The organism is Rhizohabitans arisaemae (assembly GCF_025996515.1).
In the GTDB taxonomy this organism is placed as follows: domain Bacteria; phylum Actinomycetota; class Actinomycetes; order Streptosporangiales; family Streptosporangiaceae; genus Rhizohabitans; species Rhizohabitans arisaemae.
The window spans coordinates 114,538-229,880 of sequence record NZ_BLRH01000014.1; the positions used below are offsets into that span (position 1 = coordinate 114,538).

At 69.9% G+C, this 115,343-nt stretch carries 94 protein-coding genes, 2 tRNA genes, 1 pseudogene, 1 CRISPR repeat array and 1 riboswitch (1 of these 99 running past the window's edge); of the genes and pseudogenes, 70 read left to right on the forward strand and 27 right to left on the reverse strand.

All coding sequences use genetic code 11. The features are described from left to right. Positions 1 to 95: 95 nt before the first annotated feature. The 3 genes from RUR_RS07145 (at position 96) to RUR_RS07155 (ending at position 4,796) form a co-directional block, all read left to right on the forward strand. The gene (locus RUR_RS07145; RefSeq protein ID WP_283134114.1) at positions 96 to 1,259 is read left to right on the forward strand and encodes a cysteine desulfurase family protein; all 1,164 of its coding nucleotides are present in this window, start codon (positions 96 to 98) and stop codon (positions 1,257 to 1,259) included. A gap of 46 nt (positions 1,260 to 1,305) precedes the next feature. Beyond that, positions 1,306 to 2,376 (forward strand): tRNA 2-thiouridine(34) synthase MnmA, encoded by a 1,071-nt coding sequence (mnmA, locus tag RUR_RS07150; RefSeq protein ID WP_283134115.1) that lies wholly within the window; start codon positions 1,306 to 1,308, stop codon positions 2,374 to 2,376. A 131-nt stretch (positions 2,377 to 2,507) separates the two neighbouring features. After that, positions 2,508 to 4,796: a protein kinase domain-containing protein gene (locus RUR_RS07155; protein ID WP_283134116.1), complete on the forward strand. Its 2,289-nt coding sequence runs from the start codon at positions 2,508 to 2,510 to the stop codon at positions 4,794 to 4,796. Between the two features lie 1,738 nt (positions 4,797 to 6,534). Here the strand turns inward: RUR_RS07155 and RUR_RS07160 are convergent. Beyond that, the gene (locus RUR_RS07160; protein ID WP_283134117.1) at positions 6,535 to 7,161 is read right to left on the reverse strand and encodes an MBL fold metallo-hydrolase; all 627 of its coding nucleotides are present in this window, start codon (positions 7,159 to 7,161) and stop codon (positions 6,535 to 6,537) included. A 23-nt stretch (positions 7,162 to 7,184) separates the two neighbouring features. Between RUR_RS07160 and RUR_RS07165 the strand changes: the two genes are divergently transcribed. Both RUR_RS07165 and ligA read left to right on the forward strand, forming a co-directional pair. Continuing rightward, positions 7,185 to 8,180: a methionine synthase gene (locus RUR_RS07165; RefSeq protein WP_283134118.1), complete on the forward strand. Its 996-nt coding sequence runs from the start codon at positions 7,185 to 7,187 to the stop codon at positions 8,178 to 8,180. A gap of 156 nt (positions 8,181 to 8,336) precedes the next feature. Further along, on the forward strand, positions 8,337 to 10,562 hold the full coding sequence (gene ligA, locus RUR_RS07170; RefSeq protein WP_283134119.1) for an NAD-dependent DNA ligase LigA: 2,226 nt from the start codon (positions 8,337 to 8,339) through the stop codon (positions 10,560 to 10,562). 64 nt (positions 10,563 to 10,626) lie between these two features. Here ligA and RUR_RS07175 read toward each other — a convergent pair whose 3' ends face one another. Genes RUR_RS07175 through RUR_RS07190 form a run of 4 tightly spaced genes read right to left on the reverse strand, consistent with a single transcriptional unit; the run spans position 10,627 to position 14,767 of the window. Further along, positions 10,627 to 12,411 carry a dipeptide ABC transporter ATP-binding protein gene (locus RUR_RS07175; protein WP_283134120.1) on the reverse strand — a complete coding sequence of 595 codons (1,785 nt, stop codon included), beginning with the start codon at positions 12,409 to 12,411 and terminating at the stop codon, positions 10,627 to 10,629. Beyond that, complete coding sequence (locus tag RUR_RS07180; RefSeq protein ID WP_283134121.1) at positions 12,408 to 13,268, reverse strand: ABC transporter permease; 861 nt, start codon at positions 13,266 to 13,268, stop codon at positions 12,408 to 12,410. Before RUR_RS07180 ends, RUR_RS07175 begins: the two co-directional genes overlap by 4 nt. Next, on the reverse strand, positions 13,265 to 14,215 hold the full coding sequence (locus RUR_RS07185; RefSeq protein ID WP_283134122.1) for an ABC transporter permease: 951 nt from the start codon (positions 14,213 to 14,215) through the stop codon (positions 13,265 to 13,267). The genes RUR_RS07180 and RUR_RS07185 overlap by 4 nt, the downstream gene beginning before the upstream one ends. Before the next feature lie 39 nt (positions 14,216 to 14,254). Beyond that, positions 14,255 to 14,767, reverse strand: a complete 513-nt coding sequence (locus tag RUR_RS07190; RefSeq protein WP_283134123.1) for a MaoC family dehydratase — start codon at positions 14,765 to 14,767, stop codon at positions 14,255 to 14,257. Between the two features lie 653 nt (positions 14,768 to 15,420). On the opposite strand from RUR_RS07190, the gene RUR_RS07195 reads away from it, so the two are divergent. The 5 genes from RUR_RS07195 to RUR_RS07215 are packed head-to-tail and all read left to right on the forward strand — an operon-like array spanning position 15,421 to position 21,027. After that, positions 15,421 to 16,977, forward strand: coding sequence for an ABC transporter substrate-binding protein (locus RUR_RS07195; protein WP_283134124.1), 1,557 nt, complete (start codon positions 15,421 to 15,423; stop codon positions 16,975 to 16,977). 37 nt (positions 16,978 to 17,014) lie between these two features. Beyond that, entirely contained in the window at positions 17,015 to 17,524 is a 510-nt protein-coding gene (locus tag RUR_RS07200; protein ID WP_283134125.1) for a MaoC family dehydratase, read from the forward strand. Further along, positions 17,521 to 18,459, forward strand: coding sequence for an HpcH/HpaI aldolase/citrate lyase family protein (locus RUR_RS07205; RefSeq protein ID WP_283134126.1), 939 nt, complete (start codon positions 17,521 to 17,523; stop codon positions 18,457 to 18,459). The genes RUR_RS07200 and RUR_RS07205 overlap by 4 nt, the downstream gene beginning before the upstream one ends. Further along, positions 18,456 to 19,868: an MmgE/PrpD family protein gene (locus RUR_RS07210; RefSeq protein WP_283134127.1), complete on the forward strand. Its 1,413-nt coding sequence runs from the start codon at positions 18,456 to 18,458 to the stop codon at positions 19,866 to 19,868. The genes RUR_RS07205 and RUR_RS07210 overlap by 4 nt, the downstream gene beginning before the upstream one ends. After that, positions 19,858 to 21,027: an acyl-CoA dehydrogenase family protein gene (locus RUR_RS07215; protein WP_283134128.1), complete on the forward strand. Its 1,170-nt coding sequence runs from the start codon at positions 19,858 to 19,860 to the stop codon at positions 21,025 to 21,027. The genes RUR_RS07210 and RUR_RS07215 overlap by 11 nt, the downstream gene beginning before the upstream one ends. Before the next feature lie 44 nt (positions 21,028 to 21,071). Here the strand turns inward: RUR_RS07215 and RUR_RS07220 are convergent, their stop codons facing one another. The 3 genes from RUR_RS07220 to RUR_RS07230 all read right to left on the reverse strand — a co-directional run bounded on the left by RUR_RS07220 (position 21,072) and on the right by RUR_RS07230 (position 24,063). Beyond that, positions 21,072 to 22,298 carry a metal-dependent hydrolase family protein gene (locus tag RUR_RS07220; protein WP_283134129.1) on the reverse strand — a complete coding sequence of 409 codons (1,227 nt, stop codon included), beginning with the start codon at positions 22,296 to 22,298 and terminating at the stop codon, positions 21,072 to 21,074. Next, positions 22,295 to 23,509 carry a CaiB/BaiF CoA transferase family protein gene (locus tag RUR_RS07225; protein ID WP_283134130.1) on the reverse strand — a complete coding sequence of 405 codons (1,215 nt, stop codon included), beginning with the start codon at positions 23,507 to 23,509 and terminating at the stop codon, positions 22,295 to 22,297. The genes RUR_RS07220 and RUR_RS07225 overlap by 4 nt, the downstream gene beginning before the upstream one ends. A gap of 143 nt (positions 23,510 to 23,652) precedes the next feature. Further along, positions 23,653 to 24,063, reverse strand: a complete 411-nt coding sequence (locus RUR_RS07230) for a DUF3870 domain-containing protein (RefSeq protein ID WP_283134355.1) — start codon at positions 24,061 to 24,063, stop codon at positions 23,653 to 23,655. 276 nt (positions 24,064 to 24,339) lie between these two features. On the opposite strand from RUR_RS07230, the gene RUR_RS07235 reads away from it, so the two are divergent. From RUR_RS07235 to gatB, 7 genes are all read left to right on the forward strand, one after another. Continuing rightward, positions 24,340 to 26,619, forward strand: coding sequence for a S9 family peptidase (locus RUR_RS07235; protein WP_283134131.1), 2,280 nt, complete (start codon positions 24,340 to 24,342; stop codon positions 26,617 to 26,619). Positions 26,620 to 26,661: 42 nt separating this feature from the next. After that, a complete protein-coding gene (locus tag RUR_RS07240; RefSeq protein WP_283134132.1) occupies positions 26,662 to 28,047 on the forward strand; it encodes an amidase in 1,386 nt (461 codons plus the stop codon). Positions 28,048 to 28,103: 56 nt separating this feature from the next. Then, the gene (locus RUR_RS07245) at positions 28,104 to 28,739 is read left to right on the forward strand and encodes a pyridoxamine 5'-phosphate oxidase family protein (RefSeq protein WP_283134133.1); all 636 of its coding nucleotides are present in this window, start codon (positions 28,104 to 28,106) and stop codon (positions 28,737 to 28,739) included. A 573-nt stretch (positions 28,740 to 29,312) separates the two neighbouring features. Continuing rightward, positions 29,313 to 31,394 carry a putative bifunctional diguanylate cyclase/phosphodiesterase gene (locus RUR_RS07250; protein ID WP_283134134.1) on the forward strand — a complete coding sequence of 694 codons (2,082 nt, stop codon included), beginning with the start codon at positions 29,313 to 29,315 and terminating at the stop codon, positions 31,392 to 31,394. 74 nt (positions 31,395 to 31,468) lie between these two features. Further along, positions 31,469 to 31,765, forward strand: a complete 297-nt coding sequence (gene gatC / locus RUR_RS07255; protein ID WP_283134135.1) for an Asp-tRNA(Asn)/Glu-tRNA(Gln) amidotransferase subunit GatC — start codon at positions 31,469 to 31,471, stop codon at positions 31,763 to 31,765. Positions 31,766 to 31,805: 40 nt separating this feature from the next. Next, on the forward strand, positions 31,806 to 33,296 hold the full coding sequence (gene gatA, locus RUR_RS07260; protein WP_283134136.1) for an Asp-tRNA(Asn)/Glu-tRNA(Gln) amidotransferase subunit GatA: 1,491 nt from the start codon (positions 31,806 to 31,808) through the stop codon (positions 33,294 to 33,296). Between the two features lie 297 nt (positions 33,297 to 33,593). Then, on the forward strand, positions 33,594 to 35,093 hold the full coding sequence (gatB, locus tag RUR_RS07265) for an Asp-tRNA(Asn)/Glu-tRNA(Gln) amidotransferase subunit GatB (protein WP_283134137.1): 1,500 nt from the start codon (positions 33,594 to 33,596) through the stop codon (positions 35,091 to 35,093). A gap of 212 nt (positions 35,094 to 35,305) precedes the next feature. Here gatB and RUR_RS07270 read toward each other — a convergent pair whose 3' ends face one another. Further along, complete coding sequence (locus tag RUR_RS07270; protein WP_283134138.1) at positions 35,306 to 35,527, reverse strand: hypothetical protein; 222 nt, start codon at positions 35,525 to 35,527, stop codon at positions 35,306 to 35,308. Positions 35,528 to 35,584: 57 nt separating this feature from the next. On the opposite strand from RUR_RS07270, the gene RUR_RS07275 reads away from it, so the two are divergent. From RUR_RS07275 to RUR_RS07310, 8 genes are all read left to right on the forward strand, one after another. Beyond that, positions 35,585 to 37,612: a VanW family protein gene (locus tag RUR_RS07275; protein WP_283134139.1), complete on the forward strand. Its 2,028-nt coding sequence runs from the start codon at positions 35,585 to 35,587 to the stop codon at positions 37,610 to 37,612. A gap of 26 nt (positions 37,613 to 37,638) precedes the next feature. After that, complete coding sequence (locus RUR_RS07280; protein WP_283134140.1) at positions 37,639 to 38,547, forward strand: 2-hydroxyacid dehydrogenase; 909 nt, start codon at positions 37,639 to 37,641, stop codon at positions 38,545 to 38,547. A 347-nt stretch (positions 38,548 to 38,894) separates the two neighbouring features. Next, complete coding sequence (locus RUR_RS07285; protein WP_283134141.1) at positions 38,895 to 40,439, forward strand: M4 family metallopeptidase; 1,545 nt, start codon at positions 38,895 to 38,897, stop codon at positions 40,437 to 40,439. Between the two features lie 320 nt (positions 40,440 to 40,759). Beyond that, on the forward strand, positions 40,760 to 43,420 hold the full coding sequence (locus tag RUR_RS07290; protein WP_283134142.1) for an EAL domain-containing protein: 2,661 nt from the start codon (positions 40,760 to 40,762) through the stop codon (positions 43,418 to 43,420). Positions 43,421 to 43,610: 190 nt separating this feature from the next. Continuing rightward, a complete protein-coding gene (locus RUR_RS07295) occupies positions 43,611 to 45,428 on the forward strand; it encodes an acetolactate synthase large subunit (protein WP_283134143.1) in 1,818 nt (605 codons plus the stop codon). Positions 45,429 to 45,437: 9 nt separating this feature from the next. Continuing rightward, positions 45,438 to 45,962 (forward strand): acetolactate synthase small subunit, encoded by a 525-nt coding sequence (gene ilvN, locus RUR_RS07300; protein WP_283134144.1) that lies wholly within the window; start codon positions 45,438 to 45,440, stop codon positions 45,960 to 45,962. A 53-nt stretch (positions 45,963 to 46,015) separates the two neighbouring features. Next, positions 46,016 to 47,005: a ketol-acid reductoisomerase gene (ilvC, locus tag RUR_RS07305; RefSeq protein ID WP_283134356.1), complete on the forward strand. Its 990-nt coding sequence runs from the start codon at positions 46,016 to 46,018 to the stop codon at positions 47,003 to 47,005. A 288-nt stretch (positions 47,006 to 47,293) separates the two neighbouring features. Further along, entirely contained in the window at positions 47,294 to 48,937 is a 1,644-nt protein-coding gene (locus tag RUR_RS07310) for a heparinase II/III domain-containing protein (protein WP_283134145.1), read from the forward strand. Between the two features lie 76 nt (positions 48,938 to 49,013). Here the strand turns inward: RUR_RS07310 and RUR_RS07315 are convergent, their stop codons facing one another. Both RUR_RS07315 and RUR_RS07320 read right to left on the reverse strand, forming a co-directional pair. Further along, positions 49,014 to 49,550: an FHA domain-containing protein gene (locus RUR_RS07315; protein WP_283134146.1), complete on the reverse strand. Its 537-nt coding sequence runs from the start codon at positions 49,548 to 49,550 to the stop codon at positions 49,014 to 49,016. Positions 49,551 to 49,629: 79 nt separating this feature from the next. Beyond that, positions 49,630 to 50,499 (reverse strand): SseB family protein, encoded by an 870-nt coding sequence (locus RUR_RS07320; protein ID WP_283134147.1) that lies wholly within the window; start codon positions 50,497 to 50,499, stop codon positions 49,630 to 49,632. Positions 50,500 to 50,664: 165 nt separating this feature from the next. Between RUR_RS07320 and serA the strand changes: the two genes are divergently transcribed. Beyond that, positions 50,665 to 52,254, forward strand: coding sequence for a phosphoglycerate dehydrogenase (gene serA / locus RUR_RS07325; protein WP_283134148.1), 1,590 nt, complete (start codon positions 50,665 to 50,667; stop codon positions 52,252 to 52,254). Between the two features lie 490 nt (positions 52,255 to 52,744). On the opposite strand, the gene RUR_RS07330 is transcribed toward serA, so the two are convergent. Beyond that, positions 52,745 to 53,431, reverse strand: a complete 687-nt coding sequence (locus RUR_RS07330; RefSeq protein WP_283134149.1) for a C40 family peptidase — start codon at positions 53,429 to 53,431, stop codon at positions 52,745 to 52,747. Beyond that, positions 53,419 to 53,590: riboswitch (cyclic di-AMP (ydaO/yuaA leader) on the reverse strand. It overlaps the preceding gene by 13 nt. Before the next feature lie 183 nt (positions 53,591 to 53,773). Here RUR_RS07330 and RUR_RS07335 point away from each other — a divergent pair. From RUR_RS07335 to cimA, 4 genes are all read left to right on the forward strand, one after another. Beyond that, entirely contained in the window at positions 53,774 to 54,829 is a 1,056-nt protein-coding gene (locus RUR_RS07335) for a 3-isopropylmalate dehydrogenase (protein WP_283134150.1), read from the forward strand. An 85-nt stretch (positions 54,830 to 54,914) separates the two neighbouring features. Further along, the gene (locus RUR_RS07340; RefSeq protein ID WP_283134151.1) at positions 54,915 to 56,000 is read left to right on the forward strand and encodes a branched-chain amino acid aminotransferase; all 1,086 of its coding nucleotides are present in this window, start codon (positions 54,915 to 54,917) and stop codon (positions 55,998 to 56,000) included. A gap of 242 nt (positions 56,001 to 56,242) precedes the next feature. Beyond that, positions 56,243 to 57,835, forward strand: a complete 1,593-nt coding sequence (locus RUR_RS07345; protein WP_283134152.1) for a DUF7927 domain-containing protein — start codon at positions 56,243 to 56,245, stop codon at positions 57,833 to 57,835. A 255-nt stretch (positions 57,836 to 58,090) separates the two neighbouring features. Next, the gene (cimA, locus tag RUR_RS07350; RefSeq protein WP_283134153.1) at positions 58,091 to 59,671 is read left to right on the forward strand and encodes a citramalate synthase; all 1,581 of its coding nucleotides are present in this window, start codon (positions 58,091 to 58,093) and stop codon (positions 59,669 to 59,671) included. Between the two features lie 51 nt (positions 59,672 to 59,722). Here cimA and RUR_RS07355 read toward each other — a convergent pair whose 3' ends face one another. Then, positions 59,723 to 60,067 (reverse strand): antibiotic biosynthesis monooxygenase family protein, encoded by a 345-nt coding sequence (locus tag RUR_RS07355; RefSeq protein WP_283134154.1) that lies wholly within the window; start codon positions 60,065 to 60,067, stop codon positions 59,723 to 59,725. 625 nt (positions 60,068 to 60,692) lie between these two features. Between RUR_RS07355 and RUR_RS07360 the strand changes: the two genes are divergently transcribed. From RUR_RS07360 to gltX, 4 genes are all read left to right on the forward strand, one after another. Then, on the forward strand, positions 60,693 to 61,247 hold the full coding sequence (locus RUR_RS07360; RefSeq protein ID WP_283134155.1) for a class I SAM-dependent methyltransferase: 555 nt from the start codon (positions 60,693 to 60,695) through the stop codon (positions 61,245 to 61,247). Positions 61,248 to 61,429: 182 nt separating this feature from the next. After that, the gene (locus tag RUR_RS07365; RefSeq protein WP_283134156.1) at positions 61,430 to 61,783 is read left to right on the forward strand and encodes a VOC family protein; all 354 of its coding nucleotides are present in this window, start codon (positions 61,430 to 61,432) and stop codon (positions 61,781 to 61,783) included. Between the two features lie 119 nt (positions 61,784 to 61,902). Beyond that, positions 61,903 to 62,667: a fumarylacetoacetate hydrolase family protein gene (locus tag RUR_RS07370; RefSeq protein ID WP_283134157.1), complete on the forward strand. Its 765-nt coding sequence runs from the start codon at positions 61,903 to 61,905 to the stop codon at positions 62,665 to 62,667. Next, positions 62,660 to 64,036: a glutamate--tRNA ligase gene (gene gltX, locus RUR_RS07375; protein ID WP_283134158.1), complete on the forward strand. Its 1,377-nt coding sequence runs from the start codon at positions 62,660 to 62,662 to the stop codon at positions 64,034 to 64,036. Before RUR_RS07370 ends, gltX begins: the two co-directional genes overlap by 8 nt. A gap of 54 nt (positions 64,037 to 64,090) precedes the next feature. Here gltX and RUR_RS07380 read toward each other — a convergent pair whose 3' ends face one another. After that, positions 64,091 to 66,094, reverse strand: coding sequence for a M3 family metallopeptidase (locus RUR_RS07380; RefSeq protein WP_283134159.1), 2,004 nt, complete (start codon positions 66,092 to 66,094; stop codon positions 64,091 to 64,093). 219 nt (positions 66,095 to 66,313) lie between these two features. Between RUR_RS07380 and RUR_RS07385 the strand changes: the two genes are divergently transcribed. After that, positions 66,314 to 66,385: transfer RNA gene (locus tag RUR_RS07385), tRNA-Gln, on the forward strand. Between the two features lie 828 nt (positions 66,386 to 67,213). Here the strand turns inward: RUR_RS07385 and RUR_RS07390 are convergent. After that, positions 67,214 to 67,906, reverse strand: coding sequence for a response regulator (locus RUR_RS07390; RefSeq protein WP_283134160.1), 693 nt, complete (start codon positions 67,904 to 67,906; stop codon positions 67,214 to 67,216). Beyond that, the gene (locus RUR_RS07395; RefSeq protein WP_283134161.1) at positions 67,903 to 69,105 is read right to left on the reverse strand and encodes a sensor histidine kinase; all 1,203 of its coding nucleotides are present in this window, start codon (positions 69,103 to 69,105) and stop codon (positions 67,903 to 67,905) included. Before RUR_RS07395 ends, RUR_RS07390 begins: the two co-directional genes overlap by 4 nt. Before the next feature lie 161 nt (positions 69,106 to 69,266). Here RUR_RS07395 and RUR_RS07400 point away from each other — a divergent pair, with 161 nt between their 5' ends. Then, positions 69,267 to 69,836, forward strand: coding sequence for a hypothetical protein (locus RUR_RS07400; RefSeq protein ID WP_283134162.1), 570 nt, complete (start codon positions 69,267 to 69,269; stop codon positions 69,834 to 69,836). Between the two features lie 459 nt (positions 69,837 to 70,295). Here RUR_RS07400 and RUR_RS07405 read toward each other — a convergent pair whose 3' ends face one another. Further along, positions 70,296 to 71,102 (reverse strand): MerR family transcriptional regulator, encoded by an 807-nt coding sequence (locus RUR_RS07405; RefSeq protein ID WP_283134163.1) that lies wholly within the window; start codon positions 71,100 to 71,102, stop codon positions 70,296 to 70,298. Positions 71,103 to 71,603: 501 nt separating this feature from the next. On the opposite strand from RUR_RS07405, the gene RUR_RS07410 reads away from it, so the two are divergent. Both RUR_RS07410 and RUR_RS07415 read left to right on the forward strand, forming a co-directional pair. Continuing rightward, positions 71,604 to 72,242 (forward strand): DedA family protein, encoded by a 639-nt coding sequence (locus RUR_RS07410; protein ID WP_283134164.1) that lies wholly within the window; start codon positions 71,604 to 71,606, stop codon positions 72,240 to 72,242. A gap of 217 nt (positions 72,243 to 72,459) precedes the next feature. Continuing rightward, positions 72,460 to 72,532: transfer RNA gene (locus RUR_RS07415), tRNA-Glu, on the forward strand. An 850-nt stretch (positions 72,533 to 73,382) separates the two neighbouring features. Here RUR_RS07415 and RUR_RS07420 read toward each other — a convergent pair. After that, positions 73,383 to 74,795, reverse strand: a complete 1,413-nt coding sequence (locus RUR_RS07420; RefSeq protein WP_283134165.1) for an HNH endonuclease signature motif containing protein — start codon at positions 74,793 to 74,795, stop codon at positions 73,383 to 73,385. A gap of 277 nt (positions 74,796 to 75,072) precedes the next feature. On the opposite strand from RUR_RS07420, the pseudogene RUR_RS07425 reads away from it, so the two are divergent. Beyond that, positions 75,073 to 75,351 (forward strand): annotated as a pseudogene (locus RUR_RS07425) (hypothetical protein); the annotation flags it as partial. Position 75,352: 1 nt separating this feature from the next. Here RUR_RS07425 and RUR_RS07430 read toward each other — a convergent pair. Beyond that, positions 75,353 to 75,928 (reverse strand): GNAT family N-acetyltransferase, encoded by a 576-nt coding sequence (locus RUR_RS07430; RefSeq protein WP_283134167.1) that lies wholly within the window; start codon positions 75,926 to 75,928, stop codon positions 75,353 to 75,355. 208 nt (positions 75,929 to 76,136) lie between these two features. Then, positions 76,137 to 76,715: a CRISPR direct-repeat array (repeat unit 29 nt; unit sequence CTGCTCCCCGCGCCCGCGGGGATGGTCCC). 307 nt (positions 76,716 to 77,022) lie between these two features. Between RUR_RS07430 and RUR_RS07435 the strand changes: the two genes are divergently transcribed. After that, positions 77,023 to 77,769, forward strand: a complete 747-nt coding sequence (locus RUR_RS07435; RefSeq protein ID WP_283134168.1) for an SGNH/GDSL hydrolase family protein — start codon at positions 77,023 to 77,025, stop codon at positions 77,767 to 77,769. Positions 77,770 to 77,830: 61 nt separating this feature from the next. Here RUR_RS07435 and RUR_RS07440 read toward each other — a convergent pair whose 3' ends face one another. Together RUR_RS07440 and RUR_RS07445 are read right to left on the reverse strand one after the other, a co-directional pair. Continuing rightward, positions 77,831 to 79,522, reverse strand: a complete 1,692-nt coding sequence (locus RUR_RS07440; RefSeq protein WP_283134169.1) for a hypothetical protein — start codon at positions 79,520 to 79,522, stop codon at positions 77,831 to 77,833. Positions 79,523 to 79,571: 49 nt separating this feature from the next. Next, a complete protein-coding gene (locus RUR_RS07445; protein WP_283134170.1) occupies positions 79,572 to 80,288 on the reverse strand; it encodes an IclR family transcriptional regulator in 717 nt (238 codons plus the stop codon). Positions 80,289 to 80,393: 105 nt separating this feature from the next. On the opposite strand from RUR_RS07445, the gene leuC reads away from it, so the two are divergent. The 4 genes from leuC to RUR_RS07460 all read left to right on the forward strand — a co-directional run bounded on the left by leuC (position 80,394) and on the right by RUR_RS07460 (position 83,085). Further along, on the forward strand, positions 80,394 to 81,797 hold the full coding sequence (gene leuC / locus RUR_RS07450; RefSeq protein ID WP_283134171.1) for a 3-isopropylmalate dehydratase large subunit: 1,404 nt from the start codon (positions 80,394 to 80,396) through the stop codon (positions 81,795 to 81,797). Positions 81,798 to 81,861: 64 nt separating this feature from the next. Next, positions 81,862 to 82,449 carry a 3-isopropylmalate dehydratase small subunit gene (gene leuD, locus RUR_RS07455; RefSeq protein ID WP_283134172.1) on the forward strand — a complete coding sequence of 196 codons (588 nt, stop codon included), beginning with the start codon at positions 81,862 to 81,864 and terminating at the stop codon, positions 82,447 to 82,449. Beyond that, positions 82,428 to 82,688, forward strand: a complete 261-nt coding sequence (locus RUR_RS36930; RefSeq protein ID WP_487250714.1) for an SCO5555 family protein — start codon at positions 82,428 to 82,430, stop codon at positions 82,686 to 82,688. The genes leuD and RUR_RS36930 overlap by 22 nt, the downstream gene beginning before the upstream one ends. Before the next feature lie 82 nt (positions 82,689 to 82,770). Continuing rightward, positions 82,771 to 83,085: an HU family DNA-binding protein gene (locus RUR_RS07460; protein ID WP_283134173.1), complete on the forward strand. Its 315-nt coding sequence runs from the start codon at positions 82,771 to 82,773 to the stop codon at positions 83,083 to 83,085. Between the two features lie 57 nt (positions 83,086 to 83,142). Here RUR_RS07460 and RUR_RS07465 read toward each other — a convergent pair whose 3' ends face one another. Continuing rightward, positions 83,143 to 83,349, reverse strand: coding sequence for a hypothetical protein (locus RUR_RS07465; protein WP_283134174.1), 207 nt, complete (start codon positions 83,347 to 83,349; stop codon positions 83,143 to 83,145). A 49-nt stretch (positions 83,350 to 83,398) separates the two neighbouring features. Continuing rightward, positions 83,399 to 84,031 carry a 2-phospho-L-lactate guanylyltransferase gene (cofC, locus tag RUR_RS07470; protein ID WP_283134175.1) on the reverse strand — a complete coding sequence of 211 codons (633 nt, stop codon included), beginning with the start codon at positions 84,029 to 84,031 and terminating at the stop codon, positions 83,399 to 83,401. A 174-nt stretch (positions 84,032 to 84,205) separates the two neighbouring features. Here cofC and RUR_RS07475 point away from each other — a divergent pair, with 174 nt between their 5' ends. The 4 genes from RUR_RS07475 (at position 84,206) to RUR_RS07490 (ending at position 88,363) form a co-directional block, all read left to right on the forward strand. Continuing rightward, complete coding sequence (locus RUR_RS07475; protein ID WP_346349023.1) at positions 84,206 to 84,871, forward strand: lysophospholipid acyltransferase family protein; 666 nt, start codon at positions 84,206 to 84,208, stop codon at positions 84,869 to 84,871. Between the two features lie 102 nt (positions 84,872 to 84,973). Then, positions 84,974 to 85,981: an NAD(P)H-dependent glycerol-3-phosphate dehydrogenase gene (locus tag RUR_RS07480; RefSeq protein WP_283134177.1), complete on the forward strand. Its 1,008-nt coding sequence runs from the start codon at positions 84,974 to 84,976 to the stop codon at positions 85,979 to 85,981. 14 nt (positions 85,982 to 85,995) lie between these two features. Continuing rightward, on the forward strand, positions 85,996 to 87,225 hold the full coding sequence (locus tag RUR_RS07485) for a trans-sulfuration enzyme family protein (protein WP_283134178.1): 1,230 nt from the start codon (positions 85,996 to 85,998) through the stop codon (positions 87,223 to 87,225). Positions 87,226 to 87,256: 31 nt separating this feature from the next. After that, positions 87,257 to 88,363 carry a D-alanine--D-alanine ligase family protein gene (locus tag RUR_RS07490; protein ID WP_283134179.1) on the forward strand — a complete coding sequence of 369 codons (1,107 nt, stop codon included), beginning with the start codon at positions 87,257 to 87,259 and terminating at the stop codon, positions 88,361 to 88,363. On the opposite strand, the gene RUR_RS07495 is transcribed toward RUR_RS07490, so the two are convergent. After that, on the reverse strand, positions 88,360 to 88,818 hold the full coding sequence (locus RUR_RS07495; protein ID WP_283134180.1) for a DUF3515 family protein: 459 nt from the start codon (positions 88,816 to 88,818) through the stop codon (positions 88,360 to 88,362). The genes RUR_RS07490 and RUR_RS07495 overlap by 4 nt on opposite strands. A 5-nt stretch (positions 88,819 to 88,823) precedes the next feature. Beyond that, a complete protein-coding gene (locus RUR_RS07500; RefSeq protein WP_283134181.1) occupies positions 88,824 to 89,057 on the reverse strand; it encodes an Lrp/AsnC family transcriptional regulator in 234 nt (77 codons plus the stop codon). 68 nt (positions 89,058 to 89,125) lie between these two features. Between RUR_RS07500 and RUR_RS07505 the strand changes: the two genes are divergently transcribed. From RUR_RS07505 to thiD, 3 genes are all read left to right on the forward strand, one after another. Further along, the gene (locus RUR_RS07505) at positions 89,126 to 90,109 is read left to right on the forward strand and encodes a thiamine-phosphate kinase (RefSeq protein ID WP_283134357.1); all 984 of its coding nucleotides are present in this window, start codon (positions 89,126 to 89,128) and stop codon (positions 90,107 to 90,109) included. A gap of 86 nt (positions 90,110 to 90,195) precedes the next feature. Further along, on the forward strand, positions 90,196 to 91,275 hold the full coding sequence (locus RUR_RS07510; protein WP_283134182.1) for a hypothetical protein: 1,080 nt from the start codon (positions 90,196 to 90,198) through the stop codon (positions 91,273 to 91,275). A 4-nt stretch (positions 91,276 to 91,279) separates the two neighbouring features. Continuing rightward, a complete protein-coding gene (gene thiD, locus RUR_RS07515) occupies positions 91,280 to 92,080 on the forward strand; it encodes a bifunctional hydroxymethylpyrimidine kinase/phosphomethylpyrimidine kinase (protein WP_283134183.1) in 801 nt (266 codons plus the stop codon). Positions 92,081 to 92,104: 24 nt separating this feature from the next. On the opposite strand, the gene RUR_RS07520 is transcribed toward thiD, so the two are convergent. Both RUR_RS07520 and rpmB read right to left on the reverse strand, forming a co-directional pair. Continuing rightward, positions 92,105 to 92,710, reverse strand: a complete 606-nt coding sequence (locus tag RUR_RS07520) for a maleylpyruvate isomerase mycothiol-dependent enzyme family protein (RefSeq protein ID WP_283134184.1) — start codon at positions 92,708 to 92,710, stop codon at positions 92,105 to 92,107. A 175-nt stretch (positions 92,711 to 92,885) separates the two neighbouring features. Then, positions 92,886 to 93,071 (reverse strand): 50S ribosomal protein L28, encoded by a 186-nt coding sequence (gene rpmB, locus RUR_RS07525; RefSeq protein WP_283134185.1) that lies wholly within the window; start codon positions 93,069 to 93,071, stop codon positions 92,886 to 92,888. 602 nt (positions 93,072 to 93,673) lie between these two features. Between rpmB and recG the strand changes: the two genes are divergently transcribed. The 19 genes from recG to RUR_RS07620 form a co-directional block, all read left to right on the forward strand. Continuing rightward, complete coding sequence (gene recG / locus RUR_RS07530) at positions 93,674 to 95,839, forward strand: ATP-dependent DNA helicase RecG (RefSeq protein ID WP_283134186.1); 2,166 nt, start codon at positions 93,674 to 93,676, stop codon at positions 95,837 to 95,839. 614 nt (positions 95,840 to 96,453) lie between these two features. Continuing rightward, a complete protein-coding gene (gene rsmD, locus RUR_RS07535; RefSeq protein WP_283134187.1) occupies positions 96,454 to 97,023 on the forward strand; it encodes a 16S rRNA (guanine(966)-N(2))-methyltransferase RsmD in 570 nt (189 codons plus the stop codon). A 22-nt stretch (positions 97,024 to 97,045) separates the two neighbouring features. Then, complete coding sequence (gene coaD, locus RUR_RS07540) at positions 97,046 to 97,522, forward strand: pantetheine-phosphate adenylyltransferase (protein ID WP_283134188.1); 477 nt, start codon at positions 97,046 to 97,048, stop codon at positions 97,520 to 97,522. Positions 97,523 to 97,648: 126 nt separating this feature from the next. Continuing rightward, positions 97,649 to 98,179, forward strand: coding sequence for a YceD family protein (locus RUR_RS07545; protein WP_428846977.1), 531 nt, complete (start codon positions 97,649 to 97,651; stop codon positions 98,177 to 98,179). A 1-nt stretch (position 98,180) separates the two neighbouring features. After that, positions 98,181 to 98,360 carry a 50S ribosomal protein L32 gene (rpmF, locus tag RUR_RS07550; RefSeq protein ID WP_283134190.1) on the forward strand — a complete coding sequence of 60 codons (180 nt, stop codon included), beginning with the start codon at positions 98,181 to 98,183 and terminating at the stop codon, positions 98,358 to 98,360. A gap of 287 nt (positions 98,361 to 98,647) precedes the next feature. After that, the gene (gene rnc / locus RUR_RS07555; protein WP_428846978.1) at positions 98,648 to 99,409 is read left to right on the forward strand and encodes a ribonuclease III; all 762 of its coding nucleotides are present in this window, start codon (positions 98,648 to 98,650) and stop codon (positions 99,407 to 99,409) included. Between the two features lie 16 nt (positions 99,410 to 99,425). After that, entirely contained in the window at positions 99,426 to 100,280 is an 855-nt protein-coding gene (gene mutM / locus RUR_RS07560; protein WP_283134191.1) for a bifunctional DNA-formamidopyrimidine glycosylase/DNA-(apurinic or apyrimidinic site) lyase, read from the forward strand. Positions 100,281 to 100,292: 12 nt separating this feature from the next. Further along, positions 100,293 to 100,574, forward strand: coding sequence for an acylphosphatase (locus RUR_RS07565; protein ID WP_283134192.1), 282 nt, complete (start codon positions 100,293 to 100,295; stop codon positions 100,572 to 100,574). Between the two features lie 326 nt (positions 100,575 to 100,900). Continuing rightward, positions 100,901 to 101,104, forward strand: a complete 204-nt coding sequence (locus RUR_RS07570) for a hypothetical protein (RefSeq protein ID WP_283134193.1) — start codon at positions 100,901 to 100,903, stop codon at positions 101,102 to 101,104. A 282-nt stretch (positions 101,105 to 101,386) separates the two neighbouring features. After that, positions 101,387 to 105,010 carry a chromosome segregation protein SMC gene (gene smc / locus RUR_RS07575; RefSeq protein WP_283134194.1) on the forward strand — a complete coding sequence of 1,208 codons (3,624 nt, stop codon included), beginning with the start codon at positions 101,387 to 101,389 and terminating at the stop codon, positions 105,008 to 105,010. A gap of 166 nt (positions 105,011 to 105,176) precedes the next feature. After that, on the forward strand, positions 105,177 to 105,788 hold the full coding sequence (locus tag RUR_RS07580) for a cysteine peptidase family C39 domain-containing protein (RefSeq protein WP_283134195.1): 612 nt from the start codon (positions 105,177 to 105,179) through the stop codon (positions 105,786 to 105,788). 86 nt (positions 105,789 to 105,874) lie between these two features. Then, positions 105,875 to 106,420: a flavoprotein gene (locus RUR_RS07585; RefSeq protein ID WP_283134196.1), complete on the forward strand. Its 546-nt coding sequence runs from the start codon at positions 105,875 to 105,877 to the stop codon at positions 106,418 to 106,420. Continuing rightward, a complete protein-coding gene (locus tag RUR_RS07590; protein ID WP_283134197.1) occupies positions 106,407 to 107,624 on the forward strand; it encodes a helix-turn-helix domain-containing protein in 1,218 nt (405 codons plus the stop codon). Before RUR_RS07585 ends, RUR_RS07590 begins: the two co-directional genes overlap by 14 nt. 129 nt (positions 107,625 to 107,753) lie before the next feature. Further along, on the forward strand, positions 107,754 to 108,191 hold the full coding sequence (locus RUR_RS07595; RefSeq protein WP_283134198.1) for an ATP-binding protein: 438 nt from the start codon (positions 107,754 to 107,756) through the stop codon (positions 108,189 to 108,191). 141 nt (positions 108,192 to 108,332) lie between these two features. Continuing rightward, entirely contained in the window at positions 108,333 to 109,502 is a 1,170-nt protein-coding gene (gene ftsY, locus RUR_RS07600) for a signal recognition particle-docking protein FtsY (protein WP_283134199.1), read from the forward strand. A gap of 742 nt (positions 109,503 to 110,244) precedes the next feature. Beyond that, on the forward strand, positions 110,245 to 111,558 hold the full coding sequence (locus RUR_RS07605; RefSeq protein ID WP_283134200.1) for an ammonium transporter: 1,314 nt from the start codon (positions 110,245 to 110,247) through the stop codon (positions 111,556 to 111,558). Next, the gene (locus RUR_RS07610) at positions 111,555 to 111,893 is read left to right on the forward strand and encodes a P-II family nitrogen regulator (protein WP_283134201.1); all 339 of its coding nucleotides are present in this window, start codon (positions 111,555 to 111,557) and stop codon (positions 111,891 to 111,893) included. The genes RUR_RS07605 and RUR_RS07610 overlap by 4 nt, the downstream gene beginning before the upstream one ends. Before the next feature lie 3 nt (positions 111,894 to 111,896). Beyond that, positions 111,897 to 114,143, forward strand: a complete 2,247-nt coding sequence (locus RUR_RS07615; protein ID WP_283134202.1) for a [protein-PII] uridylyltransferase — start codon at positions 111,897 to 111,899, stop codon at positions 114,141 to 114,143. Between the two features lie 241 nt (positions 114,144 to 114,384). After that, on the forward strand, positions 114,385 to 115,343 hold the 5' portion of the coding sequence (locus RUR_RS07620; RefSeq protein WP_283134203.1) for a sensor histidine kinase. Its footprint extends 1,726 nt past the window's final position; only the first 959 of its 2,685 coding nucleotides appear in the window; the start codon lies at positions 114,385 to 114,387; its stop codon lies beyond the right edge, outside the window.

Sequence of the window (115,343 nt, forward strand, 5' to 3'; positions counted from 1 at the left end):
CGGTTCGGAACCGGTCGCGGACCCCTCTAATCTTGGAAGGCCGAATCCGGCGGCCGGAGCCGAAGCCGGCAAGGCACGGATAAACTGAGGACGCCATGGTTTACCTTGACCACGCCGCGACCACACCGATGCTCGCTCAGGCCGTGGAGGCCATGACAGCCGAGCTCGGCCAGGTCGGGAACGCGTCGTCGCTCCACTCGTCCGGGCGGCGCGCCCGCCGGATCGTGGAGGAATCCCGGGAGACGATCGCCGCGGCGCTCGGGACGCGACCGAGTGAAGTCGTCTTCACCTCCGGCGGGACCGAGGCCGACAACCTCGCGATCAAAGGTCTCTACTGGTCGCGCCACCGCGCCGACAGCCGCCGCAGACGCGTCCTGATCAGCGCGATCGAGCATCACGCGGTGCTCGACCCGGCGGCCTGGCTCGGCGAGTCCGCCGGCGCCGAGGTCACGCTGCTCGACGTGGATCAGCACGGCCGGCTCGACCCCGAGACGCTCCGGGCCGCCATCGGCGACGACCCCGGCGGCATCGCGCTGATCAGCGTGATGTGGGCCAACAACGAGGTCGGCACGGTTCAGCCGATCCCCGAGCTCGCCGAGATCGCCGCCGGATACGGCATCCCCCTGCACACCGACGCGGTCCAGGCGGTCGGCAAACTCCCGATCTCCCTCTCCGGCGGGGTGGACGCCCTCACGGTCTCCGGCCACAAGCTCGGCGGACCGCTCGGCGTGGGGGCCCTCCTGCTCGCCCGGGGGGTGGCCGATCCGGTGCCGGTGCTCCACGGGGGAGGCCAGGAGCGCGACGTGCGCTCGGGCACGCTGGACACCCCCGCCATCGCCGGGTTCGCGGCGGCCGTGCGGTTCGCCGTGGAGCACCGGGAGGCCACCGCGGCACGGCTCACCGCGCTCCGCGACGACCTGGTGGCCCGGGTCCGCCAGGCGGTCCCCGACGTCATCCTCAACGGGCATCCCGGCGATCGGCTCCCGGGCAACGCCCACTTCTCCTTCCCCGGATGCGAGGGGGACGCCCTCCTCATGCTGCTCGACGCCAAGGGCGTCGAGTGCTCCACCGGCTCGGCCTGCTCGGCCGGCGTCGCCCAGCCCTCCCACGTCCTGCTCGCCATGGGCGCCGACGCCGTACGGGCCCGCGGCTCGCTCCGGTTCAGCCTCGGGCACACCTCCACCGCGGCGGACGTCGACGAACTGGTCCGGGTGATCCCGGGGGTCGTCGAGCGGGCCCGCCGCGCCGGAGTCGGGTGAAAACCCCGGTTCGGCGGCCGTGCGCAGCGGATAGCCTTGAGGGGCCATGACTCTTCGCGTGCTTGCCGCCATGTCGGGCGGCGTCGATTCCGCGGTCGCCGCGGCCCGTATCGCCGAGGCCGGGCACGATGTGACCGGCGTCCATCTCGCGCTGTCCAAAAACCCGCAGTCGTACCGGACCGGGGCGCGGGGATGCTGCACCGTCGAGGACTCGCGGGACGCCCGGCGCGCCGCGGACGTCATCGGCATCCCCTTCTACATCTGGGACATGGCCGAGCGATTCCACCACGACGTGGTGGAGGACTTCGTCAGCGAATACGCGGCGGGCCGGACCCCCAACCCCTGCCTCCGCTGCAACGAGAAGATCAAGTTCGAGGCGGTCCTCGACCGGGCGCTCGCGCTCGGCTTCGACGCGGTGGCGACCGGGCACTACGCGCGGGTCACCGCCGACGGGACGCTGAGCCGCGCCGTCGACCCGGTGAAGGACCAGTCCTACGTCCTCGGGGTGCTCACCCGGGAGCAGCTGGGCCGGGCGATGTTCCCCCTGGGCGACACCCCCAAGGCCGCCGTCCGCGAGGAGGCCGCGCGGCGCGGGCTGTTCGTCGCCGACAAGCCGGACAGCCACGACGTCTGCTTCATCGCCGACGGTGACACCCGGGGGTTCCTGCGGGAGCGGCTGGGCCCCGCCGCCGGGCCCATCGTCGACTCCACGGGGGAGGTCATCGGCTCCCACGACGGCGCCTACGCCTACACGGTCGGCCAGCGCAAAGGCCTCGGCGTCGGCCGTACCCCGGACGGACGGCCCCGCTACGTGCTCTCCATCGAGCCGGTGTCGAACACCGTGACCGTGGGCTCCCGCGAGATGCTGGAGGTCACCGAGATCACCGCGGAGCGGCCGATCTGGAGCGGTCTGCGCGTCCCCCCGGCCACCCCGATCACCTGCGGCGTTCAGCTGCGCGCCCACGGGGAGGCGTACGGCTGCCGCGTGGTGCTCGACGGCGGGCGGATTCGGATCGCGCTCGACCGGAGCGCGTCCGGGGTCGCGGCCGGGCAGGCGGCGGTGTTCTACGACGGGGACGTCGTCCTCGGGTCGGCGACCATCTCCGCCGCAACCTGACCCGTCTTCCGGGCGGAAGGTTTACTTCTCATACCAATTCCTTCTGTGTTGGTTTTACCGGTGCTTTTATCGCCATCCTGCGCGAGGATCATCGCGATGAGTTGGGGGCCGGTCCCACTGGGAGGATGAGCATGAGCGCCTGGTCGGTACCCGGTTACTCCGAGGTGCGCGCGATCGGCGAGGGCGGTGGCGGACGGGTCGTCGAGGCCGAGCACGAGACCGGCACACCGGTCGCCATCAAATACCTTTCCGAACGTCTCCGCGGCGACCAAGGGTTTCTCACCCAATTCCGGGAAGAAGCCAGACTCCTTATCGAACTGCGGGACCCCCACGTCGCACGGATCTACGAATACGTCGAAGGGGACACCGGCGCCGCCATCGTGATGGAACTGCTCGAAGGCGCCTCCCTGCGGGCCATGCTGAAACAGCACGGCCCGACCGGTCCCGAGGCGGCCCTGGCCGTGCTGAAAGGGTCACTCCAAGGATTGGCCGCCGCGCACGCGGCCGGAGTCGTCCACCGGGACTACAAGCCCGACAACGTTCTCGTGGACGGCGAAGGCCACAGCAGGCTCATCGACTTCGGCGTCGCCGTACGCACCGGCAGCCCCGGAGCGCCCGCCGGCACCCCGCCCTACATGGCGCCCGAGCAGTGGCACAGCGGCGCGGCCACCCCGGCCACCGACGTCTACGCGGCCACCGCGGTCTTCTTCGAATGCCTCACCGGGGTCCGCCCCTACCGGGCCACCAACACCGCCGTGCTCATGCACGCGCACCGCAACGACCCCATCCCCGTCGACGAGGTCCCGGAGCCGATCCGCCCGCTCGTCGCCGCCGGACTCGCCAAAGACGCCCGGGACCGGCCGGCGAGCGCCGCCGCGTTCCTCGTCCGGCTGGAAGAGGTCGCCCAGGCGGCGTACGGCGCCGACTGGGAGGAACGGGGCCGTCGCCGCCTCGGCGAACTCGCCGCACTGCTGCTCCTCCTGCTCCCCGCCGGGCAGGTGACCGCCCAGTCGGGCACCACCTTCGGGCAGGTGGTCCTGCGGACCGTCCGGACGTACGGCGTGCAGATCGCCGCGGTCGCCGCACTCGTCGTCGTGATCGCCGGAGTCGTGGCCATCGTGAGCGCGGGCCGCAACGGCACCGACACGCCCCTGCAGCGCGGGGCGCCGGTGTTCACCCTGCCGACCACCCCGGAGACGTTCCCGGTGGTGACCCCCACCCCGGAGTTCCCGACGGGCGCGCCGACCCCGCTCCCGCTGCCCTCCGCCACCGTGCCCGAGCCCTCGCTCCCGATCCGGCCGGTGTCCGCCGGCCCCAGTGCGTCGCCCACCCGGACCGCCCCGGCACCCGAGGGAACCCGGACGCCTGCCCCCACCCCGACCGCACGGACCACACCCACCCCGAGGGCGACGCCCACCGGCCCGCCTGAGCCGGCGCCGCAGCCCACGGTCACCGACGAGCCGCAGCTCCCGCCCCCTCCCCGCAACGACACCGTCCGGGAACTGGGCGTGGCCGGCCTGCGTACCGAAGGAGCCGGTACGGGCGTCGCCGCGGTCTCCGTCACCACCGGCAGAACCTCCCCGGTCCGGCTGACCGTGACCTTCACCCGAGGGGCGACCCGCGTCGACTCCACCACCGTCACCCTGTCCGGCTCGACGCGATACACCCGGACGTTCCGGCACACCTACGCAGACGGACTCTGCGACGGCACCTGGGGCGTGATCGTCTCCACCGAGCCCCGCGCGGCCAACGGGATCGTCACCGAGCAGACCCGGGCCCCGTCCTGCGTCACCGAGGTCCGGGACCTGCAGATCGAGTCACTCGACGTCCGCGAAGGCGGCGACTCCACCGGCGTGGTCACCGTGACCACCACAGGCACCGGCCCGGTCGTCCTCACAGCCCGGTTCGGCGCCGGGGAGGGCGGCAGCCGTACCCAGACCTTCACCCTGTCCGGCGCCACGAGCTACCGGCGTACGGTCACCCACGACTTCGCCGAACTCCCGTGCCGGACGACGGTCACCCTCACCGCCGCCACCGACCCGGCGGCCCCCGGCGGCTCGGTCAGCCGCCAGGCCCGCACCCCCGACTGCCAGGAGGAACCCGAGGTCGTCCACGTCGTGGTGACCCACGGGACCCTGGAGGGGGGTGGCGAAGGAGGGGAACCCTACCTGCTCGCCGTGATCGAGGTGGAGACCGCCAACACCCAGCCCTTCACCCTGCTCGGCACGTATCGGGCGACCGGCTCCGAAGAATCCGTCAACGGATCCTTCGGCCCGATCACCCTTTCCGGGCAGCGGCACTACACCGAGACCGTTCGGCTACCGGTCGGGGACAACTGCTTCTTCAACGTCACCGCCACAACCAACCCCACCCCCAACTCCGGCCCCAGCACCGTGGCGATGAACTTCTGCCGGGACTGACATGCCGGCCGTGCACCCTCAGCAGGCACGGTTGGGGTGAAGACAACGGACGTGGGGACCGTGTCAGGAGAGGTCGCCGTCAACGACCAGTGTTTTAAACATTGACTGCGGGGTTTGTGCCGGACAAAAAGCGTCCGGCACAAACCCCGCACGCTTTCGCCCGCCGCAAAGAACGCGGCGTGCGAAAGCGGACGTAACGCCTTGGGCACCTAGCATCCAGCCATACTTACGACAAGAGTGCACAAGCAGGCATGTTGTTTGGTGCGGCCAGTGGCGGTGAAAGCCGGTGCCGGCGACTTGGGGGTAACCACGGACGTGTGACACCCGGCTAGGAGAAGTCACAGTTAGGACCGGTGTGGCTCGGGGTTCGCGGGTCTTTGTTGTGATTGTCGTCGGGGTGACGACCTCAGACGTTTGGTACCCCGTTAGGCGAACTCGGGATTACCGGAACATTGTTTCTCAATACTGATCGCGGTGGTTCGTGCTGGATAAATAGCGTCCGGTACGAACCACAGCGCGCATTCTCGCACCACAAAGAGTGGTGTGAGAAGTGTGGATGTAGTGCGACCGACCCTGCTGTGCTCGCACGTCCTGATTCATGAACCGAGCATGAGAATTCAAAGAATCCGGCACCTGTCTGATGCAGAATTGGGAAAACGCTAGAGGGTCCAATCATCGAGACATCACCGTCAGGAGGAATACTCATGCGCGAATGGAGTGGCGCAAGCGATGCGAGGAGAAGGCTTGTGGCCTTTGCCTCGGCAGTCGTCGTGGGGATCGGGGGAATGGCGCTGATGGCACCTACTCCTGCCGCCGCGCAGGCGACAGCAGGGTGCAGGGTTTGGTCGGATCCGCCGGGAACGCAACGCGGCAAGGCATGGGCTAGTTGTACCACCATGCAGGCCCGGGCATTCGCTCTTTGTGAGGAGAACAGCGGCGACCGCTACTGGGCGCCCGGACCGTGGGTCGGCGCCGGCCAGCAATCGGAGGCGCGGTGTCACGAGCAGGCATGGCTGGTCTCATTGTCCGGCGAGTTCAGATAATGCGGCTCCGGCACAGATTCCGTGATCGTCCAGCGCAAGCAGGCATGTTTGTACGGCCAGCGGCGGCGAAAGCCGTTACCGGCGACTTGGAGTAGCCAAGGACGTGTGACACCGGCCAGGAGAAGTCACCGCTAAGACCAGTGTGGCTCAGGGTTCGCGGGTTTTTGTTGCGAGTATCGTCAGGGTGACAACCTGAACGTGCTAGCCATGTTAAGAGAAGTTGAGCCTTAGAACCCGTAGGCCGAGCTCCGCTTGGTCGGCTCAAAACACCGGTGAGGCCGCGCGCACGTACCTACCCCAGCAGAAACGGTTTGGATGACGCCCCGCCCGGTAAGCCCGAGTTTCTCTCACGGGGGTTAGGGTCAGGGTTGTAAGCGTGGCTGGATCTTAGGGCTGGTCGCGCTACATTCGCACTTCGCACGCCGCGCTTTTTGCGGCGGGCGAATGCGCGCGGCGGTTCATGCCGGACGCTTTTTGTCCGGCGTGGACCGTCGCGGTCATTGTTAAACAATACTGTTCTTGTAAGCTCAAGTTCCCTTAACGGGGTACCGCACGTCCGTTGTTCTTGTCCGGCTCGCTCTTACGGGTACCGCACGTCCGTGGTTTTGTCCTGGCTCGCTCTCGCACGGATATCGCACGTCCGTTGTCACCCGTACGGCTCCTACCTGCCTGGCCCATCTCTTAGAACGGGATGCTCAGCCCAGGTTCACGGTCTCGCCGGGCTCGGTGCGGCGGTACTCGATGCCGCCGTGTTCGGCGAAGCCGCCCATCAGGCGGTCCACCAAGGCGTGTCCCGCATCGTTGAGCAGGCCGTCGTGGATGGGGAACACGCGGGCCGGGTTCACCGCACGCATGTGGTCGACGGCTTCGCTGATCTTCAGCCAGGGCGCGTACACCGGGGAGAGCAGGGTCTGCACCGGGACGCCGGGAACGGTGAAGCTGTCTCCCGGGTGGAACACGGAGCCGCCGATAAGGAACCCGGTGTTCTCGATGACCGGGATGTCGGGGTGGATCACCGCGTGCCGCCGGCCGTACACCACCACGTCGAAACCGGCGGCGGTGAAGGAGTCGCCTTCCCCCACGATGTGCACGGTCCCCGTCACATCGGTGAGCTGCGCCGCCACGGAGGCGCCCGTGTAGATGTCGACCTTCCGCCCGGCCAGCTGTTCCGGGCTGACGTGGTCGAAGTGCTCGTGGGTGATCAGGACCGCGTCGGCGCCGTCCACGGCGTTCGCCTCGCTGAACGTCCCCGGGTCGACGACGAGGGTGCCGCCGTCGCGCGTCAGCCGTACACACGCATGTCCCAGCTTGGTGAGCTTCATGGACTGAGCTTAGGCTGCCCGGCGTGACTGAGTTTCCATGGCCTCCGGCGAGTGCCACCGGAGTCGGCTCGTACCCGGGCGAAGATCCGGCCGAGGCACTGCGTGTCGCGTTCGGGGAGCTGCCGCTGCCGTACCTGCCGGAGTTGCCGGCCCGCGGGGTGGGCGCGGACACGATCGGGCGCACCGCGGGGCTGCTGGTGGATCTGGCGGTGTCCGTCGAGCCGTCGGGCTGGCGGTTCACCGACCGGCCCGGTCGTGATCTCCGCCGTGCCCGCGACCACCTCTCCCGTGATCTCGATGCGCTGGAGGAGGCCACCCAGGGGTATACGGGTCCGCTCAAGGTGCAGGCGTGCGGCCCGTGGACCCTGGCCGGGGCGATCGAGCTCAAGCACGGGGACCGGACGCTGGCCGACCCCGGCGCGGTACGGGATCTGATCGACTCGCTCGCCGAGGGGTTGCGGGCGCACGTCGCACAGGTACGGCGGCGGGTGCCCGGCGCGGAGGTGATCCTCCAGCTCGACGAGCCCGGACTCCCGGGTGTGCTGGCGGGGACGGTGCCCACGGCGAGCGGGTTCGGGCGGCTGGCCGCGGTGGCGGGTGAGGACGCCGTCGCCGGGCTGCGCAGGACGATTTCCGAAACCTTCACGGTTGTGCACTGCTGCGCCCCGGGGGCGCCGATCGGCCTGCTGGCCAAGACCGGGGCCCGCGCGCTGTCCCTCGACGCCACCCTGCTCCGGCGGACCGACGAGGACGCGATCGGGGAGGCCGTGGAGGCCGGGCTGGCGTTCTTCCTGGGGGCGGTGCCGAGCCTGGACGCGGACCTGCCCGACATCGGCCTGCTGGCCCGGCCGGTCAAGGAGCTCTGGCGGATGCTCGGCTTCCCGGCGCAGCGGCTCGCCGGGCAGGTGGTGGTCACGCCGACCTGTGGTCTGGCCGGGGCGTCGCCGGCGTACGCCCGTACGGCGCTCGCGCGGTGCCGGGAGACGGCGAAGGTGCTCCGTGAGGATCCCGATGAGTAACCGATGGGTGGTGCTCTTTCGCTAGTTGAGTCACGATAAAGCGGCTCATAGGTGACGTTGGGGTCCGTCGGTTTCCGGGTGCGCCGACGTGATCGAAGTGCGAAAACGTCGGTGCCCGGCGATACGGTTTTCCCAGGATGCGAAGGGGGTTGCCGAATGAGCGTCGTGAGCGGGCCGGAGTCGGGCGCGAGCGAGGTGGAGGAGTCCGTGGCGAGCGCGGGCGCGCCGCCGGAGGCGCGGGAGCGTCACGCCCTTGTCGCCGAGCGGGTCGAGGAGGCCAACTGGCGCTACTACGTGCTCGACGCGCCGACACTCGCCGACGCGGAGTACGACACACTCATGCGCGAGCTGCGCGAGCTCGAAGAGCGGTATCCGAGCCTGCGCACCCCCGACTCGCCGACCCAGAAGGTCGGCGCGGCGATCAGCACCGAGTTCACCCCGGTTCAGCACCTGATGCGGATGCAGAGCCTGGACAACGCCTTCGCCGACGCCGACCTCGCCGGGTGGCAGGCGAGGATGGAGCGGCTGATCGAGAGCGACCCGGGTCCCTACCTCTGCGAGCTGAAGATCGACGGTTTGGCGATCGCGCTCGTCTACGAGCAGGGGCATCTGGTCCGGGCGGCCACCCGGGGCGACGGGCGCACCGGTGAGGACGTCACGCTCAACGTCCGCACCATCGAGGGCGTGCCGCATCGGCTCGACGGGGAGAACCCGCCGGAGCGGCTGGAGGTGCGGGGCGAGGTCTTCCTCCCCGTCGAAGGCTTCCTCAAGCTCAACGAGCAGCTGGTCGAGGCGGGCAAGCCCCCGTTCGCCAACCCGCGCAACTCCGCGGCCGGGTCGCTCCGGCAGAAGGACCCCCGGATCACCGCCCAGCGCCCGCTTCGCATGCTCGTGCACGGCTTCGGGGTCTGGGAGGGCGACGGCGTCCCCCAGAGCCAGTCCCAGACCTATGCGCGGCTCAAGGAGTTCGGGCTCCCGGTGAGCGCGCTGTACCGGGTCGTGGACGACCTGGACGGCATCCGCGGGTACGTCGAGCACTACCGGGAGCATCGGCACGACCCGGAGTACGAGATCGACGGGGTCGTGGTCAAGGTCGACCGGATCGCGCTGCAACGGCAGCTCGGCTCCACCTCGCGGGCGCCACGCTGGGCCATCGCATACAAATACCCGCCGGAGGAGGTCAACACCAAGCTCCTCGACATCCACGTGGGGGTGGGCCGGACCGGCCGCGTGACGCCGTACGGCGTGATGGCGCCGATCACCGTCGCGGGCTCCACCGTGGAGCGGGCGACCCTGCACAACGCCTCCGAGGTGGTCCGCAAGGGGGTGCTCATCGGGGACACCGTCGTGCTGCGCAAGGCGGGCGACGTCATCCCTGAGATCCTCGGCCCGGTGGTCGATTTGCGGGACGGCACCGAGCGTGAGTTCGTCATGCCCACGCACTGCCCGGAGTGCGGCACCGAACTCCGCCACATGAAGGAGGCCGACGTCGACATCCGCTGTCCGAACGCGCGCTCCTGCCCGGCCCAGCTCCGTGAGCGGATCTTCTTCGCGGCCGGGCGCGGCGCCTTCGACATCGAGGGCCTGGGCTATGTGGCGGCCACGGCGCTGACCCGCCCCCTGCCGCCGCAGGAGCCGCCGGTGCGGACCGAGGCCGACCTGTTCGACCTCAAGGCCGAGCAGCTGCTCCCGATCAGGTCGCACGTCATCGACAAGGAGACCGGGCTGCCCAAGCTCGACCCGGAGACGGGTGAGCCCAAGGTCGTCACCTTTTTCGCCAACGACGACGGCCGACTCAGCAAGAACGCCGAAAAGATGCTGGAAGAGCTGGAGCCGGCGAAGCGGCAGCCGCTCTGGCGGGTGCTGGTCGCCCTCTCGATCAGGCATGTGGGCCCGACCGCGGCACAGGCGCTCGCCGCGGAGTTGCGTTCGCTGCACCGGATCTTCGAAGCGCCGGTGGAAGAACTGGCCGCGGTGGAGGGGGTCGGCCCCACCATCGCCGCCTCGATCGTCGAGTGGTACGCCGAGGACTGGCACCGGGAGATCGTCGAACGCTGGATCGCCGCGGGCGTCCGGACCGAGGACGAGCCACCCGCCGTGGAGCTGCCGCAGAACCTGGCCGGGCTCACCCTGGTGGTCACCGGGACGCTGCAGAACTACAGCCGGGACTCGGCCGGAGAGGCCATCACCGGCCGGGGCGGCAAGGTCTCCGGTTCGGTCTCCAAGAAGACCTCGTTCGTCGTCGTGGGGGAGAACGCCGGCTCCAAACACGAGAAGGCGCTCACCCTGAAGGTGCCGATCCTGGACGAGACGGGCTTCGAGACCCTGCTCACGTACGGCCCCGAGGCGGCGACGGAGGTGGCCGTCCGCGGGGAGGAGTGACCCCGTCGCCGCGCACCGCCGGGTCCGGCGGAGCCCTGAGGGGGCGCCGCCGGCCCGTGCGTCGTCAGCGGCCCCCGGGCGTCGAGGTCACCAGCCGTTTGGTGTACCAGTGCTCCGGTTCGGTCAGCACTCCGGCCGTCTCTCCGCTCTCCACCACCTGTCCGCGGTGCAGGACGACGACGCGCTCGGTCATCTGCCGGGCGACCGCCAGGTCGTGGGTGATGAAGAGCATGGCGATCTTCCTCTCCCGGCGCAGGTCGCGGAAGAGTTCGAGGATCTGCGCCTGGACGGACACGTCCAACGCCGCGACCGGCTCGTCGCAGATGAGCAGGTCGGGGTCGGTGGCGATCGCCCGGGCGATCGCCACGCGCTGCCGTTCGCCCCCCGACAGCGCCGGAGGGCGGCGGCTCGCGTACCCGGCCGGCAGGCCCACCAGGGCCAGGAGATCGGCCTCGGCCGGTACGGGACGGTCCCGCCGGTGCGGCACGCGGTGCCGGATCGCCTCGCGCAGGCACGCGCCGACGGTCAGCGAGGGGTTGAGCGAGGAGTACGGGTCCTGGAAGACGACCTGGACCGCGGGCCTGTGCCCACGCCCGAAGCGGATCTCGCCGGAGTCCGCGGTCTCGAGTCCGAGCAGGATGCGGGCGATGGTCGACTTGCCGGAGCCCGACTCACCGAGGAGCCCGAGCGATTCGCCCTCGCGGATGCGGAACGACACGCCGTCCAGAGCCGTGGTGCTTCGCCCGGGACCGACGAGCGGCCTGCTCCGGAACGTCTTGCGGAGCTCGCCGACCACGACCAGATCGTCCGGTCGCCCGGCGTCCTCCGCCCGTGTTTCCCCGGCGTCGTCCCGGTCCGCGAGCATCGCGTCCAGCTCAGCCCCGATGTCGGCGACGCGCGTGCACGCCGTCAGGTGACCCGCCCCGACGGGTGACAGCGTCGGCCTGGTTTCCCGGCAGGGTCCCGCGTGCCAGGAGCAGCGGTCGGAGAACGGGCAGGTGTGCCGGACGGCGTCCGCCGCGGGCACACTGCCGGGGATGGAGGTCAGCTCGGCGAGGTATCTGTCCCTGGGGACCCGGGACCTGAGCAGGCCCAGCGTGTAGGGGTGGCGCGGGCGCGTCGCGAGCGTCCCGGCCGGAGCGCTCTCCAGCACGGCCCCGGCGTACATCACCACGACGTCGTCACAGGCGCCGAACGCGACGTCCAGGTCGTGGGTGACCAGGATCAGCGACATGCCGCGGCTCTCCCGCAGCCGGCCGAGCAGGTTCAGCACGTCGGCCTGCGAGGAGGGGTCGAGCGCGGTCGTCGGCTCGTCGGCGAGGAGCAGGTCGGGGTCCCGCCCGAGCGCGGCGGCGATGGCGACCCGCTGACGCATGCCTCCCGACAGCTGGAAGGGGTAGTCGTCCGCCACCGTGGGGTCCAGCCCGACTTCGGCCAGGCGGCGGGTCGTCTCCTCCCTGCTCGCCGCGCGGTCCGAGCGGATCTCGGGCGCCAGCGACTCCCGGAGCGTCACGCCCACCCGCTGGAGCGGGTTGAGCATGGTGAACGGGTCTTGCAGGAGCAGGCTGATCCGCTCACCCCGGACGGTTCGAAGCCGCCGCTCCGGCAGGCCGATGAGCTGAAGACCGTCCAGCCTGACCTCGCCGTCGGCGCGGACGCCGCTCGGGAGCAGTCCGACGAGGGACCGGAGCGTCATCGATTTCCCCGAACCGGATTCTCCGACGACGCCCAGCGCCGCCCCCCGGGCGATGGTGAAATCCAGCTCACCGGCGAGCCGGCGCGGCCGGCCGCCGACGTCGGCGGTGATCGTGAGTCCGGTCGCCGACAGCAGAGGGGGGTGGGGTGTCATCGTGCCTCCGTCGCCAGGGTCGCCCTGTCGTAGAGCCGGTCGCCGACGAGTGTGGCGCCGACGGCCGTGAGCACGATCAGCAGCGCCGGTGTCAGCGACATCATCGGGTTCTCGAAGATGAGTTCCTGTCCGTCGGCGAGCATCGTGCCCCAGTCCGCGGCGCCGGGGGCGACCCCGAGCCCGAGGAAGGACAGCGCCGAGAACGACACCAACGCGGTCGTGAACTCCAGAAGGAAGGTGGCGACCACCGTCGGCATGATGTTCGGGAGGATGTGGCGGCCGAGGATCCAGCCCGGCCGGACGCCCATGGCGCGAGCCGCGTCGACGTACGGCAACCGCGCCTGCGACAGGGTGGCGCTTCTGATCAGGCGCACCGTTCCCGGCAGGGTGAGCACGATGAGCAGGCCGATGGTGAGCAGGTAGCCTCCGCCGACGGTCCCGATGACGACGATGGCCACCAGCAGCGCCGGCATCGAGTAGAGGATGTCGGCACCCCTGGCGATCACCGCGTCGATGCGGCCGCCGTGGTAGCCGCCGAGCAGTCCCAGCAGGGTGCCGGCGACAAGGACGCCGATCGCGACGCACACCGGGCCCGCCACGGCCGGAAAGGTCCCCACGATCAGCCGGGACAGCACGTCACGTCCGAGGACGTCGGTGCCCAGCGGGTGGCCGGGACCGGGCGGGCCGGCGCCCAGCGCCGGGTTCTGGGCGTCGGGGTCCTGGGGGGCGAGCTCCGCGCCGAACACCGCGAGCAGGGCGACGACGGCGAGGAGGGCCGGGAGTGCGAACCGTAGCGGGGACGGCCGTTTCCGAAGAGTGTCCGGCTTGGCCGGGGGCGGGTTCACGCCGATGGTCATGGGGACGTCCTCACTCCCAGCCGGAGGCGGGGGTCGATCATGATCGACACCAGGTCCACGAGCAGGTTGGTCAGTACGACGACCACCGCGATCAGCATGCCGAGGGCCTGGATGACCGGCATGTCCTTGGCTTCGACCGAGTTGACCATGAGGGTGCCGATGCCGGGCAGCGAGAAGACGCTCTCCACCAGGACGGTCCCCGCCGCCAGCTGGATGACGAGGATCCCGACCGTGTTCACGATCGGCAGGGCGCTGTTTCTGAGCACGTACCGGGTGAGGATCCGGGAGATCCGCAGGCCCCGGGCGTGGCCGAAGACGACGTGGTCCTGCCGGCAGGTGTCCAGGACGGCGGCCCGGGTCTGCCGGACGACGATCGCGATGAGGACGATCGACAGGGCGACCGCCGGCAGGATCAGGTGCCGCAGCCGGTCCAGCCCCGCCCCTCCCGCACCGAACACGGGAGCGCCGAGACCGACCCCGAAGACGTAGATCAGCAGCACGCCCGTCGCGAACGGCGGCGAGCTCATTCCGACGACGGCGGCGAACGAGGTCAGGCGGTCGGCGGCACGACCGCGCCGCAGGCCGGCGGCCATGCCCAGCGGAATGCCGACCAGCACCGTGATGACAAGGGTGAGAGCCGCCAGCTGGGCGCTCACCGGGGCGAACTCGCCGATGCGGGCCAGCGCGGAGGTGTGCGAGAGGATCGACCGGCCGAAGTCCAGCTGGACGGCTCGGGCCAGCCAGCTCCCGTACTGGACCAGGAAGGGCTCGTCGAGGCGGTACTCGCGGACGAGGGCCGCGATCTGCTCGTCGCTCGCGTCCTGCCCGCCGAGCAGGCTGGTGAGCGGCGATCCGGGCGCGAGGTGCAGCAGGCTGAAGATGAGGAAGCTCACCGCGACGAGCAGGCCTCCGCCGGCGGCGAGTCGCCTCAGCACGAATCCCGTCATCGCCGGGGGATCCCTCGCGCCGGTCCGGTGCGGCGGGCCTCAGCGGCGGTCATCGGCGGTCTCCGCGGGGGCGCGGTCCTTGCGTACCAGGTTGGTGCGCCGGAGGCGGACGACCTCCGCGTTCCGCTGATTGACCCCGACCGTCTCCCAGGTGACGATGCCCATCCGGGGACGGCTGGCCGATTCGCGCAGTGCGATCACCGTCGACCGGGCGGAGAGGGTGTCCCCGGGGTGGACCGGGACACCGAACCGCACGTCGTCCACGCCGAGGAACGGGCCCCCGGACTCGCTCAGGTCTTCGACCGAGAGCCCGACCACGGTGCACAGCACCAGCATCGGGTTGACGACGACGCCGGGATGGCCGTGCGCGCGGGCGAACTCACCGTTGACGTAGAGGGGGTGCCAGTTGCACGTCGAGGTGGAGAACAGGATGGCCTCCGCCTCGGTGACGGTCCGTCCCCAGTGGTGTTCGATCTCCTCGTGAAGGGTGAAGTCCCGGAAGACGCGCCCCTTCTCCTGCATGACGAATTTCGTGAAGTCCGGATTATTCATCGGATGCCTTCCCGGACGCACCGTGCTGCGGGCCTCCAGTCCAGAGGCACGCCGGACGCGTGCGTCGTCGGTGGCACCGCAGGCCGGGACAGGCCGGGGGGCGACCGAATCGGCACGGAGGCGTGGCCTCGATCGGTCAGGATTCAGTGCACCGCTGCGTCACCACACGATGACCGGGTCCACGTCGGCGAGGATCGTGGACGGTGGAAGCGGCGTACGGAGAGGCACCCCGGAGTGGCGGGTTCGGCGCCTCCGTCTGGCACGTCGGTTGCCGCATCGTGACACCGGTGACCTCGGCTGTCAATAGTGCAGTGCTCGGTGGTAGAGCTCGCCCGGGATGTTGACAGGTCACGCACTCAGTGCGACGCTGCGATGACCGACGTGCCCCGCAGCGGCACGACTGTCCGGATTTCCGGGGAGCCGCTCCGCACGTCGCCTCTCACGTCCGTGATCGTGATCGATCACGGATGCGGTCATCGCGGATCCGAGACAACGACGCGAGCCCTGGCCGATCGAGATCCCTTCCGATCGAGGCTTCGCTTCCACCTGTCGTCACCTCTCGGCCGCCCCGGACGCCCGTCCCTTCCGGTGCCACCGAGGGTTCACGACTCCATCCCCGCGAACGTCTCGGATGCGCCACCTGAGGAGTAGTGATGGGCCGTCCATCCCAGTCGCTGGCCGTGGTCCTCGCCACGGTGTCACTCATCGCCGGCTGCGGGTCGTCCACCGGCACGACCCCGCCCGCGTCCTCCGAAGTCACCTTCGCCTCGTCCGCACCGCCCTCGCTGGACGTGGCGAAGAACTACAACATCGCCGAGACCAACATCATGGCCATGATCACTGAGCCGCTGGAGACCCTGACGCAGGACGGGACGTACACGCCGTTGCTCGCGCGGTCCGTCACCCAGCCCGACAAGACGACGATCGTGTACGACCTCCGGCCCGACGTGACGTTCTCCAACGGGAAGCCGCTCACCGCCGAGGACGTGGCGTGGAGCCTGAAGCACGTCACCGGGGACACGGCCCAGACCAAGAACACGCTGGAGTACGTGAAGTCGATCGAGGTCACCGGGGAGCGCCAGGTGACCGTCACCCTGTCCCAGCCCGACCCGCTGACCCGCGCGGCGCTCTGCGTCGTGGGCCTCATCCAGGAGAAGGCGTTCGCCGAGGCGCACGCCGCCGACCTCGGGTCGGCGAACGCCGTACCCGTCGGCACCGGCCCGTACACGGTGGACCGCTACACCCCCGACGAGATCGGCATGAAGCGCAACCCCCGCTACCAGGGCAGTCCGCCCGCACCGGACCGCCTGACCTTCACGGCGATCACCGGTGAGACCAAGGGTCAGCTGGCCATGCGCTCCGGCCGGATCCAGGGGGCGATGATCTCGGACGTCACCGCGATCAAGGAGTGGGAGCGGATCTCCGGGGCGAAGGTCTACAACGTCCCCAGCCTCCAGTCGAACTTCCTCGCGCTCGACGTCACCAGGCCCCCCTTCGACGACGTGCACGTACGGCGGGCCGTCGCCCACGCGCTGGACCGGCCCGGCGTGCTGTCGGCCGCCTTCGGCTCGCAGGTGCGGCCGCTCCGCTCGTACCTGCCGGACGACATCGTCCGGGCCACCGCGCCGTCCCCCGCGGAGGCCGACGCCTTCCTGGCGGGCCTGCCCTCCTACCCGTTCGACCTGGAGCTGGCCAAGCGGGAACTGGAGAAGTCGGCCCACGCCCGCGGTCTGTCGTTCCCCGTCTACTTCCTCGACGAGCTCCCGTGGACGAAGCTGGTCGCGCTGAACCTGCAGGAGAACCTGGCGAAGATCGGTGTCTCGGCCGAGGCCAAGCAGGTCGGCCGCAACGAATGGCTGGAGAGCATCTACGCCAAGAAGGCCGGAACGCCCACGCCGTTCAACCTCGGGACCTTCGCCCCGGTTCCCAACGGCCTGGACAAGGTCGTCGGCGAAGGCGCGTTCAACGTCGCCAAGTACTCGACCCCGCAGACCCGTTCCGCGCTCGGCGGGCTCACCGGCGACGACGCCGAGCGGTGGGAAGCCACCAAGACCCTGCTCGGCCGGATCGCCGAGGACGTGCCGTACATCCCGGTCTACCAGGGCGCACAGGTCTCGGTCCTCGGGGGCGGCTACACCTACACCCGGGCTCCGTCACAGCTGGACTTCGCCCAGGGGACCAACATCCGGCTGCTGAAAGCCGCCGGGTGACCGCATGCGCCCATCGCACACAGAAGGAACAGGCACCGTGGACGATTCCATCGCCCGGCAGACCTCCGGGCTGCTCGGCGCCACCGGATGGTTCGAGGATTTCACCGTCGGCCTGCGGCTCCGCCACGCCCGCTCGTCGACCATCGGCGAAGCCGAAGGGTCCTTCCTCGCCAAGCAGGTCATGAACACCGCGCAGGCGCACTGGAACGACCATCAGCGCGACACCCGTGACACCGCCGAACTCGGTTCCGGCCGGCTCGTCTTCGGGCTGGCCACCGCGGCCACGGTCCTGGGGCTCGCCTTCCAGGACACCACCGAGCACGCCCTCGCCGAGGTGTCCTACGACGGGTTCCGCTTCCGTGCGCCCGTCCACCACGGCGACACGCTCACGGCGTACACCGAGGTGCTGGACATCGCTCAGTCCGAGCACCCGGACGCCGGCCTGGTCACCTTCAAGCACTGGGGTCTGCGCCAGGACGACGTCGTCGTCTTCGAGGGAATCCGCACCGCCTTGATCAAGAGAAGAAGCCATTGGGGGATTCGATGACACACCCGTCACCGGTACGCCGGTTGCGCCGCAGCGAGCTGGCGACACCGGGAAGCAACGAGAAAATGATCGCCAAAGCCGCGGAGAGCACCGCCGACCTGGTCTTCCTGGATCTGGAGGACGCGGTGGCCCCGGCGGAGAAGGACGCCGCCCGCGGCAAGGTCGTCCGCGGCCTGACCGAACTCGACTGGGGCGCCAAGACCCGTGCCTGCCGGATCAACCCGGTGCAGACCCCCTGGTGCTTCGGCGACGTCATCGAGGTCGTCGGCGGGGCCGCGGGCGCGCTCGACGTCGTCATCGTGCCCAAGGTGCGGGGGCCGCGGGACGTGTGGTTCGTCGACGACCTGCTCACCCAGCTGGAGGCCAGACTCGGGCTGCCCCATCGGGGGATCGGTATGGAGGTCCTCATCGAAGAGGTCGAGGCGCTCGCTCGCGTCGACGAGATCGCGGCGGCCAGCCCACGGCTCGAAGCGCTGATCCTGGGCTTCGGCGACCTCTCCGCCGACCAGGGCATGCGGGGCGATCACGTCGGGGGCGCGGATCAGGGCGCCTTCCCGTACCCGGGTGACATCTGGCACTACGCGCGGTGCCGGATGGTCGTCGCGGCCCGGACCAACGGCATCGACGCGATCGACGGGCCGTACGCCGGCATCGGCGACCCCGAGGGCTACCGGGCGTCCGCCGTTCAGGCCGCGGCGCTCGGCGCGGTCGGCAAGTGGTGCGTCCACCCCGGCCAGCTCCCCATCGCCAACGAGGTGTTCGCCCCGACCCGCGTGGAGCTGGACAAGGCGGTGGCGGTGATGGCGGCCCTGCGGGAGGCGGAGGAGAACGGCCTTGGCGCCGCCGTCCACCAGGGCAGCCTGATCGACGCGGCGGCGCGGCGCATCCATGAGACCGTGATCGAGCGCGCCCGCCGATGCGGGATGCATCCGTGACCCAGGCTCCGGATGTCACGGACCATCTGGCGCGGTCGGTGCCGACGTACCTCTACGAGCGGATACCGGCGGACGTCGTTCTGATCGCCAAGTCGAGCATCCTGGACTGGCTGGGTGTCGCCCTCGCCGGTGCCGGGGAGCCGGTCTCCCAAGCGATCGCCGGTACGGCGGCGCCGCCCGCGACCGGACCGGCCGCCACCGTGCTCACCCGGGCCGACGGGGCCTCGCCCGCCGATGCGGCGAGGATCAACGGAACCGCCGGGCACGTGCTCGACTACGACGACGTCCTCACCGCGTTCGACGGCCACCCCACGGCTCCGGTCCTGCCCGCGGCGCTCGCCGTGGCCGAGGTGCGCGGGGCGAGCGGCCGGGACCTGCTGGCCGCGTTCGTCGCGGGCGTGGAGACCCAGACGCGGGTGAACCGCGCCGTCACGCCGTCGCACTACCTGAACGGTTTCCACACCACCGCCTCGGTGGGTGTGTTCGGGGCGGCGGCGGCGAGCGCGCACCTGCTCCGGCTCGGGCCGCGGCGGACCGGGCACGCGCTGGGCCTCGCCGCGACCGCCGCGTCGGGACTGAAGTCCGCCTTCGGGTCCTGGGGCAAATCGCTGCAGGTGGGCCGGGCGGCCGCCGAGGGACTGCTGGCCGCCCGGCTCGCGCGGCGCGGTGCGATCGGGCCCGTCGACGGCATCGGGTGCGCGCAGGGGTTCGCGCCGACCCACGCGGACGCCGTCGACCTCGCCGAAGCCATGACCGCGGCCGGTACCCCCTGGTACTGCCGGGAGATCCTCTACAAGTTCCACGCCTCCTGCTACGGGACGCACTCCTCCGTCGAGGCCCTGCTGCGGCTGCGGCCGCGGCTGCCCGTGGACCGGATCGCCGGTGTCGAACTGCGCGTCACGCCCATGCATGTGGGGATGTGCACGCGTCCTTACGTGCGGACGCCGCTCGACGCCAAGTTCAGCCTGGAGTTCACCGCGGCGATGGCCCTGGTCCTCGGCCAGGTGGGGGAGGACGCCTTCACCCCCGAGACCCTGGCCAGGGACGACCTGCGGCGCCTGGCCGCCGTGGTGCGCACGGAGGTCGACCCGGACCGCCCGTTCACCCGCACCGCGGTGTCGGTCGTCCTGACCGACGGCACGACGTTGAGGGACACGGTCGACGTCGGGGTACCGGCCGCGGCGGGGCGGCTCGAACCGCAATGGGACCGTCTCACCGGCAAGTTCCGCTCCCTCGCCGTGCCGGTGGTGGGCTCCGCCCGAGCCGAGGAGATCGTCTCCCGGGTCGCCGCCCTCGACGGGCTCGTCTCCGTGGCCCGGCTCACCGCGTTGCTCCGCGAGCCGGGCCCCACGTCCCCCACCGGCCCCTCCGGGGCACAGATCCGCAGATGGGAATCGCATGAACCTTGACCAGAGCACAGGGATGGGCCTCACCGGCGACCAGCGCGCGCTGCAGCGCCTGGCCCGCGAGTTCGCCATGAAGGAGGTGCTTCCGCTCGCCAACGAGCTCGACCCGATCGACGGTGAGATCCCGCTCGCCCTCCGGGAGAAGATGGCCGACATCGGATTCTTCGGGATCATGGTGCCTGAGGAGTACGGAGGACTCGGCCTCGGCGTCCTGGAGTACTGCATCACCGCCGAGGAGCTCTCCCGGGCCTGGATGAGCGTCGGGAGCCTGATCGCCAGAGGCAACGGACTGCACGGAGGGTTCTCGCCGCGGCAGAAGGCCGAGAAACTCCCGCTGGTGGCCCGCGGGGAGTTCCTCTCCGCCATCGCGATCTCCGAGGCGGAGGCGGGCTCCGACGTCGCCAACATCACCTGCCGCGCCACCCGGACGGGGGACGGCTGGATCCTCAGCGGGACGAAGATGTGGTGCACCTTCGCCGACGGCGCGGACTACCTGGTGGTCTTCGCCCGTACGGCACCGCCGCCCGGCGCCGCCCGCAGGCACGAGGGGGTCTCCGCCTTCTACGTCCCCAAGGAGCGGGGTGGGCTCCCGCCCGGGGTCTCCGGGACCAGGATCCGCAAGATCGGTTATCGCGGCTGGAAGACCTGGGAGCTCGCCTTCGAGGACCTGCGGCTCCCCGAGGACGCGCTGCTGGGCGAGGAGGGGAAGGCCTTCCGTACGATCATGGAGGTGCTGGACGTCGCCCGGGTGCACACCGCGGCCCGGTCCATCGGCCTGGCGCGGGGCGCACTCGAGGACTCGCTCGCGTACGCGGTGACGCGCAGGCAGTTCGACAGCCGCATCGCCGACTTCCAGGCCATCCGCTTCAAACTGGCCGGCATGGCGGCCGAGATCGAGTCGGCCAGGCAGTTGATGTACGCCGTGTGCCGGGAGATCGACGCCGGGCGGAAGGCGAGCACGCAGGCGTCGATGGTGAAGCTGCTCGCCAGCGAGATGGCCGAGCGGGTCACCAGTGAGGGCATCCAGATCCACGGCGGCGCGGGGTACACCACCGACTGCGCCGTGGAGCGCCACTGGCGGGACGCCCGGCTGACGAAGATCTTCGAGGGGACCAGTGAGATCCAGCTTCGGGTGATCTCGGACGCACTGCTGGGCCGCTGAGAACGCCGGCCGCCCCGAGGGGCGGCCGACGTCTCCTTCCGTCGTTAACCGCGGTCGTTCCGGACGACCTCGCCGTCCTTCACCACGAGCACCGTACGGCCTGAGTCACCGAACAGGTGCGGCTCGGCGAGCGGGTCGAAGTCCACGGCGACGACGTCGGCGAGCTTGCCCGCCTCCAGGGTGCCGACTCTGTCCCGTACCCCGATGATCTCGGCGTTGACCGACGTCGCCGCCATGATGGCCTGCATGGCTCCGACGATCTCCGCCCGCAGGGCGATCTCCAGCCCGCGGTTGTCCTGCTTGGGGCCGACGTAGTCGGTGCCGGAGCCCACGAGCACCCCGGCGTCGGTGGCCACCTTGATGGCCCTCGCCATCTTGGCCTCGACCCCGCTGAAGCGCTCGCGGATGTCGCCGTGCAGCGACATGTCGTCGAAGTCCCGGGCGTGGATGTGCATCACCGCCAGCGTCGGCACCAGGTGGACCCCGAGGGCCGCCATCTCCTCCGCGAGTTCTTCGTCGATGTCGGTACCGTGCTCGACGCACGTGGCGCCCGCGGCGATTCCATTGCGAATCCCCTGGTTGTTGTGGGCGTGCACGGTGACGTAGGTCTTCCGCGCCTGTGCCTCGAGCACCGCGGCCTCGATCTCGGGGACGGTGAACTGCGTGTCGTCCATGGAGTCGGAGAGGGAGATGATGCCGCCGGTGATGTTCATCTTCAGGAAGGTGGCGCCGCGCCGGAAGTTGTCGCGTGCGGCGGCGCGGACCTGGTCCGGGGAATCGCAGATGACGCTCAGCGTGGCGAGCCCGGGCAGCTCCCGGCTCTTCCATTCGTGCACGCACTCGTTCGGCGAGGTGTAGTGGGCGTGGCCGCCCGTCTGCGCCAGGATCGCCCCGCAGCACAGGATGCGGGGGCCGCGGATCCGGCCGGACTCCACGGTGCGCACCAGCCCCCAGTCGATCCCCCCGGTGTCGCGCACCGTCGTGAAGCCCTGGCGGAGGGTGTCCTCGCACACGGCGAACATGTTGGCCGCGCGTTCGGCGATGCTCAGCTCCTTGGCCAGCATCGGGCCGATGGGGCTGGTGAGGCCGAAGTGCACATGGGCGTCGATCAGTCCGGGCAGGATCGTGCACCCCGCCATGTCGATCACCTGGTCGTCACGCTCGACCGGGCCGATGCCGACGATCCTGTCTCCGTCGATCCGCACCGCGGCGCCGCGGATGGGATCACGTCCGGTCCCGTCGATGATCTGTGCACCCTGTATCGCGATCATTGGTTCTCTCCTGAAGGGGTCGGGTCGCCACAGAACCGGGCGAGGATGTCGTCGCGGTGTTCGTCGAGGCGCGGCGCGCGGTGCCGTACGCCCGACGGTGTGAGGCTGAATTTGATGGGCTGACCGGCGATGACGACCGGCTCGGCGGAACCGGGCTGCTCGACCGCGCACAGCATGTCGCGCCGCCGGACATGCGGGTCGGCGAAGACGGCCCGGGCGTCGTTGACCGGCCCGCAGGGCACGTGACCGCCGAGCACCGAGAGCGCCTCCGCCGTCGTCCGGACGGCCAGCCAGTCCGCGACGATCGCGCGGACCACGGGAGCGTGGCCGACCCGGTCGGCGTTGGTCCGGTAACGCGGATCGTCGCCCAGCTCGGGGCGGCCCATCAGGTCGCACAGGACCCGCCAGTGCCGGTCGCCGGGCGCCGCCAGCGCCAGGAAGCCGTCGGCGGTCGGGTAGACGTCGAACGGGCAGAGCAGCGGATGGGTGTTTCCCTGGGGGAGCGGGCTCCGGCCGGTGTAGCTGTACTGGTAGACGATCCGTTCGCAGAGCGAGAGGACCGAGTCGTACATCGCCACGTCGACGAACTGCCCCAGGTTCGAGCGCCGCGCCTCATGGACGGCGGCGAGGATGCCGATCGCGCACAGCGCGCCCGGGAAGATGTCGCCGATGCCGGGCCCGGTCTTCACCGGCTGCCCGGGACCGGCGCCGGTGATGCCGACGAGCCCGCCCATGGCCTGCGCGGTGACGTCGAAGGCCGGCCAGTCCTGGTACGGGCTGCCGCCGGATCGGGGGTCGCCGAAGCCGCGGACGCACCCGTAGACCAGCACCGGGTTGATCGCGCTCAGCGTCTCGTAGGAGAGGCCGAGCCGGTCCATCACCCCGGCGGAGAAGTTCTCGACCAGCACGTCGGCGCCGGCGACCAGCCGGAACAGCGACTCCTTGCCCGCCTCGGTCTTCAGGTCCAGCACGATGCCGCGCTTGTTCCTGTTGACCGACTGGAAGTAGCCGCCCAGCGCCTCGGGCCCGTCGCCGTCGCGACGGGGGCCCATCCACCGGGTGAGGTCGCCGCCGGGCGGCTCGACCTTGATGACGTCGGCGCCCAGGTCGGCCAGCATCATCGTGCAGTACGGTCCGGCCAGCATCTGGGTCAGGTCGATGACGGTGAGGTCGCGGAGGGGACCTGTCCTGGGGGGCGGATCGATGCTCACATGAGTCCTCTTCCCTGGTGAACATGCCTTTGGTGGGGCCAGGGAAAGTCACCGTGGAGGTACGGGGCGATCGAACGCGACCGGCACCGGGGCGGACTCTGTGGTGAGATGTGTCTACGTGAGACGGGCGGCGACTGTCAAGGTCAGGCTTCTCCGTCCGGCCCGGCCGGCTCCGGCAGGACGACGCCCTCCAGCTTGAGCCGCTCCCGGTAGCGGCGGACCAGGTCCCGGTAGGCCTGGGTGAGAGCGCCGCTCGACGCGCCCCAGTAGTCGCGCTTGACGTCACGCAGGAACTCGGCGGGCTCCTCCAGGAGCCTCCGGCCCACCAAATGCTCCTCGACCCATTCGCGGCCGACGTCGGTCACCAGGGTGGACGACGCCTTGACGATCGTGTGCGTCCGCAGGTCGACCAGGACCCCCAGGGTGAGCGTCTCGTAGAGGGCGCGGGCCGCCGTACCCGCCGGCATCTTGGCGTATCCGCTGACCACGACGATCCGGCCGTCGCCATCGACGCCTGCAGCCGTCGCCGCCTTTTCCGGACCGAGCGGTGACATCACGGTTGCCTCCTGGTGGATCTTGGTGAGGTTGACGAGCGTGATAGGGCGTGATGATACTAATCAGGCGCATAGAACCGATGTCCGCCGGCCTCGATGAACAGCGCATCCTTCGACCGCCGGCGATGACGACGACGTTCTCCCTGTCTGACGGTGGCAGATGTGACGTCGTGCCCCGACCCCGCACACGTTCGCACCCTCGTGTGTTCCGGCTGCCGCCACCACTCGTGCCCGCTCCGGCACTTCCGCACCGTGGACTTCAGCCGAGGAGACGGCATGACGAACCTGAGATCGCGCTATCGGCGGGCCGAGGCCCTCCTGCCGGCGAACGTCGGCGCACTCGTGTACCGCGCCCGCGTACGGCCCAACTGGCTGTCGGATCACGAGTTCTGGTACCAGGTCCGGACCCGGGAGGGAATCCGATACCACCGCGTCGACCTGCGTTCCGGACTCAACGCGCCCGCCTTCGACCACGTGGAGCTGGCGCGGGCGCTGGGAGCGGCGGCGGGCGCGCGGCCCGACCCGAACGCCCTCGGGTTGAGCCGTCTCGTCTTCACCCCCGGCGGCGTGGAGTTCCACGCACTGGGCGCCGCCTGGCACTGCGACACCACGACCTACCGATGCCGCCGTCTTCCCCGCCGTCCTCCCTCCCTCGACGAATCCGTCGCCCCCGGGGGCCGCTGGGCCGTACGGCTTCGCGACCACAATCTCGTGCTGCGGGACCTCGACGGGGTCGAGGCGGACCGCGAACTGACCACGGACGGCACTCCCGAGCTCGGCTACGGGACGTCCCCCGACCCCATGGCCCTCCGGTCGCTCCTGGACCACATCGGTGTCACGCCGCCCCCCGCCGTGCTCTGGTCGGCGGACGGTACGGCTTTCGCCACACACCGGGTGGACCAGCGGGGCGTGGCCCGGGCCGCCCTCGTGCAGTCCACCCCGCCGGACGGCTCGCGTCCCCGGCTGCGGACCTTCGCCTACTCGACGGTCGGCGAGGAACGCCTGCCCACGTCCACCCCGCTCGTCTACCACCTGGACACCGGGACCTGGGTGGAGTGCAAGGACGATCCGCTGGTGACCCCGTTCGAGCCGGCCCTCGCCTTCGGGCGTACCCGGTGGTCGGCGGACGGCCGCGCGCTCCTCTGGCACGCCGGAGACCGCGGGGACAGGCGGGTACGGCTGATGCGCATGGACGCCGCGACGGGCGAGGTCGAGGAGCTGCTGGAGGAGCGGTCCGAGACCCAGGTACAGACCCATCCGATCCGCTACCGCAGCCCGAACCTCCTTGAGCTGTCGTCGGGTGAGATCCTCTGGTGGTCCCAGCGCGACGACTGGGGGCACGTCTACCTGCGTACGGTGGACGGGGCACTCCGGCAGGTCACCCACGGCCCGTGGCTGGTCCGCGAGACCCTGGCGGTGGACGAGACCCGCCGGGAGCTGTACTTCACCGCCTCCGGCCGGGAGGCGGATCTCGATCCCTACGTGCGGCAGATCTACCGGGTGGGCCTCGACGACGGCCGGATCGGCCGCCTGACCGACGACGACCTCGACCACGACGTGGTCGCCTCCCCGGCCGGCACCTACCTGCTGGACGTGGCCTCCGGCCTCGACCGCCCTGCGGTCAGCCGGGTCCTGGACCGCTCCGGCGAGGTCGTCGTCGAGCTGGAGACCGCCGACGCGGCGGACCTGTACCGGGCGGGCTGGCGCCCGCCCGAGCGTTTCCGGGTGAAGGCGGCCGACGGGACGACCGACATCCACGGTGTCCTGTACCTGCCGCACGGGTTCGACCCGGGAGCGCGGTATCCCGTGTTGGACAACTTCTATCCGGGCCCGCAGGTCACGGCCGCGCCCGTCCGGTTCCCCCTCTCGGGGGAGATCGTCCCGACCGTCGAGGCCGCGGCCATGGCGGCGCTCGGTTTCGTCACCGTGGTCGTCGACGGGCGCGGTACGCCGTACCGGTCCAAGTCCTTCCAGGAGCACCAGCGCTTCGACCCGGACCGCACCGCCTTCATCGACGACCACGCCGCCGCCATCGAGCAGCTCGCCGCGACCCGGCCCTGGATGGATCTCGGCCGGGTGGGCGCCTTCGGCACCTCGGGCGGCGGGTACGCCGCGGCGCGGGCGCTGCTGCACCGGCCGGACTTCTTCACGGTGGCGGTCGCCACCGCCGGCGACCACGACGACCTCGTCTACCAACCGGCCTGGGGCGAGAAGTTCTTCGGGTTGCCCTGGGAGACCGACTACCGCGCCAAGTCCAACTCCGCGCTCGCCGCCCGGCTCGAAGGCAGGCTGCTGCTGATCCACGGCGAGCTCGACGACAACGTGCTGCCGTCCCAGACGCTCAGGTTCGCCGAGGCGCTGATCCGGGCCAACCGCGACTTCGACCTCCTCCTGGTGCCGGGGGCCGACCACACCATGGCGGTACACGGCGCCTACACCACCCGGCGGCGCTGGGACTATCTGGTCCGCCACCTCATGGGGGCCGAGCCGCCCCCCTACGAGATCGCCGAGTTCCCCCTCGACCTCGGCGCGATCGCCGAGATCCTCGGCGGCTGACGTCGGCCCCGTCGACCCTCTGCGTAAGGACACCGGATCCTCATGAACCCCCTGATCTCTCTCACCGTCGCCGAGGCCGCCCACCTCATCCGCCTCGGTGAGCTCTCCCCCGTCGAGCTCACCGAGGCCTACCTGGCCCGGATCGACGAGGTGGAGCACATCGTCCAGGCCTTCGTCCACATCGCCGCCGACCAGGCGCGCGTCCAGGCGCGGCAGGCCGCCGCCGAGGTCGCCCGCGGCGAGTGGCGAGGGCCGCTCCACGGCGTCCCGGTCGGCGTCAAGGACGTCGTCGACACGGTCGACATGCCCACCCGCCACGGCTCGAAGGCGTTCCACGACCACCGGCCCCGGCGGGACGCCACCGTCGTGGTCCGGCTCCGTGAAGCCGGCGCGGTCCTCATCGGCAAGAACACCACGCAGGAGTGCGCGGTCGGCATCGCGTGCGCGCCGACGACGAACCCGTGGGACCCGGGCCGCATCGCGGGCGGGTCCAGCGGTGGATCGGCGGCCGCGGTGGCCGCCCGCGAGTGCGCCGCCTCGATCGGCTCCGACACCGGGGGATCGATTCGGATCCCCGCGGCGTTCTGCGGCACGGTGGGTCTGCGCCCTACGGGGGGCGTGGTCTCCCGCCGCGGGCTGCTGCCCGCCGCCACCTCGCTGGACCGGGTCGGCCCCATCACCGCCTCCGTCGAGGACGCCCGCATCCTGCTCGCCGCGATCGCCGGTTACGACGCGGCGGATGCGGCGAGTGCCCCCATGGCCTCGGTGAGCGGCTCGCGGACCCCGTTGCGCGGGGCGAGGATCGGCGTCTTCCGCGAGTGGGCCGACCAGTCCGAACCGGAGATCCGCCGGGCCTTCGACACCGCGGTCGAGGTCGTCCGGGAGAACGGGGCCGAGCTCGTCGAGGTCGCGGTGCCCGCCGCCGATCTCGTCCTGCCGGCCTACCAGGGGGTGGCGCTGCACGAGCTGGGGACGGTGCACCGCACGACGGTGGAGACCAGGTCCCACCTGTACTCTCCCGGGGTCCTCGCGATCGTCCAGGCGGGCATGGAGGTCGACGCCGACACCTACGCGGCGGCGAAGACCATGCATGAGGAGATCCGCCGGGCCTGGCGGCGCCTGTTCGCCGACAGCCGCCTTTCCGCCTGCATCGCGCCGGCCGTACCGGTCACCGCCTGTCCGCCCGGCGAGGTCGCCGACATCGAGATGCGGGTCGGCGGTTTCACCATCCCGGTGAGCCTGGCCGACCTGCCGGTCGTCGTCCAGCCCATGGGCCGGTCCGGCGGATTGCCGGTCGGCCTGCAGTGGATCGGCCCACCGCTGGAGGAGTCCCGGCTGCTGGACTTCGCCGGGACCTACGAGCGGTCCACCGACTGGCTCGCCGTCCACGCCCCGGTCTCCGCCGGCTCGCCGGGGGGACTCTCATGAGCGATCCGGGCGGACGCGGTCCGGAAAAACACCGTCCCGCCGGGGAGCGCGTCCGGGTGAGACGCCTGCCGGCCCGTGCCGACTACGACCCCGCGGTGGCGTACCGCCTGTTCGACGAGGCCGTGATGTGCCACGTCGGGTACGTCCTCGACGGGGTGCCCTACGTCATCCCCATGCTGCATGTACGGGCGGACGACCGGCTCTACCTGCACGGGGCGGCCGGCAACCGCACGCTCGACGCCGTCGTCTCCGGAGCGGCCGTCTGCGTGGAGACGACCCTGCTGGACGGTCTGGTCCTCGGGCGTTCGGCCTACGAGAACTCGGTGAACTACCGCTCGGTGATCGCGTTCGGCCAGGGACGTCCGGTCGAGGGGGAGGACGCCAAACGGGATGCCATGACCCTTCTGCTGCGCCGTCTTCTGCCGCCGGGACGGCTGGAGGACGTGCGGGCGCTCTCGCCCCGGGAGCTGGCCCGGACCAAGGTCATCGAACTCACCCTCGCCGAGTGTTCCGTCAAGGTTCGCCGGGGCCCGGCCCTGGACGACAGGCGGGATCTGGACGCGCCGGTCTGGGCGGGCGAGATACCGTTCCTGTCCGTGCTCGGCACACCGCGCCATGACGGGGCGGGGCGCACGGACATCCCGGCTCCCGCCTTTCCCGACGGCTGGGCGGGGCCGCCGAATCCCCGATGACGAATCCCCTCCCCGATGACCGCCGGCCGTGAGGCCGGAGCATCGTCAGGCCGTATCCCGCAGGCCGTACCCCCGGTGGACGGGGGTACGGCCTGCGGCGTACGGCCCCGAGGTGCACGGCCGGACCTGATCGGGGTCGCCGTGACGGTCGCGTGGCGTAAGCCGTACCACGGCTTCTGTGTCAATTGTGAAAAATGTTCGTGACAGAACGTGCTCAAGTGGTTTCGCGAAGTCGTCCGGCTGCCTTACTCTCCCCATAGTGACCTTTGGGGGCTCCTTGACCGTCACGGTGGTCGATCTCCGCGGGGGAGGAGCTCTCAAGTCCGGTACGCGGGGGACGTGACGAGGGGTCTGCCGACCTCTTCACGGCGATGGGGCCGGGCATCCCCACCCTCGTGGGCAGGTCAGGTCCCTCCGCACCCACCGGTCGCCCGCGAGAGAGGACCTTTCCTTGAGCGCTCACATTCAGGCCGCAGGCGTTCGGGTCGGCCACCTGCCCGATGCGCCGGCCACGCTCCCCACGCCGGAAGGCGAGGTCTCCCCACGTGAGGTCTCCCCAGGTAAGGATTGTCGATGAAGGACCCGACCGACACCCGCGACATCGGGCCCCGCGCGGGCTCGCCCCTGTGGACGTACCTCGCCGGTGTGATCACGATCGGGTTCACGGCGCTTTTCGTCGCCCAGCTCAGGCTCGGGGCGGACGAGTACCTCACCCTCTTCCGGTCGGAACTCTTCTGGATCCTCGCCGTGCTCGTCGTCTTCGGCCATCTTCGCTCGGTGGTCATGCCGGGGGCGCTTCCGGTCGGGGGGACACCCGCCTCGGTCATGTTCACCTTCGCCACGCTGCTCCACTTCGGGCTGGCGGCCGCCACCCTCCTGCAGGCGCTCGCCGTGGTGGTGCACGGGATCGTGACGCGCAAGGCCTGGCATCGGATCGTGTTCAACCTGGCCCAGCTCACCCTGTCGTTCACCGCGGCGGCCGTGGTGATGGGCGCCTACGGCGTGCGCCCCAACCCCTCCACCCCGTGGACCCCGGGCGGTGACGACGTCCTCCCGGTGGTGCTGGCGGGGCTGGCCTACTTCGGGGTCACCGCCGCGCTGGTCTGCGGCGCCGTCGCGCTGCACGAACGGCGCTCGGTGCTGCGCGTGGTGCGGGCGACCGTCGGCTACCAGGGGCTGGTGCACGGGGCCATGCTCGGGCTCTCGCCGCTCGTGGTCGTGGTGATGGACCACTCGGTCGCGCTGGTCCCCCTGTTCATCGCCCCGCTGATCGCCGTGTACTCGACCGCCACCCTGTCGATGCGCCGGGACCACCAGGCGATGCACGACGTCCTCACCGGCCTGCCCAACCGCAAGCTGCTGCACAACCGGACCGACGAGGCCTTGGCCGAGGCGGAACCACCCATGCGGGTGGGGCTCTTCCTGATGGATTTGAACAGGTTCAAGGAGGTCAACGACACGCTTGGGCACGCCGTCGGGGATCGCCTGCTCCAGCTGGTGGCGCATCGGCTGACCCACAGCGTCCGTCCGGGGGACATGGTGGCGCGGCTGGGCGGGGACGAGTTCGCCGTCCTGCTGCCCACGATCAGGAGCGCCGCCGCCGCGCGCGAGGTGGCGACCCGGCTGCGGGCGGCGCTCAACGAGCCGGTGCGGTTCGAGGGGATGACCTTCGACTTGGACGTCAGCATCGGGATCGCGCTCTACCCCGAGCACGCCCCGAACTTCGAGACGCTGCTGCAGCGCGCCGATGTGGCGATGTATCTGGCCAAGGACGGCCGTACCGGGGTGGAGAGCTACAGCTCGCAGCGGGACCGGAACTCCCCGTCCCGGCTCAACCTCATGGGGGATCTCAGGCGCGGCCTGGATCGGGGCGAGCTGACCGTGTTCTACCAGCCCAAGGTCTCCCTGGAGACCGGCCGGCCCGTCGGCGCCGAGGCGCTGGTCCGCTGGCGGCATCCGACCCGGGGCCTGGTGCCCCCGTCCGAGTTCCTCCCCCTGGCCGAGCAGTCCTACCTCATGCGTTCCCTGACCCAGTATGTGATCGAGAGCGCACTTGAGCAGTCGGCGCGCTGGTGGGCGGCGGGGACGCCGGTGCAGGTGGCCGTGAACCTCTCGGCCAGGGATCTGCTCGACTCGACGCTCCCCGACGTGATCACCGCCTCGCTGAGCCGCCACGGTGTGCCGACGACGTCGCTGCAGCTGGAGGTCACCGAGCGCATTCTCATGACCGAACAGGCATACTCCGCCGACACCGTGCGCATCCTGGCCGACCTCGGCATCCCGCTCGCCTTGGACGACTTCGGCACCGGCTACTCCTCCCTGGTCCGGCTGCACCGGCTCCGGATCGAGGAGGTGAAGATCGACGCTTCGCTGGTACGGCGGGTCGCGGACTCCCGGGACGACGCCATGATCGTCCGCTCGTTCGTGGAGTGCGTCCGTTCTCTGGGGATGCGTTCGGTGGCGGAGGCGGTCGAGGACTCAAGGACCGCCGAGATGCTTCGGGAGATGGGGTGCGACGTGGGTCAGGGCCGGTGGTTCGGGGAGCCGATGGCCTCGGAGGCGTTCACCGAGTGGATCCGCGAGCACGGGGCGGATCCGGCCGGGGCCGCCTGCGAACGCCGCCCGCTCGGCGTGGTCTCCCGGAGCGGCGGCTAATACGTCGGTCCCCTGGTGGCCCGGTCACTAGGATGGGGAGGAAGCCTTCCACTAGCGAAACGGTTCTCATTACCATGTCCGCCATAACCCGCGACGAAGTGGCACACTTGGCTCGCCTGTCCCGGCTGGCGCTGACCGAGGACGAGCTCGACCACTTCGCGGCCCAGCTCGGCGTGATCCTCGAATCGGTGGCCCGCGTGAGCGAGGTCGCCGCCGACGACATTCCGCCGTCCTCGCACGCACTGCCGCTGACCAACGTCTTCCGGCCCGATGAGCGACAGCCCTCCCTCACCCCGGATCAAGCGCTCGCCGGCGCACCCGCGCCCGAGGAGAACCGTTTCCGCGTGCCGCGCATCCTGGAGGAAGAGTGAGCGGGTCCATCGGCAAGCATCGCAACGAGGAGGTGGGCAAGTGACGCTCATCCACAAAAGCGCCGCCGAGCTCGCGGCGCTCATCGCCTCCGGCGAGGTTTCGGCCGTCGAGGTCTCAAGGGCCCACCTCGACCGGATCGCGGAGGTCGACGAGCAGGTCGGCGCCTTCCTGCACGTGGCGGAGGACGCCGCGCTGGCGCAGGCGAGGGCGGTCGACGCCCGGCGCGCCGCCGGGGAGGAGCTCGGGCCGCTGGCGGGTGTGCCCATCGCGCACAAGGACGTGTTCGCCACGACCGACATGCCGACGACCTGTGGATCCAAGATCCTGGAAGGCTGGCGCCCGCCGTACGACGCGACCGTGACGCGGCGGCTCCGCGAGGCCGGGCTGGTGATCCTCGGCAAGACCAACATGGACGAGTTCGCGATGGGCTCCTCCACCGAGAACTCGGCGTTCGGCCCCTCGCGCAACCCGTGGGACCTCTCCCGGGTCCCCGGTGGATCCTCCGGTGGATCCTCCGCCGCCGTCGCCGCCTTCGAGGCGCCGCTTTCGACCGGCACCGACACCGGTGGCTCGATCCGTCAGCCCGCCGCCGTGACCGGGCTCGTGGGCATGAAGCCGACGTACGGCGGATCCTCGCGGTACGGGGTGGTGGCCTTCGCCTCCTCCCTGGACACGCCGGGGCCGTTCGCCCGCAACGTGCTCGACGCCGCGCTGCTCCACGCCGTGTTCAGCGGCCACGACCCGCGTGACTCCACCTCGATCGACGCGCCGGTCCCGCCGGTGGTGGAGGCCGCCCGGCAGGCGTCGGTGGAGGGGCTGCGCGTCGGCGTGGTCAACGAGTTCTCCGGCGAGGGGTACCAGCCCGGCGTGCTGGCGCGGTTCCACGAGGCGTGCGCGCTCCTGGAGGAGTTCGGCGCCAAGGTGGTCGAGGTCTCCTGCCCCTCCTTCCGGTACGCGATGCCCGCGTACTACCTGATCGCTCCTTCGGAGTGCTCCTCCAACCTCGCCCGTTTCGACGCCATGCGGTTCGGCCTGCGGGTCGGGGACGACGGGACGAGGTCGGCCGAGGAGGTGATGGCGCTCACCCGGGCGGCCGGTTTCGGCCCGGAGGTGAAGCGGCGGATCATGATCGGCACGTACGCGCTCTCCAGCGGCTACTACGACGCCTACTACGGCCAGGCCCAGAAGGTCCGCACGCTGATCACCCGCGACTTCACCGCGGCGTTCGAACAGGTCGACGTGCTGATCTCGCCGACGACCCCGACCACCGCGTTCCCCATCGGGGAGCGGGCGGACGACCCGATGGCGATGTACCTCGCCGACCTGTGCACCATCCCCGCCAACCTGGCCGGCAACGCCGCCATCTCGGTGCCCTGCGGGCTCGCCGACGAGGACGGCATGCCGGTCGGGCTGCAGATCATGGCCCCGGTGCTCGGCGACGACCGCTGCTATCGCGTGGGGGCGGCCCTCGAAGCCGCCTACCGTGACCGCTGGGGCGGGTCGCTGCTGGAGAAGGCCCCGGCCTTCTGACCCGATGCCACTTTCGTGAACACCCTGCCGTACGGCCGGGGCAGGCCGGCGTACCGGTTTCGGGAGGGCGGTGCCGTGGGACGGCGCCGCCCGCCGGACCGGGGCGCGGCTCCCGGCGGGTACGGCGGAGCGTGTCCGTCCCCGAGGGGACACCGTCGATCCGCTTCCGTGACGAGCCGATCCGGCCGGATCGGCGGTTCGCCGAGGGCGACGACCACTTACCCGGAGACCGTCCCTCCCGCCCGGCGTTAGGCTGGACGGTGGGACGACCCGTAGTCAGGACCAGGGACTTTTCTTATGACTGTCGAGACGCTGACGAGCTACGATCAGGCGCTCACCCGGTATGAGCCCGTGCTCGGCATGGAGACCCATGTGGAGCTGGGCACCGCGTCCAAGATGTTCTGCGGCTGCCCGACGACCTTCGGCGCGCCGCCCAACACCCAGGTCTGCCCGGTCTGCCTGGGGCTGCCGGGCTCGCTGCCCGTGGCGAACGCGATGGCGATCGAATCCACGATCCGCATCGGCCTCGCGCTGAACTGCTCCATCGCCTCCTGGTGCCGCTTCGCCAGGAAGAACTACTTCTATCCGGACATGCCGAAGAACTACCAGATCTCGCAGTACGACGAGCCGCTCTGCTCGGACGGATACCTCGACGTCGAGGTGGGGGGCGAGACGATCCGGATCGAGATCGAGCGGGTCCACCTGGAGGAGGACACCGGCAAGTCCACCCACATGGGCGGGGCCGGCCGCATCCAGGGTGCCGACTACTCGCTGGTCGACTACAACCGGGCGGGCATTCCGCTCGTGGAGATCGTCACCAAGCCGATCACCGGGACGGGCGCGCTCGTCCCCGAGGTGGCCCGGGCCTACGCCACCGAGCTGCGCGAGGTGATGCGGTCGCTCGGCGTCTCGGACGTGCGGATGGAGGAGGGCTCCATGCGCTGCGACGTCAACCTCTCCCTGATGCCGCGCGGCTCCTCCACCTGGGGGACCCGTACCGAGACCAAGAACGTCAACTCCCTGCGCTCGGTGGAACGGGCGGTGCGCTCCGAGGTCGAGCGGCAGGCGGGGGTGCTGGACGCCGGGGGACGGATCGTCCAGGAGACCAGGCACTTCCATGAGGAGACCGGGACGACGACGCCGGGTCGCTCCAAGGAGGAGGCGCAGGACTACCGGTACTTCCCCGAGCCCGACCTGCTGCCGATCGCGCCGGACCCCGCCTGGATCGAGGAGTTGCGGGCGACCCTGCCCGAGTTGCCCTCGACGCGGCGGCGCCGGCTCCAGGCCGAGTGGTCGCTGTCCGATCTGGACATGGCCGCCATGCACAACATCGGGGCGATCCCGCTGGTGGAGCAGACCGTCGCCGCGGGCGCGCCGGCCGCCGACGCCCGGAAGTGGTGGATGGGCGAGCTCGCGCGCCGGGCCAACGAGTCGGGTGTCGCGCTCTCCGATCTCGCGATCACTCCCGGGCAGGTCGCCCGGGTGGGCGCGCTGGTCGCCGAGGGGGCGCTCAACGACAAGCTGGCCCGTCAGGTGATCGAGGGCGTGCTCGCGGGCGAGGGCGACCCGGACGCGGTGGTCGCCGCCCGGGGGCTGAAGATCGTTTCAGATGAGGGCGCGCTGTCGGCCATCGTCGATCAGGTCATCGCCGAGAACGCCGACGCGGCCGAGAAGGTCCGCAACGGCAAGGTCGCCGCCGCCGGAGCCTTGGTGGGCGCGGTGATGAAGGCGAGTCGCGGCCAGGCCGACGCCGGTCGGGCCCGGGCTCTCATCCTGGAGAAGCTCGGCGCCTCCTGACTCACGCGACAAGACGCCCGCACACCTGGTCACGGCCGGTGCTGCGGGCGTTTTGCATGCGTGCCAGGGGTTTGGTCGGCGAGATGATCGAGTTACGGTATCAATGTCCCTATTTGCGGATAAGTCCCAGCAACCGGTGCCCTATTGTTGCCCAGGAGTAGCCGCCGAGCTGGAACCGAGCAGGAGGGACGGGCGTGTCGTACGCAGGATCCTCAGTCGACCCGCCGGACCCTTACGGGCAGTCGCCCGATGTCACGGGGAGTGGCCGCGGGCCGGGACCTGCGGAGGGGGACGGCTTCACCGCGTCGCCCCCGCGCGGTCGGGGCGACGACGGCCGGGAGCTCAGCCGGGGCCAGCAGCGGATCTCCCCCCACGAGGCGTGGGGTTCCCGGGACGTCGACGACACCGGTCCACAGACGGGTTGGATAGGGCATCTCCCTGCGATTGACGACACCGGTCCCCAGACCGGCTGGATCGGGCACATCCCTGCGATGCCTCCGACTCAGGAGGATCCCGCCACGAGCAAGGTCAACGGTCCGTCCGGTCCGATCGACCAGTGGAGCAGCCCGCCGACACCGGCTCCGCCGACACCGGCCGCCGCCGGCCCCTACGGGCCGGACCCGGGTGGGTGGCCGCCGGAGTCTCCCGGGCCGGCCACCGGTGCGTACGGCCGGCCGCATCCGACCCCGGAGCCGGCGGCCCCCGGCCCGTACGGCAGGCCGGATCGGCGCTGGGACGAGGCGCCAGGCCGTACGGCGGTCGCCTCGGAACCCGGGTATCCGGTTTCCACCCCCGCCGTCGGCGGGCCGGGGGGAGCCGACCCCGTCGGCTCAGCCGGCGAAGGGCCGCCGGAGAGGCGGAAGTCGGTGCTGAAACTCGTCGCGCTGGGCGTGCTGGTCCTCGCCGTGCTGGCGTACGCCGTTCCGGCGGTGATCCTCTCCGGTGAGATCAGGCCGGGCACGAGCGTTGCCGGGATCGATATCGGTGGGATGACCAGGGCAGACGCCGAGGCGAAGATCCGTACCACGCTGAACGCCCGAATCCGCAAGGCCATCAGGGCCGAGGTGGGGAACAAGAAGTTCGAGCTGATCCCGGTGGACGTCGGGCTGACCTTCGACGTGGGGGCGATGCTGGAGGGAGCCGAAACCGGCTTCCCCGGCCCGGTGGCGGTCTTCGACGCCTTAACCGGAACCCGGACCCTCCCCCTCAAGGTGGACGTGGAGGAGCAGGCCCTGGACAGTGCCATCGCGACCGTGGCCGGGGCCGTCGACCAGCGGGTGCGCGAGGGCTCCGTGCGCTTCAAAGGGACCGTTCCCGCCTCGGTGACGCCGCGGAACGGCAGGACCCTGGACCGCAAGGCGAGCGCGGAGGCGATCCGGGCGGCGTTCCTGGCGGGGAAGACCTCCGTGCGGTTGCCCACCGTCACGGTCCGCCCGAAGGTCTCCGCCGCGGAGGTGAAGCGGACCGTGGGTAAGATCGCCCCGGCTGCCGTCGCCGGCCCGATTACGCTGAAAAACGGCACCAAGTCAGCGGCACTCCAGCCGGCGGTCATCGCGGCGAACCTGGAGTTCGTCCCCGACGGGCAGGGCGGGCTGCGTCCTGAGTTCGACGGGAAGACGGCGGTCGAAGGCATCGGGACGAAGCTGGTCGACGCCGGTAAGGCCCCCAAGGACGCCACCTTCGACGTGGTGCGGGGGAAGCTGAAGTTCATCCCGGGCAAAAAGGGCCAGGGGGTGGACTCCGACAAGCTCTCCGCGTCCGTCGAGGAGCTCCTGGCCGAGGGCGGCGGCGGCCGTACGGTCGACGTGAAGCTCACCACCGTCGAGCCGAAGATCACCGACGAGGAGGTCAAGGGGCTCGGCATCAAGGAGAAGATCAGCGAGTTCACCTCGAACTACCCCTGCTGCGCGCCGCGGGTGAAGAACATCCACGCCATCGCCAAGATCCTGGACGGCTACGTCGTGCGGCCGGGGGAGACCTTCTCACTCAACGACATCGTGGGGGAGCGGGACACCGCCCGCGGCTTCGTGGAGGCGCCGATGATCGAGCGGGGCCGCTTGGTCAACAGCGTCGGCGGCGGTATCTCGCAGTTCGCGACCACGATGTTCAACGCGGTCTTCTTCGGCGGGCTGCAGTCGGTCCAGCACACCCCGCACGAGTTCTACATCTCCCGCTATCCGGCGGGCCGCGAGTCGACCGTCTCGTTCCCGCAGCCGGACTTCCGGTGGAAGAACGACTCCAAGTACGGCGTCCTGGTCAAGACCGGCGTCACCGGTACGTCGGTCACCGTGCAGTTCTGGAGCACCAAGCGCTACGACATCGAATCAAAGAGCTCGGAAAGGTATAACGTCACCACTTTCGAGACAATTCGGGAGAGCGCCGACGACTGCATCCCGATGCCCGGCGCGCTGGGCTTCACCATCGACGTCTGGCGGATCTTCAAACAGAACGGGCGGGAGATCAAGCGGCAGCAGTTCCACACCGTCTACAAGCCGGAGATCAAGCTGATCTGCGAGTGAACCGGTCACCCCGTAGGGTCGTCACCATGAAGATCTGGGTTCCCGAGCGGTCGTTCGCCCGAATCCTGAGCGAGCTTCCCGGAGTCGAGTGCGTGGTCTTCGACGGCTCCGGGGAGGTTCCGCCGGGGATCGAGGACGTGGAGATCTGGGTGCCTCCGCTGACCCCCTTGCCCGACACCCCCGGGCTGCTGCGCCGGATGAAGGGCCTCAGGCTTCTGCAGACCGTGACGGCCGGGGTCGAGGCCTATCGGCCGTACCTGCCGCCGGGGGTGCCGCTTTGCAACGCCCGGGGCGCGCACGACGCCGGCACCGCGGAGTGGGTCGTGGGGGCGATCCTGGCGACGGTGCGGGGAATCCCGGGCTTCACCGACGATCAGCGGGCCGGGCGCTGGAACTACCACCCGACCAAGGCGCTGGCCGATTCGACGGTGCTCATCGTCGGCTACGGGTCCATCGGCGCCGCCGTGGAGCGGCGGCTGGCGGGGTTCGAGGTGCGGACGGTACGGCTGGCGCGGACCGCGCGTGCGGGGGTGCACGGCGAGAGCATGCTCCCCGAGCTCCTCCCGGAGGCCGACGTGGTCGTGCTCCTGGTCCCCGCCACCGCCTCGACCCGGCGGATGGTGGACGCCGGATTCCTGGCCAGGATGAAGGACGGCGCGCTCCTGGTCAACGCGGCCAGGGGGTCGGTCGTGGACACCCACGCCCTGGTGGCCGAACTCACCACCGGGCGGCTCACCGCGGCGCTGGACGTCACCGACCCCGAGCCGCTGCCCGAGGGGCATCCGCTGTGGAGTGCGCCCGGAGTGCTGATCACCCCGCATGTGGCGGGGAGCACCCCGGCCTCGTGGCGTCGTATTCAGCGGCTCGTCCGGGATCAGGTCGAGCGCCGGTTGGCCGGCGAGCCGCTCCACAACGTCATCACCGGCGCCTACTAGCCCGGACGGCCCGCCGCCCTGCCCCACAGGTCACTCGACCCCTGTGGGGTTTCCTTATTGTGCAGAAATATCAACAGTCACTCCAATATCTCAATTTAAATATGCCTGTTTATCTCTAAATTACAGAGTCATACCTTCTATTGACTTTGAGTCATATCAGTAGTCAACTCCTATCACGGCCGATATGTAGTGTCCCGTATCCAGTCCGTTACCTCGAACGTGTGCCCCCGTTCGCGCCGATGGCGCGCGTTCGAGACGGGTCCCACCCCCCAACTCGACGACATCGGGCCGTCCCGGAGGAGACCTCTGCGGGATGTCGTCGCTCCAGGAGAAGAAGGAGTATCTGCGTGAGAAGAAATGCCGCGTTTGGCCTCGTGGCGGCAGCCACGGGGATCGTCGTGGCGCTCTCCGCGACCACAGCCGTCGCGAGCGCACCAAAAGCCTCGTCACCGGAAGACCTCAAGGCCCTCGCCGTTCAGTCGGCCGAGCGAATGATCGCGGCCGACCCCGCGCCCCTCCACCTCACCGCCAAGGACGCCGTGCAGCGGCTGAGCGTCGTGAGCGAGCTGGGGATCCAGTACGTCTCCTACGGCCGGACCCACGCCGGCTTGCCGGTCTACGGCGGCGACTTCGTGATCGCCACGGACTCCGCGGGGACGGTCGTCGCCACCTCCGTCAACCAGACCCAGACGCTCGACGTGGCCACCACGGCGAAGCTCACCCCGGCCGAGGCCGCCAAGATCGCCCGTGCTCAGGTGTTCAAGGCGGGCTTCAGCACGGCACCCGAACTCACGATCATGGCCGAGGGCTCCGGGCGGCTCGCCTACAAGGTCGTCGTCAGCGGGCAGCGGGGCGGGAACGAGAGCATCCTGCACGTCTACGTGGACGCGCTCACCGGAGAGATCGCCGAGGCGGACGACCTGGTGAAGGCCGGGAACGGCAACAGCTTCTACCACGGCCCCGTCGTCTTCAACACCACTCCCTCCTACTCCATGCAGGACTCGACCCGGCCCGGCCTGCGCTGCGGCGGCCAGAACGGCGTGACCTTCACCGGCCCCGACGACAACTGGGGCAACGGGGTCGGCAACAACCTGGAGACCGCCTGCGTCGACGGCATGTACGCCGCCGGCAAGCAGTGGGACATGCTGCGGAACTGGCTCGGCCGCAACGGCGTCAACGGCACCGGCGGCACCTTCCCGATGCGGGTGGGCCTCAACCAGGCGAACGCGTTCTGGAACGGCAGCTACACCAACTACGGCCGCTCCTCCAACGGCGCCCGCCACGCCGCCGCGATGGACGTCGTCGCGCACGAGTACGGCCACGCGATCTTCCAGACCACCCCGGGCGGCTCCACCGGCAGCAACGAGAAGGGCGGCCTGAACGAGTCCACCGGTGACATCTTCGGCGCGCTGACCGAGTTCTACACCAACGAGCCGGCGATCTACGACCCGCCGGACTACGACGTCGGCGAGGAGGTCAACCTGGTGGGTTCCGGTCCGATCCGCCGGATGCACCAGCCCTCGCTGATCTCCGGGCACCCCAACTGCTACTCGGCCTCGACGCCGACCCTCGGCGTGCACGCCATGGCCGGGGTGCAGAACCACTGGTTCTACCTGCTCGCCGCGGGCAGCGCCCCCGGTGGCGGCCTGCCCAACAGCCCGACTTGCAACGGCACCTCCATCGCCGGTCTGGGCATCCAGAAGGCCGGTCGGATCTTCATGGGCACGCTCAACCTGAAGACCGCGACCTGGACCCACGCCCGCGCCCGCGCGGCCTCCCTCCAGGCCGCGAAGGCGATCTTCGCTCCGTCCTGCGTCGAGCACGCCCGGGTCAAGGCGGCCTGGAACGCGGTGAGCGTCGGGGCCGTCGCGGGTGAGGTGACCTGCCCGTAGCCGAACCGATTGATCGAACCGGGCTCCCCGCTCGGATCGGTGACCTTGCGGTCCCGATCCGGCGGGGAGTTTCGGTCTGCCGGTGGGGCTTTCACCACCCCCAAGGGAGATAAAAGTCGCCCATCGGTGACGAGGTAGGGACGGAAGGACTCCCGACCGTGGCTGTGTCGTGACCTTGAGTGCGTACCGTAATCATTACCGTTGACCCGCATGTCCGTGCCCGCGACTCCGGACCAACGGGGTATCGGTTATCAGATCGGTGACGACTCCGGCAATGGAGCCGCGACGTCGTGGAGAGAGCGCGAGACTAAGCGCCATGAATGGACGAGACCATCATGATCGGCAGGCGTGACTTCCATGTCCCGCTGGCCGCCGCGGCCGGACTCGGCGCGGCGGGGTTGCTCGGCGTGCTCGCCGCCGGCGGTGTGACACCGGGTGTCCTGTTTCTCGCCGGGCTGCTCTCGTCCTTCTCGCTGTTCGTGTTCGCCACCCGGGTCTCCACGCCCCGCCGGGCCGCCCTGCGGTGGCTGGGCGCGGGTGTGCTCGCCTGGGCCGGCGCGATCGGGGTCAGGATCTCGATGCCCGCGCTGGACCGGGCGGCCTCGGTCTCCTACTCCGATCTCTTCCTCCTCGCCGCCACGGTGCTTCTCGCCGTCGGGTGCGTCCGGGCCAGGGCCCGCCCCATCGCGTTGAGCAGGGTTCTGCGGCACCTGGCCGACTCCTATCTCTGCATGGCGGGTCTCTTCCTGATCGTCTGGGTGATCTGGCTCGGCGAGCCCTACGCGGAGTCCGGGGAAACCCCCGGCGGGTTCCTGCTCAAGATGTCGCTCCCGCTGATCGGGCTGATCGTGACGTGCGGGGTCGCCCCGCTGGTCCTCGCCGGGCGGACCACGGCCGCCGCGCTTGGCGGATTGGTCTGCCTGGCCGCGCTCACCCTCACCGAGGCCGTGCTGGTGGTGACGCGTCTCACCGCGGGCACCGCCGTCCCGCCGGGCGCCGCGGCGCCGGGGGCGCTCACCCTGATCGCCTTCCTTCTCCTCGCGGTGGCCCCGTGGAACGGCCGGCTGGTCCGGCACACCCACCCGATCCGGCGCTCGCTGATCGCGATCCTGCCCCCGGTCACCGTCGGGGGAGCCACCGTGGTGCTCACGTGGAGCGCGCTGGCCGGCCCCGGCCACCGGGTGGCGGCGGTCGTCCCGATCCTGGCGGCCTCGGTGGTGCTGCTGCTCCTGTCCCGGTTCTTCCTGCTGCTCGCGTCGACGGTACGGCTGCGCAGGGGGGTGGCGAGCGGGGAACGGCACCTGCGGGAACTCGCCGAGAGCACCGGCGACCTCGTGCTCGTCGCCGACTACGAGGGCGTCGTCCGGGAGGCGAGCGCCGGGGTGACCCGGACCTACGGCTACGATCCCGCCGAGCTCGTCGGGCGTCCGATGGCCGAGTTCGTGCACCCCGAGGACGTCCCGGACATCGAGGCCGCCCTGCGCGCCTTCGCCGAGTACGAGGCCGGCCGGTCGGATGCGGGCGCGGGGGGCGGGCCGACCCGGGTCTGCAAGGTCTCCTGCCGGGTCAGGGCCAGCGACGGCACCTGGCGGCCCACCGAGTCGGTCGCCACCGGGTACCCGGGGCGGGAGTTCGTGATCATCACGGCGCGCGACGTCGCCGAACAGGAGGCCCTCCGGCGCCAGGTCACCCACCTGACCTTCCACGACGGCATCACCGGCCTGCCCAACCGGGCCTACTTCGAGGAGCGCACCCGCGACGTGCTGGAACGGCGCCCTTCCCAGGTCGCCGTGGTCTTCCTCGACCTGGACGGGTTCACCGCGGTGAACGACTCGGTGGGACACGCGAGCGGCGACTACCTGCTCGGCCAGGCGGCGCGGCGACTCCGCGCGGCCGTACAGCCCCAGGACACCCTGGTCCGCTGGGGCGGCGACGAGTTCGCGGTCCTGGTGGACGCGCACGGCGTCGTCGACCTCGCCGAGCGGCTGGTCCGGACGGTGTCGTCGGACCCGTTCCGCGTCGCCGAACGGGACATCGCGCTCACCGCGTCCGTGGGGGTCGCCTTCGCGGAGGAGGGCATCGCGCCGGGGGATCTGATCCGCAACGCCGACGTCGCGATGGCCCGGGCCAAGGAGCTGGGCGGGCGCCGCGTCGAAGTCTTCGCCGCGCACATGCACGCCGACGTGGTCCGGCGGCTGGAACTCGCCGCCGACCTGCAGCGCGCGCTGTCGGAGAACCAGTTCAGCGTGGAGTACCAGCCGGTGGTCGACCTGGCCACCTCCCGGGTGATCGCGGTGGAGGCGCTGGCCCGCTGGTGGCGGGGGAGCGGGTTCGTCCCGCCGGAGCAGTTCCTCGGGCTCGCCGAGGACACCGGGTTGATCGTTCCGCTGAGCGAGCGGATCCTGCGGGACGCCTGCCGGGAGGTCGCCGCCTGGCGGGCCTCGTCGTGGGAGATCGGGCTCTGCCTCAACCTGTCCGCGCGGCAGATCCGGTCGCCCAGGTTCGTCGAGACCGTCGCCTCGGCTCTGGCGGAGAGCGGGCTCCCGCCGAGCGCGCTCACCCTGGAGGTCATCGAGGAGATGCTGGTCGAGGACTCCGAGGAGATCGTCGCCAGGCTGTCCGACCTGCGGGCCATGGGGATCCGCCTGGCGATCGACGACTTCGGCACCGGGTACGCCTCACTCGCCTACCTGCGCCAGCTCCCGGTGGACATGATCAAGATCGATCCCTCGTTCGTGGCGGGGCTCGGCACCGACGAGACACTGACCCTGCTGACCCAGACGATTGTCCGCCTGGGACACGAGCTCGGGCTTATCGTGGTGGCCGAGGGTATTGAGCGTCCCGAACAGCTTGAGCTGCTCAAGGAGCTGGGGTGCACCCGAGGGCAGGGCTTCCTCGTGGCGCGTCCCATGGCGCCCAGGCGGGTCGAGACGCTCATCGAGTCGAGTCTGTCCACCTGTCCGATCCAGACGGCCAGCTGAGCTGCCACGCCGGGTCGGCGTCTTGAATCGTGAGACATCCGTCTCGTGAAGTTGACGTGTCGCCTCACATCGGCCAAGGTGGTTGACATGCATCTCAGTGGGATTCTCGTAGTACTTGGCTGGCGCGCGGGCTAGCCGAGTCAACGAGTCCTGCGCGCCCCTCACCGCCGAAGGCGGAGGGGCCTTTTTTATGAGCAAAACCCAAGCCACGCTGCAACCGCTTCAAGGAACGAGCCAGCCGATGACCGAACAGATGACAGGCGCACAGGCCCTAGTGCGGGCGCTGGAGCATGTCGGCGTTGACACCGTGTTCGGGATCCCAGGTGGTGCGATTCTGCCCGCCTATGATCCGCTCTTCGACTCCGAGAAGGTCCGGCATGTGCTTGTACGCCACGAGCAGGGCGCCGGACACGCCGCCGAAGGGTACGCGCAGGCCACCGGCCGCGTGGGTGTGTGCATGGCGACGAGTGGGCCCGGGGCCACGAATCTGGTGACGCCGATCGCGGACGCCTACATGGACTCGGTGCCGATCGTCGCCATCACCGGGCAGGTCCCGAGCGAGTCGATAGGCACGGACGCCTTTCAAGAGGCGGACATCTCCGGCATCACCATGCCGATCACCAAGCACAACTTCCTGGTGACCGATCCGGCCGACATCCCCCGGACGATCGCAGAGGCGTTCCACATCGCCTCCACCGGACGCCCTGGACCCGTTCTCGTGGACATCTCCAAGGACGCGCTCCAGAAGACGATGACCTTTACCTGGCCCCAGCCGATGCAGCTCCCCGGATACCGGCCGGTGACCCGGCCGCACTCCAAGCAGATCCGGGAGGCGGCCAGGCTGATCGCCTCCTCGAAGAAGCCGGTGCTCTACGTCGGCGGCGGGGTGCACCGCGCCGGCGCCGCCAGGGAGCTGCGCGCCCTCGCCGAGCTCACCGGAATCCCCGTCATCACCACCCTGATGGCGAGGGGGACGTTCCCCGACAGCCACCCGCTGCACCTGGGCATGCCCGGGATGCACGGCACGGTGGCCGCCGTCGGGTCGCTCCAGCGGGCCGATCTGATCATCGCGCTCGGGGCGCGTTTCGACGACCGGGTGACCGGCAAGCTGAGCAGCTTCGCCCCGGAGGCCAAGATCGTGCACGCCGACATCGACCCGGCGGAGATCTCCAAGAACCGTCACGCCGACGTGCCGATCGTGGGCGACTGCCGGGAGGTCCTCGCCGACCTCCTCGTCGCGGTCCAGGCGGAGATCGCCGCCCGTGGCCTCCCGCCGGACGGCGGCATGGCGGGCGACTACGCCGAATGGTGGCGCACGCTGAACAGCTGGCGGGACACCTACCCGCTCGGCTACGAGGACTTCGCCGACGGCTCGCTCGCCCCGCAGTACGTGCTGCGGCGGCTCGGGGCCATCGCCGGTCCGGACACCCTCTACGTGGCGGGCGTCGGGCAGCACCAGATGTGGGCGTCCCAGTTCATCGGGTACGAGAACCCCGGGACCTTCATCAACTCGGGCGGGCTCGGCACGATGGGCTTCGCGGTCCCCGCCGCGATGGGCGCCAAGATGGGTGCCCCCGACAAGACCGTGTGGGCGATCGACGGGGACGGCTGCTTCCAGATGACCAATCAGGAACTGGCCACCTGCGCCCTGGAGGGCGTGCCGATCAAGGTCGCTGTGATCAACAACGGTAACCTGGGCATGGTCCGGCAGTGGCAGACGCTCTTCTACGAGAAGCGCTACTCCAACACCGACCTGCAGTCCGCGCGGCGCATCCCCGACTTCGTGAAGCTGTCGGAGGCGTACGGATGCGTCGGATTGCGCTGTGAGCGGCCCGAGGACGTCGACGCGACGATCCGGAAGGCGATGGAGATCAACGATGTCCCCGTCGTCGTCGAGTTCATCGTGCACAAGGACGCGATGGTCTGGCCGATGGTCGCGGCCGGGACGAGCAACGACGACATCAAGCTGGCTCGGGACATGGCTCCCGACTGGGAGACCGGAGATTAGGGACATCCAATGAGCAGGCATACACTCTCGGTTCTCGTCGAGAACAAGCCCGGCGTGCTCGCCAGGGTCGCCTCCTTGTTCTCCCGGCGCGGGTTCAACATCGACTCGCTCGCGGTCGGGCCGACCGAGCACGGGGACATCTCGCGGATGACGATCGTGGTCAACGTCGAGGATCTTCCGCTGGAGCAGGTCACCAAGCAGCTCAACAAGCTGATCAATGTGATCAAGATCGTGGAGCTGGATCCGGCCGCCAGCGTCCAGCGCGAGCTCATGCTGGTCAAGGTGCGCGCCGACGTCGAGACGCGGAGCCAGGTCCTGGAGCTGGTGCAGCTCTTCCGGGCCCGCTGTGTCGACGTGGCGCAGGACGCGGTGACCATCGAGGTGACCGGCACCGTGGACAAGCTTGAGGCGTTCATCCGGGTTCTGGAGCCGTTCGGCATCAAGGAACTCGTCCAGTCGGGCATGGTGGCGATCGGACGAGGGGCACGCTCCATCACCGACCGGTCGTTGCGGGCCCTGGACCGCAGCGCCTGACCACGCGCAAGCCGTACAAAATCCTGAGAAAGGCAATCAAGCAAGTGACTGAGATCTTCTACGACGACCAGGCCGACCTCTCGATCATCCAGGGGCGGCACGTGGCGGTGCTGGGGTACGGCAGCCAGGGCCACGCCCACGCCCTCTCGCTCCGGGACTCCGGCGTCGACGTGCGCGTCGGCCTGCCGGAGGGCTCCAAGAGCCGGGAGAAGGCGGAGAACGACGGGCTCCGGGTCACCACGCCGGCCGAGGCCTGTGAAGAGGCCGACCTGGTCATGATCCTCGCACCGGACCACATCCAGCGGCACCTCTACGCCGAGGCGGTCGCGCCCAACCTGGTCGCCGGGGACGCGCTCTTCTTCGGTCACGGCCTCAACATCCGGTACGGCCTCATTGAGCCCCCGGCCGGGGTGGACGTCGCGATGGTCGCGCCCAAGGGCCCCGGCCACCTGGTGCGGCGCCAGTTCGCGGCGGGCCGCGGCGTGCCGTGTCTGGTCGCGGTGGAGCGGGACGCCACCGGCAACGCGTGGCCGCTCGCCCTCTCCTACGCCAAGGCCATCGGCGGCACCCGGGCGGGCGCCCTGAAGACGACCTTCACCGAGGAGACCGAGACCGACCTGTTCGGCGAGCAGGCCGTGCTCTGCGGCGGTGTCTCCGAGCTGATCAAGGCGGGCTTCGAGACCCTGATCGAGGCCGGCTACCAGCCCGAGGTCGCCTACTTCGAGTGCCTGCACGAGATGAAGCTGATCGTCGACCTCATGTACGAGGGCGGCGTCTCCAAGATGTACTGGTCGGTCTCCGACACCGCCGAGTACGGCGGCTACACCCGCGGCCCGCGCATCGTGACCGCCGAGACCAAGAAGGAGATGCGCCGCATCCTGGACGAGATCCAGTCCGGCAAGTTCACCCGTGAGCTCGTCGACGAGTTCGACGGCGGCGAGGTCGGCTTCCGCCGGTTCCGGGCCGAGCTGGCCGAGCACCCGATCGAGAAGACCGGTGCCACGCTCCGCCCGATGATGAGCTGGCTGCGCGACGAGGCCTAAGAGGTTTCGTCTGGCTTGTACGGCGCCGTCCCCTTCCGTGAACGGGGGCGGCGCCGTCTCGTTTCGGGGTGTGCGCCCTTCCGCCGACGACCCGGCCGGACGGGTTCCGATCGGTTTCCGTACGGTTCCCGCGGCGCGGACTTCCCCCGTGGGAGAGGAGGCGTCGCCCCCCGGCGCCGCCGGGACGATCAAGGTTCGCCGTGTTGACGGGAGGCGCTTGACCCTCAAGGGGGTCTCACGAAAGCATGTCCCACCAGTCACACCCAAAACACCTGAAAAGGGGACGGCGTGAAACGCGCTTTCGGCTTGATGGCCGCATTCGCTCTGGTAGCGACCGTTGTCAGCGTCCCAGGACCGGCGATCGCGCGGCCCACCCCCTGTCTGAGCGAGGGCGCGGAATCCACCGCCGCGCAGGTGATGAAGGGCGAGCTCACCTTCCTCGGACAGGCGCCCGTGCGGATCGGCGCGGACATCGACTGGCGGCGCAGCCCGTACGGAAACCGCTCCTGGGACCTGATGTTCCACTCGCTCCGCTGGATCGTGCCGTTGATCTCGGAGTTCGAGAAGTCCAAGGAACGGCGGTACCTCGACCGGGCGGCCCAGATCGCCGAAGACTGGGTGGCGGACAACAAGCGGGGTGCCGCGGGCGTCAGCAAGGTCGCCTGGGACGAGCACCCCATCGCGCTGCGGGCCCCCGCCCTGGTCTGCCTGAGCGCGCACGTGGACGACTCCTGGCTGCGGGAGAGCCTGTCCGAGCACGCGAGGGTCCTCGCCGACCCCGGCAAGTACGAGGCCGGCCACAACCACGGGCTCGACCAGGACATCGCGCTGCTCGGGATCGGCTGCCGGTACAACCGCGAGGAGTGGACCGGCCTGGCCACGCGGCGCATGGTCAAATCAGTCAAGATCGCCATCGACGGCCAGGGCGCGCTGATCGAGCAGGCGCCGAAGTACGTCTCCTACGTGCGGGATCGCTGGGCGGTCGCCGAGCGGCTCATCAAGGCGTGCGGGCTCCGCGTGCCCGCCGAGGTCGCCGAGCGGACCGCACGGCTGCCGATCTTCATCGCGCACGCCACGCAGCCCGACGGCCAGATGGCGCCGATCGGGGACACCCCGGCGGACTTCGTGGCGCCCAAGGTGGAGCAGCCGGCCGAGCGGGTGAAGATCTTCAAGGCGGGCTACGTCTTCGGGCGCACCCGCTGGGAGGACCCCAAGGCGGCCTTCTACTCGATCCACTTCGGTCCGGGCGCCCTGGAGAACTTCCACGGGCACGAGGACCACATGGGCGTGACCTATCAGGCGCAGGGGAGGGACGTCCTGGTGGACGTCGGATTCCACTCCTACGAGAACACCTCCTACCGGAAGTGGACCCTCTCCCCTGAGGCCCACAACGTGCCGATCGTCGAGGGGGCGCCGTTCCGGAAGAGTACGGCGACCCGGCTGACGGGCTCGCGGATCCGGGACAAGCGGGAGTCCTACACCCTGGAGGACCGCGCGTTCGGCGTCACCCGGACCAGGTCGGTGCTGGTCAACCACGAACAGGACCTGATGGCGGTCCTCGATCGGGCCGAAGGCGGCCGGCGGATCTCCAACCTGTGGCACCTCGACCGGAAGTTCAAGATCTTCTCAACCGCGGGCGGCCGGGTCGTCTTCGGCGAAGGGGACTGGCGGGGCACCCTCGTCCAGCTGAACTCCAAGACCTGCAAGCCGGCCGCCGGCCTCAAGGCGGAGCGGAGCTGGGTCTCGCCCGAGTACCTCAAGCGGGCGCCCGCCTACCTGATCAGGTCGGCGCCGTCCAAGGACCCGCTGCTCACGCTGGTGGTCCCCGGCACCGACGCGCCCAAGGTGAGCTGCGTACCCGGGAAGGTGACCGTGGGGATCGACGACGTCGACGTGGTCGTCGGGGTACGCGCCGACGGTGAACTGACCTGATCGACGCGGTGCGCGTCCGAGCCTTTGGACCTTGGCCCAAAGGCTCGGGCGGCATCGGGCCCGCCGGTCCGGCGGATCAGCGACCGGCGAGGACGAAACTCGAGTCGCCGAAGGAGATCTCGTCTCCCGGGCGGATCAGCGCGGGACCGAGGAGACGCCACCCGTTGAGCCGGGTGCCGTTCATCGAACCGAGGTCGACGACCAGCCAGGACTCGCCCTCATGGCGGAGCTCGGCGTGCCGCCGGGAGACCGTGAGGTCCCCGAGTACCAGATCGCAGGTCGGCGCCCGGCCGATCGAGAAGACCGTCCGGGTGTCGCTCGGCAGCGCCAGCCGCTGCAACCTCGGCTTGCGCCACGCGCTGGCGACCCGGCCGACGAACTCCGAGACCTTGCCGACCTTGTCGGTGACGAATCTGCTGAACCGTCCGCGCGGGGGGAGATCGGCGACCAGCTGGTCCAGCTCGCCACGATGGCGGGCACGCAGCGCCATGTCGATCCGGCCGACGAAGGTTTCGTGGGAGAGCTGACCTTCGACGGCTCTGTCGCGTAGCTCGCTGATCGCACGATCACGGTCCCCGTCGGAAGCGCGCACAGGGGGATACGTCGAGCTCATTTTCTGAGTATCCGGCCAGAAACTGTCGGGTGTCCAGGAGTTGTCAGGGGCTGTTTGCCTCTCCGGTCGATCACTCCGATCAATCCCGCACGTCGGCACAGACGACGTGGGCGCCGATCTCGACCATGCGGCGTTCGGTGTGCGAGTCGACGACCCGGGCCATCAGGATCGGGGCCTCGCTCGCGGCCAGCTGGGGCAGCCGGGCCCGTACCGAGTGGTGGAGTTCCCTGGAGATCTCCTCTCCGAGCGAGCCCGACGCGGAATGGACCTTGACGTGCAGCATGAGGCCGGGGGCGCCCGACGGAGTCCGTACCTCGGAGATCCACACGTGGTGGATGAGGGGGAACTCCGCGAGGAGCCGTCCGATCGCGGCACGCAGGTCGGGGATGAGCGGGTGCCTGCTGCGCTGGTAGCCGTGGTCGATCCGGGGCTGCGGGCCGGACATGTGCGGACGCGGGGAGGGGATCCAGGCGGGTGCCGCCGGTGCGTTCTGCGCCGAGGCGCCGGCGGAGCCGGGCCCTCCCCGGGGGGAGGCGGGGCTCACCACGGTCATGGGTCCGGTGGCGTACGCCTGGGGCGGGGTGCCGCGGACCGGGGTGAGCGCCCGGTAGCGCACGAGATACCGATGGAGGTCTTCGATGGGTACGGCGGCGGCGGCCGGTCCCGCGGCGTCCACGACGATCTCTCGCACGGCCGTCACCCGCTGGATGTCGAGGATGGTCTCGGCATCGCAGAGGGAGAGTGAGTGACGGCCGCCGTGGCGGGCGTAGGACTGGGTGCCTGTGTAGCCGAGCAGGACCCGCTCTCCGGTCTTGGTCGTCCCCAGGACGACTGAGCGGTCGGGGCGCACGGCGACGAGGACGCCGCTCTCAGCGAGGGCGGCAAGCATCTGCTGCGGGCTTCCGTGCGTGGCGAGCACTTCAGCGAGAGCGGGATTCCCGATGCTCATAGACGAACTTTAGGTAGTTTGCGCCAACTTATCTGCCCATTTCGGAAGAATATTCATGATCGTCACGACGCGGGTGCTGTCTCGGATTTCGGACACTCGTGAATGCGTTCACAAGCTCCGCTAGAATCGGGAGTCCAACACACCCTCCCTCTCGAAGGACGCGTCGTGTCAAAGCCCGTTGTTCTGGTCGCCGAAGAGTTGTCCGAGGCGGGCCTCGCCGTGCTCGGAGCGGATTTCGAGGTACGTCACACCGACGGTGCGGACCGGTCGCAACTGCTGCCCGCGCTCGCCGACGTCGACGCGCTCATCGTCCGGAGCGCCACCAAGGTCGACGCCGAGGCCATCGCCCACGCCCACAAGCTCCGGGTGGTCGCCCGGGCCGGAGTCGGGCTCGACAACGTCGACGTCGAGGCCGCCACCAAGGCCGGGGTCATGGTGGTCAACGCCCCCACCTCCAACATCGTCAGCGCCGCCGAGCACACCGTCGCGCTGATCCTGGCCTCGGCGCGCAACGTCGCCCAGGGCCACTCCGCGCTCAAGAACGGCGAGTGGAAGCGCTCCAAGTACACCGGCGTCGAGCTCCTGGAGAAGGTCGTCGGCGTCCTGGGCCTCGGCCGGATCGGCCAGCTGGTCGCCCAGCGCCTGGTCCCGTTCGGCGTGGAGCTGATCGCCTACGACCCGTACCTGCAGCCGGCCCGCGCCGCGCAGATGGGGGTGCGCCTGGTCTCCCTCGAGGAGCTGATCAAGCAGTCCGACTTCATCACCGTGCACCTGCCCAAGTCCAAGGAGACCGTGGGGCTCATCGGTGACAAGGAGCTGCACGAGGTCAAGCCCTCGGTGCACATCGTCAACGTGGCCCGGGGCGGCATCGTGGACGAGAGCGCGCTGTACAGCGCCCTCAAGGAGGGACGGGTCGCGGGCGCGGGGCTCGACGTCTTCGCCAAGGAGCCGTGCGTCGACAGCCCCCTGTTCGAGCTCGACAACGTGGTGGTCACGCCGCACCTCGGCGCCTCCACCCACGAGGCCCAGGAGAAGGCCGGCACCCAGGTCGCCCGCTCGGTGAAGCTCGCGCTCTCCGGCGAGTTCGTCCCGGACGCCGTGAACGTGCAGGGCGGCGCGGTCGCCGAGGACATCAAGCCCGGCCTGCCGCTCGCCGAGAAGCTGGGCCGGATGTTCACCGCCCTGGCCGGCGAGGTCGCGGCGCGGCTGGAGGTGGAGGTCCGCGGCGAGATCGCCGCGCACGACGTGCGGGTGCTGGAACTCGCCGCGCTGAAGGGCGTCTTCACCGACATCGTCGAGGAGACCGTGACCTACGTGAACGCCCCGCTCCTGGCTACCGACCGCGGCGTCGCGGTGGAGCTGGTGACCAGCTCGGACAGCCCGGACTGGCGGAACGTGGTGACGGTCCGGGGCACGCTCGCCGACGGCCGTTCGGTCTCGGTCTCCGGCACGCTCTCCGGCCCCCGCCACATCCAGAAGATCGTGGAGGTCAACGGGTTCGACATGGAGATCGAGCCCACCGACCACCTGGCGTTCTTCAGCTACGCCGACCGCCCCGGCATCGTGGGCATCGTCGGGCGGATCATGGGGGACCACGGCATCAACATCGCCTCGATGCAGGTGTCCCGGAGCGCGCGCGGCGGCAAGGCGCTGATCGCCCTCACCGTCGACTCCGCGATCCCCTCCGAGGTCGTCGTCCAGATCGCCGAGGAGATCGGCGCCGAGACGGGCCGCACGGTCACGCTGGCCGACTGACACACCGACGGCACGAGGGCGCGACCGCCGGTCGCGCCCTCTGTTTTTCTCCCCGGTCTTTTCCCCAGGTCAGTCGTGATCTGTCTCACTATTCAAGAAGTGAGGACATTTGGCGAGACAATCCGGCAATCACCGGGTAATCTCGGCAGATGATGCGCCAGGTATACGTACTCATTACCGGCCGCGACGGGGCCTGAACCAAGGCAGGCCGGCTCCCCGTCGCGGAGTGTGGCGCTTGCCGGCTGTGATCCCTACGCCTTCCCCCGATCTCCACGACCGCCTCCGGGTGCTCCGGTCGGCTGTCCGCGTATACCCGAGGAATCCCCATGTACGAGATGTATCCCTGGAACCACGCCGAAGAGCAGGAGACCGACGCGGTCGACGCGGTTCAGATCGCCCTCGACCGCAGGGACAACGGCGGCCGCCCGCAGGAGCGGTAGCGGCGGGCGTGGTGTACGGCTTCCCGCACACCACGCCGGATCGCCGCGGATCAGGGGGCCGGGCGGACCGCCCCGCTGAAGACCGCCTTCCGCCAGGAGCTGAGCTTCTCCTCCTTGATCGGCATACCGGTCCGCGAGGCGTGGATCATGTAGCCCGGGCGGGAGACGATGCCCACATGGCTCCGGCTTCCGTACGAGAAGATCAGGTCGCCGGGCTTGAGGTCCTCGAACGCCACCTTGGTCTTGACGCCGTGGTACTGCGCGGTGGAGACCCGCGGCAGGTCGATGCCCGCGGCCTTGTAGGCCATCAGCATCAGGCCTGAGCAGTCGAAGCCGCGTGGGCCCTCACCACCCCAGATGTACGGCTTGCCGAGCTGCTTCCGGGCGTAGGCGACGGCGATCTCCGCCTTGCTCGGCTTCTTCACCTCGGGCTTGTCGGCTTCCGGCTTCTTCGGCGCCGGGGTGGCCGGTGCCGGGGTGGACGGCTCCGGGTCGGCCGCCTTCGGTACGGGCTGTGGCGCAGGCTCGGCGACATAGCGGACGGACTGTACGGCCGTCGCGCCGCCCACGGCCTTCGTCTCCGCCTTCACCTGGGGTTCGGCCACGGCGGGACCCAGAGCGAGGGGGATGGCGACGGCGGTCGCCGCCGTGATGGAGAGACCGCTCAGCAGGAGTAGTCCGGTCTTACGATTGCGTGGTTTGGCGTGCCTGGACAGGACTGCGTTCCCTTCTTCCATGACGCCTACCGGGTTAGCTGACGGGTTCGGGCGTGGAAGTCGCCCTACGGCGCGCATGGCGCCGATTCACCCCGAAGCCGGAGTGGGGAGTCGCATGCTCCCCACGCCCTTGGGTGGGTCCCCGGTTCCGCGAAGCCGCGGATTCGGCGTAAGGCCCAAGATCACGAAATTTCGGTATAACTTGGGCAAAACGGAATCTACTTCGTTGTAGCCCAGCACTGTAGGGGAACGGTCAAAGAAGGACAAAGGGGATCAATAATCCTTTACCTTCCCTTGGTCCCGCACTGTCCGAGTGCTGAGATCCATGCTCAAGTCCTGAGACGAGCCGGGTAGGGTACCCGCATGCGGGAATCAATGCGTATGGCCGTCATTCCAGGTGACGGCATCGGTACCGAGGTCGTGGCCGAAGGGCTGAAGGTTCTGGAGGCGGCCCTCGCCGGAGAGGCGATCAAGCCCGAGCTCACGATGTACGACTTGGGCGCCGGGCGCTGGCACGCGACGGGGGAGACCCTGCCCGACCAGGTCCTCGCGGAGATCAGGGAACACGATGTGATCTTCCTCGGCGCGGTCGGCGATCCGAGTGTGCCGAGCGGCATCCTGGAGCGTGATCTTCTTCTCCGCCTCCGCTTCGAGCTCGATCACTACGTCAACCTCCGCCCGGTGAAGCTCTTCCCCGGCGTGGCCACCCCGCTCTCGGGCGTCCGGCCCGAGGACCTCGACATGCTCGTGGTCCGGGAGGGCACCGAGGGCCCGTACGCCGGAGCCGGGGGCGTCCTGCGCCGCGGCACACCGCAGGAGATCGCCACTCAGGAGAGCCTGAACACCGCGTTCGGCGTCGAGCGGGTGGTCCGCTACGCTTTCCAGCAGGCGGCGAATCGGCCACGCAAGAAGCTGACCCTGGTTCACAAGACCAATGTCCTGACCTACGCCGGTGACCTGTGGGCGCGTACGGTCGACGCGCTGAGCGCGGAGTTCGGTGAGGTCGAAACCGACTACTGCCACGTCGACGCGGCCACGATGTACTTCGTCACCCAGCCGCAGCGATTCGACGTCGTGGTCACCGACAACCTGTTCGGTGACATCCTCACCGACCTGGGCGCGGCGGTCGCCGGGGGCATCGGCCTCGCGGCGAGCGGGAACATCAACCCCGAGCGCACCGCGCCGAGCATGTTCGAGCCGGTCCACGGGAGCGCGCCGGACATCGCGGGCCAGGGCAAGGCCGACCCCACCGCCACGATTCTGTCGGTCGCGATGCTGCTGGACCACGTGGGGCTGCCGGAGGCGGCGCGTCGGGTGGAGCAGGCCGTCGCGGACGATCTGGTGGCACGGCAGGGGGTGTCGGCGGCGCGGAGCACCCGTGAAGTAGGTGATGACATAGCCGCCCGTGTGTTGATTTGACGCTGAGGGAGTAGATTCACCCCACAGTGGAGAAACGAGGACGACCAAGTAGGTTGTCCTGAGAGGTACGAAAGAGGGACCTGTCATGACGCTCAGCTTCGATGTGCAGCTATCCGAGAACGGGCGCACTCCGGCCGAGCGTGAGCAGGTATTGAGTGATCCGGGGTTCGGCAAGACCTTCACCGATCACATGGTCACGATCGACTGGACCGAGGAGAGAGGCTGGCACGACGCACGGCTGACGCCGTACGCGCCGCTCTCCCTCGATCCGGCGACGTCCGTCTTCCACTACGCGCAGGAGCTGTTCGAGGGGCTGAAGGCCTATCGGCAGACGGGCGAGTCGATCGTCACGTTCCGCCCCTACTCCAACGCGGCGCGGTTCAACGCCTCGGCGCGCCGGATGGCCATGCCCGAACTCCCCGAGCAGGTCTTCGTGGAGGCCCTCGAACTCCTGGTGCAGACCGACCGCGACTGGGTGCCGACCACCGAAGGGCACAGCCTCTACCTGCGGCCCTTCATGATCGCCACCCAAGTGGGGCTCGGGGTCAACCACCCGTCCAACGCGTACCGGTTCGTCGTGATCGCCTCGCCGGCCGCCTCCTACTTCGCCGGCGGGGTCAAGCCGGTCTCGGTGTGGCTGTCCCAGGACTTCACCCGGGCCGCGGTGGGCGGCACCGGGGCGGCCAAGTGCGGCGGCAACTACGCGGCGGCTTTCCTCGCCCAGCGTCAGGCGGTGGAGAAGGGGTGCGACCAGGTGGTCTGGCTCGACGCCGTCGAGCACCGCTGGGTGGAGGAGATGGGCGGGATGAACCTGTTCTTCGTCTTCCGCGACCGGCTGTTCACCCCGGCGCTGACCGGAACCCTGCTTCCCGGCATCACCCGGGCCTCCCTCCTCACCCTCGCCGCGGATCTCGGCATCCCGGCCGAGGAGGGGCGGATCAACATCGACGAGTGGCGGGACGGCTGCGCGTCGGGTGAGATCACCGAGGTCTTCGCCTGCGGCACCGCGGCGGTCATCACCCCGGTCGGCACGGTGAGCGGGCAGGACGGCTCATGGACCGTCGGTGACGGCACCCCCGGTCCGATGACCATGCGCCTCCGCGACGAGCTCATGGGGATTCAGTTCGGCTCCAGGGTGGACTCCCACGACTGGATCCACAAGATCTGCTGACGCCGTTCCGGGTACGGCGGGCGTTCCGCCGTACCCGATTCCGGTACGGCGGCCACGCGGTGGCCCCAGCCCGGCTCATGGCTGCCGTCGGCCGTACCGGACATCCCGTATCGCCATCTGATCTCTGTTTGTGTGGTTTCAAGGAACCGTGGTGGTCACTGTCCGGTTTCCGATGATCAGCGCTGGGTAGCAAAGCTGTCATATGTCAAGCTGATTCGTCGCGGCCTGAATCGGGGGGCACCGTGGACGCAGAGAGTCGGCGCAGGTGGCGGGCTCTCGTCGTGACCGGCGCGATGGCGGCGCAGATCGCGCTGGGCGGCTCGGCCGCGGCGGACGCCCGTACCGGTTCCGCCGCTCCCTCAGGCCCCGCGGACCGCGCGCCCACGCCGTGCCCGGCCCCCGCCGTACCCGAGACCGTCACCTCCCAGGGGGTGGAGGTGACCGGCTGCGCGAACCGCGCGGCGGTCCGGGTGGGGGAGAAGGCGACGTTCATCCTGATCGTCAGGAACACCAAGCAGACGATCTCCGACCCGATCAAGCTGGATCTGAATCTGCGGGGTGTCCTGGACGACGGCCGGCTCACCCGCCCGCCGGTCGTGTACACGGCCGAGCGTCCCGTGGAGCAGCCGGAGGTCGCGGCGGTACGGCCCAAACCGAGCGAGCGGGCCAAGCCCGAGGGCGTGCCCACGGCCAGGCCCACGTGGATGCCGTACACCACGCTGACCGGTCCGTCCGAGGGGGCGGGCGACGCGGCCGACTTCGAGTGGACCGGCCGTCTCGCCGGCCAGGCCGGGGCGAGGATCGTGTTCGAGGCGAGGGCGGAACGCACGGCGCAGGGGGATCGGCGCCTCACCGCGGTGGTGGAGTTCGGCGGGAAGACCATGCGGCTCACCGTCGCCGTCATGGATGTGACGATCAAGAGTTCGGCCGTCCCCACCGGTCTGTGGCCCGGCGGGCGGGTCGACTACTCGATCCTGGTGCGGTCGGTCCGGGGGCCCGCGACCGACGTCCGGATCGCGGTCCCGCAGAGCGGGGTGGTCGACGACGCCGGTTGGGTGGGCGACCAGCGGGCGTCCTACCTCGGCGTCGGCACCCCCGGTGAGCCGCCCGCGCCCGGCTACTCGGACGGGGTGCTCCGCTGGCGGGGAGACGTGCCGGAAGGCGGGGTGCGGATCACCTACTCGGTGCGCATCGGCGCGGCCAAACGCGACCACAGCCTCACCAACCTGGTCGAGGACAGCTACGACTACTGCGCGACGGCGGGTAACCAGCCCCGGTGCAGCACCGTGGTGCTCCTGCCCGACCTGGTGGTCACCAAGTCGGCGGCCCAGGCCAAGGTCCTGCTCGGGGATCAGGTGCGGTTCCGGCTCACCCTGGCCAACCCGGGGAAGGCGGCGACCGGGCGGGTAAGCGTCGTGGACCACCTGGAGCGGGTGCTGGACAAGGCGGAGTACGACCGGGACGCCCGGGCGAGCCTGGGCTCGGTGGACCTCCGGGACGACAGCCTGAGCTGGGCGGGCTCGATCTCCCCGGGGAAGACATCGGAGGTCACCTACAGCGTCCGGGTGCTCCGCCTCGGCGACGGGGAGCTGGTCAACCGGGTCGAGGCCGAGCACGGCAACTGCGCGGGCGCCGAGGCCGACAAGCGCTGCGCGAGCGCCGTCCGAATCACTCCGCCCGGCGCCGGCGGGGGCAAGGCCCTCAAGGGTCTCCTGAACACCGAAGGCCCCGGGGTGATCTTCCTTCTCGGGTCCGTGCTCACCGGTCTCGCGGGCGGGCTGGTGAAAAGTAGGTTCTCAGGGCCCGGAATCGGCGCAGGTCAAAAGCTTTACTGAGAGAATCGTCTCATCCTGCGAGATCACTGTGTCGGATGGTGTCACAGCTGTGGCAGACTGAGGTCATCATGTTCTGCGCTCTGCTCATTATTGGCGGGCGCGTCGGCACCTAAGGGACACCGCCGGCGCGCAGACCTCTCACGTCCGTGAGGGGTCTTTTTGTTTGGGCCCCAGCGCATCCGACAGGCCGGCATCCGGATCCGCGAACCCCGTGGCGGCGAGCACAGCACAAGATTCACCGACAGGAGACTTCCGATGACCGACGACAGCTTCCACGTCTACGACACGACACTGCGGGACGGCGCGCAGCAGGAGGGGCTCAACCTCACCGTCGCCGACAAGCTCGCCGTCGCGCGGCACCTGGACGGGCTCGGCGTCGGCTTCATCGAGGGGGGCTGGCCGGGGGCCAACCCCAAGGACACAGAGTTCTTCCGGCGGGCTCGGACCGAGCTCGACCTGAAGCACGCGCAGCTCACCGCGTTCGGCGCGACCCGCCGGCCCGGTGCGAAGGCAGCCGACGACCCCCTGGTGGCCGCTCTGCGCGAATCCGGCGCGCCGGTCGTGACCCTTGTCGCCAAGAGCCACGACCGGCACGTGGAGCTGGCTCTCCGCACAACCCTTGAGGAGAACCTCGCGATGATCCGCGACACGGTCTCCCATCTCCGTGCGGAGGGCCAGCGCGTCTTTCTCGACGCCGAACACTTCTTCGACGGATACAAGTCCAATCCGGCGTACGCGCTTGAGGTCGTACGCGTCGCGGCCGAGGCCGGCGCATCGGTCTTCGTGATGTGCGACACCAACGGCGGCATGCTCCCCGACGAGCTCGCCGACATCGTCCACGAAGTGGCCCAGACGAAGGCCCGCCTGGGCATCCACTGCCACGACGACACCGGGTGCGCCGTGGCCAACACCCTGGCAGCGGTCAAGGCGGGCGTCACCCACGTCCAGGGCTGCGCGAACGGGTACGGCGAGCGCTCGGGCAACGCCAACCTCTTCACCGTCGTCGCCAACCTCCAGCTCAAGCGAGGCATGCAGGTGGTCGCCGACGCCCAGCTCGCCGAGATGACCCGGATCGCCCACGCGATCTCCGAGATCACCAACATCACCCCCAACTCGCACCAGCCGTACGTCGGCCTCTCCGCCTTCGCGCACAAAGCCGGGCTGCACGCCTCGGCGATCAAGGTGGACCCCAACCTGTACCAGCACATCGAGCCCGCCACCGTCGGGAACGACATGCGGATGCTCGTCTCCGACATGGCCGGCCGGGCCTCGGTCGAGCTCAAGGGCAAGGAGCTGGGGTACGACCTCTCCGGCGACGCGTCCCGGGAGCTGGTCGAGAAGGTCAAGGCGATGGAGGCCAAGGGGTACACCTTCGAAGCCGCCGACGCCTCGTTCGAGCTGCTCCTGCGGGACACGGTCCTCGGCGAGCAGGAGCGGCGGCACTTCGCCGTGGAGTCCTGGCGGGTCATCGTCGAGCGGCGGCCCGACGGCGCGGTCGTCAGCGAGGCCACCGTCAAGCTGCACGCCAAGGGCGAGCGGATCGTCGCCACCGGCGAGGGCAACGGCCCGGTGAACGCCCTGGACAAGGCGGTGCGGTTCGCGCTGGAGCGCCTCTACCCCGAGTTGGCCGGGGTCGAGCTGATCGACTACAAGGTCCGTATCCTGGAGGGCTCGCACGGCACCGGCGCGGTCACCCGGGTGCTCGTCACCTCCAGCGACGCCGACAGCGAGTGGAGCACGGTCGGGGTGGACGAGAACATCATCGAGGCGTCCTGGCAGGCCCTTGAGCAGGCGGTGACGTACGGCCTCCTGCGGGCCGGCTACAGCCCGGCCTGACGGCGGCCGGAGCCGCCCGGCCCGGCAGGGGGTCGGGCGGTCCGTTCTCGCTCAGGCGGGGCCGGTGCTCTGCACGACCTCGAACGACCACAGCTCCGCCTCGCCCGCCGCGGGACCGCCGTGTCCGTGTCCGTGCCCCTGGGCCGCCTCTCCCGCGGCCTGGGCGTGCCCCTTGCGGAACCCCTGGCTCTGCGTCCAGCGCTCGAAGTCCTCCTCGCTCCGCCATCGGGTGTAGACGAGGTAGCGGTCGCTCCCCGCCACCGGCCGGAGCAGTTCGAACCACTCGAACCCGTCCGCCGACTCCACCATCCCGGCCCGCCCCGCGAACCTGCGCTCCAGCTCCTGGCGCATCTCGACGGGGACGGTCAGGACGTTGATCTTTACCACTGAGGGCATGGGGACTCCTCGCTGACGGTGACCGCTGTCCGGTCCTGGTGAATCCGATTCTCCCGGTCCGCCTTCCGGGGTCGGCGGGCCGTCGCCCCCATCGTGCCGCGCGCCGGGTGTCCGGTACGGCTTCCGCAGGCCGGACAGCGTGGCGTGGCGGCCGGATATCGGCGGGCTGAAACGCGGAAATCAAAATCACTTCCACGCTTTCTCATGCGTCCCTCCGGGCTCGCTGAGAAACACCGGTAAATCCGGCGGTCAGGGGTCTAGCAAACGCTCCTTTTATCCAGATAGCGTCCTCCTTGTGAAGGCAACTCGTCGTGGGTTGACCAGGCCTGCCCGAATCGCCGTCGGGCTGCTACGGCCTTCTTCCCGAGAGCGCTATTTGACGGCGCTACGCGATCGTTTCGGCCATCGCGGTGAACGGTGCGCGGTCTGCCGGTCGGATTCGCTGAAGATTCAGACCCTCACCCATGTCAAGAAGCGAAAGACGCTGACTCTGCGGGTGTGCCGTGAATGCGGCCATGTGGGTAACCCCGATAATTTCAAGGATTACACGGAGTATGAATCATTGACCCGGTTCCCCGTCACGCCCAGGGTCGGTACCGAGGAGCGCCCCGGGCGGGAGTTTCACATGGCGCGCATGGCGGTCGAGATCATGGGGGGATCGGAGCTGTCCGTCCTCGTGTACGGCCCCGGACGGAGCCTGGACTATCGGCACATCGGCGCGCTGGACAAGGTGCGCAGGGCCGCCGTCGGCGATTTGATGAAGCTGGTGGAGGACGCGGACTGGGTCGACCTGGCCGCGCCGGTGACCGACCGGTTCGACCTGCTGATCGCCTGTGAGGTGGTCGAGCACTTCACCGACCCTCCGGCCGACTTCGCCCAGCTCTTCAGCCATGTGACCGACGACGGGCTGGTCGTCTGCTCGACCAACATCTACGACGGGACCGACCTGAAGAAGCACGACTACGTCTTCATCAAGGGTCACACCTCGTACTACAGCCCGCGGTCGATCGCCCGTATCGCCAAGGAGAACGGGTTCTACATCGATTTCCGGGTGCCCTTGGCGGCGACGACCACGGTGGGCCCGCGTAAGCGCTATGTGCTGTTCAGCCGGTCGATCGAGCGGATGCAGGACGTCGCCCTCTATTTCGGTCGGAACCTATATGCGCCCTCGGAGCGCTGAAACGCGACGTCGCGCGATGAGGCGACTCGAAGGAATCGTACAGACAGTCATTTTGATGGGGTAGCAGGAGGAAATCGCCTCGATATCCACTCCGGATTCGTCGCATTGTTTGCCCGGCGAGTTAAGGCCGGACGCGGCGGGTACTTCCCTGCGTGGGCCGAACCTGTGGGTGGGAGTTGATGATGATCAATGGCGCGCACGTCGTACTCTTCAGCGAGGACGCCGACGCGGATCGGCGGTTCTTCCGCGACGTCCTCGGCTTTCCCGCGGTCGACGTCGGGCAAGGGTGGCTCGTCTTCGCGCTGCCACCCGGGGAGATGGGCATCCACCCCACCGACGAGCGGGGGAGCCACGAGCTCTACCTGATGTGTGACGACATCAACACCACGATGAAAGACCTCCTCGCCCGCGGGGTGGAGTTCACCCGCCCGGCGATCGACGAAGGATTCGGATTGGTGGCCTGGATCAGGACCCCGGGAGGGGGTGAACTCGGGCTGTACGAGCCGCGGCATCCCATCGCCACCGGCGTGAACTGACCGCCCGATCCGCCCGCCGGGGGAGACGACTGCGGCGGACTCGCGGACCAGGGTCGGGTGAGGGCGCGGCAATGACTAGGCTCGTTCCGTACCACATCCGATCCCTGAGGCAGTGACCAGTGCGTATCGCAAGGTTCTCCACCGACGACGGCGTCGCGTTCGGAGTGGTCGAAGGAGATGTGATCTCCCAGATCGCGGGACATCCCTTCGGCCAGATCCAGTTCAGTGGCGAGCGGTTCCCGCTGGCCGAGGTGAGGCTCGTGGCGCCGATGCTCCCGAGCAAGGTCATCGCGATCGGCAAGAACTACGTCGATCACGCGCGGGAGATGGGTTCCGAGCCCCCCGGGGAGCCCCTCGTCTTCAGCAAACCCTCGACGTCGGTGATCGGCCCCGGCGAGGCCATCGCCTATCCGGTCAAACTCTCCGAACGGGTGGACTTCGAAGGCGAGCTGGCCGTGGTGATCGGACGACTCTGCCGTGACGTCCCGGTCGCCCGGGCGCACGAGGTCGTCTTCGGCTACACCTGCGCCAACGACGTGACCGCGCGGGACCTGCAGGCGAAAGACGGCCAGTGGACCCGCGCCAAGGGGTTCGACACCTTCTGCCCGATCGGCCCGTGGATCGAGACCGTGCTCGACCCCGCCGATCTGGCGATCAAGACCGAGGTCAACGGCGAGGTACGGCAGGACGCGCGCACCTCCCAGCTCATCCATGACATTCCCACGCTGATCGCCTACGTGAGCGCGGTCATGACCTTGATTCCGGGAGACGTGATCCTCACCGGGACCCCCGCCGGTGTCGGCCCCCTCGACATCGGCGACGAGGTCAGCGTCACCATCGACGGCATCGGCACTCTCACCAACAGGGTGGTCTCCCGTGACTAACGAGGTCCGTGTCCGCTTCGCTCCCTCCCCGACGGGGATCTTCCACGTCGGCGGCGCCCGATCGGCCCTGTTCAACTGGGCCGTCGCCGAGCAGACGGGCGGCACCTTCGTGCTGCGGATCGAAGACACCGACGCCACCCGGAACCGGCCCGAGTGGACCGACGGGATCATCGACGCCCTCACCTGGATCGGCATCGGCAAAGACTCCCCGTTCTTCGAGGGACCCCACTTCCAGTCCGAGTACGAGCCGCAGCACCGGATCGCCGCCAGCAACCTGTACACCGAGGGCAAGGCCTACTTCTGCGCCTGCACCCGTGACGAGGTCAAAGCCCGGACCGGATCCGAGCACGCCGGATACGACGGACACTGCCGGGATCGCGGGCTGGAAGGCGGGCCCGGGCAGGCCCTCCGCTTCCGGACCCCCGACGAGGGGATCACCGTCGTGGACGACCTGATCCGCGGCCGGGTGGAGTTCCCCAACAACGCGATGGAGGACTTCGTCGTCGCCCGGGGCGACGGCTCACCCCTCTACGTGCTGGCCAACGCGGTGGACGACATCGAGCAGGGCATCACCCTGGTCATGCGGGGCGAGGAACACCTGCCCAACGCGGCCCGCCAGCAGCTGCTCTGGCCCGCGCTCGGCGCGACCCCGCCCCAGTGGGCGCACATGCCGGTCATCGTCAACGAGCAGCGCAAGAAGCTGTCCAAGCGGCGGGACAAGGTCGCCCTGGAGTCCTATCGGGAGGAGGGTTACCTCGCCGAGGCGATGATCAACTATCTGATGCTGCTCGGCTGGGGCCCCGGCGACGACCGTGAGATCATGCCCTGGTCCGAGATGGTCCCGCTCTTCAAGGTATCCGACGTCAACCCCTCCAACGCGTACTTCGACGAGAAGAAGCTGCGGGCGTTCAACGGTGACTACATCCGGGCCCTGCCGCCGGAGGAGTTCATCGCGCACTGCGACCCCTGGCTCCGGCCGGACTGGGATCGGAAGGTCTTCGCACAGGTCGCCGGGCTCGCCCAGACCCGCATCGCCGTACTCTCCGAGGTCACCGCCAACGTGGACTTCCTCTTCCTCGACGAGCCGCCCGCGGACGAGGCGGCCTGGGCCAAGGGGATGAAGGGTCCCGCCGCCGAGATCCTCGGCGGCTATCTCGCCGCGCTCCCGGACGAGTGGACCGCAGACGCGCTGAAGACCGCTTTGGACGAGGTCGGCACGGCCCGCGGGCTCAAACTCGGCAAGACCCAGGCGCCGGTGCGGGTTGCCGTGACCGGCCGTACCGTCGGCCTCCCGCTCTTCGAATCCCTGGAGCTCCTCGGCCGTGAGCGGGTCGAACGGCGGCTCCGGGCCGCGCTCGCCAAACTCTGACCCCGGACCCCGAGGGCTTCACGCCGGCCGTGAAGCCCTCGGACACCCGCCGGATCAGGCCTGGACGAGCCCCCTGCGTGCGAGCAGCGGCTCGATCGAGGCGTCCCGCCCGCGGAACGCCCGGAAAACCTCCATCGCGTCGGCGCTGCCGCCCTTGGCGAGCAGCTCGCGCCGGAACCGGTCGCCGTTCCCCCGGCGCAGGCCGCCGTTCTCCTTGAACCACTCGACCGTGTCCGCGTCCAGGATCTCGCTCCAGATGTAGGAGTAGTACCCGGCGCTGTAGCCGCCGGCGAAAATGTGGGCGAAGTAGGTGCTTCGATAGCGCGGAGGTACGGTCGCCAAGGCCACCCCCGCCTTCTCCAGCGCCGATCGCTCGAACTCCTCCACCTCGCCCGGGTCCTCATCGGCGCCCAGCCGATGCCAGGCCAGATCGAGGAGCGTGGCGGCGAGATACTCCGTCGTCGCGTAACCCTGGTTGAACCGCTGCGACGCGACCACCCGGTCCGCCAGCTCCTGCGGCATCGGCTCGCCCGTCCGATGATGCCTGGCGTAGTTGGCCAGCACCTCCGGCCACACCGCCCACATCTCGTTGACCTGAGACGGATACTCCACGAAATCACGGGGCACCGACGTCCCGGAGAAACGGGGGTACCGGACATCGGAGAAGAGGCCGTGCAGCGCATGGCCGAACTCGTGGAACAACGTCGTGACCTCGTCGAACGTCAGCAACGTCGGCTCCCCGTCCGCCGGCTTGGGAATGTTGAGGTTGTTGACCACGACGGGGCGCCGACCCGTGAGACGCGACTGGCTGACCAGACTGTTCATCCACGCCCCACCGCGCTTGGAGGCACGCGCGTGGAAATCGCCCAGATACAGGCCGAGCGGCGACCCGTCCTCGTCGAACACCTCGAACACCCGGACATCGCTGTGATAGCCCTCCAGGTCCGGGCGGGCGGTGAAGCGCAGCCCGTACAGCAGCCCGGCCGCGTGGAAGACGCCGTCGAGCAGCACCCGGTCCAGTTCGAAGTACGGGCGCAAGCCGGCGCTGTCCACGTCGAAACGCTCCCTGCGCACCCGGTCCGCGTGGAAAGACCAATCCCAAGCCTGAAGATCGGGCACCTGGAACGCCTCGGCCTCCCGGTGCGCGTTGGCGACGGCGGCCGGAACAAGCCTGCCGAGCATCCCCGTCACCGCGGCGCTCGTCTCCGCCGTCTGATCCGCGATCACATAATCCGCGTGATTCGCGAACCCCAGCAGAACCGCCCGCTCCGCCCGCAACCTCGCCATCCGCACCACCAGTTCGGCGTTGTCCGGCAACCCCCGTGACACCGACGCGTCGAACAGGCGCCGACGGAGCCCACGATCGGTCAACTGCCCCAAAGCCGGCTGATTCGTGAACAACGACAACGTCAGCAGATAATTGCCGGCCAAACCGCGGGCTTTCGCCTCCGCCGCCGCGGCACCGATCGCGTCCTCCGGTAGCCCGTCCAGCTCGGCCGCGCTCTCCACCACCACCGCCCGCTCATTCGTATCGGCCAGCAGGTTCCGCTGAAAAGCGGTGCCAAGCGTGGAAAGCTCCTCGTTGATCTCACGGAGCCGCTCCTTCTCCCCGGCCCCGAGGCCCGCCCCCGCTCGGACGAAATCCCGGTGATACCGCTCCACCAGCCACGCCGACTCCGGATCGAGGCCGTCCCTGGCCTCGTAGACGGCCCTGATCCGGTCGAACAGCGCGGAGTTCAACCGGATCGCGTCACCATGCTTGGCCAGCTCCGGCGTGACCTCGGCCTCAATCCGCTGAATCTCCGGATCGGTATCCGAAGACGCCTGATTGAAAAACACCGCCGACACCCGCTCCAGCAGATCCCCAGAAAGCTCCAACGCGACCACCGTGTTCTCCAGCGAAGGAGCCTCCCCACTCGACACGATCACCTCGATCGCGGCCAGCTGCTCCGCCATACCCCGCTCGAACGCGGGGACGAAATGCTCCGAACGGATCTCGCCGAAAGGCGGAAGCTCATACGGGAGAGCGCTCGGCGAGAAGAACGGGTTGACGGCCATACGGCGGCTCCTTCAAGCGATGACGTCCGGCCACCAGGGTTACACAGCAACCGTCCGACAAGGCCCGACAAGCACCCACCCGACCCACCGACCACCGAAGACGCCGGCCGCGACACGAGTTTTTGCCACACATCCGAGATCTCCAAGCATTCGCTTTGGTCTCAAGGCCCACAGTCGGCTATTCTTTCGGAGTCGAGCGCGGCCAACAGGCCGCCTCGGTGGGGTATGGGGTAATTGGCAGCCCAACTGATTCTGGTTCAGTTAGTCTAGGTTCGAGTCCTGGTACCCCAGCACGATCGGGTCTTGGTGCTCGCCCCCTTCGGGGGGCTTCGCCCAAGGCCCGTGCTGTATTTATCCCGGGGGGACGATCCCCCCGGAGCCCCCCGGTGTGGCGGCTTCGCCGCCACCTGCGGACCTGGTTCCTGTGGCTCGCCAGCACGATCGGGTCCTGGTGCTCGCCCCCTTCGGGGGGCTTCGCCCAAGGCCCGTGCTGTATTTATCCCGGGGGGACGATCCCCCCGGTGTGGCGGCTTCGCCGCCATCTGCGGACCTGGTGCTGGGCTCGCCCTTCGGGCGTCGCGAGGTGGCTGTGCTTGAGCCTTAGCCGGTGTGGCGGCTTCGCCGCCATCTGTGGACCCGGTTCCTGTGGCTCGCCCTTCGGGCTTCGCTGGTGGTGTTTCGATGGACCGGTTCGCTGAGCTCGCCCTTCGGGCATCGCCGGGGGGCCTTCGGCCTCGTGGCCCCAGGACCGCTGGTGTGGCGGCTTCGCCGCCACCTGTGGACCCGGTTCCTGTCGCTTGCCCTTCGGGCTTCGCTGGTGGTGTTTCGATGGGTACTTTTGGTGGGCTTGCCCTTTGGGCTTCGCGGGGTGGCCTGTTTGAGTTGTGGCCGGTGTGGGGGCTTGCCGCGCTTGGGGCGGCTTCGGCCAAGGCCCGTGCTGCGTCTCGGCGTTCTTGCGTTGGCTTGGGCTCTTTCGCCCCGGGAAACCTGGTCACGGCCTCGTCCGGGGCGACGGGGCACCCGCTCGCTCGCCGGCACCTCCTGGGACCTGATCGTCTTGAACGCGACCGCCTGGGTGAACTCGCCATGAGATACCCGGGCCCGGCGGAGTGCGGTCCGTCAGACCCCCAGATCCCGGGCGAGCAAGGCCGCCTGGAGTCGGCTGCGCAGCCCCAGTTTTCCCAGGACCCGGCTGACGTGGGTCTTCACCGTGCCTTCGGCCAGATCGAGGCGGTCGGCGATCTCAGCGTTGGACAGTCCCTCACCGAGGCAGGAGAACACGTCGCGCTCCCGATGGGTGAGAGTGTCGACGACGGAGGGATCGGGGCTGCCGGCACCGTGTACCGGGTGGGCGGTGGCGAGCTTCGCGATCAGGCGACGGGTCACAGCCGGTGCGATCAGTCCCTCTCCACGCGCCACGGTGCGTACGGCCTCCAGCAGGTCGGCCGCGTCGGTGTTCTTCAGGATGAAGCCCGCGGCACCAGCCTGCAGCGCACCAAGAAGGTACTCGTCCAGGTCGAAGGTGGTCAGCACCAGTACATCGGCCAATCCTTCCGCGACGATTCGGCGGGTGGCCGAGACACCGTCGAGCCGGGGCATCCGGATGTCCATCAGCACCAGGTCGGGGCGGAGCCGCCGGGCGAGCACCACCGCCTCTTCGCCGTCCGCCGCCTCGCCCACGACGTCGACGTCCGGGGCGCTGCCCAGGATGAGCACCAGCCCTGCCCGTACCGAACTCTGGTCCTCGGCTACCAACACCCGCACCCGCTCTTCGGGCCCGGAGCGGTCGCCGGTCGCTGTGCACTCGGTCATGCGGAGGACTCCTGGTCATGGTGTACGGGTAGGACGGCACGTACGCGCCAGACATCCGGCGGCCCTCCGGGCGGGCCCGGGGCGGGTCCCGCCTCCACCTCTCCTTTCACCAGGCCAACCCGCTCCCGGATGCCGATCAGGCCACTGCCCGAGCCGGGGGCGCGTGGATGGGATCGGCTCAGGTAAGGGCTGGTCACCGCCACCGTAAGTGTGCCGTCGGTGTCCTGCGACAGCTGTATCCGCACCTCACCGGCGCCCGCGTGCTTCAGGGCGTTGGTCAGCGATTCCTGGACCAGGCGATAGGCCGCCAGTTCCACCGGCGCGGGCAGCGGCGGCTTCTCGTTCCGCCGGTCGTCGAGGGTGAAGGTGAGCCCGCTCGGGGCGCCGTCGGTACGCGCCTTCTCCGCCAAGGTCTCCAGTCCGGCGAGAGTGGGGACGGCGGCCGGCGACCGGTCGTCGTCACCCTCCCGGAGCAGCCCGATCATGCGGCGCATGTCGGCCAGTGCGGCGACGCTGTTCTCCCGGATGGTCCCCAGGGACTGCCGCGTGGTCGCCGGGTCGTCAAGGGAGAGCGCGGCGGTGGAGTGGATGGCGATGGCCGAGAGATGGTTGGCGACCATGTCGTGCAGTTCACGGGCCATCCGCCCGCGTTCGGCCGCGACCGCCTGCGCCTGGTCCATCTCGGCGAGCAACGTGGTCTGCTCCGCCCGCAGCCGGGCCACGTCGGCGGCCTCCCGGTGGTTGCGAATGATCACACCGGTCATGGCGGGGGCAATGGTGATCATGCCGATGACTACCCCGAGCAGCAGCCCTTGGGGAGACCTGGTCCACAGGAGCAAGGCGATGGTCGAGGCCACCGTGAGCGGCACCGAGACCACGGGGATCCGCCGGGCGATCCGGGGCGGCCCGTAGACCACCGCCGCGTACACCACGTCGGTGAAGACCAGGATGGTGGCCAGGTTTCCGACCGTGAAGAGGTCGGCGATCAGTGCCACCGTGCCGACCAGCAGGGCGACCGGCGGCAGCGAGCGGCGGAACAGTTCGGCCGCACAGATCACCGCCAGCGGCACCAGGGCCGCCCAGGCGGGCAGTGGCGACATCGGGTGGCTGTACAGGCCCAGGGACCACAGGAGCACACCGCCGAGGAACGCGGCCACGGCGATGAACACATCATCGCGATGGGGACGAAGGAACCTCACCGTTCCATCAAACACCCAGGTGAGACCAGGGGGCCTCACCACGGGGACGGAGTGGCACCTACATCGAAGGATGCACTCCGGTTCCTCATTTTCGACGACGAGGCGAGGCCGTGGAGAGGGGACGCTGGGAAGACAAGCACCATCGTCAACGGGAGAAGTCCTTGATCTTTACGCTGATCATCATATGCGAGATCGGCTTCTGGGTCCTGCTGGCCGCAGGACTCGCCGCGCGCTACCTGCTGAAAAGGCCGAAACTCGGCGCGGCCCTGTTGCTCTGCGAGCCGCTGCTGGAGATCGTTCTCCTCGTCGCCACCGCCGTCGACCTCAAGAACGGCGCCGAGCCCAGCTGGCACCATGGCCTGGCCGCCCTTTACATCGGCTACACCGTCGGTCACGGCCACCGCACCGTGAAGTGGCTCGACGGCCATGCCGCCCACCGCCTCGGCGGCGCACCACCCCCGCCCAAGCCGCCCCGGTACGGCGTGGCCCGCGTCGCCCATGAGGGCAAGGTCTGGGTCGGCACCCTGGTGGCCGCGATCATTGCGACCGGACTGCTGCTCCTCGCCGTCCGGTATGTGGGTGACGCCGACAGCGCCGAGCCCTTGAAGGCATGGATCCTCAACGCCTGGAAGGTCACCGGCTTCCACGGTGTCTACGTCCTCAGCTACCTCATTTGGCCTCGCAGGGCCCCCAGGACGGACCACGCCCCGGTTCCGCCGGGCCGCCGATAGCCACGGTCCCGCCGGCACTTGTCCGGCGCCGCCAAGGAGGCGGCTTTGGCCGTACAAATCGCCCTCGAAGGCAGAGGGCACGAGCTGGCGTAGTCGGTGGCGACGGTGTCGTTGGCCACCCGGGTGGCGTGCAGATGGTTTGGCTCGGCCATAGTCGAGAACACCATGCCCGCCTGCCGTCGTCAGTTGGATTCCGCTGTACGTCGGGCACGGCCCAGGAGGGGTCGGCGCGAGCAGAGCCTGCTCGGCGTCGGCGGTTCCCAGGTGCGGGGTGATGGTAACCGGGTCGCTGTGCGTGGCTCGGGTGTGCCGCATCCTGTATCGGCCGGACATCGGGCCGTACAGATACCCGTGGGCAGGCGCTGGGCGATTTCGGTCCCGGCACCTGCCCCACGGCCTGCTCAGCCGGAGTGGCGCACCCCTCCGGCGAAGCGGGGGTTCACGTGATCACTTCACTGGTCATCGGATCGGCCAGGCCACCTGGGTGAGCAGATCGGCTTGAGCGGTGGTGGTCGGGTCGTTGAGGTAGGTTTCCCGGGGCGGACCGGCGACCTCGTGCCCGTGTTCGGAGATCCAGGTGGTCAGGGCGTGGTAGGCGGGGCTGATCTCGTCGTACCGCCCCCGGTGGGTGGTGACCGCGGCGGTGATCGCGGCCATCTCGCCGACCTGCACCGGAGAGGGCGCGGTGACGGGCGACGCGATCGGCAGGCAGACGTCGATGTCGCCGTCGTTCTCCGCATCGATGATGTCGTGGAACACCAGGAACGGAGCACCCGACGGGCCCTGACCGGCTTCCGTGAGCACCCCGACGAGAGTGCCGAAGCCCTCGGCGATCGTCGCGCCGACACCGGCCAGATCGGTGTGGCGGCGCAACGAGGCCACGATCTGTGCGGGCAGGTTTTCGATGGTGATGGCGTAGCTCATGAGGCTCTCCTCGCCGTTGATCAACCTTGATAGGACGGCCAGCATGTGATTGTGGCGATCACGCTCCGCCAGCAGGCGTTGCCGATGCGCGGCCAGCAGGCCTGGGACATTCGCCGGGGAGGCGGCCAGAACACGCCTGATCTCTTCGATCGGCATGTCGAGTGCCCGTAGTCTGCGGATCGATTCGGCTCTTCCTGCTTGACTGAGCGCGTAGTAGCGATAACCGCTGGAGGCGTCGACCTTTGTCGGCCGCAGCAGATCCAGCTCGTCGTAGAGGCGCAACGCCTTGACCGACAGCCGGGTCATTGCGGAGAACGTGCCGATCGACACGAGTTGCGTCATCACCAACCCCAATCACGCTTCCGGTCCACACACCGTCGTCTCTTCCCCTGGGGGAGAGTCAATCCGATGTCCCCGAGCGCGTGCTCGGCGACAGGGGGAGGCACGGTCTTGGCCGAGGTGATCTGGGAACAGGATGAGCAAGCGGCGGACCGCTGAGGAGGAGCTGTCGTCGTGGTTGATGATCAAACGGGCGAGAGTGGTGGGGATTTTGGGCGAAATCTCGTGGCTCGCAGGGGTTGATACACCCGGTCGGCCTGACCAACCGGCTCTCCGGAACCGTCGCACCTCTTGGGGCTGCCGGAGGGGTTCGACTGGTGTGGTTTAACCACGGGCTCCGACGAGGCCGGTTCTGGGGTCGGCTTGGAGGCTCGCGCGGGATGTTTGATCGACGGGGCTCGCTGAAGCCGAATTACTATGACTAGTTGGAACTTAGTGGACATTGGGGGAAATCGGTGATCGTTGGGGCGCTCGTGGGGGCTGCGGATTCATAGGGTTATGGGTATGAGTTCACTGAGTTCCGCCATCGCCGACTGGGCGGTCGATCTTATGGAGTCGCTTGGCGGGCCCGGTGCCGGGTTGCTTGTCGCCTTGGAGAACCTGTTTCCTCCGATTCCCAGCGAGGTGATCCTGCCGCTCGCCGGCTTCGCCGTCGGTCAGGGCAAACTCTCCATCGTCTCGGCCATCACATGGACCACATTGGGCTCGCTGATCGGAGCGGTCCTGCTCTACCTGCTCGGGGCGGTCCTCGGACGCGAGCGGATGTACGCCATCGCCGCCCGCCTCCCCCTGGTCAAAACCGAGGACGTCGCAAGATCCGAGGCGTGGTTCGTCAAGCACGGCTCCAAAGCGGTGTTCTTCGGGCGGATGATCCCCGTCTTTCGGAGCTTCATCTCCATTCCCGCAGGCATCGAACGCATGCCGATCGGCACGTTTCTCCTGCTCACCGGCCTCGGCAGTCTCACCTGGAACACGATCTTCATCACCGCCGGGTACTTCCTCGGCGAGAACTGGGAGATCGTCGAACAGTACGCCTCCGTCCTCCAGATCGCGGTCATCGCCGGCGTTGTCCTGGCCGTCGCCTACTTCGTCATCACCCGACTCCGGGACCGTACCGAGAAAGATCGAACCGGGGTTCGGTAGGGGCGTTCACCCCTGACCCAATCGGTTTGTTGGCACTCCGGCGGTGCGGTAGAGTTAGCGCCGTCGCCAAGGAGCAAGGCCCCAAAGCCCTGGACCTCGGCGAACAAGCGCCTCACCAGAAGGTGCAAAGACGTGCCAAGCAGCCGCACAAGCTGCCTGACACAATGGCAAGAACAGTCGCGGGGATCCGATAGAATTCCCAAAGCTAAACAAGCAAGGCCCCGTCGTCTAGTGGCCTAGGACGCCGCCCTCTCAAGGCGGTAACGCCGGTTCGAATCCGGTCGGGGCTACAGGTCTTGGGCCCGTGTGGTTGAAAGCCTTGGCTTTCTTTCCATACGGGCCTTTTGCTGTTTCCCCTGAGGCTGCCCTGGAGCCCCACGAGAGTGGAAGTAGGGCATACCGCGCGATGTGGGTTCAATTCCCACCGGCAGGGGGAGCAGCCGGAGGCCAAGGAGCAGATCAAGACTCCGAGGATCCACCCTGCAGGCATTGGTAGCAGGTCCGATACGTTCTCCGCAGATGGGGCCGGGGCGTTTTACCTCAACGGGCGTAGGGAAGCAGCGTGGCCGGATTCGTGTAGGCGTTTCGGGTGGGGAGCAGCGAGGCGCGGGCACCAGCGGCAGGGCGTCGGTTCAGCCCCACGGGTGTGGGGAGCAGCGGCACACGGTGTACGGGGAGAGCCCGGGCACCGGTTCACCCCCACGGGGTGTGGGGAGCAGTCCGGGTACGGCACGACCACCGGGATCATGCTCGGTTCACCCCCACGGGTGTGGGGAGCAGCTCGTGTACGACTCCGTATCGGGCCGGGCGGTCGGTTCACCCCCACGGGTGTGGGGAGCAGCTTGACGAACGGCGGCTTGCTCTTCTTCTTGGCGGTTCACCCCCACGGGTGTGGGAGCAGACTTCCTGAACTGCGGAAACGTGAGTGAGCTACGAAAACACAGAGGTCGGGGTTTGCGGGTGATCCGATGGCCCGAACTGGTCGCCTTGGGCAGGTGTCGACGCAAAACCCCGGCTTGGCGCAGGTCATGCAGATGAAGTCACCTCCCTGCGACAAGTACCTAGCCACCCGCACGCATGCGACAGCAAGCCCAACCCCGGTCGCCATCCTGCCGGATACAACAGGTCGCCGAGGTCGGTTCAAGCCGCGTGTTTTCGCATCCAGGGCGGCCGGAGAATCCGGTACACCATCCTGCCGTCCGGCCCGCGGGCGATCTCGTAGGAGCCCGGATGGTCGGCTTTGTGCCGGTTGTGGAACCCGCACACCGGGACCAGGTTCCCGATGTCGGTCGGCCCGCCGAGCTCCCACCCGGTGACGTGGTCCACCTCGCAGGCACGAGAGGGGATGTCGCACTCGTCCACCACGCAGGCGGTGTACAGGGCGGCCAGGGCCAGCCGCTGGGCGCGGGAGGCGAACCGGACCCGGTCACCCAGGCGGATCGGCCTGCCCTCCCCGTCCAGCAGCAGCACCGACATCCCGTGGTTCAACGCGATCCGCTTCGCCTGGGCCGCGCTGATCGGGGTGCCGTCGGCCAGGTGGGCGCGCTCGATCCCCCACCGGCCCGCCCCCGGGCCGCCGCCGATCGTGGGCGCGTCCCCGGGCGGGGGTCCCGTGCCGTGCGCGGACGCGCGGCCCGCCCGGATCGAGGGGCGGGGGAAAGAGACTGTGCCCGGCCGGGGCCGGCCGCCGGGAGCCTGCGGCGGGAGCCCGGCGTCCTCACCCCGGCCTCCGGCGTCTCCCTCCGGGTCTGCGCTGTTCCGGCTCGGGTCCCCGGTGGTGCGCAGCCTGATCACGGCGACGGCTTCCTGGCCGTGCCCGTCCCGGGTCAAAAAGGTGCGCAGGGCGGCGGCGGTCCGCCTGTCCCGGGTCCCGGCTGCGGTGCTGCGGGAGGTCAAAGGGTCCAACTTGGACTGCAGCAGCTGCCCCAGCTCGGGGTCCAACCACCCCTTCACCCACACCCCGCCGTCCAGTGAGCCGGTCACCTCTAGCCAGGATGCGTCGTACCCTTTGCGGGTGTCGCCGTCGGGTCCGTCGCCCCGTACCGTCTCGACGATGCGCTCCCCGGCTCTGCGGACCTGCTCCACTGTGCCCCCGGACTCGGCAAGCCCCAGCAGGATGCGCTCCGCCTTCGCGGTGTCGGCGTCGTCCAGGTGCTTGACCGCACGGCAGACCGCCGCCGCGTAGCCTGCGGGGAGCCGGTGATCTTCGAACCGTCCGGCGACTTCGGGAAGGCGGCGCAGGGTACGGGCCAGGGCCAGCCGGTCGGCGGCCACCGCCGTGCGGGTCCCAAGCCCGGTGGCCAGCCACGCCCCCGTCCCGGTGAAGCCGTGCGTCCTTGCCTCGCCGCAGGAGTCGATGCGCTCCACCAGCGGGGCCAGCGCCACCTCCACCGCGTCTGCCACATCCCCCAGCAGCGCCGCCCGCTCCATGCACGCCGCACCCGAGCCGGGGACCGGAAGCCGGGCGCACGCGGCGGCCAGCCGGAGCGTCGCCTCCAGCACCTGCTGCGGGGTGGCCGTGGCCGGGTCCACGCTCACCGTCTCCGGTTCCATACGCACAGTGTCTCATCGGCCACCGACAGTTCCCGAAGGGTTCGCCGACGGGAAACCGACCCCGATATAGGACGGGCACCTTCCCGGCTCGACCGGGCCCGCCCCACGCCTCGATGACCAGCGCACCAGTCTCCGGAGACCCGACGGGAACGGTCGGCAGTCGGGATCGGGATCGGTACGGGCGTGCCTGGTCGCCGTCTATGCGAATCCCGCTTTGAGCCGCTTGGGGTCGTATCCGCTCATCCCTCGGCCGCGTAGCAGAGAAACGCACATACTCCTCGCCTTCCAGGGCTCGGAGTTGCTCCGCCCGTGGTTCAAGCGGGAGAAGCCCCGCAAGGGCGAGTCGTCGCTGAAGTCGGTGCGGCAGCCGATCGTGTCGGTCAACGACACGCTGAATGGTCGGCTCGATCTCGAGCAGCACGGCGGCCGGACCTTCGAACGCGTCGCCCGGCGCATCGTCGCGATGGCCACGGCCATCCGGCACAACCAGAAAACCGGTGCTTCGGTCCTGCAATCGCCGACCACCGTCCTGTCGGTCGTTGAGGCGCCGGGCTGATCTATCCGCGCAGGTCGAGCCGCATCAGGACTCGGGGATGACCGGCCAGCACCGAGGTGGTGTCGGCGGCGTGGGCGAACCCGGCGCGCTCGAAGTTCTTCCGGATCCCGGCGTACGCCATCGTCATGTCGACCTTGGCGCCACCGTTGTCGAGCGGGTACGCCTCGATCGCCGGTGCGTCGTGGGCACGAGCGAACTCGACCGCACCGGCGATGAGGGCGTGCGAGATCCCCCTCTTGCGATGACCAGGGCGTACGCGGATGCACCACAGCGACCAGACCGGCAGGTCGTCAACGTGCGGGATCCTATGACTGCGCGCGAAGGCGGTGTCGGAGCGGGGCGCCACGGCGGCCCAGCCGACAGGCTCGTCGCCGTCGTACGCGAGCACCCCCGGCGGGCGCTCCGCACGGCACAGCTCGGCGACGTACTCACCGCGCGCCGGCCCGCGAAGCTCGTTGTTGAGCTTGGACGGGATCCGGTAGCTCAGGCACCAGCAGACGCTGGCCCCAGGTGATTTTGGGCCGACCAGGGTACGGACATCCTCGAAGGCTGAAGCCGAGCGAACTGCGATAGTCATGGCGCCACGATGTCACGACGTATCTGGTGACATCGCTCAACCCCCGATGACACAGCACCACCACATCGGAACCACTCGTCTAGATTCTCCTCACATGTTGGAATCCGCCACGTGAGAATGGACCGTCCTGACGATGCCGGAAATGTCCAAGTCTTCGAAAGTGAGGAAAAACACCTCCTGCTCGCGACAAACGCCCAGGTCATCCAGTCTGCTCCCCGCGCCCGCGGGGATGGTCCCCCATTCTTTTCCCCTCTCATCCGAACCTGCGTGCTGCTCCCCGCGCCCGCGGGGATGGTCCCTCATTCCCATTCTACTGGCGTTCGCTTTCGTTCTGCTCCCCGCGCCCGCGGGGATGGTCCCGGGCATGTGGAAGTTCTTCGATCGGGAACTTCCTGCTCCCCGCGCCCGCGGGGATGGTCCCCTGGAGATGCCCATGACGCGGTCATGCCATCCCTGCTCCCCGCGCCCGCGGGGATGGTCCCCTGGAGATGCCCATGACGCGGTCATGCCATCCCTGCTCCCCGCGCCCGCGGGGATGGTCCCCGGCCGGAGGCGTCCCGCCAGGCTCCGTCTATCTGCTCCCCGCGCCCGCGGGGATGGTCCCCCACATGGGGAACACGTTGGAGGTGTAGTCGCCTGCTCCCCGCGCCCGCGGGGATGGTCCCTTCTTGGAGTCGAGCCCCAGCTTCACGAGCATCTGCTCCCCGCGCCCGCGGGGATGGTCCCTTGGCGGGCTACGGCGGACCCAAACAGGACGTCTGCTCCCCGCGCCCGCGGGGATGGTCCAGCGAAGCGAACAGGTTCCCGTCGGTCCCCAACGCCTGCTCCCCGCGCCCGCGGGACGGTCCGAAGCCCGCAGTGACCTCCACGAGTACCTGCCGCAATGCTCCTGTGCACGTGGGGGTTGCCCCATCCGGCACACACTAAAGATCATCCTGTCCTGCTCCCCGCACGCGTGGCAGCACTCGTGATGGACCTGGTCCGGTCACGACGGACGGGCGACAGGGGATCGTTTATGGGTGCGGGACCTGGGCTCTTGTGATGGGGTGGATAGGACGATTAGCGGAATATTGCTCCAAAGAGGGGGATGCGTGGTGGGTAGGGGGTTCGGGTGGATCGCGGGGTTGGGGGTTGGTGCCGCGGTTGTGCTGGGGGTGCAGGGAGTACTGGTCCGGCGACGGACACCGCGGTTGCCGGAGGCGGGTGGGGACCGGCAGGGGGTGGTCTGGCCTGCGGGTGAGGCGTCGGCCCGGAGCCCGCTTCGGATCGCGGTACTGGGGGAGTCCACGGCCGCGGGGGTCGGGGTGAACTCGCATGAGGACGGGTTTGCCGGTCATCTGGCGAGAAGTCTCGCCGTGCGCACGGGCCGGGCGATCGCCTGGCAGGTCGCGGCGCGGTCCGGGGCGAACACCCGGGTCACGGTGCGGGATCTGGTGCCGCAGCTGGAGCCCGCCGACGCCGTGGTGGTGCTTCTAGGGGTCAACGAGCTGTTGGAGTTACGGCGTCCGCTGGCTTTTGAGCGGGATCTGGTGACGTTGGCGGCGGCGGTGCGGCGGCGACTCGGGCCGGTGCCGATCGTGTTGGCGGGGATGGCGCCGGTGGGGCGGTTTCCCGCGTTGCCGCAGCCGCTTCGCGGGGTCATGGGGGTGTGGGCGGCGGGTCTCGACCGGGCGATGGTACGGGCCGCGTCGGCCGTACGGGATGTCCGTCATGTTCCGGCCGGGGTCCCCGTGGAGTCGGCGGAGGTCTTCGCCGCCGACGGGTTCCACCCGGGTGCCGTGGGTTACCGGATGTGGGCCGCGGCGATCGCCCCGGCGGTCGCCGGGCTCTGCCGGGTCTGACACCTGCCCCGGCCCGTACCGCTCGGGTGCGGCATGGACCGGTGTGGCGGGCGCTCCGGGGTCAGGGGGTGGGCGGGGCGGCGGAACGGGTCCGGAAGACGGCCCTGCGGGCGGCTTTGGCGACCTGCTTGTTCGGGTGGGTCTCCCCGATCTTGTCGAGGATCTCGGCGACGTCGGGGTGCGGGATCTTCCAGAGGGAGTCGACGAGGGCGATCAGTTCGGCGGGGGGACCCACCTCGTTCACACTTGTCACGAACTCGTGGTCGCCGAGCCCGGTGGCGATGCTCCACATGTCCAGGAGCATCCAGCGGGTGTCGGCCTGGGTAGGCGCCGGTACGTCGTCGGCGTCGAGCTGGGTGAGCCGGGTGGCGGCGTAGGCGCGGAGCGACGGGATGTGCAGCGCGTCCCGCCACGCGGGTTCGGCGTGCTCGCCGAGTCCGTTGACCATGCTCACGGCCTGGACGCGCAGGAGGACATCGTCTTCGGCTTCGGTGGAGGCGGCGAGGAGCTCCTTGGCGGCCCCCGCGGGGTCGCGGAGACGGAGCCAGGCCGCGTACTCGGCGTCGGCTTCGTGCTCGGGGATCTGCGCCGTGATGGCGAGCAGCTCTCCGGCGGTCATCGACTCGACGGCTGGGCGGGCGTCGATGCTGAGGTCGTCGTCGCCGATCAGGTGCACGACGCCGGCGACGCCGAGCGGCGTCAGCCGTACCGTGTCCGCGTCGACCTCGATCATGCCGTAGTCGCGGAGCCATTCGAGCCCGGAGGCGAGCGGGTCGTCCAGGAACGCGAGGGCGGCCTCCCAGCTCTCCTCGCCTTCCAGCTCGGCCACCTCCTCGGCGAGGGACTCGCGCAGCTCGGCGAGCGGCATCGCGGCCTCTTCGAACAGGAGGAGCTGCAGCAGCAGCGCGCGGGTCAGGCCGCCGAGCGCGTCCTCCAGCCCGTCCTCGTCCAGCTGCGGGTCGGCGTACCCGATGGAGTGCAGGCCGAGCAGCCAGAGGTCCATGACGTCGTCGTCTTCGGGGTACGGCCATTCGGCGACGTCGGGGTCGCCGCTGACGACGCCGTTGTCCACGGCTTCGATGAACTCCAGGTCCACGCCGAGGTTCCACAGGTCCCACAGCTGCGGTACGGCCTCGGCGAGGGGTCGCTCGTCGGGGACCGGCAGGCCCACGGCCTTCAGGGCCTGTTCGACGTCGGAGTCGGAGAGGGGGATCTCGTCGCCGACGATCCGGTGTTCGCCCACCCACAGGACCAGGGAGCGAAGGCGGAGCAGGAGTGCGGCCTGCCGCGCCTTCTCGGCGAGTTCGGCGACGGGGGCGAGGCGGATGGTCGGGAGAGCCGCGATCTCGTCCTCGTACTGCCGGAAGTCGCCGAGCCGGCCGCCCAGGAGCGCGGCGGCGAAGTCGACCTGAAGGTCTTCCAATTCTTCGAGGAGTTCGTCGAGGAGGTCGGACTCCTTGCGCAGGCGACCGGTCTCCTCCAGGAACGTCAGGTACGCGGCGAGTGCGGGAATCGTCCCTTCGGCTGCCCGGCGTGGGTTCTCCACGGCCTTGGGCATCCGGTCGAGCAGCACCTCCTCCAGGTCCTGGCGCCGCCAGACGCCGCAGTCGGCGCTGACGGTGAGGCGGTGCACGAGGGCGGCGGTTCCCACCAGGTCGGGGTCGATGTCCGGAGCCTGTGACTCCGCCCAGACGACGAAGTCTTCGATGAAGGGACGCAGCTCGGTGGTGGCGGCGTCGATGTGGTCGGTCACTTACGCAAGACTAGCCCGGCAAGGTCGCCGTGTGAGTGCTCGCCGATGCTCAGACGTTCCGCCGCATCGCCTCGGAGATCCGTTCGGCGGCGCCGACGACGGCCCCCGCGTGCAGCCGGCCCGGGGTGCGGGAGAGGCGCTCGATCGGCCCGGAGACGGAGACGGCCGCGATGACCTTGCCGCCGGACCCGCGGATGGCGGCGGAGACCGAGGCGACGCCCTGCTCCCGCTCGCCGACGCTGTGGGCCCAGCCGCGGCGCCGTACGGACGCCAGCGTCGCCGCGGTGAAGCGGGCTCCCCGCAGGCCGCGGTGGAGACGGTCGGGCTCCTCCCAGGCGAGCAGGATCTGGGCGGCGGATCCGGCGCTCATCGGCAGGGCCGAGCCGACCGGGACGGTGTCCCGGAGCCCCTGTGATCGTTCCGCGGCGGCCACGCAGACGCGTTCGTCGCCTTGACGCCGGTAGAGCTGGGCGCTTTCGCCGGTAATGTCACGTAAGTGAGTTAACACGGGGGTGGCCACCGCGAGGAGCCGGTCCTCGCCGGCGGCGGCGGACAGCTCGGCGAGACGGGGTCCGAGGATGAATCTGCCCTGCGTGTCGCGCGAGACGATGCGGTGGTGCTCCAGGGCGACCGCGAGGCGGTGGGCGGTCGGTCGGGCGAGGCCGGTGGCCTGGACGAGCTGTGCGAGGGAGGAGGGGCCGGCCTCCAGGGCGTTGAGGACCAGAACCGCCTTGTCCAGTACGCCGACTCCGCTAGAGTTGTCCATACCCCGATACTGCCGTCTCAGAGTCTGAGAAGCAAACGCTATCTGAGGCGCCGATCGGAAATCTGGGAGGCACGCAAGGATGCGTGCGCACAGGAGGAGAACGACATGGGCCGCGGTACAGGCAGGACCCTCGCGGAGAAGGTCTGGGAGCAGCACGTCGTGCGGCGTGCCGAAGGTGAGCCCGACCTGCTCTATATCGACCTGCACCTCGTTCACGAGGTGACGAGCCCGCAGGCCTTCGACGGTCTGCGGATGGCGGGCCGGACCGTGCGGCGGCCCGATCTCACCATTGCCACCGAGGACCACAACGTCCCGACTGTGAACATCCTCGCGCCGATCGCCGACCCGGTGTCGCGCACCCAGGTGGAGACGCTGCGCAAGAACGCGGCGGAGTTCGGCGTCAGGCTGCACCCGATGGGTGACGCGGGGCAGGGCATCGTGCACGTGATCGGGCCCCAGCTGGGCCTGACCCAGCCCGGCATGACCGTGGTGTGTGGCGATTCTCACACCTCCACCCACGGCGCCTTCGGGGCGATCGCCTTCGGGATCGGGACCAGCGAGGTGGAGCACGTCCTGGCCACCCAGACCCTGCCGCTGTACCGGCCGAAGACGATGGCGATCGAGGTCGACGGCGCGCTGCCGTACGGAGTGACCGCCAAGGACCTGATCCTGGCGATCATCGCCAAGATCGGCACCGGTGGCGGTCAGGGCTACATCGTGGAGTATCGCGGCGAGGCGATCCGGGCCCTGTCGATGGAGGGCCGGATGACGGTTTGCAACATGTCCATCGAGGCGGGGGCGCGAGCCGGGCTGATCGCACCGGACGAGACGACGTTTGAGTATCTGGCCGGCCGTCCGCACGCCCCCAAGGGCGCCGACTGGGACGCCGCGGTGGAGTACTGGCGTTCGCTCCGCAGCGACGACGACGCCGTCTTCGACGAGGTGGTACGGCTGGACGCCTCCACCCTCTCGCCGTTCGTCACCTGGGGCACCAACCCGGGCCAGGGGGCGCCGCTCGCCTCGTCCGTGCCCGCCCCCGAGGACTTCGCCGACCCGGCCCAGCGGTCGGCGGCCGAGCGGGCGCTCACCTACATGGATCTGCGCGCGGGCACGCCGCTGCGCGACGTGGCGATCGACACGGTCTTCGTCGGCTCGTGCACGAACGGGCGGCTGGAGGACCTGCGGGCGGCGGCGGAGATCCTGTCCGGCCGGAAGGTCGTCACCCGGACTCTGATCGTCCCCGGCTCCATGCAGGTCAAGGCGGCGGCGGAGGCCGAGGGACTGGACCAGGTGTTCAAGGCCGCCGGCGCGGAGTGGCGTGAGGCGGGCTGCTCCATGTGCCTGGGGATGAACCCCGACCAGCTCGCCCCCGGTGAGCGGAGCGCGTCCACCTCCAACCGGAACTTCGAGGGCAGGCAGGGCAAGGGTGGCCGAACCCACCTGGTGTCCCCGCAGGTGGCGGCGGCGACCGCGGTCACCGGCCGTCTCACCGCGCCCGCCGACCTCTGACCGTCCCGCCCATCCCCACTTCGACCCGGCGACGGGTTCGAGATCTCGCAAAGGCTGAGCACACATGGAAGCTTTCACGATCCACACCGGCAGGGCGGTGCCGCTGCGCCGGAGCAACGTCGACACCGACCAGATCATCCCGGCCGTCTGGCTGAAGCAGGTCAGCAGGACCGGCTTTGAGAAGGGGCTTTTCTCCGCATGGCGGGAGGATCCCGACTTCGTGCTGAACAACCCCGCGTACCAGGGGGCGAGCATCCTCGTCGCGGGATCCGACTTCGGTACGGGCTCCTCGCGTGAGCACGCGGTCTGGGCGCTGCAGCAGTACGGCTTCCGCGTGGTCATCGCCCCGAAGTTCGCCGATATCTTCCGTAACAACTCCACCAAGATGGGTCTGCTGCCGGTCATCCTTCCGGCGGAGGTCGTCGAGCGGCTCCAAGATGAGGCGGAGCAGGACCCGACCGCCGAGATCACCGTCGACCTGGTGGATCGCGTGGTTCGGGCCGGAGACCTCACCGTCTCCTTTGACATCGACGACTACACCCGCTGGCGTCTGCTCGAAGGGCTGGACGACACGGGACTGACCCTGCGTCACGCCGACGACATCGAGGTGTACGAGAATGGGCGGCAGCCATGGCTGCCGACGACTGTCTGACCAATGCCCAGATCGGCCCCGGGGAGAGCGCTCTCCGGGCCGACCCGCCCGCCGAGCTTGCCCGGAAGCTGCGTGACGCGCATCACCGCGTCCGGGTGCTCGCCGTACCAGATCAGGAGCGAACCCGCCTGGCCAGAAGGCTCGTGGTGATCTGCGATTTGGCAAAGCATGACTTGGATCACGCGTGCCTCAGGCTGGATTCGTTTCTCCGTGACCTCGATATACGACACACCGAGTAGGCGAAACATTGCGTTTGGTGATTGAGTCCCGCGCGTTCGTCCCTTAATTTCATGCGCGTAAGGGAAAACAGGGGGAGCATGCATGAACAAGCGTGAACTCGTCGACGCGATCTCGGGTCGAGTGGGAGATAAGAAGACTGCGAACGAGGCAGTGAACGCCATCCTCGAAACCATTCAGCACGAGGTGGCCAAAGGGGAGAAGGTGGCGATCACCGGCTTCGGGGCCTTTGAGAAGGTCCACCGGCCTGCTCGCACCGCCCGCAACCCGGCCAGCGGAGAGGCCATCAAGGTCGCTGAGAGCTGGGCGCCGAAGTTCCGGGCCGGAGCCGATTTCAAGGCGGCGGTGAACACCGCCCCGAGGAAGGCGGCGCCCAAGGCGGCGGCGAAGAAGAAATAACCGAATACCTCGCCAACGCGCCCGGATTCCGCTCGACGCGGGTCCGGGCGCGAGTTTTTAGCCCTGGGGGAGGGGAAAGGTCGACAGCGTGATGTAGGTGATGCGCCCCTCGGTCAGCACGATGTTGACCCGCTGGCCGAAGCGGAGCAGCCGCAGGGGACCGGCGTCGAAGGCGTCGGCGCCGAAGGGGAGCTCGGTCCCGTCGTCGAGGTAGACGCTGCCCGAGCGGGTGGCGTCGTCGAAGGTTTTCACGGTGGCCTGCACGCCCTGAGCGTAACAACTCGCCCGGGGCTTCCCCAGCCGGCCGCGGCCGTCAGGCCATCAGGGTCGCGGCGACCTCCGCGGTGCGCGGGCCGAGGCCGAGGGCGAGCGCCGACCGCAGGTCGGCCTCGGTGTCGACGTCCCGCCGGACCGAGGAGACGCCGGGGAGCAGGAGCTCCTTCGCCCCGGCGTCCAGGTGCCGGTCGCGGGAGGCTCCGCCGAACCGCGGTTCGAACGGGACCCCGGGGCGGACCGCGTAGAGGGTGGTCCCCGTCCCCGCCGCGTCGGGGAGAAAGGACTCGTCGAACCCGTCGGCCGCGTCCAGGACCCGGGTGAGTTCGCCGGGGCGCACGGCGGGCAGATCCGCCTGCATGGCGGCGACCCCCGAGCCGGGCGCCAGCCGCAGCGCCTCGGCCGCCCCGTGGCGGAGCGCGGGGTTGAGGCCGGCGTCGGGCTCGTCCCGGACGACCAGGGCGCCGAGTTCGACGAGCGGCGGCGCGGCCACCGGGTCGTCGGTGACCACGATCAGCCGTTCGACGCGCGGACAGGCGAGCGCCGCCGCGACCGTGTCCAGCGCGATGGCGAGGGCGAGACGTTCCCGGGCGGGTCCGGCGAAGACGGCGAGCCGGGACTTGGCCGCGGGCAGGGTCTTGACGGGGACCACGATCGACCATCGGGTGCTCACGGCCGGGTCTCCTCGTGGTTCAGCTGGTCTGTCGCGTGCATACCCTAAGAATCTCGCCTCGACACTGTGCGGCGGTAACCGGGACACTAGCCAGGCAGGCCTGGACAGGAGGATGTTTCGATGAGTCGCCGCGGACGACCGCCCTTACCGTGGGAAGCCCTAGCCGTAGGGATCTTGAAGCCGTTGCTGCTGGCCTTGGTCAAGCGGGACTGGCGGGGCAGGGGAAATCTCCCTCGGGAGGAGGGTGTCATCCTGGCGGTCAACCACATCTCGACGATCGACCCGCTGCTCCTCGCCCACTTCGTCTACAAGTCCGGGCGCTGGCCGGTCTACCTCGCCAAGGACGGCGTCTTCAAGGTGAAGGGGCTCGGGTACGCGCTCCGCAGGCTCCGGCAGATCCCGGTGTACCGGGGGAGCGGGGACGCGGCGCTCTCGCTCCGCGAGGCCGAGCAGGGGCTGAAGAACGGCGCGTGCGTCATCGTGTACCCGGAGGGGACCTGTACCCGCGACCCGGACCTGTGGCCGATGACGGGGAAGACGGGCGTGGCGCGGCTCGCGCTCAAGACCGGCGCCAAGGTGATCCCGATCGCCCAGTGGGGGGCGCAGGATCTGCTCCCGTACCGGAAGAAGAAGCTGAGCCTGTTCCCGCGGAAGACGTTCCGGGTGCTGGCCGGCCCTCCCGTCGACCTCTCGGCGTACCAGGACAAGCCGCTGCGCGGGTCGACCCTGCGCGACGCCACCGCCGACATCATGGGCGCCGTCACCGAGCAGCTCGCCGAGCTGCGCCGGGAGAAGGCGCCGGAGCTCCCGTACGACGCCCGCCCGGCGGTCGATTCATGACATCAGGTGAAAGTTGCTGGGTAGATCAGTCGAGGTATGGGTGCACATCGTGAGGGGTACGGCGACGATGCCGGAAGAAGCCAAGTCCGCGGAGCGGCCCCGGTGAACACCGCCGCCGTATTCGGAACGGGATCGTGGGGGACGACGTTCGCGATGGTCCTCGCCGACGCGGGGACCCCCACGAGGCTGTGGGGGCGGCGGCAGGAGGTCGTCGACGCGATCAATCTGCGACGGGAGAACCCCGACTACCTCCCCGGGGTCACCCTGCCGCCGGGGATCGTCGCCACCGTCGACCCCGCGGAGGCGCTGGCGGGCGCCGGGTTCGTGGTGCTCGCCGTCCCGTCCCAGACCCTGCGCCGCAATCTCGCCGCGTGGAAGCCCCACATTCCCCGGGACGCGCTGCTGGTGAGCCTGATGAAGGGCATCGAGCTCGGTACCTGCAAGCGGATGAGCGAGGTCATCTGTGAGGTGGCCGAGGTCCCGCCGGGCCGGGTCGCGGTGGTCTCCGGCCCGAACCTGGCACCGGAGATCGCCCATCGCCAGCCCGCGGCCACCGTGGTGGCCTGTACCGACCGGGACGCGGCGGAGCGGCTCCAGGAGGCCTGCCACACCCCGTGGTTCCGCGCGTACACCAACCCCGACGTGGTGGGGGTGGAGCTCGGCGGAGCCGTGAAGAACGTCATCGCGCTCGCCGTGGGGGTGGCGGTGGGCATGGGTTTGGGGGACAACGCCCGGGCCATGCTGATGACCCGGGGGCTCGCCGAGATCGCCCGGCTCGGCGCGGCGCTCGGCGCGGATCCGCATACGTTCGCGGGGCTGGCCGGGATGGGCGATCTGATGGCGTCCTGCGCCTCACCGCTTGCACGAAACCGCACGTTTGGGGAGAACCTGGGTAAGGGCATGACTCTCCGGGAAGTGATCGCGGCAACCAGGCAGACCGCGGAAGGTGTCAAATCCTGCGTGTCCGTACTGGAGCTATCGAAAAAGCACGACGTGGAGATGCCCATCACCGAGGTCGTGGTGGGTGTGGTCCACGATGAGATGACACCGCGTGAGGCCGCGGCGTTGCTGATGTCGCGGTCTCCCAAACCGGAACGGTACGGCGTGTGACAAACTCTCGGCGTTTGCGCAGGAGACAGGGCGAGAACACCCGCGCGGTCCACCTGCCACCCCCTCCCCGGCCGACGCAGACCCCCGTGGGGCTTCCCATCTGGCGAACCGCGGCCTGGAGTTTCGAGGACTCCCAGGAGTACGCGGACGTCTTGGGCGACAAGGTCCCCGGCTACTCCTACAGCAGAGTCGACAATCCGACGGTCGCCGCGTTCGCGAGCGGGGTCGCCTCCCTGGAGGGCGCCGCCGCTCCCGAGGACGTCGCCGGCGAGGCGTTCGCCTCGGGCATGGCGGCGATCAACGCGGTCTTCACCACCTTCCTGCGGACCGGGACGCACGTGCTCGCCCCGGCGCCGGTCTTCGGGGGGACCTACTCCCTCCTGGTCAACGTGTTCCGCAGGTTCGGGGTCGAGGTCGACTTCGTGGACTTCACCGACCTGGGCCGCGTCCGGGCCAGCGTGCGGCCCAACACGAAGATCCTGTTCGCGGAGACCCTCGCCAACCCCACGATGGCCGTCGCCGACCTGCGCGGCCTCTACCGGGTGGCCCGGGAGGCCGGGGCGCTGCTGGTGGTGGACTCCACCTTCGCCACCCCGGTGGTCTGCCGTCCGCTGGAGCACGGGGCCGACCTGGTGGTCCACTCGGCTACCAAGTACCTCGGGGGCCATTCCGACTGCACCGGCGGCGTTGTGGTGGGCCGTCCCGACCTAATGGCAAAAATCCGAAATGTCAGGATCGATACGGGAGGTGTGCTCTCGCCGGACGACGCGTTCCTGCTCCGGCGCGGGCTGGAGACACTGTCGCTGCGGGTGCGCAGGCACTGCGCCACCGCCATGGTCTTCGCCGCAGCGGTCGCCAAACACCCGGCCGTCCGCCGGGTCGACTACCCCGGGCTCCCCGATCACCCCGGGCACCAGCTGGCCCGGCGGCTCTTCGACTCCGGACCCGAGGGGACCCGGTACGGCGCCTGCGTGACGATCACTCCGCACGGGGGTTTCGAGGCCGGGGTCGCGCTCGCGGACGCCGTCCGGGTGGCCCGGGTCGCCACCTCCCTGGGCGGTACCCACACCCTGGTCAGCCATGTGGCGTCCACCACGCACCGCCAGCTCGACCACGCGGCGCTGACCGCCTCGGGCATCGACGCGGGAGCCGTGCGGTTCTCCATCGGCCTGGAGGACGCCGAGGACCTCATCGTGGACGTCACCAAAGCCCTCGACGTCGCCCGGGCGCGGGGTAAAGCTTGATCACCGCACCGGGGCGGTAGATTCGTGCACCATGGAAGTACAGCGTGAACCAGTTCGAGTGGCCGTGATCTTCGGGGGCCGTAGCTCGGAGCACGCGGTGTCCTGCCTCGGGGCCGGCAGCGTGCTGAAGGTGATCGACCGGGCGAAGTACGACGTCGTGCCGATCGGTATCGCCAAGGACGGGCGATGGGTCCTCGCCTCCGAGGGGCAGCGCTACGAGCTGGAGGGGACGGTCCTGCCGACCGTGGACGAGGCCGGGGCCGAGCTCGCCCTGCCGTCGACGCCGGGCGGGCTGACCGTTCTCACCCCGGGAAGTCCACCGCGCGTCCTCACCAAGGTCGACGTCGTGTTCCCGGTGATGCACGGGCCGTTCGGCGAGGACGGCACGATTCAGGGCCTGCTGGAGATGGCCGGCATCCGCTATGTCGGCTCAGGGGTGCTGGCGAGCGCGGTCGGCATGGACAAGGCCTTCATGAAGATGGTCCTGGCGCAGGCGGGGCTGCCGGTCGGCCCGCACCTCGTGGTCTCCGAGCGCGCCTGGCGGCTGGAGCGCAAACGGGTCGTCGACGACGTCGACGAGCTCGGGTACCCGGTGTTCGTGAAGCCCGCGCGGGCCGGGTCCAGCCAGGGCATCTCCAAGGCGCGGGACCGCGGCGAGCTGGAGGCCGCCGTCGAGCACGCCAGGGAGCACGACCCCAAGGTGCTCATCGAGAAGGCGATCGTGGGCCGGGAGATCGAGTGCGCGGTCCTGGAGTCGCTCGGGGACGACCCGCCGGAGACCTCGATCCCCGGTGAGGTGCTGGTCGGCGGGGATCACGAGTTCTACGACTTCGACGCGAAGTACATCGGCGAGGACATGACCCTGGTGGCCCCCGCGGACATCCCGGCGGAGGTGGCCGAACAGGTCCGGGGGATGGCGGCGCGGGCCTTTGCGGCGCTTGGCTGCGAAGGCCTGTCCCGGGTGGACTTCTTCTACACCGACTCGGGGGAGCTGATCCTCAACGAGATCAACACCATGCCCGGGTTCACCGACGCCTCGATCGCGCCGCAGCTGTGGGCGGCCTCCGGCCTGCCGTACCCCGATCTGGTGGATCGGCTGATCCAGCTGGCGCTGGACCGTCCCAGCGGGCTGCGTTAGGCCGGTGGGGGCACGGCGGCCTTGATCGGCCCCGCGAGGTCGACGAGGATCTCGCCGGCCGGATAGGTCGTCGAGACGGTCAGTTCGACGTAGGCGACCCGCCCGATCGCGGTGTACAGGGTCGGGCGGTCGCTGAACCAGGAGACCCCGTCGATCTCGGAGACGTGGTCGGTGGGGCGCATGGCGGCCGGGCGGGGCACCCCGCAGCGCAGCGCGATGGTGGGGGAGCCCCAGACCGTGACGTACGGCGAGGGCGGGCTGGTCTCGACCCGTGCCTGGCCGAGCAGGGTGCGGGGCAGCCGGTCGTGCAGGGCCGCGCAGGCCGCCGCGGCCGCACCCTCCGGTACCGGCGGGGCCACCTGGACGGGGCCGCCGCATCCGGCGAGGAGGAGTACGGCCGCGGCGAACGGCGTGATCGGGAACCGCCGGCGACCGGCTGTTCGTAAAGTGGTCATAACTCTCAAATATGAACAATCGGGCAGGTTAAGGTTCGGGTGATCCCCGCGACGGACTGGATCTGGGCGACCACGAGTCGGCCGAGTTCGTCCACGTTGAGGGCCTGCGCTCGAACAATGACATCGTAAGGGCCGGTGACGTCCTCGGCCTGTGTGACGCCCGGGATCGCGGAGATCTCCGTGGCGACGTTGGCCGCCTTACCGACCTCGGTCTGGATGAGGATGTAGGCGTGCACCATGGTGTCCTCCCTTTCGTGCCCGTTCGGCTGGTTCACCGTACTCTTGATCGCAAGAAGGAGGTCCTGCCATCACAGCCGGTGAGCTTGGAGAATTCGGTGTCGTCGGACGACTGGTCGGCCGACTACCGCAAGGTGGTGCCGTCCTGCTGGGTCCTGGAGACGATGGGGCGGTGTTGTCTGCGCCGGACGGGCGTGTTGTGGTGTCAACGGATCTCTTAGTCGAGGGTAGGCACTTTCGCCGGGATTGGTCTACTCCCTATGACATCGGGCGGAAGGCCGCGGCCCAGAATCTCGCCGACGTCGCCGCCATGGGCGCCACCCCGACCGCGATCTTCACCGGCCTCGGACTGCCCCCGGACGTCTCCGCGGAGTGGCTGGACCGCCTCGCCGACGGGCTGCGCGACGAGTGCCACCTGGTCGGGGCGAGCGTGGCCGGCGGGGACGTCGTACGGTCGGAGACGGTCATCCTGGGGGTCACCGCGCTCGGCGACCTGGCCGGCCGGCCGGCGGTCACCCGGGCCGGGGCCCGGCCGGGCCAGATCGTGGCCGTGGCGGGGCGCCTGGGCTGGGCGGCCGCGGGACTGGCGCTCCTGCAGGCGGGCCGATCCTCCGGCGACCCCGCGCTGGAGCCCCTGGTGGACGCGCACCGGCGTCCTCGGCCCCCCTACGCCTGCGGCCTGGCCGCCTTCGGGCTCGGGGCCACGGCCATGCTGGACGTCAGCGACGGCCTCGTCCAGGACCTCGGGCACGTCGCCAAGGCGAGCGGTGTGGGGATCTTTCTCGACTCGACGGCGCTCGCGCCCGCGTCGCCCCTGGTGGACGCGGCCGCCGTCCTAAACGTCCCGGCTCTGGACTGGGTTCTCACCGGAGGGGACGACCACGCGTTCGCCGCCGTCTTCCCCGCTGGGCGGGAGTTGCCGTCGGAGTGGCGGATCGTCGGCGAAATCCTTGAAGGATCAGGTGTTCTGGTCGACGGCCGGGTATACCGCACCGGTGGCTGGGATCATTTCTCACCAGCCAATACCGATGAAATTGTGACAAGAGAGAAGTAAAGATGTTATTCATATCTACGGCCTGGTAGCTCCGTGAGGGGGGAAGCATGGGACGACATCGTCCGCCGGACCCGGAAGGGGATGGTTTGCCGGACGATTCCCAGTCAACGGCGAAGTTCGGCCGGTTCGGCTTCAAGGAATCACCCTTCGCGGACGTAGACCGCGGGGAGGACACCCAGACGTTCACCCCGGACTTCGACGACCCCCTCCAGACCGGCCCCGACACCCTCTCCTGGCCGCCGGAAGGCGGCAGGCGGATCCCCGCCTGGGAAGGCGCCGACGACTCCCGGCGCAGGAAATCCCCGAACCCGTCGGCGGGCCGCCCGCGTGAACGGCGACGCCGTACGGCCGAGGGGCGCCGCCCCGGCAGACGCGGTGGACTCGTCGCGGCCCTGGCCGCGGCCGCCGTGGTGGCGCTCACCGCCGTCACCGTGGTCATCGTCAACTCCGGAGCCGAAAGCGAGGCCTGCCCGGACGGGAGCGTCTGCGCCGCCGCCCCCCGGCAGCCGAGCGAAGCGCCTCCGCTCACCCTCGACGACCCCGGCGAGTCACCCACCGACGAGGACGAACCGGCGACCGAACCCGCCGAGAAGAGTCCCGAACCCGAACGGACCACCACCCCGGACCCGGCTCCGCAACCGCCGTCCAGGCGGCCGAGCCCTGCGCCCAGCCCCACCAAGAGCGGTAAACCCACCCCGACCACCCGGCCCGCCCCGCCGCCGGTGCCCGAGGTGACCGACCCGAGCCCGGACGTCACCGACGACGGGAGCGAACCGGAACCCGAACCCACCCTCGACCCGGCACCCGGGCCGAGCCGGCCGACCCTGACGGGGCCGCCGAGCACCGCGCCCGAACTACGGGCCGCCACCGACCTCACACTCAGCTACGAACTGGTCGAAACCGCTCGGGCGCGCTACACGGCGCGGCTCGTCGTCTCCAACGACACCGGCGGAGAACTGAACACCTGGACCGTCAGCCTGCCCGTCGGGGGCACCGTCCAGAGCGCCGAAGGCGCCGAGTGGACCCAGCGGGAGGAGAACCTCGTCCTCACCGGCACCGTGCTCGGGCCCGGTGAGACGGCCGTCGTCGTCTTCGGAGCGAGAGGAAGACCACACGAGCCCACCGCCTGCACGTACGAAGGCGGTAGCTGCCGGCTGGCACCATAGGAGCATGACAACGCCGCCCCTTGTGCTCACCGTCGCCGGCTCCGACTCCGGCGGCGGCGCCGGAATCCAGGCCGACCTGAAGACGATGCTCGCCCTCGGGGTGCACGGCATGAGCGTCATCGCCGCCGTGACCGCGCAGAACTCGCTGGGCGTGCAAGGGTACTGGGAACTCCCCGCCGAGGCCGTCCAGGCCCAGCTCGACTCGGTTCTCGGCGACATCGGGGTGGACGCCGTCAAGACCGGCATGCTCGCCTCGCCCACCCTGGTGGAGCTCGTGGCCGCCACGCTCGCGGAGGTCTCGGCCCCCGTCGTCGTCGACCCGGTCGGCGTCTCCAAACACGGCGACTCCCTCCTCGCCCCCGAGGCGGTCGAGACGATCAAATCCCGGCTGTTCCCGGCGGCGACCGTGGTCACCCCCAACCTGTACGAGGTCCAGCAGCTCACCGGGGTCAAAGTCGAGGACGAGCACGGGATGCGCGCAGCCGCCGACGCGATCCTGGAACTCGGTCCCACCTGGGTTCTGATCAAAGGCGGGCACCTGCCCGGGGCCCCCGTCGACCTGCTCACCGACGGCACGACCACCCAGACCTTCGGCGCCGAGCGGCACGACAACCGGCACACCCACGGCACCGGCTGCACCCTCGCCTCGGCCGTCGCCTCATACCTGGCCCTCGGCGAGGACGTCGTCGAAGCCGTCCGCCTCGCCAAGGGATACGTCACCGGCGCCATAGCCCACGGCTTCCCGCTGGGCTCCGGCATCGGCCCCGTGGACCACGCCTGGCGCCTGCGCCCCGCCGCGCGCTGAAGGCCCGCCGTCGCAAGTCTCCGGCTAGAAGAGCATGTCGACCGGGGCTCCGTGCCAGCGCCAGCCGGCTCCCGGATGCCCGCGGCCGGGGAGCTCCCGCCGTCCGGTCGCCCACAGGAGGAGATCCCAGGAATCGCCGTCCACGTCGATCTGCGGGAACATGCGCATCAGGACACGCGTGCAGACGTCCCTTGGCGGGTCCGGGTCGAGACGCAGCCCGGTGGCCACGTCGTGGCCGTGGACGAGGAGCTCGACACATCCCATGGCGGCGAAACCCTCGGGATCGGCCATCCCGGACGGGTGGTAGGCCCGGATCCCGGCGGAGGCGTGGTCGACGACCGCGGCCAGCACACCTCCGGCGGCCATGACGAACTCCGCCATCTGCGCCGGCGAGGAGCCCTCGTCCGCCGTGACGAGAAAGGGTACGTAGTGGTCTGCCGGGCGGACCGCCACCTGACCCGCATAGGAGAACAGGCAGTCGGCCATGTGCTCCACCGTCCGGTGGCAGCTCCACTCCAGAGTGCCGGCCGGGAGCGACCAATCCCGATCGGCGCCCTCCCGAAGCATGTTGATCACTTCTGTGGTGCATCGGTGCACGTCGTCGACGCTGACAGGTTGACGCAGGCCCATCGAAGGCTCCACGAGGTCGTGAAGCACCAAACGCCCGGACCGCGGTCGGGGTGGCGGGTGCCTCGGTCTGAGCCGGATCACCGGGAGCGGCCGGTGAGCCGAGGGAATGTCAGGCCGGGTAAAAAACACAGCCCGCCATCGCGACGATGGCGGGCTTGAAGCAGGCTTGGAAACCCTAGCGGGTGACCTTGCCGGCCTTGATGCAGGAGGTGCAGACGTTCATGCGCTTCGGCGTGCTCCCCACCACGGCGCGCACAGTCTGGATGTTGGGGTTCCAGCGGCGGCGCGTGCGGCGGTGGGAGTGCGAGATGTTGTTGCCGAACGTCGGCCCCTTGCCGCAAACGTCGCAGACGGAAGCCACGGGAGTCTCCTTCAATCACATTGATGGGCCCGCCCTGCCTCACGCTGCTGCCGAGCGGACGGCGGGCATGCCGGATATCACCATCCGGCGAAACGAGGATAGCCGATACCCGCCCCAACAGCGAACCGAACCCCCGACCCCACCCCGCGGAGCGGGCGGACAGGGTTGAGCCGGGCGGGGCTACAGCCGGTAGGCCAGGGTTCTCCACGTGTTCCCTGGTCCGGATTGTAGGCGCGGCTGGATCCTAGGGATGGTCACGCTACGTCCGCACTTCGCACGTCGCGTCCTTTGCGACGGGCGAATGCGCGCGGCGGTCCGCGCCGGACGTCTTTTGTCCGGCGTGAACCGACCGCGGTCAATATCAAAAAATACTGTTCTTGTAACGCTGATCGTGCCTGAGGCGGTCCGCACGTCCGTTGTCGTCACCCGGGCGGCTCTTTCCGGCCCGGCCTATCGTCTAGACCGGGCAAACCGGAGGTCCCATACCTTTTGTGCCGCGAGAATGCGCGCGGCGGCTCGTGGCGCGCCGCTCTTTGCCCGGCACCGACCGGCCGTGGCCGATGTTGACCGGCACTGTCTGTGGCAACCGGTAGAACAGGAGGGTGACCACCTTCGATGAGCCTCTGACCAAGGTCCTCGGCGCGCCGACGGCGAAGAAGCTGGACGAGTTGCTTGAGCTGCGGACGGTCGGCGACCTGATGCGGCACTATCCGCGGCGGTACGCCGAAAGGGGCGAGCTCACCGACCTCTCGAAGCTGGAGCGGGGTGAGCACGTCACGGTGGTGGCGGAGGTGGCGCAGAGCCGGATGCGGGACATGGCGTCGCGCAAGGGGAAGCTGCTGGAGGTGGTGGTCACCGACGGCCGGGACCGGCTGATGCTCACGTTCTTCGGCAAGGCGGCCCACCATCACGAGAAGGTGCTGGTGCCGGGTAAGCGGGCGATGTTCGCCGGGCAGGTGGGTGAGTTCAACAAGAAGCGCCAGCTCACCCATCCGGAGTACGAGCTGCTGGAGGCGGGTTCGGAGTCGGCGGCGGTGGAGGCCTTCGCGGGCGCGCCGGTGCCGGTCTACCCGGCGGCCGGGGGGCTGCCCTCGTGGACGATCAGGAAGTGTGTACGGCTGGCGCTGGACACGCTGAGCGTGGGGGACGATCCGCTTCCGCCCGGGTTGCGTTCGGGACATTCGCTGATCGGCCTCGGGGAGGCGCTGGAGCTGGTGCACCGGCCGCGGGACATGCGGGATGTGGGGCGGGCGCAGCGCAGGTTGAAGTGGGATGAGGCGTTCGTGCTGCAGACGGTGCTGGCGCAGCGCCGGCTTGCGGCGGAGCGGTGGCCGGCGACGGCCAGGGCGGCTCAGGGGGACGGGATGCTGGCGGCGTTCGAGGAGCGGCTGCCGTTCACGCTGACCGAGGGGCAGCGCGAGGTGGGCGGGGTGATCGCGGCGGATCTGGCGCTCACCCATCCGATGCACCGGCTTCTGCAGGGGGAGGTCGGTTCGGGGAAGACGATCGTGGCGCTCCGCGCGATGCTGCAGGTGGTGGATGCCGGGGGTCAGGCGGCCCTGCTGGCGCCGACGGAGGTGCTGGCGCAGCAGCATCACCGGTCGATCGTGGAGTTGCTGGGGGATCTTGCGCTGGGCGGGATGCTCGGCGGGACCCGGGTGGCGCTGCTGACGGGGTCGGCGAACGCGGCGTCGCGCCGTTCGGCGCTGCTGGACGCGGCTTCGGGCGCGGCGGGGATCGTGATCGGCACCCATGCCTTGCTGCAGCAGCACGTCCAGTTCGCCGATCTCGGCCTGGTGGTCATCGACGAGCAGCATCGTTTCGGGGTGGAGCAGCGGGACGCGCTGCGGGAGAAGTCGACGTCGGGGCGGCCGCATGTGCTGGTGATGACGGCGACTCCGATCCCCCGGACGGTGGCGATGACGGTCTACGGCGATCTGGATGTGGTGACGTTGACGCAGCTGCCGTCGGGGCGGATGCCGATCGCGACCCATGTGGTGCCGGCGGCGGAGAAGCCGCGGTTCCTGGATCGGACCTGGTCGCGGGTGCGTGAGGAGGTCGGGGCGGGTCGTCAGGCCTATGTGGTCTGCCCGCGGATCGGTGACGGCGACGGGGAGGAGGGCGATCCGGCGGCGGGTTCGGATGAGGAGCGCCGCCCGCCGATCGCGGTCTCGGATCTGGTTCCGCTGCTCGCCGCGGGCCCGCTGGCGGGGTTGCGGATCGAGGCGCTGCACGGCCGGATGCATCCGGAGGAGAAGGACGCGGTGATGCGGGCTTTCACGGAGGGCGCGGTCGACGTGCTGGTCGCCACGACCGTGATCGAGGTGGGGGTGAACGTGCCGAACGCGTCGGTGATGGTGGTGATGGACGCGGACCGGTTCGGCGTCTCCCAGCTGCACCAGCTCCGCGGGCGGGTGGGCCGGGGGAGTCTGCCGGGCCTGTGCCTGCTGGTCACGGAGTCGCCCGGGGGGACGGCGGCCCGGGCTCGGCTGGACGCGGTCGCCGCGACGCTGGACGGTTTCGAGTTGTCCCGGATCGACCTGGAGCAACGCCGGGAGGGCGATGTGCTGGGTGCCGCGCAGTCGGGCCGCAAGTCGGCGCTGCGGATGCTCCGTCTGCTGCGGGACGAGGATGTGATCGAGGAGGCCCGGGTGGCGGCGAGCACGCTGGTCGCGGAGGATCCGAAGCTGGCCGCGCATCCGGCGCTCCGGACGGAGCTGGGCCGTCTGGTGAACGAGGAGCGCGCCGAGTACCTGGAGAAGACCTGACGGGCTTGGCCTGGGCCGGGTGCTCGCCGCGGCCCGCGGCCGCCGTACCGGCTGCGTCCTCGACCGGGGAGCGGGCGCTTCAGGCGTCGTGGGTGGAGACCGGCCGAGACCGGGCGGGCCACGTCCGGGTCCCCCCGAACCCCGGAGCGGCCTCGCCCGGTCTCGTCCTCCGATAAAGCCTGTTGTGTGGGTACTTGACCCGGGGCGCCTGCGGCCTCCCCCCAGATGCCGCGGCGGCCCCGGGTCCAGTCCCTGCTCCGCCCGGGGTCTTGCGACCTCGGGCTCACGTGCTGTCCGGCCTCCCCCCGAATGCCGGACAGCTGACCCGTGGACCCAGCTTGAGGCGGCCTCCCCCCGAATGCCGCCCCCAGCCGGCCCTGCCCTCGGGTCAGGTGCCGAGGGCACCGGCGTGCGGAAGGGCTCACGATCACACCGGTCGGCCTCCTTCTGGGTCACCTGAAGGCCGCACGTACATAATCGACCGTAACAAGGGTGCTGAACATCCCTCTTGCACATTCCTCACCTGGTCTTGCGCACTCTTGACCTGGGGTAATGGGATATGGCGTACCGATACCGGGGCGATCGCACCATGGGCCGTACGGCAGACTGACGGCATGACGCGTGTCATCGCCGGGGTTGCCGGTGGCCGACGACTGTCCGTACCGCGGGGGCGGAACACCCGGCCGACCAGTGATCGCGCCCGTGAAGGTCTCTTTTCCTCCGTCGGGTCCTCGCTTGGTGCGCTGGACGGTGTCCGGGTGCTGGACCTGTACGCCGGGTCGGGCGCGGTCGGGATCGAGGCGCTTTCGCGGGGTGCGGCGCACGCGCTGCTGGTGGAGTCGGACCCGCGGGCGGCTCAGGTCATCCGGTCCAATGTGGCCGCGGTGGGGCTCGCGGGCGCGGTCGTGGCGGTCGGCCGGGTGGAGCGGGTGCTGGCCCAGGGGTGCGCGGAGCCGTACGACCTGGTGTTCGCGGATCCGCCCTATTCGGTGGGGGACGCCGAGGTGGTTCAGGTTCTCGGGGCGCTGCGCGAGTACGGCTGGCTCGTGGACCACGCCTTGATCGCGGTGGAGCGGGAGTCCCGGGGGGCCGATCTGATCTGGCCCGCCGGGTTCGAAGGGGAGAGGGTCCGTCGTTACGGTGAGGCGGCGATTTGGTACGGTCGCGCCGCCGGGAGCCACTAATCGCACCCCTTGGGGGTTCACGTTGCATCGTGTCGTCTGTCCGGGGTCGTATGACCCTGTCACCAACGGTCACCTCGACATCATCAGCCGGGCCGCCCGGCTGCACGACGAGGTGATCGTCGCCGTGCTGATCAACATTGAGAAGAAGGGCCTGTTCACGGTGGACGAGCGCATCGACATGCTGCGCCGGGTGACCGAGGACCTGCCCAACGTGCGCGTGGACAAGTTCCACGGCCTCCTGGTGGACTACTGCCGGGAGCATGAGGTCACCGCGATCGTGAAAGGTCTGCGGGCGGTGAGCGACTTCGACTACGAGCTCCAGCAGGCTCAGCTCAACTATCGGATGTCGGGTGTCGAAACCCTATTTATGGCGACCAATCCGGAGCACTCCTTCCTGTCGTCAAGCCGGGTGAAGGAGATCGCCAAGTACGGCGGGGATGTGTCCGGACTCGCCCCAGACCTGATCATTGAGCTGCTCGCCCAGCGTCTCAAGAGCTAGAGCCGGGAGCTAAGTACCTGCCAACCCTGGTAGTCTTTCGGTTCGGCCGTGTACAACGAGCGCGGTCTGTCATGCCTCATGAGAGTAGGAAGTCCTCTGTCTCGCCTTGACCCCCGGGCTCCGTTCGTGTTCAGCACTCACGAACTGGGGCGACGACCGGGCTCGATGCGCCGGATGACCTGCACCCTCCCGGCACCGGCAGATCTCGCCGTGGGCATGGTCGGTGTCCCCAAGGACGCCGACGTCGAGCTGGAACTCCGGTTCGAGTCGGTGATGGAGGGCGTGCTCGTCACGGGCACGGCGCAGGCACCGCTCATCAGCGAATGCTCGCGTTGCCTGGAGTCGTCGACCTCGTCGATCGAGGTTGACTTCCAGGAGCTCTTCTTCTACCCCGTCGAGTCTGGGCTGTTCCAGACCGGCGAGGAGGAGTCCGTCCTCAGCGGCGATCTGCTCGATCTCGAGCCGATACTCCGTGACGCGGTGGTGCTCGCGCTGCCGCTGAGCCCGCTGTGCCGGGACGACTGTCCCGGACTGTGTACGGAGTGCGGGATCAGACTGGCCGAGGCCGGTCCCGATCACCGGCACGAGAAGCTCGACGCGCGCTGGGCCGACTTGGGGAAACTCATGGAACACAACGACAACGATCAGGAGGGCTGACGTGGCCGTCCCAAAGCGGAAGATGTCGCGGAGCAACACCCGCTCCCGCCGCGCGCAGTGGAAGACCGCCGCGCCCGCACTCGTCAACTGCCAGCAGTGCCGTAACCCCAAGCTGCCGCATATCGCTTGCTCGACCTGCGGCACCTACAACCGCCGTCAGGTGATCGAGCCTTCTGCCTGACGCCGGCAGCCATGGCGCCGGCCGGTCTCGATCGGCCAGCGCCTCCGCGTCGACCGGGCGCTCGCCTGTGACCGGTCGACGCAGACCATGGCTTGGTGGCGGTACGCCCGAGGCCGTGGTGGACGCCGGAGCCGACCGGCGCCCACCACGTCTTCGGGGGCTTGCTCCCCTTACGCGACATCGGGTCGACCCGGTGTCGCGTCGCCGTCACCTCGCCTGAAGGCGCCGGTGCGCACGCGCCGGCACAGGGTTTTCGGGTGGGGCCTCGCAGGCCCCGAGGAGGAGACGTGAGCGTCAACGGTGGACCGCCCGGTGTCGAGGCGGCTCGTGACGAACTTGAACGCGTTCTGTCGGTGAAGCTGGATCTCAAGCTCCTGGAGCGGGCGCTGACCCACCGGTCGTACGCCTATGAGAACGGCGGGCTGCCGACCAACGAGCGGCTGGAGTTCCTCGGGGACTCGGTGCTCGGCCTGGTGGTCACCGACACGCTGTTCCGTGAGCACCCGGATCTGCCCGAGGGGCAGCTGGCCAAGCTCCGGGCGGCCGTGGTGAACATGCGCGCGCTCGCGGACGTGGCGCGACGGCTCGGGGCCGGGCGCTACATCCGGCTGGGCCGCGGCGAGGAGGGCACCGGGGGCCGCGACAAGTCCTCGATTCTGGCCGACACGCTTGAAGCGATCATCGGTGCGATCTACGTCGACCTCGGGCTGGAGGAGGCGTCGCGGGTCGTGCACGTGCTCTTCGACCCGGTGATCGACCGCTCGGCCTCGCTCGGCGCGGGACTGGACTGGAAGACCTCGCTGCAGGAGCTCACGGCCGCCGAGGTGATGGGCGTGCCGGACTACCATGTGGACGAGAGCGGTCCGGACCACGCCAAGTCCTTCACCGCGACGGTGCGGGTGGGCGGTCAGGTCTACGGCACAGGCGCGGGCCGGAGCAAGAAGGAGGCCGAGCAGCAGGCCGCCGAGGCGGCGTGGCTGGCCATCCGCGCGCTGCGGCAGTCTCAGGGCGAGGGTGAGTCCTCCGCCGGGGACGGCGCGGGGACCTGACGACTCAAGGAGGGCCATGCCGGAGCTTCCGGAGGTCGAGGTCGTACGGCGCGGCGTCGAGCGCTGGGTCGTGGGGCGGACGTTCGCCGGGGCCGAGGTGCTCCATCCGCGCGCGATCCGGCGCCATCCGGCCGGCGCCGAGGATTTCTCGGGCCGGCTCGCCGGGCGGACGGTGGGCTCGGCGCGGCGCCGGGGCAAGTATCTCTGGCTGCCGTTGGGCGACGAGGAGGCCCTCCTGGCCCATTTGGGGATGAGCGGCCAGCTGCTCGTCCTGGCCCCGGGGTCGCCGGTGGAGCGGCACCTGCGGGTCCGGCTGGGTTTCACCGACGCCGGGACCGAGCTTCGCTTCGTCGATCAGCGGACGTTCGGCCATCTCATGGTGGTTCCGCTCTCGGACGGGGTGCCCGAGGTCATCGCGCACATCGCCCCGGATCCGCTGGAGGACGCGTTCGACGAGGAGTGGTTTTTCGCCCGGCTCCGCTCCCGCCGTACCGGGGTCAAACGGGCGCTGCTCGACCAGTCGCTGATCAGCGGGGTGGGCAACATCAACGCCGACGAGGCGCTGTGGCGGGCCGGGATGCACTGGGCGTGGCCCACCGAGACGGTGCCGCCGGCGAAGAGCGCGCTACTGCTTGAGTCGATCCGCCAGGTGATGCGGGAGGCGTTGGCGGAAGGCGGGACCTCGTTCGACAGCCTGTACGTGAACGTCAACGGGGAAAGCGGCTATTTCGATCGCGCTCTCGCCGTGTACGGCCGGAGGGACGAGCCCTGTCCCCGCTGCGGCACCCCGGTCCACCGGGATCCGTTCATGAACCGGTCGTCCTATTCCTGTCCGCGGTGCCAGCCGAGGCCGCGCGGCGCACGTCCGTAGAGGGGTCGGGTCATGTCCGATGGGCCGGTACGGCTGACCGCGTGGGCACGGGGTCGCGTCCAGGGGGTCGGTTTCCGGTGGTGGGTCCGCGCCCGGGCCTTGGAGCTCGGCCTGGTGGGCTGGGCGAGCAACCTGGCGGACGGCCGGGTCGAGGTGGTGGCCGAGGGGCCTCGCGGGGCGTGTGAGCAGCTGCTTGAGCTGCTGCGCGGGGGGAGCACCCCGGGCTCGGTGACCGGGGTCGCCGAGTTGTGGAGCGAGGCCAAGCACACCGTGGCCGGCTTTGAGGAACGCTGAGCAAGCCTGTACCGGCTCCTGCCGATGGTTACCCAGAGTGATTTTTCTCACCGGGGTGGGCATGGTGGCGGAGAGGTTCGCAGGTCAACAGGTATACGGAAGGTATGAGAGGTAAGGATTGCCCCTCTTTAGCCGCCCTCGATGGAATTCAAGGTCCACTATCGGGTATATTTAGTGGTCGATAGTGTTCATCAGCACATACAGCGGAGCGTTCAACTTGACCGTCCTCCTTGCTGATGCGACTCTTGAAAAGAACCACGCGCACCCCTCCCGCGGCTTAAAGTGCGCGAACCAATCTGGTCACTCAGCGTGGAGGACCCTTTACCATGGCGAAGGCTCTACTAGGCCACGTCGGCGGTCCTGACCCTAGGATGGTCTCGGAAATGCGCCGGCTCCAACAGCGTATCCGTGACCTGGAGGCCGAACTCATTCGGCTGCAGGCTCAGAACGACGCCTTGGCATCCACCACTAACGACGATTCGTTCGTGCGCGGCATCCAGGACCGAGAGCGCGAACCGGCCCTCACCTGAGCGTCGGGTCGTCTTTCCCAGCGGGGCGCCTCCACCGAGGCGTCCCTCTCTGTTGGCCGCCACCGCGGCAAGCCGGTGAGCGGTTTGTTCCGCGTGGTCGTCCGCGCCTTCCGGGCGGCGGGGCCCGCTCGGCGCTAGGCTTGCGCCGTTGACGAGTTCCCGGCGAGTGCTGCCGTGTGCGAGTGAGAGCCTGGCGCCTGACCGGGTGAGGGCGGCGCCTTCGGCGTACCCGTCGAGCGAGCGTCCGCTGTGAGACGCACCCGGAACGGTTAGGACTGCACCGTGTACCTCAAGAGTCTCACCCTGCGCGGGTTCAAATCGTTCGCCTCGGCCACCGCCTTGCGGTTCGAGCCGGGGATCACCGCGGTGGTGGGTCCGAACGGCTCGGGCAAGTCCAACGTGGTGGACGCGCTCGCCTGGGTGATGGGTGAGCAGGGCGCCAAATCCCTGCGCGGCGGCAAGATGGAGGACGTCATCTTCGCCGGAACCTCCAGCAGGCCCCCGCTGGGCCGGGCCGAGGTCACCCTCACCATCGACAACTCCGACGGCGCGCTGCCGATCGACTACACCGAGGTCACGATCAGCCGGTTGATGTTCCGGTCGGGTCAGAGCGAGTACTCCATCAACGGGGACTCCTGCCGTCTCCTGGACATCCAGGAACTGCTGTCGGACTCGGGGATCGGCCGGGAGATGCACGTCATCGTGGGTCAGGGGCAGCTCGACACGGTGCTGCACGCCGGGCCGGAGGAGCGCCGCGCCCTCGTGGAGGAGGCCGCGGGGGTGCTCAAGCACCGCAAGCGCAAGGAGAAGGCGCTCCGCAAGCTCGACGCGATGCAGGGCAACCTCAACCGGGTCCAGGACCTCACCGCCGAGCTCCGGCGTCAGCTGAAGCCGCTCGGCCGGCAGGCGGAGATCGCCCGCCGGGCCGCGGTGATCCAGGCCGATCTGCGGGACGCCCGGCTCCGGTTGATCGCCGATGATCTGGTACGGCTGCGCGACGCGATCGAGCGGGAGGCGGCCGACGAGGCGAGCATCCTGGCCAGGCGGAGCGCGGTGGGGCTCGCGCTCGGCGAGGCGCAGGGGGAGGAGGCCGAGCTGGAGGGCGCCGCCGCCCAGGCCCAGCCCCGGCTCGCCGCCGCCCAGGAGACCTTCTTCGGTCTGTCCGAGCTGCGGGAGCGGCTCAAGGCGGTGGCCGGCCTCGCCGCCGAACGCCATCGGCACGCCGTCGACGTCGCCGCGGTGGAGCGCCGGGGCCGCGACCCGGAGGACTACGAGCGGGAGGCCGAGCGGGTCCGCGAGGAGGAGGCAGTGCTCCAGGCCGAGCTGGAGGCCGCCCAGGACATGCTGGAGGAGGCCGTCAACCGCAGAGCCGAGGCCGAGCAGGCCCTGCGGGAGGAGGAGCGGCGGCTCGCCTTCGAGGCCAGGGCCGCCGCCGAGCGCCGGGAGAACCTGGCCAGGCTCCGCGGGCTCCTGGCCGCGGCGCAGAGCCGGTCGGGCGCGGCGGCCGAGGAGATCGGCCGTCTCACGGAGGCGAGGGCCGAGGCCGATCAGCGCGCGGCGCTGGCCCGGGCGGAGTACGAGGCGACGGAGAGCGAGGTGCCCGGCGCCGACCCGGAGATCGGCGCGGCGCTGGCGGCGGCCGAGGCGGCCCTCGCGGGCGCCAGGGCCGTCGTCGAGGAGGCCAAGGCGTCGGTGGGGCCGTACCGCGAGGCCGTGGCCGCCGCCCGCGCGCAGGTCGCGGACGCCCGTACGGCCGACGCGCGGGCCCAGCGGGAGATCGCCGCGCTGGACGCCCGCCGGGAGGCGCTTGAGCTCGCCCTCACCCAGGGCGCGGACGCGGGGGAGCGGCTGCTCACCGCCGACGGCGTGCTGGGCGCGGTCGCCACGGTGACGACGGTGCGGCCCGGTGCCGAGGCGGCGGTCGCCGCGGCTCTCGGCGCGGCGGCCAAGGCCGTCGCGGTGGAGTCGCCGGAGGCGGCGGGGGACATTCTGGAGCTGCTCCGCGCCGAGGACTCGGGCCGGGCCGGGTTGCTGGTCGGCGGTGCCCCGCCGCCCGTCCGGACCGGTGCGCCGGACCCGGACGGGGAGCGGGCGGTCGATCTGCTGAGCGTGCCGGAGACGCTGCGCGCCGCCGTACATCACCTGCTGGACGGGGTCGTCGTCGTGGACGACCTGGCGGCGGCGCGGTCGCTGCTGCGGGCGCGGCCCGAGGCACGCGCGGTGACCCGGGACGGCGATCTGCTCGGGACGCATTGGGCGGAGGGCGGTACCGATCGGGGGCGGAGTCTCCTGCAGGTCCGGGCGGCGCTGGACGAGGCGGCCGACGGGGTCGAGGCGGCCCGGTCGCGCGCGCAGGAGACCGCCGAGACGCTCGCCGCGGCGGTGGAGGAGGAGCGGGAGGCGACCCGCCGGCTGGAGTCGGCCCAGGCCGGGGTGGCCGGCGCCCAGACCGGGGTGGGCGAGGCGCAGGCCGTACTGGACCGGGTGCGGGAACGACGGCGGGAGGCGGACGCCGAGGCCGCGGCGGCGCAGCGCCGGCTCGCCCAGCTGGGGGCGGCGGCGCGGGCCGCGGCGGAGGAGAGCGAGCGGCTGGCCAAGCGGGTCGCGGACGCGACGGGGGCCAGGGAGCGGGACGCGGCCGGGGTGGACGATCTGGCGGAGCGGCTCGCCGAGGCCGAGGAGACACCGGAGTTCGAACCGGACACCACCGAGCGGGACGGGCTGTCGCTGCGGTGCGACACCGTCCGTCAGGTGGAGATGGAGTCGCGGCTGGCGGTCCGGACCGCGGAGGAGCGGGTTCGGGCGATCGACGGCAAGGCCGACGGCCTGCTCCGCGCGGCGCGGCGTGAGCGTGAGGAGCGGGCTCGCGCGGCCGACGAGCGGCGGCGGCTCCGCCGTCAGGCGGCCGTGGCGCAGGCCGTGGTCACGGGGGCGGAGACGGCGTTGCGGGCGCTGGAGTCCTCGCTCGGCGCGGCCGCCGCCGAGCGGGCCGAGGCGGAGCAGGTCCGCCAGACGGTGGACGCGTCGCTGAAGGCGGTCCGGGTCCGGGTTCGGGAGCTCTCCAGTGAACTGGACAAACTCATCCATGTCGCGCACGGCAGCGAGGTCGCCCGCACCGAGCAGCGGCTCAAGATGGAGCAGATGGAGACCAGGGCCATGGAGGAGTTCGGCATCGAGCTTCCCGTGCTGGTGGAGGAGTACGGGCCGGGCGTCCCGGTCCCGGTGCACGAGGGGGACCCGGTCCCCTTCGACCGGGAGGAGCAGACCAGGCGGGCCCGGGCCGCGGAGAAGCAGCTCGCCCAGCTGGGCAAGGTCAACCCGCTCGCCTTGGAGGAGTTCTCCGCGCTGGAGGAGCGGCACGCCTTCCTCACCTCTCAGCTGGAGGACCTGAAGAACACCCGCAGGGACCTGCTGACCGTGGTCAAGGAGGTCGACGACCGGGTCGAGCAGGTCTTCTCCGCCGCCTACGAGGATGTGCGGCGCGAGTTTTCGGAGATCTTCGGCCGGGTCTTCCCCGGCGGGGAGGGCAGGCTGCTCCTCACCGACCCCTCCGACATGCTCACCACCGGGATCGAGGTCGAGGCGCGCCCGCCCGGGAAGAAGGTCAAGCGGCTCTCGCTGCTCTCCGGCGGGGAGCGCTCGCTCACCTCGGTGGCGTTCCTGGTCGCCATCTTCAAGGCCAGACCCTCTCCGTTCTACGTGATGGACGAGGTCGAGGCCGCGCTGGACGACACCAACCTGCAGCGGCTGCTCACCCTCTTCGAGGAGCTGCGGCAGAGCTCCCAGCTCATCGTGATCACCCACCAGAAGCGCACCATGGAGATCGCGGACGCGCTGTACGGCGTGTCCATGCGCGGCGACGGCGTCACCCAGGTGATCAGCCAGCGCCTCCGGAGCTCCGCCTGACCACACCCCGCGTCGCCGTACGGCCGAAGGGCGGCCTATGCGTGCGGCCGTGTCCGGCGGCGGTGCCGGGTAACGTCCTTGGTGCCGGGCCGGAGCCGCCGGACGGCCGTACCGGATGGGGGGATCGTTGGGCTGCCGGGCGTGCGCGTCGACGGGGGACGGCGCGGTGACGCATGAGAACGTCGTCACCTACACCCAGTTCCTCAGCGCGGAGTTGATCGAAGGCATCGTCTACGGGGGCGCGGACGCCGGCGCGGATCCGCGGTGGGCCGAGTCGGGGGCGGTCAGCCGGGAGGAGTACGCCACATGGTGCGGCCACTGCTGTGGCATGGCCTGTCTGCAGATGGTCCTGCACCATCGGGACGGGCGTACCCCGCCGCTTCTGGAGCTGATGCGCGGCTGCCGGTCCTACGGCGGTTATGTGGAGCGGCCGGACGGGGAGATCAAGGGGCTGTACTACGCCCCGTTCGCCGAGTACGTCGGTGAACGGCACGGGCTTGTGGCCGAGGTACGGCCGGAGCTGACCGTCGCGGAGATCGCCGGGCTGCTGGGCGCGGGCCGGTTGGTGATGGCCTCGGTCCACCGGGAGATCCGCAGGCCGGAGCGGGCGGCCCCCGGCAGGGGCGGCCACCTGGTGCTGATCACCGGCTGCGACGGGGAGACGATCTCCTTCCGCAACCCGTCGGGCCACTCCGCGTCGAGCAGGGCGGCCGTGCTGCCGCAAGCCACATTCGCGGCATTTTTCGCAGGTCGTGGGATTTCCCTGGCCCTGTCCTAGACATTCCGGTGATTGGAACGGTGCGGGGATGAGTGAGTTCTCATTACCCCTGCCGGGATCGGGTGTGCTCGCTAGGCTCCTGCCCCATGCGCGACCTCTCCGGCGCACGAGGCGTTCTCTACCTCGTGGTGTGCGCGGCGCCCGCGGCGGCCCGGGTCCATCGGCTGGTGATCGTCGCCCAGCGGGCCGGATGGCGGGTCCTGGTGATCGCGTCGCCGATGGGCGTGCGGTTCCTGGACGTGGCCGAGATCGAGCGGCTCACCGGGGAACCGGTGCGGTACGACTACCGGATGCCCGGCGAGGAGGGCGAGCCCGCGCCCGCCGACGCGGTGGTCGTGGCGCCCGCCACCTTCAACACGGTCAACAAGTGGGCCGCCGGGATCGCCGACACCTTCGCGGTCGGCCTGCTCTGCGAACTGACCGGGGTCGGCCTGCCGATCCTGGCGGTGCCCCTGGTCAAACCGGCCCTCGCCGCCCACGTCGCGTTCGGCCGGAGCCTGCACGCGCTCCGGGGGATGGGGGTCCGGGTGCTCGTCGACCCGGCCGGCCGGATGCCGCCCTGGGAAGAGGTCCTCCGGGAACTCCACCGGGCGATCGACGACCGGGAGGGGCCCGGCGATGGACGCCCGTAAGGAGATCGGCCAGCGGATCGCCCGCGCCAGGCGCCGCCGCGGCTGGTCCCAGCACGTGCTGGCCGGGCTCGTGGGCCGGTCGGAGAGCTGGCTGAGTCAGGTCGAACGCGGGAGGCGGTCGGTGGACAGCCATACCGTGCTCGTCGGCCTCGCCGAACACCTCGGGCTTCCGGTCGAGGAGCTCTCCCTCAGCGGGCCCGCCGACGACCTGCCGAGGTTCGAGCCGGCGATCGGCATCGGCCGGGCGATGATGGGCTACGAGGGGCTGGAGGCGCTGATCGACCCCAGGTACGCCGACGGGTCGACGCCGAGCCTGCGCCGGCTCCGCCACGAACTGCACGCGGTGAACAGGCTCTACCAGTCCACCAAGTACCACGAGGCGGCGCGGCGGCTGCCCGCGTTGATCGTGGCGGCCGAGTTCGCCGCCCGGACCGGGGGGCCCGGCCGGCGCCGGGACGGGCAGACCCTGCGCGCCCTGGTCTACCACGCGACGGCGACGATGCTCTCCCGGGTCGGCGAGTCCAGGCTCGCCTGGACGGCGGGGGATCGGTCGCTGCACGCCGCCGAGGAGGCCGGGCTGCCCATGCTGGCCGCGGTGAGCGCGTACCGCCTGGGGTACGTCTTCATCCGGCTGGGCGAGGCCGACCGGGCCAAGGACATCGTGCTGCGCGCCGCCGAGGCGCTGGAGCGCGGCGTCCGGCGGGCCGGGCCGCGGCGGCTGTCGATGTGGGGAGCCCTGCACCTGGTGGCGGTCACCGCGGCGGCGGCCCGGTTCGACCGCGCGGAGACCGACCGCTTCCTCGGCCGGGCGAGGCAGGCGGCGGAGCGGCTCGGCGCGGACCGCAACGACTTCTGGACCGCCTTCGGCCCGACCAATGTGGAGATCCACCAGGTGTCGGTGTCGGTCGCCTTCGGGGACGCCCGGTACGCCGTCCGCCGGGCGGAGGCGATCGACCTCACCCGGCTCGCCCCCGGCCTGCGCGGCCGCCGCGCCCAGATCCACATCGACCTGGCCCGCGCCTACGCGGTCCAGGGCAAGGACGCGGCCGCGGTGAACATGCTGCTCCAGGCGGAGCGGCTCTCCCCCGAGCTGATCCGGTACGGGGTGAGCACGGGCCGGCTCCTCGCCCAGCTGCTCAAGCGGGAGCATCGGGTCAGCACACCGGAGCTGCGCGCGCTGGCCCACCGGGCCGGCGTGAGCTGACCCGCACTTTTCTGCGGCCTGTTTACCTTCACGATTGTGCGAGCTTCCCGGCGGAGGAGCACCTATTCTCACGGCGATGCGAGGTATCGGCCGCGTACTTGTGCGCTCTCCGTGGACGGTAGTGATCGCGTGAACCCTTCTGCGACGGGCGCGCTCCGGCTCCGGGGCTCGTCCCGCTTCGCCGGGGTCCCGCACTCGGCGGGGTCCGCCCGCGCCTACGCGCGGGACCTGCTGGCGGACGCGGTTCCGGCCACGACGCTGCACGATGTGACGCTTGCGGTGAGCGAGCTGGTGACCAACGCGGTCGTCCACTCCGACTCCGGGCTCCCCGGCGGGTCGGTGACGGTCGTGGTGACGCTCGGCGCGGCGATCCGGGTGGAGGTGACGGACGCGGGATGCGCCGGGCACCGGCCGGAGATCGCCCGGGACGTCGAGCCGGACGCGACGAGCGGCCGGGGTCTCCGGCTGGTTCAGGCCCTCTCCGCGCGCTGGGGGGTGTTCCCGGTGGATTCGGCGGGCCCGCGCACGGTCTGGTGTGAGATCCCGGTCGGGGATCGTCCGGCCTGACGATCTACCACAGTCGTCCGAGTGGTCTGTCCAGAATTAGGCGACAAATCGTGATGGGCCTGAGCTATCCGGGCGGGAATCTCCCCGGTGTCCGGATTCGCTGGCGCGAGCATCCTGGATGACGTGGAAAACTGACTAACCGTGGAAGGTTATCTCTGGCTCATCCTGATCGTCACGCTCGTCGCCGTCCTCGCCGGGGGCTCCCTGCTGCTCCTGAAGCCGGGACGCAAGGCGAAGCCGCCCGTGGCGCCGCCGGAGGAGCGGCCGATCCCCGGCGCGGAGCGACCCGCCGCACGCGGCGCGGGTGAGGAGGGGGACGGCGCGGCCACCGCGACGCTCCCGCGGCCGATCGCACCCGCCGAAGCCAGACCCGAGATAGAGATCCCACCACCGTCCGCCGGCCGGATGGTACGGCTGCGCGCCCGGCTCGCCCGCTCGCAGAGCGCCCTCGGCCGCGGGCTGCTCGACCTGCTCTCCCGGGACGCGCTCGACGACGAGGTCTGGGACGAGATCGAGGACCTGCTCATCACCGCCGACGTCGGGGTGACCCCGACCCAGGCGATGGTCGAGGAGCTGCGCACCCGGGTCAAGGTTCTCGGCACCCGGACGCCGGAGCAGGTCCGCTCCCTCCTCCGCGAGCAGCTGCTCGTCCTGATCGGGGCCGACATGGATCGGACCCTGCACGTGCAGCCGCACGGCGAGCGCCCCGCGGTCGTCCTGGTCGTCGGGGTCAACGGCACCGGAAAGACCACCACCACCGGCAAGCTCGCCCGGGTCCTGGTGGGAGACGGCCGCAAGGTGGTGCTCGGCGCGGCCGACACCTTCCGCGCCGCCGCCGCCGACCAGCTGCAGACCTGGGGCGACCGGGTCGGCGCCGAGGTCGTCCGCGGCCCCGAGGGCGGGGATCCCGCGAGCATCGCCTTCGACGCGGTGAGCAAGGGCATCGCCGGGAAAGCCGACACCGTGATCATCGACACGGCCGGCCGGCTGCACACCAAGACCGGGCTCATGGACGAGCTGGGCAAGGTGAAGCGGGTCGTGGAGAAGAAGGCCACCGTCGACGAGGTCCTGCTCGTCCTGGACGCCACGACCGGTCAGAACGGCCTCACCCAGGCGCGGGTCTTCGCCGAGGTGGTCGACGTGACCGGAATCGCGTTGACCAAGATGGACGGTACGGCCAAGGGCGGGATCGTCATCGCGGTCCAGCGCGAGCTCGGCGTCCCGGTCAAACTGGTCGGCCTCGGCGAAGGACCGGACGACCTGGCCCCGTTCGACCCCGAGGTCTTCGTCGACGCGATCCTCGGCGACTGAGCAATGTTTTCTCAACATTGACCGTGGCGGTTCGTGCCGCGCAAAAACCAGCGCGGCACGAACCGCCACGCGCATTCTCGCGCCGCAAACCACGCGGCGCGAGAAGTGCGGACGTAGCGCCTTAGGCACCTAAGATCCAGCCGTACTTCCAACCCTGACCTGGGAACCCACTGGAAAACCTCGGGCCTACCGGCTGTGGTCTTGCCCGGCTCTCTCTTACGGGTCGGCCATGTGCGCGCTCGAAACGCCCCCGCGTCTGGACTGACGCGGGCGTCGTCGCGCCGGCGGCGACGACTAGGAGGGAAGACGCGGGTTACCGGCGTTTCGAGCCGGCCGAGCGGAGCTCGGCCAAAAGGTACTGGTCCTTGACGGCGACCTTGCCTAACACGGTCCCCACGTGCGTTGTTGTCACCCCGACCGTGCTTACGGCTGGGCGCCCCTCGATTCCCGGCTCCGGATGAGCGGTCGGTCAGGTGGTCCGCGAACAACCTTGGACGCCATCTGATGCGGCGCTTGGCCGCTGATGCCGTACACGCATCGAGTCTTGCCGTAAGCCGGGTGCTCGCTTGGCGGGGCGGAAACATCGGTGAAACACGGGGCACCGGAGTTTCACCGCGGCGAAACATGACGGGACGGGAGCGGAAACGCTCGCGGCGCACGCTGAGGCCAAGCGCCGCGAAGACCCCTTGTCCGGGCCGCCGGCGCGTACGGAACCGCCCAGACGAAGGGAGGGTCGCGTCGAATGAAGATCGATGGCGGCTCCACTGCCTGGATGCTCGTGAGCGCCGCGCTCGTGCTCCTGATGACTCCGGGACTCGCGTTCTTCTACGGAGGGATGACGAGGGCCAAGAGCGTACTCAACATGATGCTGATGAGTTTCGCCGGTATTGCCGTGGTCAGCGTGCTCTGGGTGCTCTACGGGCACTCCCTGGCGTTCGGCACGTCGGGCAGTGACTTTCTCAACAATTTCATCGGCGGCTTCGATCAGCTCGGCCTGAACGGTCTGCTGGAGACCGCCACCAAGGAAGACGGCACGGGCGTTCCCAGCCTGCTCTTCTCCGTCTTCCAGATGATGTTCGCCGTGATCACCGTCGCCCTGATCAGCGGCGCCATCGCGGATCGGGCCAAGTTCGGCGCCTGGGTGGTGTTCTCGGCGGTCTGGGTGACGGTCGTGTACCTCCCGGTCGCGCACTGGGTGTGGGGCGGCGGCTGGCTGATGAAGCTCGGCGTGGAGGACTTCGCCGGGGGGACCGCCGTCCACATCAACGCGGGCGCCGCCGCCCTCGCGCTGGCCCTGGTGCTCGGGCGGCGCAAGGGCTGGCGCAAGGAGCCGATGCGCCCGCACAGCCTGCCGCTGGTCCTCCTCGGCGCGGGCCTGCTCTGGTTCGGCTGGTTCGGGTTCAACGCGGGATCCCAGCTCGCCGCGGACGGGGTCGCGGCGCTCGCCTTCGTCAACACCCAGGTGGCCGCGGCGGCTGCGGCCGGCGCCTGGATCGTGGTGGAGAAGCTGCGGGACGGCCACTCCACCACGCTCGGCGTCGCCTCCGGCGCGGTGGCCGGCCTGGTGGCGATCACTCCGGCCTGCGCCTTCGTCACCCCGGTGTGGGCGATCGTGATCGGCGTGCTCGCCGGGGTGCTCTGCGCCCTCGCGGTCGGCCTGAAGTACCGGTTCGGCTTCGACGACTCGCTCGACGTGGTCGGCGTCCACCTCGTCGGCGGGCTGGTCGGGGCGGTCCTCATCGGGTTCGCCGGCTTCACCGCCTACACGGAGGCGAGCGACCCCGGCCTGTTCTACGGGGGCGGCCTGGCCCAGCTGGGCAAGCAGGTGCTGGGCGCCGTGGCGGTGCTGGTCTTCTCGTTCGTCGTGACGTACGGCATCGGCAAGGCCGTCGACAAGCTCATGGGCTTCCGGATCGCCTCCGACGACGAGGTCGCCGGGATCGACATCACCCAGCACGCGGAGACCGGTTACGACCTCGGCTCGATTCACGCCTCCGGCGTCGTCTCGGCCAACGGGTCCACGGCCACCGTGACGACGAAGAAGGTGGAGGCATGAGACTCATCACCGCCGTGATCAAGCCCTTCAAGCTCGACGAGGTCAAGGCCGCGCTGGAGGCGTTCGGCGTCACCGGCATGACGGTCAGCGAGGCGAGCGGGTACGGGCGTCAGCGCGGGCACACCGAGGTGTACCGGGGCGCCGAGTACCGGGTGGACCTGGTCCCCAAAGTGCGCGTCGAGATCCTCGCGGAGGAGGACGACGCCGAGGACGTGATCGACGTCATCGTCAAGGCCGCGCAGACCGGAAAGATCGGAGACGGCAAGGTCTGGTCGGTCCCGGTGGACACCGTGATCAGGGTCCGTACCGGGGAACGCGGACCCGAGGCGCTGTAGCCGATGAGGGGGTACGCGGAGGTCCGCCGGGAACGCACCGCTGAGGTGGACCGCTGGCTGACCGGACTGGTCCGTACGGCGTGCGCGGCCCCCCACCCGGCCGGGGCGCCGGCCCGGCCGGCGGGTGTCGCGCTGCTGGCGGTCGGCAGCCACGGCCGGGGGGAGCCCGCGCCGGGCAGCGACCTCGACCTGGTGCTGCTCCACGCGGGCCGGGCGGACATCGCGGCCGTCGCGGACCGGCTGTGGTACCCCGTCTGGGACTCGGGGGTCGGCCTGGACCATTCGGTCCGTACCGCCGACGAGGTCGTCAAGGTCGCCCGGGAGGACCTGAAGGCGATGCTCGGGCTGATCCAGGCGCGGCATGTGGCCGGTGACGCGGAGCTGACCAAGTCCGTACGGGAGGTCGTGCTCGCCCACTGGCGGGCCGACGCCCAGCACCGGCTCGCCGAGCTCAGGGAGCTCTCCGCCCGGCGCGCGGAGTCGTCCGGGGAGCTGGCGTTCCTCCTCGAACCCGATCTCCGGGACGCCCGGGGCGGATTGCGGGACTTCCAGGCGATGCAGGCGGTGGCCGCGGCCTGGGTGGCCTCCGGGGCCGGTCCCCGGGTACGGGAGGCCCACGAGTTCGTCCTCGACGTACGGCACGCGCTGCACACGGTGACCGCGCGCCGCGGCGACCGGCTCGTGCTGCAGGAGCAGGACGCGGTCGCCGGTGAACTCGGGTTCCTGGACGCCGAGACGCTCATGCGCCGGGTCGCCGAGGCGGGCCGGACCGTCGCGCACGCCCTGGACACCACCTGGCGCACGGTGGAGCGGCTGCGCACGGGGTCGGTCCGGCGGGGGAGGCGGCCGCTCGCCGACGGGGTGGTGGAGCAGGGCGGGGAGGTGGTGCTGGCCCGGGGCTGCGACCCCGCCGCGGACCCGGTCCTGGTGCTTCGGGCGGCGCTCGCCTCCGCGACGAGCGGGCTTCCGCTCGCCCCTGCGACGCTGTCCACGCTCGCGGCGCGGTCGGCGCCGATGCCCGTGCCCTGGCCGGATCGGGCCAGGGACACCCTCGTCGCGCTGCTGGGCGCGGGCCGCGCGGCGGTGCCGGTCTGGGAGGAGCTCGACCAGGCCGGGATCCTGGTGCGGCTCCTCCCGGACTGGGAACGGGTCAGGCACCGCCCGCAGCGCAATCCGGTCCACCGTTTCACCGTGGACCGGCATCTCATCGAGACCGTGGCGGGCGCCGCGTCCTTCACCCGTGACGTGGCCCGGCCGGATCTGCTGCTCGTCTCGGCGCTCCTGCACGACGTGGGAAAGGGCTGGCCCGGCGACCACTGTGTGACGGGGGCGCGGATCGCGGGCGACGTCGCGACCCGCCTGGGGTTCTCCCCGGCCGACGCCGAGGTGGTCGCCGCCGTGGTCCGGCATCATCTGCTTCTGCCGGAGACGGCGACGCGCCGCGACCTGTCCGATCCGGTGACGGTGGAGAAGGTCACCTCGACGGTCGGCACGCGGCAGGTGCTCGATCTGCTCGCGGCGCTGGCCGTGGCGGACGGGCAGGCGACGGGCCCGGCCGCGTGGAACAGCTGGAAGGCGGGGCTCGTGGCGGAGCTGGTACGGCGGTCGCGCTCGGTGCTGGCGGGCTCGCCGATCCCCCAGCCGCCGCCGCTCACCCCGGAGCAGGCCGCGCTCGCCCGGCACGGCGGCGGCCGGGTCCGGGTGAGCGGGGACGCGGTGACGGTGGTCGCGCCGGACCGGCCCGGCCTGCTGTGGAGCGTCGCGGGCGTGCTCGCCTCGCATCGGCTGGTGGTGCGCTCGGCCTCGGCGGCGTCGGCGGGGGGGACCACGGTGATCGAGTTCGCGGTGACCCCCGAGTTCGGCGGCCCGCCCGATCCGGCGACGCTCGAGGCCGACCTGCGCCGGGTGCTCGCCGGGCGACTTGACATCGGGGAGCGACTCGCTCGACGGTCTCGGTCAATGCGTCCCGCCCGCATCCCTGTGGCGCCTCCGCGGGTTACGCTGATTGACGACGCCTCGCAGACCGCGACCGTGGTGGAGGTCCGGGTGCACGACCGGCCCGGGCTGTTGTGGCGTATAGGGAGGGCATTCGGCGAGTCCGGCCTCGACGTGAGGGCGGCTCGGGTGGAGACATTGGGCGCGGAGGCCGTGGACGTCTTCTATGTGGTGGATCGTTCCGGTTTGAAACTCACCGATCCCAGGCAGCGGGATCAGGTACGGGAGCGGGTGCTTGAGGCCCTGCAGAGCTAGGTTTCGGCATGCCGAAATGTACTAATTTATCCTAGTTTTGTAGCAAAAAAGCAATCTGCTTATCTTGTACCGACATGGTCGGTTATGTTGAAATGTGGCACGCCCATAGGCCACGTACGCAACAAATGCCCCCAGCTTCGCGTGCCGTGATCCAAGAGCGTCCGGTGAGAGGTTGCGGACTCCTGTGAACGAACGCTTTCGCGCCCGATTGGCGGTACGGCATTGGCGGGTGCGATCCCGCATGATCGCGTTGATTCTCGCACCGACTCTCATCGCCGTGGTCCTGGGCGGATTACGCGTTCTCACCTCCGTCAGCAGCGCCGCCGAATTTCAACGGGTATGGTCCACCTCCACCCTGGTGCGCACTATGACCGACCTCGCCCATGAGCTGGAGCTGGAGCGGGATCTGTCGATCGGCTACGTGGCCGCGGGCCGTCCGGCCCGTGGTTTCGGCTCGGTCGGCCTGCAGCAGGCCCGGGTCGACGAGGTCGCGCTGCGGATACGCGCCGAGATCGCGGGTGTGGAGGGGGAGCGGCTGCAACCTCGGGCGGGGAAGGTGCGGGACCGGCTCGACCGGCTGCTCTCCCTGCGCAAAGAGGTCTTCGAGGGAGGGTTGGTCCCCTCGGCCATCGGCGACCGGTACGCCGTGGCGATCAACGATGTGCTCGCGCTGCACGGTGAGGCCGGCCAGGGCAGCACCGACGGTCTCATCGTTGCCGGTGCCAGGGCTCTGCGCGCGCTCGCCGTCGCCAAGTCGGAGCTGTCGAAACAGCGGGGAATTCTCACCTTCTCCCTGCATGCGGGACGCTTTGTCCCTGAAGCCTGGAAGAACTTCAACAGCGCTCGAGTGCGACACGAGAGTGAAATCGATACTTTTTATGCTGAAACACCCAATAATATCAGAGAACTCTATATTAAAACAGTAAACGGGACAAAAGTTAATTTAGTGGCGATTTACTCGGCTTGGGCGGTGGAGCTCGGCGGACGGAATCTTGCCCTGCTCAGCACAACGCCGGCTCGCCGGCAAAACGCCGACCGGTGGTTCGACGCCGCCTCGGACACGATCAACCGGATCCGGGTGGTGGAAAAGGAACTGGCGGACTCGCTCGTCTCCCGGAGCCAGCGCCTCCAGGAAGCCGAGCAGCGCGACGCCTGGCTCACCGCCGGACTCATCCTCGCCCTCCTCATCCTCGTCCTGCT

Bases quoted from the DNA above. Each gene is read 5' to 3' on its own strand.
- RUR_RS36930 (WP_487250714.1), top strand. From the start codon at position 82,428: ATGGCTGCCGACGACTGTCTGACCAATGCCCAGATCGGCCCCGGGGAG.
- RUR_RS07195 (WP_283134124.1), top strand. From the start codon at position 15,421: ATGGGCCGTCCATCCCAGTCGCTGGCCGTGGTCCTCGCCACGGTGTCA.
- cimA (WP_283134153.1), top strand. From the start codon at position 58,091: ATGACCGACGACAGCTTCCACGTCTACGACACGACACTGCGGGACGGC.
- RUR_RS07380 (WP_283134159.1), bottom strand. From the start codon at position 66,094: ATGGCCGTCAACCCGTTCTTCTCGCCGAGCGCTCTCCCGTATGAGCTT.
- RUR_RS07290 (WP_283134142.1), top strand. From the start codon at position 40,760: ATGGACGAGACCATCATGATCGGCAGGCGTGACTTCCATGTCCCGCTG.
- RUR_RS07355 (WP_283134154.1), bottom strand. From the start codon at position 60,067: ATGCCCTCAGTGGTAAAGATCAACGTCCTGACCGTCCCCGTCGAGATG.
- RUR_RS07445 (WP_283134170.1), bottom strand. From the start codon at position 80,288: ATGGACAACTCTAGCGGAGTCGGCGTACTGGACAAGGCGGTTCTGGTC.
- RUR_RS07160 (WP_283134117.1), bottom strand. From the start codon at position 7,161: ATGAAGCTCACCAAGCTGGGACATGCGTGTGTACGGCTGACGCGCGAC.
- RUR_RS07430 (WP_283134167.1), bottom strand. From the start codon at position 75,928: ATGACTATCGCAGTTCGCTCGGCTTCAGCCTTCGAGGATGTCCGTACC.
- leuC (WP_283134171.1), top strand. From the start codon at position 80,394: ATGGGCCGCGGTACAGGCAGGACCCTCGCGGAGAAGGTCTGGGAGCAG.
- RUR_RS07500 (WP_283134181.1), bottom strand. From the start codon at position 89,057: ATGGTGCACGCCTACATCCTCATCCAGACCGAGGTCGGTAAGGCGGCC.
- RUR_RS07420 (WP_283134165.1), bottom strand. From the start codon at position 74,795: ATGGAACCGGAGACGGTGAGCGTGGACCCGGCCACGGCCACCCCGCAG.
- RUR_RS07205 (WP_283134126.1), top strand. From the start codon at position 17,521: ATGACACACCCGTCACCGGTACGCCGGTTGCGCCGCAGCGAGCTGGCG.
- RUR_RS07360 (WP_283134155.1), top strand. From the start codon at position 60,693: ATGGCGCGCATGGCGGTCGAGATCATGGGGGGATCGGAGCTGTCCGTC.
- RUR_RS07215 (WP_283134128.1), top strand. From the start codon at position 19,858: ATGAACCTTGACCAGAGCACAGGGATGGGCCTCACCGGCGACCAGCGC.
- ligA (WP_283134119.1), top strand. From the start codon at position 8,337: ATGAGCGTCGTGAGCGGGCCGGAGTCGGGCGCGAGCGAGGTGGAGGAG.
- RUR_RS07235 (WP_283134131.1), top strand. From the start codon at position 24,340: ATGACGAACCTGAGATCGCGCTATCGGCGGGCCGAGGCCCTCCTGCCG.
- RUR_RS07145 (WP_283134114.1), top strand. From the start codon at position 96: ATGGTTTACCTTGACCACGCCGCGACCACACCGATGCTCGCTCAGGCC.
- RUR_RS07230 (WP_283134355.1), bottom strand. From the start codon at position 24,063: ATGTCACCGCTCGGTCCGGAAAAGGCGGCGACGGCTGCAGGCGTCGAT.
- RUR_RS07460 (WP_283134173.1), top strand. From the start codon at position 82,771: ATGAACAAGCGTGAACTCGTCGACGCGATCTCGGGTCGAGTGGGAGAT.
- gatC (WP_283134135.1), top strand. From the start codon at position 31,469: ATGTCCGCCATAACCCGCGACGAAGTGGCACACTTGGCTCGCCTGTCC.
- RUR_RS07610 (WP_283134201.1), top strand. From the start codon at position 111,555: ATGAGACTCATCACCGCCGTGATCAAGCCCTTCAAGCTCGACGAGGTC.
- RUR_RS07390 (WP_283134160.1), bottom strand. From the start codon at position 67,906: ATGACCGAGTGCACAGCGACCGGCGACCGCTCCGGGCCCGAAGAGCGG.
- RUR_RS07495 (WP_283134180.1), bottom strand. From the start codon at position 88,818: ATGACCACTTTACGAACAGCCGGTCGCCGGCGGTTCCCGATCACGCCG.
- RUR_RS07280 (WP_283134140.1), top strand. From the start codon at position 37,639: ATGAAGATCTGGGTTCCCGAGCGGTCGTTCGCCCGAATCCTGAGCGAG.
- RUR_RS07270 (WP_283134138.1), bottom strand. From the start codon at position 35,527: ATGCCCTATCCAACCCGTCTGTGGACCGGTGTCGTCGACGTCCCGGGA.
- RUR_RS07240 (WP_283134132.1), top strand. From the start codon at position 26,662: ATGAACCCCCTGATCTCTCTCACCGTCGCCGAGGCCGCCCACCTCATC.
- RUR_RS07570 (WP_283134193.1), top strand. From the start codon at position 100,901: ATGGCGAAGGCTCTACTAGGCCACGTCGGCGGTCCTGACCCTAGGATG.
- RUR_RS07615 (WP_283134202.1), top strand. From the start codon at position 111,897: ATGAGGGGGTACGCGGAGGTCCGCCGGGAACGCACCGCTGAGGTGGAC.
- RUR_RS07490 (WP_283134179.1), top strand. From the start codon at position 87,257: ATGGAAGTACAGCGTGAACCAGTTCGAGTGGCCGTGATCTTCGGGGGC.
- RUR_RS07180 (WP_283134121.1), bottom strand. From the start codon at position 13,268: ATGACCATCGGCGTGAACCCGCCCCCGGCCAAGCCGGACACTCTTCGG.
- RUR_RS07185 (WP_283134122.1), bottom strand. From the start codon at position 14,215: ATGACGGGATTCGTGCTGAGGCGACTCGCCGCCGGCGGAGGCCTGCTC.
- RUR_RS07220 (WP_283134129.1), bottom strand. From the start codon at position 22,298: ATGATCGCGATACAGGGTGCACAGATCATCGACGGGACCGGACGTGAT.
- RUR_RS07590 (WP_283134197.1), top strand. From the start codon at position 106,407: ATGGACGCCCGTAAGGAGATCGGCCAGCGGATCGCCCGCGCCAGGCGC.
- RUR_RS07295 (WP_283134143.1), top strand. From the start codon at position 43,611: ATGAGCAAAACCCAAGCCACGCTGCAACCGCTTCAAGGAACGAGCCAG.
- RUR_RS07585 (WP_283134196.1), top strand. From the start codon at position 105,875: ATGCGCGACCTCTCCGGCGCACGAGGCGTTCTCTACCTCGTGGTGTGC.
- rsmD (WP_283134187.1), top strand. From the start codon at position 96,454: ATGACGCGTGTCATCGCCGGGGTTGCCGGTGGCCGACGACTGTCCGTA.
- mutM (WP_283134191.1), top strand. From the start codon at position 99,426: ATGCCGGAGCTTCCGGAGGTCGAGGTCGTACGGCGCGGCGTCGAGCGC.
- RUR_RS07605 (WP_283134200.1), top strand. From the start codon at position 110,245: ATGAAGATCGATGGCGGCTCCACTGCCTGGATGCTCGTGAGCGCCGCG.
- ilvN (WP_283134144.1), top strand. From the start codon at position 45,438: ATGAGCAGGCATACACTCTCGGTTCTCGTCGAGAACAAGCCCGGCGTG.
- RUR_RS07365 (WP_283134156.1), top strand. From the start codon at position 61,430: ATGATCAATGGCGCGCACGTCGTACTCTTCAGCGAGGACGCCGACGCG.
- mnmA (WP_283134115.1), top strand. From the start codon at position 1,306: ATGACTCTTCGCGTGCTTGCCGCCATGTCGGGCGGCGTCGATTCCGCG.
- RUR_RS07275 (WP_283134139.1), top strand. From the start codon at position 35,585: ATGCCTCCGACTCAGGAGGATCCCGCCACGAGCAAGGTCAACGGTCCG.
- RUR_RS07330 (WP_283134149.1), bottom strand. From the start codon at position 53,431: ATGGAAGAAGGGAACGCAGTCCTGTCCAGGCACGCCAAACCACGCAAT.
- RUR_RS07340 (WP_283134151.1), top strand. From the start codon at position 54,915: ATGACGCTCAGCTTCGATGTGCAGCTATCCGAGAACGGGCGCACTCCG.
- gatB (WP_283134137.1), top strand. From the start codon at position 33,594: ATGACTGTCGAGACGCTGACGAGCTACGATCAGGCGCTCACCCGGTAT.
- RUR_RS07155 (WP_283134116.1), top strand. From the start codon at position 2,508: ATGAGCGCCTGGTCGGTACCCGGTTACTCCGAGGTGCGCGCGATCGGC.
- RUR_RS07565 (WP_283134192.1), top strand. From the start codon at position 100,293: ATGTCCGATGGGCCGGTACGGCTGACCGCGTGGGCACGGGGTCGCGTC.
- RUR_RS07335 (WP_283134150.1), top strand. From the start codon at position 53,774: ATGCGGGAATCAATGCGTATGGCCGTCATTCCAGGTGACGGCATCGGT.
- RUR_RS07250 (WP_283134134.1), top strand. From the start codon at position 29,313: ATGAAGGACCCGACCGACACCCGCGACATCGGGCCCCGCGCGGGCTCG.
- RUR_RS07520 (WP_283134184.1), bottom strand. From the start codon at position 92,710: ATGGGCCTGCGTCAACCTGTCAGCGTCGACGACGTGCACCGATGCACC.
- RUR_RS07320 (WP_283134147.1), bottom strand. From the start codon at position 50,499: ATGAGCATCGGGAATCCCGCTCTCGCTGAAGTGCTCGCCACGCACGGA.
- RUR_RS07405 (WP_283134163.1), bottom strand. From the start codon at position 71,102: ATGACGCAACTCGTGTCGATCGGCACGTTCTCCGCAATGACCCGGCTG.
- leuD (WP_283134172.1), top strand. From the start codon at position 81,862: ATGGAAGCTTTCACGATCCACACCGGCAGGGCGGTGCCGCTGCGCCGG.
- RUR_RS07315 (WP_283134146.1), bottom strand. From the start codon at position 49,550: ATGAGCTCGACGTATCCCCCTGTGCGCGCTTCCGACGGGGACCGTGAT.
- RUR_RS07410 (WP_283134164.1), top strand. From the start codon at position 71,604: ATGAGTTCACTGAGTTCCGCCATCGCCGACTGGGCGGTCGATCTTATG.
- RUR_RS07175 (WP_283134120.1), bottom strand. From the start codon at position 12,411: ATGACACCCCACCCCCCTCTGCTGTCGGCGACCGGACTCACGATCACC.
- RUR_RS07190 (WP_283134123.1), bottom strand. From the start codon at position 14,767: ATGAATAATCCGGACTTCACGAAATTCGTCATGCAGGAGAAGGGGCGC.
- thiD (WP_283134183.1), top strand. From the start codon at position 91,280: ATGACAACGCCGCCCCTTGTGCTCACCGTCGCCGGCTCCGACTCCGGC.